73 protein-coding genes, 1 tRNA gene and 1 pseudogene are annotated in these 92549 nt (G+C 51.5%); 59 read left to right on the forward strand and 16 right to left on the reverse strand.

Going from position 1 to position 92549, the window contains the following annotated elements:
• The first annotated feature begins 134 nt into the window (after nucleotides 1-134).
• Together garR and M0P74_09115 are read left to right on the forward strand one after the other, a co-directional pair.
• Complete coding sequence (gene garR, locus M0P74_09110) at nucleotides 135-1022, forward strand: 2-hydroxy-3-oxopropionate reductase (protein ID MCK9363738.1); 888 nt, start codon at nucleotides 135-137, stop codon at nucleotides 1020-1022.
• Between the two features lie 248 nt (nucleotides 1023-1270).
• Entirely contained in the window at nucleotides 1271-1942 is a 672-nt protein-coding gene (locus tag M0P74_09115; GenBank protein ID MCK9363739.1) for a hypothetical protein, read from the forward strand.
• Here M0P74_09115 and M0P74_09120 read toward each other — a convergent pair.
• Nucleotides 1882-2067 (reverse strand): annotated as a pseudogene (locus M0P74_09120) (tyrosine-type recombinase/integrase). The gene M0P74_09115 and the pseudogene M0P74_09120 sit on opposite strands and share 61 nt — an antisense overlap.
• Before the next feature lie 710 nt (nucleotides 2068-2777).
• Here M0P74_09120 and M0P74_09125 point away from each other — a divergent pair.
• From M0P74_09125 to M0P74_09135, 3 genes are all read left to right on the forward strand, one after another.
• A complete protein-coding gene (locus tag M0P74_09125; GenBank protein ID MCK9363740.1) occupies nucleotides 2778-3314 on the forward strand; it encodes a 4-vinyl reductase in 537 nt (178 codons plus the stop codon).
• On the forward strand, nucleotides 3311-3511 hold the full coding sequence (locus tag M0P74_09130; GenBank protein ID MCK9363741.1) for a hypothetical protein: 201 nt from the start codon (nucleotides 3311-3313) through the stop codon (nucleotides 3509-3511). Before M0P74_09125 ends, M0P74_09130 begins: the two co-directional genes overlap by 4 nt.
• 108 nt (nucleotides 3512-3619) lie before the next feature.
• Nucleotides 3620-8275, forward strand: a complete 4656-nt coding sequence (locus tag M0P74_09135; GenBank protein ID MCK9363742.1) for a PAS domain S-box protein — start codon at nucleotides 3620-3622, stop codon at nucleotides 8273-8275.
• Between the two features lie 124 nt (nucleotides 8276-8399).
• Here the strand turns inward: M0P74_09135 and M0P74_09140 are convergent, their stop codons facing one another.
• Both M0P74_09140 and M0P74_09145 read right to left on the reverse strand, forming a co-directional pair.
• Entirely contained in the window at nucleotides 8400-8834 is a 435-nt protein-coding gene (locus M0P74_09140; protein MCK9363743.1) for a hypothetical protein, read from the reverse strand.
• 56 nt (nucleotides 8835-8890) lie between these two features.
• A complete protein-coding gene (locus M0P74_09145; protein MCK9363744.1) occupies nucleotides 8891-9253 on the reverse strand; it encodes a transposase in 363 nt (120 codons plus the stop codon).
• A gap of 61 nt (nucleotides 9254-9314) precedes the next feature.
• Between M0P74_09145 and M0P74_09150 the strand changes: the two genes are divergently transcribed.
• The 12 genes from M0P74_09150 (at nucleotide 9315) to M0P74_09205 (ending at nucleotide 15926) form a co-directional block, all read left to right on the forward strand.
• Nucleotides 9315-9476 carry a hypothetical protein gene (locus M0P74_09150; GenBank protein MCK9363745.1) on the forward strand — a complete coding sequence of 54 codons (162 nt, stop codon included), beginning with the start codon at nucleotides 9315-9317 and terminating at the stop codon, nucleotides 9474-9476.
• 377 nt (nucleotides 9477-9853) lie between these two features.
• A complete protein-coding gene (locus M0P74_09155; GenBank protein MCK9363746.1) occupies nucleotides 9854-10522 on the forward strand; it encodes a hypothetical protein in 669 nt (222 codons plus the stop codon).
• Nucleotides 10523-10658: 136 nt separating this feature from the next.
• The gene (locus tag M0P74_09160) at nucleotides 10659-10979 is read left to right on the forward strand and encodes an N-6 DNA methylase (GenBank protein MCK9363747.1); all 321 of its coding nucleotides are present in this window, start codon (nucleotides 10659-10661) and stop codon (nucleotides 10977-10979) included.
• Entirely contained in the window at nucleotides 10979-11503 is a 525-nt protein-coding gene (locus tag M0P74_09165) for a virulence RhuM family protein (protein ID MCK9363748.1), read from the forward strand. Before M0P74_09160 ends, M0P74_09165 begins: the two co-directional genes overlap by 1 nt.
• 2 nt (nucleotides 11504-11505) lie before the next feature.
• Entirely contained in the window at nucleotides 11506-12012 is a 507-nt protein-coding gene (locus M0P74_09170; protein MCK9363749.1) for a hypothetical protein, read from the forward strand.
• Nucleotides 12013-12047: 35 nt separating this feature from the next.
• The gene (locus tag M0P74_09175) at nucleotides 12048-12515 is read left to right on the forward strand and encodes a type II toxin-antitoxin system HicA family toxin (GenBank protein MCK9363750.1); all 468 of its coding nucleotides are present in this window, start codon (nucleotides 12048-12050) and stop codon (nucleotides 12513-12515) included.
• Nucleotides 12512-12736: a type II toxin-antitoxin system HicB family antitoxin gene (locus M0P74_09180; protein ID MCK9363751.1), complete on the forward strand. Its 225-nt coding sequence runs from the start codon at nucleotides 12512-12514 to the stop codon at nucleotides 12734-12736. The genes M0P74_09175 and M0P74_09180 overlap by 4 nt, the downstream gene beginning before the upstream one ends.
• 124 nt (nucleotides 12737-12860) lie before the next feature.
• Nucleotides 12861-13571 (forward strand): hypothetical protein, encoded by a 711-nt coding sequence (locus M0P74_09185; protein MCK9363752.1) that lies wholly within the window; start codon nucleotides 12861-12863, stop codon nucleotides 13569-13571.
• Nucleotides 13572-13762: 191 nt separating this feature from the next.
• Nucleotides 13763-14095, forward strand: coding sequence for a type II toxin-antitoxin system RelE/ParE family toxin (locus M0P74_09190; protein ID MCK9363753.1), 333 nt, complete (start codon nucleotides 13763-13765; stop codon nucleotides 14093-14095).
• Nucleotides 14082-14399: a helix-turn-helix transcriptional regulator gene (locus M0P74_09195; protein MCK9363754.1), complete on the forward strand. Its 318-nt coding sequence runs from the start codon at nucleotides 14082-14084 to the stop codon at nucleotides 14397-14399. Before M0P74_09190 ends, M0P74_09195 begins: the two co-directional genes overlap by 14 nt.
• Before the next feature lie 491 nt (nucleotides 14400-14890).
• Nucleotides 14891-15478, forward strand: a complete 588-nt coding sequence (locus M0P74_09200) for a DUF488 domain-containing protein (protein MCK9363755.1) — start codon at nucleotides 14891-14893, stop codon at nucleotides 15476-15478.
• Between the two features lie 4 nt (nucleotides 15479-15482).
• Nucleotides 15483-15926: a DUF488 domain-containing protein gene (locus M0P74_09205; protein MCK9363756.1), complete on the forward strand. Its 444-nt coding sequence runs from the start codon at nucleotides 15483-15485 to the stop codon at nucleotides 15924-15926.
• A 50-nt stretch (nucleotides 15927-15976) separates the two neighbouring features.
• Here M0P74_09205 and glgP read toward each other — a convergent pair whose 3' ends face one another.
• The 7 genes from glgP to M0P74_09240 form a co-directional block, all read right to left on the reverse strand.
• Entirely contained in the window at nucleotides 15977-20230 is a 4254-nt protein-coding gene (glgP, locus tag M0P74_09210; protein ID MCK9363757.1) for an alpha-glucan family phosphorylase, read from the reverse strand.
• 92 nt (nucleotides 20231-20322) lie between these two features.
• Nucleotides 20323-22299 (reverse strand): amylo-alpha-1,6-glucosidase, encoded by a 1977-nt coding sequence (locus M0P74_09215; GenBank protein MCK9363758.1) that lies wholly within the window; start codon nucleotides 22297-22299, stop codon nucleotides 20323-20325.
• A 169-nt stretch (nucleotides 22300-22468) separates the two neighbouring features.
• Complete coding sequence (locus M0P74_09220; GenBank protein ID MCK9363759.1) at nucleotides 22469-23077, reverse strand: outer membrane lipoprotein carrier protein LolA; 609 nt, start codon at nucleotides 23075-23077, stop codon at nucleotides 22469-22471.
• A 364-nt stretch (nucleotides 23078-23441) separates the two neighbouring features.
• Nucleotides 23442-24518, reverse strand: a complete 1077-nt coding sequence (locus tag M0P74_09225) for a branched-chain amino acid aminotransferase (GenBank protein ID MCK9363760.1) — start codon at nucleotides 24516-24518, stop codon at nucleotides 23442-23444.
• Between the two features lie 59 nt (nucleotides 24519-24577).
• Nucleotides 24578-26107 (reverse strand): YifB family Mg chelatase-like AAA ATPase, encoded by a 1530-nt coding sequence (locus tag M0P74_09230; GenBank protein MCK9363761.1) that lies wholly within the window; start codon nucleotides 26105-26107, stop codon nucleotides 24578-24580.
• Between the two features lie 39 nt (nucleotides 26108-26146).
• Nucleotides 26147-26575 carry a hypothetical protein gene (locus tag M0P74_09235; protein MCK9363762.1) on the reverse strand — a complete coding sequence of 143 codons (429 nt, stop codon included), beginning with the start codon at nucleotides 26573-26575 and terminating at the stop codon, nucleotides 26147-26149.
• 250 nt (nucleotides 26576-26825) lie between these two features.
• Nucleotides 26826-27044 carry a hypothetical protein gene (locus M0P74_09240; protein MCK9363763.1) on the reverse strand — a complete coding sequence of 73 codons (219 nt, stop codon included), beginning with the start codon at nucleotides 27042-27044 and terminating at the stop codon, nucleotides 26826-26828.
• Nucleotides 27045-27494: 450 nt separating this feature from the next.
• Here M0P74_09240 and M0P74_09245 point away from each other — a divergent pair, with 450 nt between their 5' ends.
• The 34 genes from M0P74_09245 to M0P74_09410 all read left to right on the forward strand — a co-directional run bounded on the left by M0P74_09245 (nucleotide 27495) and on the right by M0P74_09410 (nucleotide 71597).
• On the forward strand, nucleotides 27495-28340 hold the full coding sequence (locus M0P74_09245; protein MCK9363764.1) for an HAD-IIB family hydrolase: 846 nt from the start codon (nucleotides 27495-27497) through the stop codon (nucleotides 28338-28340).
• Nucleotides 28341-28465: 125 nt separating this feature from the next.
• On the forward strand, nucleotides 28466-29674 hold the full coding sequence (locus M0P74_09250) for a glycosyl transferase (GenBank protein ID MCK9363765.1): 1209 nt from the start codon (nucleotides 28466-28468) through the stop codon (nucleotides 29672-29674).
• Between the two features lie 55 nt (nucleotides 29675-29729).
• On the forward strand, nucleotides 29730-30992 hold the full coding sequence (locus M0P74_09255; protein MCK9363766.1) for a glycosyltransferase: 1263 nt from the start codon (nucleotides 29730-29732) through the stop codon (nucleotides 30990-30992).
• A 12-nt stretch (nucleotides 30993-31004) separates the two neighbouring features.
• Complete coding sequence (locus tag M0P74_09260; protein ID MCK9363767.1) at nucleotides 31005-31706, forward strand: hypothetical protein; 702 nt, start codon at nucleotides 31005-31007, stop codon at nucleotides 31704-31706.
• Between the two features lie 175 nt (nucleotides 31707-31881).
• Nucleotides 31882-32370, forward strand: a complete 489-nt coding sequence (gene moaC / locus M0P74_09265) for a cyclic pyranopterin monophosphate synthase MoaC (protein MCK9363768.1) — start codon at nucleotides 31882-31884, stop codon at nucleotides 32368-32370.
• Nucleotides 32371-32405: 35 nt separating this feature from the next.
• Nucleotides 32406-32924, forward strand: coding sequence for a PH domain-containing protein (locus M0P74_09270; GenBank protein ID MCK9363769.1), 519 nt, complete (start codon nucleotides 32406-32408; stop codon nucleotides 32922-32924).
• Between the two features lie 60 nt (nucleotides 32925-32984).
• On the forward strand, nucleotides 32985-33293 hold the full coding sequence (locus tag M0P74_09275; protein MCK9363770.1) for a hypothetical protein: 309 nt from the start codon (nucleotides 32985-32987) through the stop codon (nucleotides 33291-33293).
• A gap of 103 nt (nucleotides 33294-33396) precedes the next feature.
• Complete coding sequence (locus M0P74_09280) at nucleotides 33397-34653, forward strand: UDP-N-acetylglucosamine pyrophosphorylase (protein ID MCK9363771.1); 1257 nt, start codon at nucleotides 33397-33399, stop codon at nucleotides 34651-34653.
• A gap of 71 nt (nucleotides 34654-34724) precedes the next feature.
• Nucleotides 34725-38510 (forward strand): SIS domain-containing protein, encoded by a 3786-nt coding sequence (locus tag M0P74_09285; GenBank protein ID MCK9363772.1) that lies wholly within the window; start codon nucleotides 34725-34727, stop codon nucleotides 38508-38510.
• The gene (locus tag M0P74_09290; protein ID MCK9363773.1) at nucleotides 38500-40098 is read left to right on the forward strand and encodes a CTP synthase; all 1599 of its coding nucleotides are present in this window, start codon (nucleotides 38500-38502) and stop codon (nucleotides 40096-40098) included. The genes M0P74_09285 and M0P74_09290 overlap by 11 nt, the downstream gene beginning before the upstream one ends.
• Nucleotides 40099-40206: 108 nt before the next feature.
• Complete coding sequence (gene recD / locus M0P74_09295; GenBank protein ID MCK9363774.1) at nucleotides 40207-42129, forward strand: exodeoxyribonuclease V subunit alpha; 1923 nt, start codon at nucleotides 40207-40209, stop codon at nucleotides 42127-42129.
• Nucleotides 42130-42283: 154 nt separating this feature from the next.
• Nucleotides 42284-42694, forward strand: coding sequence for a PTS sugar transporter subunit IIA (locus M0P74_09300; protein ID MCK9363775.1), 411 nt, complete (start codon nucleotides 42284-42286; stop codon nucleotides 42692-42694).
• A 6-nt stretch (nucleotides 42695-42700) separates the two neighbouring features.
• A complete protein-coding gene (locus tag M0P74_09305) occupies nucleotides 42701-43201 on the forward strand; it encodes a PTS sugar transporter subunit IIB (protein ID MCK9363776.1) in 501 nt (166 codons plus the stop codon).
• Nucleotides 43202-43265: 64 nt separating this feature from the next.
• Complete coding sequence (locus M0P74_09310) at nucleotides 43266-43964, forward strand: PTS sugar transporter subunit IIC (protein MCK9363777.1); 699 nt, start codon at nucleotides 43266-43268, stop codon at nucleotides 43962-43964.
• Between the two features lie 3 nt (nucleotides 43965-43967).
• Nucleotides 43968-44435 (forward strand): ribosomal protein S18-alanine N-acetyltransferase, encoded by a 468-nt coding sequence (gene rimI / locus M0P74_09315; GenBank protein ID MCK9363778.1) that lies wholly within the window; start codon nucleotides 43968-43970, stop codon nucleotides 44433-44435.
• Nucleotides 44436-44545: 110 nt separating this feature from the next.
• The gene (locus tag M0P74_09320) at nucleotides 44546-45382 is read left to right on the forward strand and encodes a dihydroorotate dehydrogenase electron transfer subunit (protein ID MCK9363779.1); all 837 of its coding nucleotides are present in this window, start codon (nucleotides 44546-44548) and stop codon (nucleotides 45380-45382) included.
• Nucleotides 45383-45420: 38 nt separating this feature from the next.
• Entirely contained in the window at nucleotides 45421-46359 is a 939-nt protein-coding gene (locus M0P74_09325; GenBank protein ID MCK9363780.1) for a dihydroorotate dehydrogenase, read from the forward strand.
• A gap of 87 nt (nucleotides 46360-46446) precedes the next feature.
• Nucleotides 46447-49509 carry a PAS domain S-box protein gene (locus M0P74_09330; protein ID MCK9363781.1) on the forward strand — a complete coding sequence of 1021 codons (3063 nt, stop codon included), beginning with the start codon at nucleotides 46447-46449 and terminating at the stop codon, nucleotides 49507-49509.
• Between the two features lie 400 nt (nucleotides 49510-49909).
• Nucleotides 49910-50233 (forward strand): DUF4143 domain-containing protein, encoded by a 324-nt coding sequence (locus M0P74_09335; protein ID MCK9363782.1) that lies wholly within the window; start codon nucleotides 49910-49912, stop codon nucleotides 50231-50233.
• A gap of 19 nt (nucleotides 50234-50252) precedes the next feature.
• Nucleotides 50253-50882: a response regulator transcription factor gene (locus tag M0P74_09340; protein ID MCK9363783.1), complete on the forward strand. Its 630-nt coding sequence runs from the start codon at nucleotides 50253-50255 to the stop codon at nucleotides 50880-50882.
• A gap of 96 nt (nucleotides 50883-50978) precedes the next feature.
• Entirely contained in the window at nucleotides 50979-51920 is a 942-nt protein-coding gene (locus tag M0P74_09345; GenBank protein MCK9363784.1) for a sensor domain-containing diguanylate cyclase, read from the forward strand.
• 41 nt (nucleotides 51921-51961) lie between these two features.
• Nucleotides 51962-54802 carry an EAL domain-containing protein gene (locus tag M0P74_09350; GenBank protein MCK9363785.1) on the forward strand — a complete coding sequence of 947 codons (2841 nt, stop codon included), beginning with the start codon at nucleotides 51962-51964 and terminating at the stop codon, nucleotides 54800-54802.
• Between the two features lie 184 nt (nucleotides 54803-54986).
• Entirely contained in the window at nucleotides 54987-55214 is a 228-nt protein-coding gene (locus tag M0P74_09355; GenBank protein MCK9363786.1) for a ParD-like family protein, read from the forward strand.
• On the forward strand, nucleotides 55211-55492 hold the full coding sequence (locus M0P74_09360; GenBank protein MCK9363787.1) for a type II toxin-antitoxin system RelE/ParE family toxin: 282 nt from the start codon (nucleotides 55211-55213) through the stop codon (nucleotides 55490-55492). The genes M0P74_09355 and M0P74_09360 overlap by 4 nt, the downstream gene beginning before the upstream one ends.
• A 158-nt stretch (nucleotides 55493-55650) precedes the next feature.
• The gene (locus M0P74_09365; GenBank protein MCK9363788.1) at nucleotides 55651-58542 is read left to right on the forward strand and encodes a PAS domain S-box protein; all 2892 of its coding nucleotides are present in this window, start codon (nucleotides 55651-55653) and stop codon (nucleotides 58540-58542) included.
• Between the two features lie 209 nt (nucleotides 58543-58751).
• Nucleotides 58752-59123, forward strand: a complete 372-nt coding sequence (locus M0P74_09370) for a response regulator transcription factor (protein MCK9363789.1) — start codon at nucleotides 58752-58754, stop codon at nucleotides 59121-59123.
• Between the two features lie 17 nt (nucleotides 59124-59140).
• A complete protein-coding gene (locus tag M0P74_09375; protein ID MCK9363790.1) occupies nucleotides 59141-59638 on the forward strand; it encodes a chemotaxis protein CheW in 498 nt (165 codons plus the stop codon).
• Nucleotides 59635-61140 carry a tetratricopeptide repeat protein gene (locus M0P74_09380; protein ID MCK9363791.1) on the forward strand — a complete coding sequence of 502 codons (1506 nt, stop codon included), beginning with the start codon at nucleotides 59635-59637 and terminating at the stop codon, nucleotides 61138-61140. The genes M0P74_09375 and M0P74_09380 overlap by 4 nt, the downstream gene beginning before the upstream one ends.
• Nucleotides 61137-61772, forward strand: a complete 636-nt coding sequence (locus M0P74_09385) for a chemotaxis protein CheW (GenBank protein MCK9363792.1) — start codon at nucleotides 61137-61139, stop codon at nucleotides 61770-61772. The genes M0P74_09380 and M0P74_09385 overlap by 4 nt, the downstream gene beginning before the upstream one ends.
• Nucleotides 61773-61804: 32 nt before the next feature.
• Nucleotides 61805-63436, forward strand: a complete 1632-nt coding sequence (locus M0P74_09390) for a methyl-accepting chemotaxis protein (protein ID MCK9363793.1) — start codon at nucleotides 61805-61807, stop codon at nucleotides 63434-63436.
• 14 nt (nucleotides 63437-63450) lie between these two features.
• Nucleotides 63451-65742, forward strand: coding sequence for a hybrid sensor histidine kinase/response regulator (locus tag M0P74_09395; protein ID MCK9363794.1), 2292 nt, complete (start codon nucleotides 63451-63453; stop codon nucleotides 65740-65742).
• 22 nt (nucleotides 65743-65764) lie between these two features.
• Entirely contained in the window at nucleotides 65765-66832 is a 1068-nt protein-coding gene (cheB, locus tag M0P74_09400) for a chemotaxis-specific protein-glutamate methyltransferase CheB (GenBank protein MCK9363795.1), read from the forward strand.
• A gap of 8 nt (nucleotides 66833-66840) precedes the next feature.
• Entirely contained in the window at nucleotides 66841-68304 is a 1464-nt protein-coding gene (locus M0P74_09405; GenBank protein MCK9363796.1) for a response regulator, read from the forward strand.
• Between the two features lie 41 nt (nucleotides 68305-68345).
• Nucleotides 68346-71597, forward strand: a complete 3252-nt coding sequence (locus M0P74_09410) for a PAS domain S-box protein (GenBank protein ID MCK9363797.1) — start codon at nucleotides 68346-68348, stop codon at nucleotides 71595-71597.
• Nucleotides 71598-71676: 79 nt separating this feature from the next.
• Here M0P74_09410 and M0P74_09415 read toward each other — a convergent pair whose 3' ends face one another.
• From M0P74_09415 to hrpA, 3 genes are all read right to left on the reverse strand, one after another.
• Nucleotides 71677-71970 (reverse strand): antibiotic biosynthesis monooxygenase, encoded by a 294-nt coding sequence (locus M0P74_09415; GenBank protein ID MCK9363798.1) that lies wholly within the window; start codon nucleotides 71968-71970, stop codon nucleotides 71677-71679.
• A 97-nt stretch (nucleotides 71971-72067) separates the two neighbouring features.
• A complete protein-coding gene (locus M0P74_09420) occupies nucleotides 72068-73111 on the reverse strand; it encodes a hypothetical protein (GenBank protein MCK9363799.1) in 1044 nt (347 codons plus the stop codon).
• Between the two features lie 56 nt (nucleotides 73112-73167).
• Nucleotides 73168-76977 (reverse strand): ATP-dependent RNA helicase HrpA, encoded by a 3810-nt coding sequence (hrpA, locus tag M0P74_09425; protein ID MCK9363800.1) that lies wholly within the window; start codon nucleotides 76975-76977, stop codon nucleotides 73168-73170.
• 332 nt (nucleotides 76978-77309) lie between these two features.
• Here hrpA and M0P74_09430 point away from each other — a divergent pair, with 332 nt between their 5' ends.
• Both M0P74_09430 and M0P74_09435 read left to right on the forward strand, forming a co-directional pair.
• Nucleotides 77310-79373, forward strand: a complete 2064-nt coding sequence (locus M0P74_09430; GenBank protein MCK9363801.1) for a PilZ domain-containing protein — start codon at nucleotides 77310-77312, stop codon at nucleotides 79371-79373.
• A 12-nt stretch (nucleotides 79374-79385) separates the two neighbouring features.
• Nucleotides 79386-82241, forward strand: coding sequence for a PAS domain S-box protein (locus M0P74_09435; GenBank protein MCK9363802.1), 2856 nt, complete (start codon nucleotides 79386-79388; stop codon nucleotides 82239-82241).
• Here M0P74_09435 and M0P74_09440 read toward each other — a convergent pair.
• Complete coding sequence (locus M0P74_09440; protein MCK9363803.1) at nucleotides 82238-83056, reverse strand: methyltransferase domain-containing protein; 819 nt, start codon at nucleotides 83054-83056, stop codon at nucleotides 82238-82240. The two genes, M0P74_09435 and M0P74_09440, sit on opposite strands and share 4 nt — an antisense overlap.
• A gap of 383 nt (nucleotides 83057-83439) precedes the next feature.
• On the opposite strand from M0P74_09440, the gene M0P74_09445 reads away from it, so the two are divergent.
• Nucleotides 83440-86142, forward strand: a complete 2703-nt coding sequence (locus M0P74_09445) for a glycogen/starch synthase (GenBank protein ID MCK9363804.1) — start codon at nucleotides 83440-83442, stop codon at nucleotides 86140-86142.
• A gap of 29 nt (nucleotides 86143-86171) precedes the next feature.
• Here M0P74_09445 and M0P74_09450 read toward each other — a convergent pair whose 3' ends face one another.
• Complete coding sequence (locus M0P74_09450) at nucleotides 86172-87491, reverse strand: amidohydrolase (protein MCK9363805.1); 1320 nt, start codon at nucleotides 87489-87491, stop codon at nucleotides 86172-86174.
• A 226-nt stretch (nucleotides 87492-87717) separates the two neighbouring features.
• Here M0P74_09450 and M0P74_09455 point away from each other — a divergent pair.
• From M0P74_09455 to M0P74_09475, 5 genes are all read left to right on the forward strand, one after another.
• A tRNA-Leu gene (locus tag M0P74_09455) sits at nucleotides 87718-87805 on the forward strand.
• An 80-nt stretch (nucleotides 87806-87885) separates the two neighbouring features.
• Entirely contained in the window at nucleotides 87886-88257 is a 372-nt protein-coding gene (locus M0P74_09460; protein MCK9363806.1) for a PilZ domain-containing protein, read from the forward strand.
• 378 nt (nucleotides 88258-88635) lie between these two features.
• Complete coding sequence (locus M0P74_09465) at nucleotides 88636-89661, forward strand: alcohol dehydrogenase catalytic domain-containing protein (GenBank protein ID MCK9363807.1); 1026 nt, start codon at nucleotides 88636-88638, stop codon at nucleotides 89659-89661.
• A 50-nt stretch (nucleotides 89662-89711) separates the two neighbouring features.
• Nucleotides 89712-91034, forward strand: coding sequence for an MFS transporter (locus M0P74_09470; GenBank protein MCK9363808.1), 1323 nt, complete (start codon nucleotides 89712-89714; stop codon nucleotides 91032-91034).
• A 26-nt stretch (nucleotides 91035-91060) separates the two neighbouring features.
• Nucleotides 91061-92071: a DUF362 domain-containing protein gene (locus tag M0P74_09475; protein ID MCK9363809.1), complete on the forward strand. Its 1011-nt coding sequence runs from the start codon at nucleotides 91061-91063 to the stop codon at nucleotides 92069-92071.
• A 13-nt stretch (nucleotides 92072-92084) separates the two neighbouring features.
• On the opposite strand, the gene M0P74_09480 is transcribed toward M0P74_09475, so the two are convergent.
• On the reverse strand, nucleotides 92085-92549 hold a 465-nt coding region (locus M0P74_09480; protein ID MCK9363810.1), incomplete at its 5' end, for a UPF0280 family protein.

The raw sequence follows: 92549 nt of genomic DNA on the forward strand, positions 1-92549 counted from the left end.
CGCTTCGTCGCATCCGTGGGGATTTCTTCTTCTCGTTCCCATACCGGAGCGCGGGAACGGGAAAAAGCAATGCAAATGGTGCTTCGGCAATAATGGGAAAAACAGGAATCTAAATATACAAGGAGGAAAATAGCATGGCAAAGATAGGTTTTATAGGTTTGGGAATCATGGGAAAACCCATGAGCAGGAATCTTATGAAGGCAGGGCATTCGCTTGTCGTTTATTGCAGAGCGGCGGCGACCGAAAAGGAGTTTAAAGAAGCCGGCGCCCAGATATCCGCCTCGCCCCGGGAAGTAGCCCAAAATGCCGACATAATTATCACAATGCTCCCGAACTCGCCGGAGGTTAAGGAGGTTGTGCTGGGACAAAACGGTCTGATCGAAGGGATGCGTCCTAATTCGATGCTGATCGACATGACCTCCCTCGATCCGCTGGTAAGCCGGGAAATCGCCGCGAAGCTGGCCGAAAAAAATGTCCGGATGATGGATGCGCCGGTCAGCGGCGGCGAACCGAAGGCGATCGCGGGAACGCTTTCGATCATGGTCGGTTGTCGGCAGGAGGACTTTGACGAATTTCTGCCGATTTTGAAGGCGATGGGTTCATCCGCCGTCCGCTGCGGTGAAGCCGGCGCCGGAAATGTAACGAAACTTGCCAATCAGATCATCGTCGCGGCCAACATCGCCGCCGTTTCCGAAGCCCTCGTGCTTGCCGCCAAGGCGGGCGTCAATCCGGATCTCGTTTTTCAGGCGATTCGGGGCGGCCTGGCCGGGAGCGTTGCCCTTGATGCCAAGGCCCCGCTGATGCTGGATCGCAATTTTAACCCCGGCTTCCGGATCAACCTGCACATCAAGGATTTGAACAACGTGCTGAACACCGCCAAAGGCATTTCGACGCCGACGCCGCTTACCGAAAATGTCATGCAAATGATGCTGTCACTCCGCGATAACGGCATGGGCGACGCCGATCACAGCGCCCTGGTCAGATATTATGAAACCCTTGCCGGGATTGAGCTCTCTCGGTAGATGGGAGCTGAGGGGTTTGCCCGATATGGCTTCGCACATCCTGTCAAACCATTTATAACGATACCTGGCAGGAATATTACCGCCAACTCGATCTGTGCGTACGGGAAAGGAACCTGTCTGGATTTATCAGTTATGTCGTGCTCGGTTTCCGCGACGGGCTGCAGGGCGTTCTGGATACTGTTCAGGCTAACCTTCTGGAAATGTCATGGTAAAAATTCATCTATGATACCCTGGACGGCAAGAAGGCCATGGGCAAGACCCGCGCCATTGTAAAGCGGCAGCGTACCCTTGCCCTCCAGTTCCCCGTGGAGAAGTGGCATACCCCTGAAGAGCTTGTCGTCAGCTCCGGAATCCTTGCGAAGGAGTATGCCATCCTTTCTTCAGCAACGATTGTGGTTTCCCCGCTGATCTCCCTCATGAAGGACCAGATGGACCAGTTGCGGGAAACCGGAGTTCCGGACCGTTGTGGAATGTGCGACAACTGCCGAACGGGGGAAGAGGAAAAGGCCCTCGTCGATCTGACCATCCCGGCGCAGATGTTTCTCTCCTGTGTCAAACGGACCGGCGAAATCTTCGGCGCGGGCCATATCGTCGATGTCCTGCGGGGGGCGAATTCCCAGAAGATCCTGAAATTCCGGCACGAAAGACTCTCCACCTATGGAATCGGCACGGCCTATTCCCTAAAGCAATGGCGCCACTTATCTCGCCAATTTATTCAGAAAAGCCTGTTGCTTTATGACTATGAGCACGGAACGACAGAAACCGGCCCCAATGGCAGAACTCGCGCCTGCTCCCCCAGCCAACAGCGGCAAGCGCCGGTATCTTGTCATCGGCGAACGTTTGCCTTAATTATCAGGTTTTACAGGTTGTCCAGCGGACTGCGCACTGCAAGGCCCTGCCGGTTGAGCACATGGGTGTAAATCATGGTGGTCGCGACATCCGCGTGGCCGAGCAGTTCCTGTACCGTCCGGATATCCGCTTCCCCGGCCAGCAGGTGGGTGGCGAAGGAGTGACGCAGGGTATGGGGGGTGACCCGCTGGGAAAGGTTGGCTGCTGTTTTGAAAAACCACCGTAGGGAAGCTCGAACCGAATCCGTATTTTTCCCCTCTTTCTCCAGTGCGTGCAGATAGTCCAGCACCGATTCTATAGAGGTTCGCCGGTGTGCGGCCTTGAGGAATTTCAGACAGGCAAAGATATCCTGTTCCCGTGTGCGTAGAACGGCAGGATCGGGGCATTCCGATTGCAGGACTTCCCGCCATCTGGGAAACGAAACGGAGGTGTCTGCAGCAACGCTGACTCTGTCTTCTGACTTTTGCATTGAGTGCGAATAACAAATTAAGTTCCTGAATTCAAGCTCTATGATTTTTTTGAGGCGTGAGACCAAAACTTCGTGTTGTTCGTTATAATTTATTGAAAATGTTCAAATATGCACGGACACATTTCGCTTGACACACGAAACCGTATCATCTTATGGGAACAAAAACTTCACTGATTTTCAACTGGCCATGTCTCCCAATGTTAAGACAGGCCTATTAATACTGATAAGCGGACCGTGAGCTCCGCTTCGCTACGCACACGGTTCGCTTATCGCTGGCTGTTGCGCTACGCTCGAACACTCTTGACAGGCTCCGCTCACGCTCCGCCTATCAAGGGCGTTCGAGCCGATTGCGCTTCTCGGGAAGTGATCACAGCGTGATCCCTTCCCTCCGATGCTCGCGGCTCAACAGCCGGCGTTAGCCCCGGGAGGCTTGAACCATGTTTAAAGAAGAACGTGATAAAAATAAATTTGTATGGGATGACTTGGGTGATCTTGAAAAAGGGAGGCCAAACCTTGGTTTAACCGTTCCGGTCTTGGCTTATCGCTTGCTCCAATATACTTTTCGAGATGTGATGATAACCGAGTTGGGCGTGAATAAAACCAATGATATCATAATTAAGGCAGGCAGGCTTGCCGGGAAGCAATTCTGTGAAAATATGCTGGACAGGGAACTTGATTTTAATAAATTTGTATCTCAGTTACAAAGCGTACTCAGGGAGCAAGCCATTGGGATTCTTAGAATTGAAAAAGTTGATCTTGAGAAAATGAGGTTTATGCTGACAGTTGCCGAGGATCTTGATTGTTCTGGTCTACCGCCCACCGATGAAGTTACTTGCCAATATGACGAGGGATTTATTACCGGCATTATGGAGGCCTATACCGGAAAACCTTTTTATGCAAAAGAGATTGACTGTTGGGCGAGTGGTGAGAGACTTTGCCGTTTTGATGTAAGGCTGCAGGAAGATACAGAATGATAAAAAAATTTACTGAAAAACTTGCCATTCTCTTGATAGGCAATATTCCAGAAGAAATTGACACCGGCGAGATTACTGATAAACATGAACTATACCTTGCGAACATGCTGAATCAACTTATCAAATTCGTGCAGGAGGTTTATGATTTTATCATTCCATTATCAAAAGGAGAATTAGCAAATAGAAGGTTATATTAGTGGGAAGACTGAAGCGCAGTTTTCTCATTCTATTTGCCCAGAGTGCATGAGTAAGCATTATCCGGATTGTTAAAAGCTCGTCGTCATGTTTAGGACGGAGGTGAAAGCATGAAAGAAAAGAAACTACCGGTTGATGCGGAGCAGGATGCCCGCAAAGTGCTGGAAGAACTCCGTGCGACGCTCTACAGCATTGGGGATGGGGTTATCACCACGGATGCGGTGGGCCATATCACCCAGATGAATCCGGTAGCCGAGGGCCTCACGGGGTGGAACGAGGCCGAGGCCCTCGGGAAGCCCTTGAATGAAGTATTCCGCATCATCAACGAGAAAACCAGGACCAATGTCGAAAGCCCGGTCGAGCGTGTCCTGTGCGAGGGTCAATTAACGGGCTTGGCCAACCACACCCTGCTCATCGCCAGGGATGGGACAGAGCGTCCGATTGCTGACAGTGGTGCGCCCATCCGTGACGAGCGGGGCGAGATCGCCGGAGTGGTGTTGGTCTTTCGCGACCGAACGGCAGAGCGCGCCGCTCAGCGGGCATTGCAGGAGAGTGAAGAACGTTACCGCACTGTGGCCGATTACACCTATGACTGGGAGTATTGGATCGCCCTGGATGCAAGTATACTCTATATGTCTCCTTCCTGCGAACGTATCACCGGCTATCGACCTGAGGAGTTTGTTGCCGATCCCGACCTGTTGGAAAGGATCGTGCATCCCGATGACCGCCGATTGTTCGAGCGACACAAATCTATCGCATATCGTCACGACGAAAAATACGAGATTGACTTTCGCATCCTCCGGCGCGATGGCGAGGTAAGCTGGATCGGCCACGTCTGCCAACCCGTCACCCGTGCTGACGGAACAAGTCTTGGCCTGCGAGTCGGCAATCGCGATATTACGGATCGCAAGCGGGCGGAGGCGGCACTGCATAGATTGAATCGCGAACTTCAGGCTATCAGCAAGTGCAACCAGGCTCTATTGCGGGCAGTTGACGAGCAAACCTTACTCAACGAAATCTGCCGTATCATTTGTGACGATGCAGGTTACCACCTGGCTTGGGTGGGATATGCTGAGCACGATGAGGCCAAAACCGTGCGTCCTGTAGCCTGGGCTGGGTTCGATAGTGGGTATATAGCATCCGCCAAACTTACTTGGGCAGAAGACGCAGAACGCGGACGAGGTCCCGCAGGAAAAGCCATTCGAAGCGGTGAAATAATTTATGTTCAGGATTTCACAACTTCCCCACACATGGCCTCGTGGCGAGAAAGCGCCTTGCAGCGTGGATATCGCTCCGGTATCGCCCTGCCTCTTAAAGATGAAAACGCAATAGTATTCGGGGTTCTTCTGATTTATTCCACGGAAGCTAACGCCATCACCCCAGACGAAATCCGACTCATGGAGGAATTGGCAGGCGATTTGGCTTTTGGCATCATCGCCTTGCATACTCGAACCGAACGCCAGCGAGCAGAAGAACGATTGCATAATAGCGAAAGTCGGCTCAATGAAGCCCAACGCATTGCTCATATCGGTTCCTGGGAACTCGATTTATTAACCAACAGGCTCGAATGGTCGCATGAGATTTACCGCATTTTTGAAATCGACCCGAAACAATTTGGCGCCACCTACGAAGCCTTTCTCAATTTTGTTCATCCCGAGGACCGGGACATGGTCAATCGAGCGTACACAGATTCCGTGAACAACAGAATTCCTTATGATATCATCCATCGCCTCAAGTTTTCGGATGGACGAATCAAATTCGTGCATGAGCGTTGTGAGACTTTTTACAATGAAGAAAGCAAACCCATCCGTTCACTCGGCACCGTTCAGGATATCACCGAGCGCAAGCGGATCGACAATATCATGCAGGCGCGCCTTCGCCTGTTGGAAGTGGCCAATTTACAGCCGATGGATGAATTGTTGACTGCAATGCTGGATGAAATGGAAGCGCTAACCGGCAGTTCGATTGGTTTCTATCATTTTCTCGAAGCAGATCAAAGAACTCTCTTATTGCAGCATTGGTCAACGAATACCTTGAAGAACATGTGCACAGCCGCTGGAAAAGGCAGCCATTATCCTATTGCCCAGGCGGGTGTATGGGTGGATTGTGTATACGAGCGTCGTCCCATTATTCACAACGATTATGCCTCTTTACCTCATCGCAAAGGGATGCCGGAAGGTCATGCCCCGGTCATTAGAGAACTTGTTGTCCCGATTTTCAGAGGTGACCTGATAAAGGCGGTTGTTGGTGTCGGCAACAAACCTACCGATTATGATGAAAGCGACGTAGAGATCGTATCGCAATTGGGTGACTTTTCCTGGGATATTGTCGAGCGCAAACAAGCGGAAGAGGCCCTGAAGGAGAGCGAAGAACGCTATCGCCTGCTCTTCCGTCGTTCGCCAGTGGGCGTGTTCCACTATGACACGCAGCTTCACATTACTGACTGCAACGACCGCTTTGTAGCCATTCTCCAATCCAGCCGAGAGCGATTGGTGGGCCTGGATATGGAAACGTTACAAGACCAGAGTGTGCTTTCCGCTCTGCGTCAGGCGGCGGAAGGAGAAGAGGGCTTTTACGAAGGCTTTTATCGCGCCACAACCAGTTCTGCAGAAATCTGCATTTCCATGCGCACTGCTCCTTTGGTTGATCAACAGGGCCAAGTCAAAGGCGGCATAGGGATAGTCGAAAATATCACCGAGCGCAAGCTGACGGAGGATGCTCTGAGACGTTCGGAAGACGAGAAGACAATCCTGAATCAGATTGCCAACGTCTTTCTGACTATTTCCGGCGAAGCGATATACGGAGAAGTCCTGGCGATTGTCCTTCAGGTGATGAAAAGCAAGTTCGGTATCTTTGGGTTTATAGGGGAAAATGGGGACCTTGTCATGCCCAGTTTGACCAGAGAAATCTGGAAAGAGTGCCAGGTTCCCGGTAAGTCGATCGTCTTTCCACCGGATTCCTGGGGAAACAGTCTATGGGGCAGAGCGATCGGGGAGAAAAAGACCTTCTATTCGGACGGGCCCTTTCGCACGCCCGAGGGGCACGTTCCCATTGATCATTTCCTCGCGGTACCGATCGTCTATGGACAAGAGACCATCGGGCTGATTTCCGTGGCCAACAAGGAAGGGGGATACGCCGAGGAGGATAAAGATCTACTGGAGCGCATTGCCCGTAAAGTCTCTCCCATCCTTTATGCCAGATCGCAAAGAGACGCTCAGGAGCGGAGGCGCATAGCGGCGGAGGAGGACCTGAGGGAATCGGAAGAAAAATATCGCCTCCTGATTACGAATGCCGATGAGGCCATCTTCATTGCCCAAGATGAGGTCGTAAAATTTCCAAACCCTAAAGCCCTGGAGATGAGCGGCTATTCCATGGAAGAATTAGCTGTAATTCCTTTCATTGATCTTGTCCATCCGGGAGATAAAGATACGATTTTTAAAACATATTTAAGGGTACTGGAAAATGAGCAACCTTTCGAGGTATATCCGTTCAGGATCGTAAACAAAAAAAGTCAGGAAATGTGGGTTCAACTCACTACCGCCCCGATTATCTGGGAGAAGAAACAGGGCATTCTCTGTTTTCTCAGGGATGTCACGCAGGAGAAGAAGTTGGAAGCCCAGTTTATGCAGGCCCAGAAGATGGAAGCGGTAGGTCGCTTGGCTGGCGGCGTGGCCCATGACTTCAACAATATGTTAGGGGTGATCATGGGCTACACGGAACTGGCCCTGGAAAAGGTGGACCCGTCCCAACCGCTCTTTGTCAATCTTCAGGAAATCAGGAAATCCGCCGAGCGCTCCGCCGACCTGACTCGGCAACTGCTGGCCTTTGCCCGCAAGCAGACCGTTGCCCCCAAGGTTCTTGATTTGAACGAGACCGTAGAGGGAATGCTCAAGATTCTGCGGCGGCTTATCGGCGAGGACATCAATCTCGCCTGGCTGCCGGGGACGGGGGTATGGCCGGTCAAGGTGGACCCGTCCCAGATTGATCAGATTCTGGCCAACTTATGCGTCAACGCCCGTGACGCCATAGCGGAGGTGGGCAAGGTCACCATCGAGACGCAGCCGGTGGCCTTCGATGAGGCCTATTGCGCCGATCATCCGGGGTTTTCGACCGGCGAGTACGTGCTGCTGGCTGTGAGCGACAATGGCTGTGGCATGGACAAAGAGACTTTGGATAAACTATTCGAACCGTTTTTCACCACCAAGGAGAAGGGCAAAGGCACCGGCCTTGGACTGGCCACGGTTTACGGCATCGTCAAACAAAACAACGGCTTCATCAACGTCTACAGCGAACCGGGCAAAGGATCGACCTTCAAGATTTATATACCACGTTTTGAGGGGCAGGCTGCCGCGGAACAGATGCAACCCCGGTCTGAACCGGCAAGGGGCTCCGGAGAGACGGTGCTGCTGGTGGAGGATGAGCTTTCAGTTTTAAAATTAAGCCAGAACGTTCTTGAACGGCTGGGCTACAAGGTGCTGCCGGCGAGCACGCCGGTCAAGGCCATCCAACTGGCTGAAGAATATGCCGGAAAGATTGATCTGCTTATCACGGACGTGGTCATGCCGGAAATTAACGGCCGGGATTTGGCCGAACGATTGCTTTCTACCAATCCGAAACTTAAGCAATTGTTTATGTCAGGCTACACGGGCAATGTCATCGCCCACCACGGTTTGCTCGACGAGGGTGTGCACTTCATCCAGAAACCGTTTTCAATACAGAACCTGGCCGCCAAAGTGCGAGAGGTGCTCGATCAGAAATCGACCTAAAGCAATAGGGGGAGAGGCTTCGGCTAACCTATAAGGATTGAGTTGACCCGCGAACCAATTAAATTGACGGCACGGACATGGTTGCGGGTCGAACTCAATCCCTTGTTCAACAAGCCCGATCATATTATATAGGGTAAAGATTAGATTGCGCAGGCGGGAAAGAAGTTGTCTCGTATAAGATTTTCATTGATTTGTCTGATTTCTCCGCAACAAAACCCGTTCTTTGACAAACAATCATCCTTCTTCCGGTTTTTCGTTGTTCATTTGAGGTAATTGCAAAACTCCCCATTCTTGTCATTCCCGCAACGATTCTGAGCGGGAATCTGGTTCTAACTGCTTGAAAAACCATATTCCCGATAGAGACATTCGGGAATGACAAATGGTTTTGCAATTGCCTCATTTGTTTTGGTTTTGACCAATAATTTTCCGTATGGCAGCATTTGCTCCGACGATCACTGAAAGTGTTCATAATTCCGGCAACAGCAATCCCTGCCCGTTTATAAACGGCTTTAAAAAACAAGAAAGAATAATGGTTTTTCAGTTTACATTTGCCGTACATTTACCCCGGTTTCATCAAGGCAACGAAGGCTGCTGCTTCGAGAACGTAATGGAAAATCACAACGTTCCCCGGCAATGGGGACAGTGCGGCATCGGTTTTTTCTCTTTTTTTGCTTCTGGTTGATCGGAAGCGAAGAATGGCAGGGACAACTCTATCGCGGCCCTGACATCATCGGGGGCTATCGATGAACCCGAACCCAGAAAGCCGTAGTAGCGGATTTTCATGAATCCACAGGGTAAAACGTGCTTAAGATAGCGGCGGATAAATTCCATGACCTCAAGCGACATCGTGCGCCAACGGGCGCTTCTCTGTTTTTTGTAACGAAAGGTTACCTGGCGCTGATGGATACCGACAATCCGACTGTCAGAAATGGCGACTTTGAAGACATAAGGGGCCAGATATTTCAAGCTTCCGTGCAAGGGATGTCGGCCCGAGATTGCAACCCCGTCCCAGGGCCGGAAAAATCAGTCTGGGGTTGCGATGCGTAATCCAGTAACGGCAAAGAAGAGCGTAGGTAGAATCAGGCAGGGGCACATATCGATCCTTTGCGCCTTTGCCGCGATGAACATGGATGAGCTTCCGTTTGCCGTCGATATCGGATACCTGCAGAAAGAGTCCTTCCTGGAGACGCAGTCCGCTTGAGTTCCTCCTCGGTGATTTGGTCAGGTTCCTTGCCGCTTACGAATTCAATGAGCTTGCGGACATGCCGGGCATAAGCTTCCTGGGTTCGTTCTCCTTTGCCGTTGAGTTTTAGGGCTTCAACGGCTTTGCCGTACCATGGGGTTTGCAGTACTGCCATAATATTACTCCTTTCTTTTGGGGGTTAAAAAGATTTATAAGGAGTGCTATCACGGCAGTTGTGAAAAAAGAATCACTGAAAAAATCGGGATGAGGAAGTATAAGGGAAAAAGAAATTAGCTTGTCACGGTTATCCTGCCGCGACAGCGGCTTACTTGAACTATAAGATCAACCGGACGCTCGTACCTCGCGCCGGTGATCAGCACGTTCGACACTAAGAGATGAAAAAGAAAACACTACTGAGTTGGAGTAGCGGGAAGGATAGCGCATGGGCGCTCCATCTACTGCGGGAAGACCCTGCGACAGACCTCCTGGGGCTGTTCACTGTCATGAACCAGAAATACGACCGCGTTTGCATGCACGCAACTCTGCCGAAACTGTTGCATCGGCAGGCCGAGGCGGCCTGCCTGTCGATCCAACTCATCAACTTCCCTGATCCCTGCACAAACGATCAGTCCGATGCCATCATGCGGGAATTCGTCACCCAATGCACGGCGAAGGGGATTGAACGGATTGCGTTCGGGGACTTGTTTCTTGAGGACATCCGTAGGTATCGTGAGAACCAATTGACGGGAACTGGGATTGAACCAGTCTTTCCGTTGTGGAAAATCCCCACGGACGAACTCGCCGAACAGATGCTTGCCGGAGGCATGGAAGCGTACTTGAGCAGTGTTGACCTCAAGAAACTACCCGCTCGTTACGCAGGCCGGAAATGGACGCGGGAGTTACTGAAGGAGTTTCCAGAGGGAACAGACCCATGCGGAGAAAATGGAGAAATTCACACGGTCGTTGTCGGCGGCCCGATGTTCCAAAAGGTGATTCCGATCACGGTTGGCGAAATCGTGGAACGGGAAGGGTTTGCTTATGCCGACATCATCCCGATGAACTGAAAATACTGTCAAACCAGCAAATCTCGGTACGGCTTCGCCGCCCGAGATTTGCGGTGTTATCTGTAAAAAATAATTTTGGCCGTGCCGGAATGTTGTACTATGGAAAAAGAAATAGCCCAGAACATAGGATAATTTAATGATAAAAGAACAAGAACGCGCCGAACTGCATCGCGCTATCTGGCAGATCGCCAAAACCGCTCCGAAGCACTGGGATGATGAGCCCTTCGACGCAATAGTTTCCAATCCTCCGTATTCCATCAGGTGGGAAGGCGACAGCAATACGCTTCTTATCAATGACCCGCGTTTTTCACCCGCAGGAGTATTGGCGCAAAAAGACACCCGCGAGGCAATTGATATTGTAAAGCTCAACGCCGAGATCAAAGGCATTGTTGCCCGGCAGAACGAACTGCGCACGGGGATTGATGAAATAGTGGCGGATTTGGAGGGCAGCCGATAATGAGAGAAGAGCAAAAAGGAGAACTAATCATTTATCAAGCTGAAGACGAAACAACCAAAATAGAAGTCCGCCTCGAAAATGAAAAAGTTTGGCTTACTCAAAAGATGATGGCCGAATTATTTCAGACAACGCCTCAGAATATTACCATTCACCTGAAAAATATTTTTGATGAAGGTGAGCTGCAGGAGGATGCAACTTGTAAGGATTTCTTACAAGTTCAAAACGAAGATTCCCGGAAGGTTGAGCGAAGACAAAAGTTTTACAACCTTGGTGCCACTATTTCTGTTGGTTACCGTATAAAATCCCATATTGCCACAAAATTTCGTATCTGGGCGACTGCACGACTGAAAGAATACCTGATCAAAGGTTTCACCATGGACGATGAGCGGCTCAAAGGCGCGGGTGGCGGGAATTACTGGAAGGAACTGCTCGACCGCATTCGCGATATCCGCAGCAGTGAAAAAGTACTGTACCGCCAGGTGCTGGATCTCTACGCGACCAGCGCGATTACCGATGAGGTATAGGTGTGAAGCCCTGCCGAATAGTGGTCAATGACTTGATACAACAGAACTTCGTCTATCTGGTGACGGAGCCTATGGGCCGGAACTTCCACCCGGACTTTCGCCCTGAACTCATTCCGAAGGCGATGCTGGAACTTGGCGTGTTCGGCGGCAAATATATGACCGATTGTGCGGCGGAGTACCCTGAGGATTGGTTCGCGAACGCTAAGCTGTGCCGAGAGCGTCACGACCCTGCAATGAACTTCTTTGGCGTGAACGCCTCGCAACCGCTTTCTTTCTGGGAAACTAAGGGGTGGATATACGAGGAGGATCCGCGGGGCTGGTTTCAATGGTATTGCCGATACTTTATGGGACGGCGATGTCGAGACGATGCACGCCAGATTCAACGGTGGAATGCCATTCCGCGCCACGCTGCCCAGATTAAAAAACACTGCAAACCGTGTGACTTGAACTGCCGGCGCAAGCAGAGACAGGTGCTCCTCCATTGGGCCTATGACTCGCGCAAGATATGACGACAAGATGCCATCGGTCGAGCGCACACGGCTACGTGAGACATGACGAAACGTCTAAAGGCATCGAGACCGACGCCGATCAGCGTTGGTCATTTTTCTGCAAAGGTTTATGGCGGCGCGGCTCATGCCCGGCGTTAGCCTACAAAAAAGGAGCTCAGAGTGCACGTGAAATTCAATCAAAAGACTGTTGCCTAGTTCGAGAAAATGCGGTGAACTTTGCGTTAGGCCAACAAAGGATGAGTGATATGGCGACAAAGCACAAGATATTGCAGAAGATACTTGCAGGATCGAAAAATATCCGATTTTCTGATATGATAGAACTTGTGGAAGGCTTCGGGTTCCGGCTTTCCCGGACTGATGGCAGCCACCACATTTTCGCGCATCCCGACATTCCGGAGCTTGTCAATCTCCAAGAAGTGAAAGGGCAAGCGAAACCATACCAGATGCGCCAATTTTTAAAGTTGATCGAACGCCACAGCTTAAGACTGGAGGAGGACAAATGAGAGATTACCATATAAACATTTTCTACTCTGAAGAAGACGAAGGTTACATTGCCGATATACCCGATTTGGAGGCATGTTCTGCGTTTGGCCAGACTCCTGACAAGGCTCTTCAAGAGGTTCAAAAAGCCAAAGAGCTTTGGTTGCAGGCTGCCCGGGCTGAGAAAAAACCGATTCCTCCTCCAAAGTACCGACCGGTTATCTATCAAGCCGCATGCACCTGAGAATGGTCCGGACGCTCAATCCCTATGCCGAATCAGGCGCTTCACCTGACCCCGACAAACTGCTGAGCTTTGGCCGATATCCGGGCGGCGCAGGTGAGTTTCGCGTTGGGAGTAATAAGATTACATGGGTGAATTTCCGATCATAATTATAGCTTCCTGGCTGGCGGGTTTAGCCGCCCTAGTCGGTGGTGTTGTTGCATGTATCGAAGGCAGTGCAGATACAGAAACGAAGCGTGAGATTTCTCACGGTATAATCGCCTTCGGTGGGGGAATCCTAGTGGCCGCAGTTGCATTTGCTCTGCTGCCGCAAGGAATTATGATGCTAAGTCCCGTGAGCCTCGGCGTCTCCTTTTGCGCTGGTGGGCTCTTTTTTTGTATTATAGACATATATCTTAGCAAACAGGGGGGTACCAAAGCTCAGTTTATGGCGATGCTTTTGGACTTCTTTCCGGAAGCGCTCGCCCTTGGCGCGGTGTTTGGACACGATTATAGATTGGGCATGTTGCTTGCCGCGTTCATAGGGGCTCAGAACCTGCCTGAAGGATTTAACTCCTACCGAGAGATAACGGGAGTGGGCACCAAGCCCCGCGTTGCGCTCAAGGCTCTTCTAGGGGCCAGCCTGCTCGGTCCTCTTGCAGCATGTACTGGTTACTTCTTTCTTAAGGATCAGGCCAAGTTAACAGCAACCATCATGACTTTCGCCAGCGGCGGGATTTTGTACCTCATTTTTCAAGACATAGCTCCGCAATCGAAGATCAGAAAACACTGGATCCCAGCGCTTGGCGCAGTCTTAGGTTTTGCCGTTGGATTGCTCGGCAAAAAATTGATCGGATGAACGAAACTCGTCTCCCAACAAGGGAAATGCTGCAACTCAGGCAACATATCCAATATGCAGCGGAAAAAGGCATTCTCAACATTGTCGACCAATATCTTCGCAATCTCGCTCAAGGCGACTGGTATTTCTTCGGCAACTAAAAACATCTTTTTTCGTTTGCCTCAATATAGCAAATACGCTATAATATGCTTATGAACTGGACAATCACCTACTTCAGTGAATCTGTGCAGCATGAAATCCTAGCCATGCCCGCAGGCTTTCTTGGCTGGTATCTTCGATATTCAGACAGGATGGAGGTGTTTGGCCCGGGCCTGGGCTTGCCGCATACTCGCGCAATGGGTGAAGGCTTGTTTGAGTTGCGGTTGAAATCTGCAGAGGGAATTGCACGGGTCTTCTACTGCACCATGATTGGCAAAAAGATCGTGGTGCTTCACCAGTTCATTAAGAAAACAGATAAAACCCCGCCCAGAGAACTTGAAACAGCTCGACGGCGGATGAGGGAGGTAAAAAATGCTCACACATAAAGAACTTAAGGCTCGCGCCCTCGATCGCGCAGACGTTAAGGCCGAATATGCCCGGCTTGATGAGGAGTTTGCTCTTCTCGATGAGTTTCTGAAGGCACGCGCGGCTGCTGGCATCACTCAGGCGGAGGTTGCCGAACGTATCGGCACGACTCAGTCCGCGGTAGCGCGCCTGGAATCTGGGAGCGGAAAGCACTCACCATCGCTGGCCACATTGCAAAAGTATGCTCATGCCCTAGGTTGTCGACTTGAGTTGCGGTTAGTCAATGAAGCTATAAAGGTAGGCGTTCTAACCTATAAGGATTGAGTTGACCCGCGAGCCAATTAAATTGACGGCACGGACATAATTGCGGGTCGAACTCAATCCGTTGTTCAACAGGCCCGATCATATTATATAGGGTAAAGATTAGATTGCGCAGGCGGGAAAGAAGTTGTCTCGTATAAGATTTTCATTGATTTGTCTGATTTCTCCGCAACAGAACCCGTTCAAATGAGTAATAATCTGATAGAGAGAATGATGGACGCCCAACGAGGGCATTAAGAGCGACGGCAAAAAGCCGCCACGCCTTATGCCAGCCGATGGCCATCCGCTTTTGTTCTGGCGCTTCGCGCCAGTCCATCCCGCAACAAATTGGGTGCACAATCCTGATTATTCTGCTATCTTCGCGCTGAGTTATGGTCTTCCTCGTGATAAAGTTTTGTAGTGAAACTGCTTATCGGATTACAGTGACTCAACTTTAATTGCAACTAACCTATTTTCATCGTTCGTGTGCCCGCCCCGGGCATGGGGGTTTATAAATGTTTGAACTATTTACGATCGGCCATTCGACACATTCTCTGGAGCGGTTTTTCGATCTCTTGAAAACACATGACATTACAGCCATTTGTGATGTTCGCTCCAGCCCCTACAGCCGTTTTACGCCCCAGTTCAACCGCGAAGCGCTGAAAGGCGATCTGGCGAAACAACGCACCAGCTACATCTATTTGGGCGCTGAGCTGGGGCCGCGCAGCGATGATCCGGCCTGTTACGAAAAAGGAAAAGTTCAATACAAACGTCTGGCCGACAGGGAAATCTTTCAACAGGGACTTGCCCGTCTGCGCAAGGGGATGACGGCTCACCGCATTGCGCTGTTATGCGCCGAAAAAGACCCGCTCACATGTCATCGTATGCTGCTGATCTGCCGCTATTTACGCGCTGATGATGTTGTTATCAGTCATATTCTTGAGGACGGCGCCTTGGAGGATAATCGGGATACGGAAATGCGTCTGATGAGATTATTGAAAATTGATTCGGACGACCTTTTTTGCTCCAAAGAAGAGCTGATCGAACTTGCCTATAATCTCCAAAGTGAAAAAGTGGCCTATAGTCTGATTGAAGGAGCCTGAGATCATGAATAAAATAAAGGTATTCACCATTGGTTTCACCAAAAAGACGGCAGAGGAATTCTTTACAATTCTGAAGAAAGCGGGAGTCAAGCGGGTGATCGATATCCGGCTCAACAATGTCTCTCAACTGGCCGGGTTTGCCAAGCGGGATGATTTGCGCTATTTTCTGCGGGCGATCGGCGGAATTGATTATCTTCATCGCCCGGACCTGGCGCCGACGCAGTCAATATTGGACGCCTTTAAAAAGAACAAGGGAAGCTGGGTTGATTACGAGCGGGACTTCCAACAATTGCTTGTCGAAAGACAGGCAGAAATAAACATAACCCCGGAACTGCTGAATGAGGGCTGCCTCCTGTGCAGTGAGGATAAGCCCCTGCATTGCCATCGCCGGCTCGTCGCCGAGTATTTGCGTTCAAAATGGGGAAACGTGCGGATCATTCACCTATAACCCTTTCCCGGTCAATCCTGAATTATAAGGAATGACCGGGAAATTGTTTTTTACCCCCAGTAAACCAGATTGGTCTCCTGCTTGGCGGCCAGGTGCGGATGGTTCGGCAAGACGCGGATCCCGTAGGTGTGGGCGCCATTCTTTTTGACCCGATAGGAAATGAAGAATTTGAGAATGCCTTCGGAATCCTTGCCCTCCAGCGGCAACTGAACACATTCCGGCTGCCAGGCGGCGCCGGGATCACTCCTGCCAATTACCATCTCTACCAGAATCTCCTCCGGCGCCATCTTGCCGGGATCGATCCGGACGCTTACATCGAGGGGTTCCTCCACCCGGATGGTATCGCCCTGAATTCCCGCAACAACAACCTCAATAATGTGCAGCGAGGAGAAACGCATCGGCAATTTCTGCTTCCAATCGGCCAGTTCGCGGGCCATTTTGTAGTTGTCGAGATAGATGTCATGTTCACGCAGCGCCGTCGGCAGGTAGAGGTCGTGATAGTAATCTATCAGCATGCGGTTAGTATTAAACATAGGGATAAGAGTCTGCATGGAGCGCTTGACCATAGCGATCCATCGCTCCGGAAGACCGGATATTTCCCGTTCATAGAACATGGGAACCACCGAGTTTTCCAGCAGCGAATAGAGCGACTCGCTGTCCTCCTGATCGGGGTTTCCGGTTTCATCCCGGGACCCATTGACGACGGGGCCGATTGTCCAGCCGTTGGTCCCGTCGTAGCCCTCAACCCACCAACCATCGGAGATGCTGAGGTTAAGAACGCCATTGGCAACCACCTTCTCGCCGCTGGTACCGGAGGCCTCCATTGGGCGGCGGGGATTGTTCAGCCAGACGTCCACCCCCTGAACGAGCTGCCTGGCAACCCCAATGCCGTAACCCTCCACAAAAAATATCCTTCCCCGGAAGCGGGGATCCTTGCAGACGCCTATTACCTTTTTGATCAGTTCTTTTCCCATGTCATCCATCGGGTGAGATTTTCCGGAAAACACTATTTGCACCGGCCGGGTAGGGTGGTTCAAGATTCGGTCGAGCCGATCGAGGTCGGAAAGGATCATATCCGCCCGCTTGTAAGGTGCGAAGCGGCGGGCAAACCCTATTGTCAGCGTCGTCGGATTCAGTCTGGAGAAAAGCTCTTCCTGCCATGTTTTTGTATAGCCGTATTTGCTCCAGTTACGGGCAATTTCATCCCTGAGGAAATAGACCAGTTTCTGCCTTAGTTCGTATCTGGCCCGCCACAGGATGTTGTCGGGAATTTCCTGCACCCGCGCCCAGTATTCCGGATCGGACAGGTGCTTTTCCCAGTCCATGCCGAGGAAGGTGTTGAACACCGTTTTCATCCGCGGGGCGATATAGGAAAGGGTATGGGCGCCGTTGGTAACATGGGTGATCGGGATGTCCGATTCATCGAAACCCTTCCACACATCGCGCCACATCCTCCGGGAGACCTCTTCGTGCAGTTTGCTTACGGCGTTGCTTTTGTGTGCCATATTCAGCGCCAGGATCGTCATGAAGAAGGGCTTGCCTTCCCCCGCTTCCCTACGTCCCAACTGCCAGAACTGCGACCAGGAAATCCCGGTGCGTTTCACGAAATTGGCAAAATAGTGTTCGAGCAATTCCTGGTTGAACCGTTCATTCCCGGCCTCCACCGGGGTGTGCGTGGTAAATACGATCGCGCCGCGGACGATCTCGAGCGCCTCGTAGAAGGACAGTTTTTCTTCAGTCATCAAAGATGCAATCCTCTCAAAGACGAGAAATGCCGAGTGTCCTTCGTTGATATGGTAAACGCGGGGACGAATCCCAAGCTTTTTGAGCAGCTTTACCCCACCCATCCCGAGGAGTATTTCCTGCTCTATCCGGACCCGGGTGTCAGAGCAGTACAGTCTTTCGGTGATATTCCGATCCTGGGGGGTGTTTCTGGGGATATCGGTGTCCAGCAGATAAAGCTGTGTACGACCGACATGAACCTGCCAGATGTTGGCAAAAAGAGTTCGCCCCGGGAATTCCATAGATATCTGAACCGCATTGCCACGGTCGTCCTGGACAATTTCGAGGGGCATGCTGGAAAAATCGTTTTGGGGATATTCCTCTTTCTGGGCGCCGTTTTTATCGATGATCTGTTTAAAAAAACCGCTCTTGTAGAGAAGACCGACGCCGACCAAGGGCATGTTGAGGTCGCTCGCCGTCTTCAGGTGATCGCCGGAAAGTGTTCCCAAGCCGCCGGAATATATCGGCAGCGATTCATGCAAGCCGTATTCGGCGCTGAAGTAGGCAACGGGCGACAGCCGTTTGAGCCCTTCGTGCTGCTCGAGCAGAGGATGCAGACTTTTATCGTCCATGTAGTCGTCAAATTGTTTCAAAATATGGGTGTAGAGGTTCAGATAGCTTGTGTTTTCAGAAGCTTCGAGGAGACGTCCGGAAGAGACGGTCTCCAGTATGCGCACGGGATTGTTGCCCATCCCTTCCCATAGTTTGGGGTCCAGCGCCGAAAAGAGTTCGAGGGCGCGCGGGTTCCAGGACCACCAGAGATTATAGGAAAGCTCCCGGAGCCTCGCTATCTTCAGCGGAAGATTGGCCACTGCTGTAAAGGTGCGGAAGTGTGGAGAAACCGAAGCGGTCCCGGCAAACGTATGCTTCATCCCTGCCAGCAGTTCGTCGTCTTTGAGCGCCTCTGTGCGAACCTGAGATACGGAGAGGGCAAGCTGAAACGCCTGGGAATAATAGCTGAAAAAATCATTCCAGTTTGCCTTGGCCGCCACGAATCGCGCCCCAACGCGCATCTCGTGCAGTTCCTCGTTTGTCAGTCCGACAAATTTCCTCAGTATTTCGTGGAGATCGTCTTCTATTACGGCATCCGGCTGCCCCATTCTGTTGAGGATAATGATTCCCTTGTTGCCGTTCAGGAATTGTCGCGCCCAAAGTCCGAAGCCGGCCTGATCCGTAGTGATTGTAGGAACCGCGTAGGCCGCGCTTTCGAGCGGCGTGTATCCCCAGGGCTCATAGTTGGAGGTGAAAACCCCCAGATCGCAGCCGGACAGCGCTTCGTAATAGGACATGTTTATCAGGCCATCGTGACCGTTCAAATAGGCCGGAACATAGATTGTCTGAACCCTGTTCTGGGGAAAGTTTCGCAGGCCGAGGCGCTCGCATGTCTGCAGAATGGGATCGGAGGCTTCGTTCTGCATGCGATGGGTGGAGATGGGGGGATTGTTCGGATCAGGTTTGACATCGTCGTTTTTCAGGGAAGGGATCAGATCCGTGTAGCCGCCGAGGACGAAAATAAAGACAAGGATGGTGTTATCCTCGGTGAGTTCCTTGTTCAGGCGGCCGAGCGCCGCAAGCAGGATATCAATCCCCTTATTATGGAATTCCCCGCGCCCTGACGTCAGGATAATTCTCGTATTTTCCGGTAAATCCCTGTTCATAAAGCGGCTCGCGGCGGCAAGAAGCTTTTTGCGGGAGAAAAGCGCGGCGGCATTGTCTGCGACAAGGTCAGGGATACTGGCGATATCGAGACCGTTCGGGGTAATCAGATCGGGGGCGCGACCGAGAAAGTTTTTGGCTTCCAAAGCAGTTATTTCGCTTACCGTGGTGAAACAGTCGGCTTCCCGGGCCGAGGCGGTTTCCATTGAACACTTGGCGGTAATATTGTGGGCGCTTGCCTCCTGCTGCGGAGATATATGGTCCATCGAAGAATAGATGTCAACGCCTGACGAGGCGAGCGTTCGTCCCAGCATCGTGGCATGGGTTGTAAAGACGGTTCCGATTTCCGGCGCCTGTTTCTTCAGGCCGAGCAGACCCGCCCCGGTCATCCATTCGTGGAACTGGGCGACGCTTTTCATCTGCTGGGGGCGAACAAGCAGATTATGGATAGTCTCGATCACCTCGCTTGCCGCATAACTGAACATGACCGGCTCCACATAGTCCCACCCGCCGGCTATGGAATCTACCCCATAATCCTCCCAGAGCTTAAAGAGGAGCTGATGCTTGTCGTATTTTTCACCGAACCCCACCAGAATAGCCTTTGGTCTGCCCGGTACATTCCAGCGGCCGAAGCGGCAGGGTATCTCCTTGATGGCCACCCCTTCCCGAATGTCGTTCCAGATATCCTCGTCCGTTTCCTCGAATTCCGCGTTTGTCTTTAAATCAGGGCCAAGGACAAAATATCGCTCGCCGAATACTCGCGAGACCTCGGGAAGTTTGCTTGTTATAACCGTATAGATGCCGCCGACCTTGTTGCAAACCTCCCAGCTTACTTCAAATAGAAAGTGTTCCCGTTCCTGCGTCATGACAACTCTCCTTCATTATTAATTTCGTATTGACAATCTTGTCGCGGCGGCGCTCCCTGCACAAGATTTTGAATTAATTGATCGTAAACAGATCAATCCCTTATAAGCAGTGAGTACAGCCTTGTCAATTCGGCAACGCTCCAGGCCTGGGCGATGCAGCCGCCGGGATTGTGAGGTTCGCTTCCGTCAAATACCTCGGAAATGCTGCCTATTCCCGCCTCCGACAGATGTTTTTTGAGAAATGCGCGCAAATATTTCTTAAGGTTTTTCCTTTCCTGTTCCTTGTCAGCGGCGGCCGTAAGCGCCGCCTGCCCGAAGGCGCCGAGCAGCCATGGCCAGACGGTCCCCTGATGATAGGCGCTATCCCGTTCGGCGGGATTTCCGATATAGAGCCCGCGATATTCAGGGTCAGAGGGGGAGAGGGTACGTAAACCGAAGGGCGTCAGAAGATGCTCTCTTGCGGCCTGTACAACGGCTTTCTGTTCCTCATCGTCGAGCGGGGAAAAGGGCAGCGAAACGGCAAAAAGCTGATTGGGACGGATGGAACGATCCAGAATCCCGTCATTCCACACATCGCCGAGACAGTTATCCTCACGGTTCCAAAATGTTTCCTGAAAAGCTGTCCGCAGATGCGGGATAAAGCCGGGGTCAACAAGCTCGGACTCGCCGAATTGGGCGGCCAGCTCCCGGGAAAAACAGAGGGCATTGTACCAGAGGGCGTTTATCTCGACAGGACACCCGTGGCGGGAGGTGACGGGTTTGTTATTGACCATGGCATCCATCCAGGTAAGCGCGGTCCCCGGATTGCCGGCATGAAGCAGTCCGGAATTATCAATCCCGGTTTCGAATCTGGTCCCGGCGAGAAAGGAACGGATGATCCGTTTCATTACCGGCCAGAAGTGGTTGCGGATCAGCTCCGTGTCGCTCGTCGCCTGAAGCAGCTCCTGAACGGTCCAGAAATACCACAGGGAGCTGTCCACGGTGTTGTAAGCATCAGGAGTCCCGGCTGCGGTGAAAAAATTGGGGAAGAGGCCATCCTTTTCGTGCAGGCTGATCTCCTTGAGCACTTCGATTCCTTCCGGCAATCGCCCGGCGTGAAAGCAAAGTCCCGGGAGTGATATAAGCGTGTCTCTGCCCCAACTGTCAAACCATGGATATCCGGCAATGATTGCGGACTTCCCGGACGGGGTTTTGATTAGAAACTGTCGTCCGGCCTGGAGCAAGGACAGATAGAGTTTCCCGTCCTCCTCATCCAGACCGGCGGCGTACTTTTTATCGATTGTTCTTTCACGCCCGCGTCGCACCGTTTCGGTCTGCCATATCGCCGGAGAATTCTTCAGTGATTTATCGAGAGAAACGGAAAGGATGACGGTGCATTTTCTTTCCACGGGGATATCAATGATGCCGGGCATAAAGAGGTCCTCTTCTCCGGCGAAACCGCGGTTTATCTCCTCTGTGTATTGAAAGCGTTTATACCATGCCCCCACGGGGATGAACCCTGACCCACGTGATGTCTGAAAGACAATCGCCGGCATTCCCTCGTAGGGTGATAAACTAAAACCGTTTGTCAACATTTCCAACCTGTTTTGGAGATATCCATTTTCATTAGACAATTCGTGATAGCCGCGGAAGGCAAGGAGCGGTTTCAGTCGTAAAATACCCCCCCGGGGACATTTGTCAACATCGTAACGGACAAGCAGGACGGATTTTCCCGCCGGCAATAATAGCGATTTCTTAATGGTTAGGGCGCCGATCCGGTAGGTGAAACTGGGAAAATGATCGAAGGTAAAATCGGCAAGCGGCGTGTGTTCAGGCGGAAAAATAAGTCCCGGATAGAGGTGGGAAGTGAAAAAATGCTCTTTCTGGCCGTTGATTAATGAATCCTCTAACTTAGACAGCAGAACGTAACGCCCTGCCGGCTTTTGGAGAGTGGCGACAAAGAACCCGTGATATTTACGCGTGTGCCGATTTTCGAGCGTACTGGCCGCATATCCCCCCCGGCCATCTGTTTCCAGCCATTCCCGGGAAATGGACAAATCATGAAATCCTGCGAGATCGATTTTTATCATGATAAAGCCTCCTTAGTTTAATCAATCTCCTAAACAACAGATAGTCTTATGATGCCTCGAAGCAGCGCAACTCGCAATGATTAAAAACGCACGCGCTATGCGCTATGTATGTACGCTTCTTTATTATTATATGCAAACAAAGCAATGAGGATTCGGTAACGTAAATCAGCTATGGCATATTGACTATTTCAACGTCCGCAGGCGGCGTAAAGGTGAAAAAAGAACTGGAAACGCCTGTATTAGTTTGAATATTTGTGAAGTTGAGGCGGGTGGTATTGCCATATTCATCATCGAAACGGCATTGAATGATCTGAAAGGTTTTTTTGTCGATCGTCAAATCAATGCGGTCAATGCCGTTTCCCTTTTCTTTCGCCGTTAACTTTAGAAGATAATTGCCGTTTATGTCGGCATGTCCGTCCTTGGGAAAACGAACGGAAAAGTCTTCAGAGAGCTTCCCGATTCCCGACAGGAATTTTACAGCGAGTCGTGATCGGTAAACGTCATCGGCGCTCTGGAGGTACACCATCCGATCCTCGGCGACATAAAGCCATGCTTTTCTGGAGTTTATGATCAGCTTCTTTACTTTTGGCTTAGTATAATCCCAATACATCATTTTCGGGTTCTTAATCCAGACTGTTCCCTCTTCACGATCCGTCTTTTTCATGGATTTGATGGTTACTTCCTGAATAAAATGAGCCTTCAAATCGCCTGTCTTTTCGTAAACATCCTGAGTCCGGGCGGTCAGTTCTTCGACAGTGCGAAATTCCGCGTGACCCAAAGAGGGCTGCCCCAACCATAAAACAGTTAGTAAAATACCTATAAATAAAAGGGTACTGTGCTTGAAAGGGCGAGTCCCGGGGACGAACGACCATGTCGGCCAGTATCCACGGAACAACCCTTTGGGCACTCGCAGTCTGCCGGGTCTGAAAGGAGGCTCATAACTATCAGGGATAGTGCTGTAATTTTCCAACATATTGTTATTACTTAGCATATTTATTGCCTAAACCTTATGCAAACCGGTAAAAAATTGTAACATTTGAATGGTTGCGATAGTTATCAACACTTTTATCAACAACCCTTTCCACACTGCTGTTGATTCATGCGGAAGCTCCCCGTAAGGGGTTTGTTTTGAGCTTTCTTAGTTAAGCCAATATCTTAATGCGCCAACCAAAGGGATCGTCTTTTTTCCCATACTGGATATTGAGAATATCGTTATACAACCGGGTGGTCAGTTTACCAATTTTTCCACCGGCAATGGCGTACTCCCTGTTTCGGTAGTAAATCCAACCGACAGGGGAAACAACAGCCGCTGTTCCCGAGGCAAAGGCCTCCTGCAACTTGCCGTTATTGATTGCGTTTATTATTTCATCCATCGAGAGCCGTCTCTCGGAAACCTTTATTCCCCAGCTTTTGGCAAGCTGGAGCACTGAGTTTCTGGTAACGCCGGGGAGGATGCTTCCCGAAAGGGGAGGGGTTATCAATTCGTTCTCGATTATGAAGAAAATATTGCTTGTCCCAACTTCCTCAACATACTTTCGTTCGATTGCATCGAGCCAGAGCACCTGCGTATATCCCATTTTTTTTGCGATTTCCCCTGCGTAGAGGCTGGCTGCGTAATTCCCCGCCGCTTTGCAGTTGCCGATCCCGCCGGGGGCCGAACGAATGTAATCCTCGGTGACGAAGATCTTCGTCGGGCTGAAGCCCTCGGCATAATAGGCCCCGACGGGACTCATGATAATGAAGAACAGATACTCGTTTGCCGGATGCACCCCCAGGGCTTGTTCGGTGGCAATCATGGTTGGCCGTATATACAACGAGGACCCTTCCGTACGAGGTATCCAGTCTTTATCCGCCGCCAGCAGCTTTTCCAGCGCTTCCATAAAAAGAGGCTCCTCAATCCTCGGCATGCAGAGTCTCTCCGCCGAGTTGTTCATCCGTTTTATGTTTTCCGATGGCCGAAAAAGGAAAACGCCGCCATTTTCTCCCCGATAGGCCTTCATTCCCTCGAAAATCTCCTGGCCATAATGCAGGCACATGGCTGTCGGGTCAAGTTGAAGCGGACGATACGGCTCGACTGCGCCATCGTGCCAGCCGCGGCCGCTGCTCCAGGTCATTGTAAAAAAATGATCGGTAAATATCTTGCCAAATCCCAACTTCGATTCGTCTTGCGGTTTGGCCTTTCTTTTTTCGGGCGCAGACTCAATAACCTTGATTTCCATTAACAGTCTCCTTTAGATTCAGTTTTTGTTTATTATAAGCTTTTTCTAAACCCTTACCACTAAATCAGATGGCGATCAAGACTTCTATACTGGATAGCCTCGGCAATATGGGAGGAGGTTAGACAATCGCTGTTGTCAAGATCAGCAATAGTTCTGGCTACCTTCAGTATCCTGGTGTAGGCGCGGGCGCTCAATCCCAGCTTGTCGATCGCCATCTCGATAAGTTTATGAGATTCATCGTCAATCAGGCAAAAAGCGCGAATCTGGGCTTCGCTCATCCGGGCGTTGCAGATGGTTTCATCCCCGCTGAAACGCTTTTGTTGAATCGCACGGGCATTTTCTATGCGGTTTTTGATTGCCGACGAGGCTTCTCCCGCTCCCCGCGCCGTCAAATCGCGATAGCGGACGGAGGGCACCTCAATATGGATGTCGATCCGATCGAGAAGGGGGCCCGAGATTCGTCCCTGATACTGGCGAATCTGCTGCGGAGTGCAATGACAGCGGTTGCTGCTGTCGCCGTAATAACCGCAGGGACAGGGATTCATCGACGCAACCAGCGCGAAGCGGGCAGGGTAGGTTGCCGTTTGCGCTGAACGCGTTATGGTTATTTTGCCGTCCTCCAGGGGTTGGCGCAGCGTCTCCAGAACGTTTTTTCGGAACTCCGGCAGTTCGTCGAGAAAAAGGACTCCATGATGCGCCAGACTTATTTCCCCCGGTCGCGGGATATGGCCTCCGCCGACCAATCCTGCGTCGGAGATGGTATGATGCACTGCGCGAAAGGGCCTCGTTGCGATCAGCGCCTCTTTGCGGTCCAATATTCCCGCCACGGAATAGATTTGCGTTGTTTCTATGGCCTCACTCAAGGAAAAGTCCGGAATTATCGTAACGATTCTCTGAGCGAGCATACTTTTTCCCGAACCGGGCGGACCGATCATCAGGATGTTATGCCCGCCCGCAGTGGCAACCTCGATTGCCCGTTTGGCCTGTTCCTGTCCTTTAATATCACTGAAATCAAATGGATAGTCGCGGTTTTGCCGGAAGAGCGCCTCGATATCGACGTGGAATGGATTGATTTCCCGGCGCTCTCCAAAAAATTCGACAACGTCGGAGAGGTGATCCACCGGAATGACATCGATTCCTTCGACCAACGCCGCTTCGCTGGCGTTTTCTTTCGGGAGGACTATGCCCCGTATGCCGAGAGAGCGGGCCGTAAAGGCAGAGGAAAGTGCCCCATGCACACCTTTGACGCTGCCGTCGAGGGAAAGCTCGCCGATAAGAAGATACTGCGTTAGCGGCCCCAGGGAAACCATCCCCTGCGCGGCCAGTATCGCCATCGCGATCGGCAGGTCGAAAGAGGTGCCCTCTTTTTTTATGTCAGCAGGGGCGAGATTGATGGTGACATGATGAGTCGGGAATTTATAGCCGGAATTGTTGATCGCGGCCTTGATGCGATCCTTGCTTTCCCGTACCGAGGCATCGGGCAGGCCGACAGTGGAAAACTGGGGGAGGCCGGCAGTTATATCTACCTCAACTTCAACGGGGAAGGAATCAATTCCGATGATTGCGGAACTCAATGTTTTGACGATCATGCAAATTTCCTGTTGGCGGGTCAGATGGAAAGTGCAGAATTATACGCGTTTTTGCATCAGGCGATCTTCCAGTTCCCCTATGTATGCGGCCAGGGTATTTCCCGCCTGCTCTACTGCGGTGCGCAGATCATGATCAAGTTGAGTCAAACGTTTTTGCAATGCCTCTTCCGAAGCAACGGTTTTCCCCTCCATTTTTGATAATTCAGTCTGCAGAAATTCTTGCAGCCCGGTGAGCCTTGATGCTTCCGCCTTTTCGGCCAGTTCGCGCAGGGAGTTCAAGTCTTTATTGAAACGCCTTGATTCTGACAGTTGGGCAGATTGGAGGTAGGCGATATAGATTAAAAACAACAGGGAGATCAGCGCAATGAAGCCAAGCATGATCAATCCCAGCGGCGCATTGATCGATGTAACCAGAAGCCACAGGCTGGTTGGGGCCATAAACGAATTCCAGTTGACGATGGCAAACACGGCCAAAACCGCAAAAACAAGCATTAAGGCAAATGTTTTTATAGCCATAGCTTTTATCCTTTCTTAATGATGAAAAATATATCTCGGGGGAGATAAAGCGTGCCGCAGAAAGGCATCAAATACAGGACGTCGGATTCTTCTGTGCGTGCGCATGATAAAGTCAAGAAAACTGGGCAGGGCAATTATACCGGCAGGCTTATTGTTCCAGATACAGAAACTTTGAAACAATAAGCCTGCTGAATTCAAACAGCTATTTCCCGGTTACGTCAACTTCCTTACCCCACCAATTTCCGGCCTTTGATTCCTGAGCATCCTTTTTATCCGCACTGGGATAACCGGAAATGCTGAATTTCAAATGTTCCCAGTCTTTGTACATAGTGCTGTGTTCGTAGAAGCCCGATTCTCTTGCGGCGGCACCGCACCCGGCGAGAAAAAGCGCTGCCATGACGACCAAAAATAATTTCTTCATGCAATCCTCCTTTGTTAGATGACATTAATAACGTTTTAAATTTCGAGGTAATTGCAAAACTCCCCATTCTTGTCTGTCATTCCCGCAACGATTCTGAGCGGGAATCTGGTTCTAACTGCTTGAAAAACCATATTATGAACATTAAGCTTCGCTTTCCCGATAGAGACATTATGAACATTAAGCTTCGCTTTCGGGAATGACAAATGGTTTTGCATTTGCCTCTTCCTCTTACATAAAAATACAGTGAATGTCAAAAGATTATTGATTTCAGGGGCGGCGCCGGCTGGGAAGGAAATTTTATCAGCTTTGCCGGTTGAATCTGCTGATGATTTCTGATAGATATGATTGAAGTCTTAAGAAACCGACAAACCCGTCTTGCAGCAGCACTGAGGTTTACTAACAGCAATTCGCCACCAACAGGGCATTCATGCCCGCAGGGAGACATTTCTGGTGCGTATTCTAATTTTTACAGATCTTGACGGAAGCCTCCTTAATCATGACGATTATTCGTATGAGGCAGCGCTGCCGGCTTTGGAAAAAATCAAAGCGGCGAATATTCCGTTGATTATTGTGACCAGTAAAACCAGAGGCGAAGTGGAACCCCTGCAAAGAGAGCTGGATATTTCCGCCCCCTTTATCGTTGAGAATGGCGGCGGAATTTTTTTCCCGGAATCGCCGGAGCTGAAAAATCCGGTGGATGGTGAAAAGGTTGAGAAATATACTGTTCTCGGTTTAGGCGCAACTTATCGCGATATCCGAAAGTTTTTCGCCAAAGTGGCTTCCCGTTTTTCGATCAGGGGCTTCGGCGACATGACAGCCGCCGAGATTGCCAATTTGACCGGCCTGCCGGAGATCGACGTCGAGCTGGCCAGACGCAGGGAATTTACTGAGCCTTTTTTAGCGGAAAATGAATTAGATATCGGTAAGATAGAAAAGTTAGCACTTTTGGAGGGGTTAAAAATAACTAAGGGCGGTCGTTTTTTTCATTTAATCGGCCTTGGGCAGGACAAAGGCATCGCTGTGAAAAAAGTGATCGACATCTATCGTAACAATGGAAATCAAGAGACGCTTGTGACGATCGGGATTGGCGACAGTGAAAACGATCTGCCGATGCTCCAGCAGGTTGATATCCCGGTCTTGATTCCCCGTCCGCAGCGGGGTTTTCTCCATCTTGAATTGCCGAGGCTTGTTCGTGCAAGAGAAGAAGGTTGCCTCGGTTGGAACAGCGCGGTCGGATGTATTCTGGATAATCTCGCTGGCGGCTATTTACCGGATAAAGTAATTCCCTGCCCGTGAAGGGAAAAGTCATCCGCTTTTCCAGTTTACTTAAACACCGAAGAGCACTGTACGCATCGGGTAGAAAAGCTTTTCGTAACTGCTTACATTTATTTGTGTAAATATTAATTAGAGGAGGCACGACAATGAGCGATTTTTCTCAGAACGGTGTTATTACGACACTGCAGAAACTTGGGACGAAATCGGTAGCCAAGATCGATTTCGAACTGAAGAAAGTGTCAGTTGAACGAAAAATGGTTCTTTTGCTGCCGGCCCTTTTTTCGGAATTTGAAGGGCCGGCGATGCCCAGAATAATCGAGGAACTCAAGGGAATAGACTATCTCTACCGGATCGTTTTATCGCTTGACAGGGCTGACGACGCGCAGTTTTTGCGTGCAAAAGAAATGATGAAGTCCCTGCCTGCCGCTGTGCGGGTTGTCTGGCATGATGGTCCCAGGATGCAGCAACTGCTTAAGGAACTGGAGAAGGCAGATTTCTACATGGAAACTCCCGGCAAGGGCCGTTCGGTATGGATGTCGATCGGCTATATCCTTGCTCAAAGCAATGTTTACGCGATTGCCCTGCATGATTGCGATATAGTAAACTATCAGCGGGAAATAGTTTCGCGGCTGCTCTATCCGGTCGTGCATCCCGGTCTGGATTTCGAGTTCAGCAAGGGGTATTATGCCCGGGTGACCGAGCGGCTTTACGGAAGGGTTACGAGACTATTTTACACGCCGTTGATTCAGACGCTTAAAAGGATTCTTGGATACAACGCCTTTATCGAATATCTGGGCAATTTCCGCTACGCCCTTTCCGGTGAGTTTGCCTTTGACACCCATCTGGCAAAAGGTCTCCGCATATCCCCGACCTGGGGGCTGGAGGTTTCGATGCTAAGCGAGGTTTATCAGAAGACCTCCGTTAATCGGATCTGCCAGGTGGAAGTCATTGAATCCTACGAACACAAACACCAATTACTTGATAAGAAACACACTAAACAGGGACTTATCAGAATGGCGACCGAGATTGGCCATGCCCTGTTTCGGGTTTTAAGCGAGGATGGTCTGGTTATGAGCGAGGCTTTTTTCCGGACCCTTATTACCGCCTATATTCAGGAATCCCGGAAAGCGATCGAAAAGTACAATGCGCTGGCTTTGCTAAACGGTCTTGACTATGACCGGCATCAGGAAGTTGAAGCGGTAGATGCCTTCGTTATTTCACTGAAAATAGCGGTTGATGAATTCATCAAGGACCCCGTCGGCTGTCCCATGCTTGCGGCCTGGAAACGCATCTGGGCGGCATTTCCGGATTTTTCCGAAAGGCTCTATGATGCGGTCGAGGAGGACAACCGGTAGTTGACGCACAGGTAAAATCCTTTGAACATATTTTATATACAGTAATGGATGCCCCATGAAGAAAACGATTCTTAATGATGATGTGCTGAACAAGATTCATGACCTGAAAAAAACGGACATTCTTGTCGGCATCCCCAGTTTCAACAATGCAGCGACTATCGGGCACGTTGTGCGCGCTGTTCAGGCTGGACTATCTAAATACTTTCCCGACCGCAAGGCCGTGATTGTCAATTCCGATGGCGGTTCAACAGACCAAACGGTGCAGACCGTCCAAGACGCTGCAATTGACGATTTTGAGTCAATACTTGTAACGCATCAAAAAGAACCGGCGCTGAAAATTACCACCCCGTATCACGGCATTCCCGGAAAAGGCAGCGCCTTCAGAACCATCTTCAGCGTGGCGGACCTGCTCCAGGCCAAGGCCTGCATTGTGGTCGATTCCGATCTCCGAAGCATTACCCCCGAATGGGTTGAACTGCTCGTCAAGCCCGTCTTGAGGGGCGATTTCGATTTTGTCGCCCCTTTATACCTCAGACATAAATATGACGGCACCATAACCAACAGCATTGTTTATCCCTTGACCAGGGCGCTCTACGGAAAGCAGGTGCGGCAGCCCATCGGAGGGGATTTTGGTTTCTCCGGGGAGCTTGCCTCATTCTATCTCGCTAAAGATGTCTGGGATACGGATGTGGCGAGATATGGGATCGACATATGGATGACGACAACCGCTATCGCTAACGATTACAGGATATGTCAATCATTCCTCGGCGCAAAGATTCACGACGCCAAGGATCCCGGCGCCGATTTGAGTGCGATGCTGTATCAGGTTGTAGGCGCCGCCTTTGACCTTATGGAAGATTATCCAAAAGAATGGGAAACTGTAACAGCCTCAAAACCGATTCCAACGTTTGGCTTCAGGTATGCCGTCGGTTTGGAGCCTGTTGCCGTGAATATTCAGAGAATGATTGAAAGATTCAGACTCGGAGTCAGGGAACTTATCGATATATGGGGGAAATTTCTTCCCCGCAAGGTAATTGTATATCTTTTGTGGGTAGCGGAACTTCCTGAAACAGAATTCTCTTTTTCTGACGAAGCCTGGGCCGGGATCATCTACAGCTTTGCCCTGGCGGCTCATACCCGGGTGATAAACCGTGAACATCTGCTCAAGGCGCTTACCCCTCTGTATATCGGCAGAACTGCTTCCTTTGTAAAAGAAACGATAGAAAGCGACGCGGCGCAGGTTGAAGAGAAGATCGAGGAATTGTGCCGGCTGTTTGAGAGCAAGAAACATATTCTCTGCGAAAACTGGCAGATATGAAAGGAGAAGCCGATGAACTTAATGGATAGGATAATTCTTGAACCAGCCGCAAAAAGCGTGGAGAGTATTCTGGTCTTTCTGCCCAATATTCTGACTTCGTTATTTATATTTTTAACAGGCCTTGTTATTTCGCTGGCTTTAAAATTTTGCTTGGAATGGCTTTTTAAAGCCGTCGGTCTCAACAGCTTTTCGAGACGTCTGGGATTCCAAGAATTGTTGAAGAAAGGCGGCGTTAAGGATGCCCTTTCTTTGCTGCTGGCAAAATTTTTCGGAGGCGTGATCTTTCTAATCTTTACCCTGCTTGCCATGAGAGCGCTGGAAGTCGATATCCTGGTTAGATTGGTGGAAAAATTCCTTTTCTATCTCCCTAATATTGTTATTGCCCTCCTGATACTACTGTCCGGCTGGCTGCTCGGCAATTTTCTGGGACGAACGGTTCTGATAGCGGCGGTGAACGCCGGGATAACATTTTCCCGTTTTGTGGCGGCTTTCGTAAAGTATATAATTGTAGCGCTGTCCGTTACAATGGCTCTGGAACATGTCGGCATCGGAAAGGAAACGGTAGAAATTACCTTTGCCGTCTTGTTTAGCGGTATGGTTTTAGCGCTCTCGTTAGCCTTTGGACTGGGAGGCAAAGACATAGCGAAGGAGTTCCTTGAAAAGAAACTCAAGGAAAACAAGGAACAGCAGGATGACGGCATCAATCATCTTTAGCTATGCCATGCTCGGAATGGCGGCGATCGGCAGTTAGTTCGTAAACCCGTGGCCCATTATTCCCCGGCATCATGGGCAATGACGTCCCGTGGCAAAAATTGTCCTCCTTGACGGCGCGAGCCTGCTGTGTTAAGCCCGTCCAAACTCTGAGGTCCGCAGCATAGAAGGGGTAATAATGAAAGAGCTGTCCCATCTCGACGAAAAAGGCCAGGCACGGATGGTTGACGTGACGGCCAAACCCGTTACGCATCGTCAGGCAACCGCCAGCGGAAGGGTGCTGATGCGTCCCGAAACGGCGGCGCTGATTCAGGAGGGAGGGATGCCGAAGGGGGATGTTTTCTCCACGGCGCGCATCGCCGGCATTATGGCGGCCAAAAAGACGCCGGAGCTGATACCGATGTGTCATCCCTTGGAAATGACGGCGATTGAGCTTTCTTTTTTGACTGATGTTTCCGCAGGGGAGATCGTGATCGAGGCGAAAGCCGGGATGATTGGCCGGACGGGTATCGAGATGGAGGTCATGACCGCTGTTGCGGTCGCGGCACTGACGATTTATGATATGTGCAAGGCAGTTGATCGGGAAATTATTTTGACCGACATCAAGCTGATCAGAAAGGAAGGCGGCAAGAGCGGGGTTTTTGTCAGACCTGAGGCAAAGGCATGAAAAAACTTGCTTTATTCCGCAGATTAGCATGAATCATGCATAATTATAAAATAAAAATGGGGTTGCGCTTCCCACTCGGGGTCGATGCCTTGTTACTGCTGTGTTTGGTGATGATATCGATCATTGTAGTGGGTTCTGCGGTTGAAAAGGTATTATTCACAGTTTTTTTTGTCGGGACGGCATATCTGTTTTGGGAATCACTGAGGCGGAGAGTGACCATTGACGAAAACGGCCTCTTCCTCCGCAGGCTTCTGAGCCAGAAAAAACTGCCCTGGGAAGCGATAACCCATGTGGGAGGCTTGACGATAAAAAACAAGTCTTATATCCTGCTCACAACTGTTGTCGGTTTCTACATAATTTCAAATTATTATGAAAGATTTACCCTTTTGGCGGAAGATCTCCTCGCTCATGTCGAAGCCGACAGGGTTGAAGACGCAGCGCGTTTTCTGATTGAAGAAAAACCGTTGGGGCTGGCCGGATCTGCGTTAGTCTGGGTGGCCGCTGTTTTACTGACGGGTATCATCGTGTTGAAGATGTACCCTTTTATTTTATGATTTAAGAACGCTTCCAGGCGGCGGGATGTCCTGCTATCCGGCAAGAGAGGGTGGTTGAGTATGGTTAGGGCAGCGAAAAGAAATGGAAACGGGTTGACGCCGCGTTCAACGCAAACAACTCCGAAAGATGTGGCGGAAAAGATTTTGGAAAAAAATCTTGATGATATAACCGCTATCTTGTGCCAGCCGGGGATAAATAAAAGCCGTATCTACGATGAGGTAATGGAGATGGTGGACCGGTCGCTGCTGCGCATTTCCCTGCGGCGGACAAATCAGGTCAAGAGCGCGGCGGCGTCCTATCTCGGGATAAATCGCAACACGCTTCAGAAGAAGCTAATTAAGCTGCAACTTGGCGACGAAGGGGAATGAATTTACCGATTTCCGGGATACTATTGCGGCTATGCAGGCAAGGAGTTGCGGCGGAAATGAAATCGCGGCACACGGCACGGACTTCCAGTAGCGGGTTTCTCTTATGGACATGAAAATACCGGAAACCGTTATGAGACTGCGGAAAAAGGGGGTCAGCATGCCGAATCCCTGCTCGGTGGAAATCGGCGCAGAGGTGGACCCGGAACGTATTGCCGCAAATGGCGTTGTGCTCTTCGGCGGAACAAGAATAACCGGCAAAAAGACGTTGATCATGGCGGGCGTGAAACTGGGCGAAGAGGCGCCGGTCGTTCTTGATAATTGCCGCTTGGGAGAAAATGTCGAACTAAAGGGGGGATTTTTTGCCGATTCTGTCTTTCTGGAGCGGGTAAGTATGGCTTCTGGCGCGCATGTTCGCGCCGGCTGCCTGCTTGAAGAAGAGGCTAAAACGGGACACACGGTGGGGCTCAAACAGACAATCCTCTTTCCCTTTGTCACCCTTGGGAGTCTGATAAATTTCTGCGATGTCTTGATGGCCGGGGGAACCAGCCGCAAAAATCATAGCGAAGTGGGAAGTTCATATATTCATTTTAATTATACGCCCAACCAGGACAAGGCTACCGCCTCGCTTTTGGGAGACGTGCCCCGGGGGGTTATGCTGAAGGAGGCGCCGCTTTTTCTGGGCGGGCAGGGGGGGCTGATCGGGCCGGCCAGGATCGGCTTCGGAACGATAATTGCCGCAGGCGAGGTATGGAGCGGGGATTGTCCCGAGGGCGGGAAATTGCTCCGCAGCGGGAGAAAACCGGCTATTGAAAAGGGATTTCATACTGGACTTTACGGCGATATCAAAAGGCGGGTAATCAACAATATCATCTACTATGCGAATCTGCTGGCGTTGAGGCAGTGGTACATCCATGTTCGCGCCCTGTTTTTCAGGGATGCGGAATATGGAGACGCCCTGCTCGAGGGGGCTTTGGAGGTTATAGACGCGGCGGCATCCGAAAGGCTCTTGCGTTTCCGGACCCTGGCCGAAAATATGGACAGTTCGATTGCGCTGGGACAAAAACTTTTGCCGGAGCATGTTCGTGAAAAAATTCTCTGCCGACAGGGCGAATTTCGCGATCGCTGGGGAGAACTGGAGAAAAGCATTGCCGGGCACAGGGAGGAGAGTACTGGGAAAAGCATTCGTGAGCAATTTCTCGCCTCATTTTTCGATGCCAAAAATGGTGCAGCCAAAGACTATTTGGGAGTCATAGCGGCTCTTGACAAGGAAGTTTCCTCAAGGGGCGCCAAGTGGATGCAGTGTGCAGTAGATGACGTTGTCGAAAGGGCGCTTTCGATAATACCCTCTTTTCGCGAATGACGGCGCTGAAGCTCTCTGATTGCCGAGCGCCAGCCGTTGTTTTTTCATATTGTCGAAGGGACAATTACGTGATGACATTAAAGAAGTTTTTAAAAAACAGCTTCTCTTTCCTGAGGGAATGTCGGATTGTGGTAGGTCATAATCCGCTGCGTATCGGGACGCCAACCTTGATCATCTTTCCTTTTCTTCCCAACACCTTGTGCTGCGGTTTCGCGGGGATACTGACCCTGCACCGCGCGCCTGCCGTTTCAAACGGAAATAGCGTCAACGGCGATGCGCGCCAAGGCAGCAAACTCGTCGAGATGTTTACCTGCCTGTCGGAAAATGATCTGAATGCCGTTTTTTTCGGCGGAATCGCTCCGGCTTCCTATCTGGGCGGCAAGGACGCTCAAACTCAAATGGAGCGGGAGCTGCTCTATTTGAAAGGAGAAAATGGCCGGCAAGCGCTTTTTTATGATCCTGCCGCGGTGGAGCGTATGCGCAGGCTTTGCGGGACAATGCAGGAATTTCTTGCCAGAGAGGAGAGAAAACTTGAAGAACAAGCCGGACGGATTTCTACCTCCGATCTGGAGGAAATAAATCGGGGTTTGATCATGCTTCGGGATTTACTTTGGGCGTTGGAGAAGGATGTTATTGATAACGTTAACAAGATTTGCGCTGTTGCCGGTATTGAGGATCCCATTTTGCTGCCGCCGGCTGCCCTTTACAAATACCGGAAACTCAACTTTCTGTTGAACAGTCTCGATCGACTGGAAGTCCGCGGACGAGATTCGGCGGGGGTGCAGATATCGTTTGTCCCTGAAAATAACGCTGATCTGAACGGGATTATGGACGTTATCCGTACCAAGGGATTATCAGCGGAATGGGAAAAACGCACCGCTGCCGGGGATGCAGTCGATGGATCGATTTGCCTTACCCCCCCGGCTGGTGCGGGTAAGGCAACCGCCGTTTCTTTTACCTATAAAACTGCGGAGATCATCGGCGAGCTGGGCAGGAATGTCCGGGAACTGAGAAAGAGGATTGCCGGGGATGCCCTTTTTCATCTTTTTGCCGGCATCCCGGCGGCTTTTGAAACGGCGTTTACCCATACCCGCTGGGCTTCCGTTGGTTCTATCACCGAAGAAAACTGCCATCCAATCGGAAACTTCACCTTGCCGGTAAATGGCGCGGCCACGGTGAAAGAACAGGATTTCCCCTTTTACGGCAAAGGATTATGGACGATCAATGTCGTCCTCAACGGCGACATCGATAACTATCAGCAGCTCCGGGAATCCTTCTCGGCACAGGGGGGAGCGATCGCCCCGGAATTGACCACGGATACCAAGATCATTCCGCTGCGAATTGAGCACTACCTGCGCGGCGGATACGATCTGGCAGAGGCTTTCCGGCTCGCAGTCAGGGATTTTGAGGGCTCGCATGCCATTGCCCTGGTAAGCAGTCTGGAACCGGGCAAGGTTTTTCTGGCGCTTAAGGGGAGCGGCCAATCAATTTATGTCGGAATCGCCCCCGATCGATATCTGTTTTCCTCGGAACTCTACGGTCTGGTCGAGGAGACCCCTTTTTTCATAAAAATGGACGGGGAAAAAGTACCTCCCGGCGGCAATGAAAAGGGAAGGGGGCAGATCTTTATTCTCGATCAGGATACCCCTGGAGGGGCGGAAGGTGTAACAGCCTTTTTCTATGATAAAACACCTATCAGGCTCAAAGAAGAGGATATCCGGCGGGCGGAGATCACAACCCGTGATATCGATCGTGGCCGCCACCCCCATTATTTTTTGAAGGAAATTGGTGAATCCGCCCACTCCGTCCGTAAAACACTCCTTGGCAAATACCTGATCGAAAAGGGAAAACGGGGAGAAACGGCAGTTTTCAGTCTGGGAGATGATGTCATTCCCGAAGAAATACGGGAGGGGTTGCTGTCCGGGAAGATCAACATTATATACGTGATTGGCCACGGAACGGCTGCAGTTGCCGGAAGCGCCATAGCCGATGCGCTGGCACGCCATCTGCAGGGAAGCGGAATCACCGTGCAGGCCATGCTTGCCTCCGAGCTCAGCGGTTTCAGCCTCAAACAGGACCTCCATGATACGCTGGTTATTCCGATCACCCAGTCAGGAACGACAACCGATACCAACCGCGCCGTGGCGATGGCCAGGGAACGCGGCGCTAAAATAGTCGCGATCGTCAATCGCCGGCAATCCGATATCACCATGAAGGCGGACGGGGTTTTTTATACCTCCGACGGCCGGGACATCGAGATGGCCGTCGCCTCCACGAAGGCGTTTTATTCGCAGATCATTGCCGGCAACATCCTTGCGCTCGCCATTGCCGCTTTGGTTTCTTCTATTTCCGGCGAGCAGGCGGCAACGGAACTCCGCACGCTGGAGACGGCGCCGGGGTTAATGGGAAATGTGCTGGGCCAGCGGGAGAATATTCGCAAGGCCGTCGAAAAGACGATAAATCATAAAAGATATTGGGCGATTGTCGGAAGCGGACCGAACAAGGCCGCCGCCGATGAAATAAGGATCAAGCTGAGCGAGCTGTGCTACCTGACAATCTCCTCCGATGTCGTTGAAAACAAGAAACACATCGACCTTTCCGCCGAACCGCTGATCATCGTCTGCGCCGCCGGGAGTCCCGAGAGTGTCATCGGCGACATTGCCAAGGACGTGGCGATTTTCAAGGCCCACAAGTCATCAGTCGTAGTCTTCGCCGAAGAGGGGGAAAAACGCTTCGACGCCATTGCCGATGCGGTGATCCCGCTTCCCCGCGCACCCCTGCCGCTCCCAGTAATTCTGAACACCCTCGCCGGCCACCTTTTCGGCTATTATGCCGCGTGCAGCATTGACGAAGACGCCCTGTTTCTCCGGGCGTTTAAAAGCCGGCTTAATACGGTCATGGTTGACCAGGTAAAAAGAAAACTTTCCGCGTATGAAGGTTTTACCGACGAAGGGCTGCGAGGTCTTGTCAATAATTTTACCGCTGAATTTCTGAAAAAGAAACAACTGGGGCGTTTTTCCCAGACTGGGGTGGGGACAATCTCCGATTTGGCGCTGCTGCTGAAATACGCGGGGGGAAAGCTGCCGCTCGATGATTTTCGCCACGATTTTCCCGAGAGCGAATTGTTGTCCCCGGTCGATCTGCTGGATGTGACGCTGGGTAATGCCGTTGATGAACTTTCCCGCCCGATTGACGCGATCCGCCATCAGGCAAAGACAGTTACCGTAGGAACAAGCAGAAAAGAGACCCTGCCGGAAGGACCCGTCTCCGCTCTGCTCAGTCAGCTTTCATTCGGCGTTCAATCACTGCTCAGCACGAATATTTTGCTGCTGGAGAGAATACAGGGGGCGGTTTCTTCAGTTACAGGTTATACGCTTTACGCCATTGACAAATTAGACAAAGCAGGAAAACCCGGTGATGAGACGACCATCATGATTGTGAAGCGGGGAGGGGTGTCACTGCAGATGGAATCGCGGGTTGAGAAAACCAGCGCCCTGGTCGGAACCAAAAAGGGAATTGTGGCCCTGCAAAGGATCTATGCGGGGCTGGGCAGGACGGATGGAGCCCCGCTTGTTATTGTCCCACTGCTTGGCAATAATGAACGGGCCGAAAATCTGTTGTTGCTGCATGTAATCTTCAACGAGAACCTCTCCGTAAAAGAAAGGCTTAAAATCATCGGCAAAAGGGTAAATAAACTCAGGGATTTGATTCAGGAGTGCAATCTTTCCTGGAATGACAATCTCCTTGCTGACATCCCCGTCGGGTTTCTGCTTGGCGAATCAGCGGAGACAATAGTCGGGTGGATCACGAAAAATTCAAACGTTTGCAGGAAGGGAAAGGAAATTCATGAGAACTAAATTTATTTTCGTTACCGGAGGCGTTCTCTCCTCCCTCGGCAAGGGCTTGGCGGCGGCCTCCATTGCGGCTATTCTCGAGTGCAGGGGACTGCGGGTCACCAATCAGAAACTCGACCCGTACATAAATGTCGATCCGGGCACCATGAGTCCGTTTCAGCATGGAGAGGTGTTCGTGACCGACGATGGCGCCGAAACCGACTTGGATCTCGGTCATTACGAACGATTTACCGGCACCACGATGGGAAAGGCGAATAACCTGACGACGGGTCAGGTCTATTTTTCCGTCATCACCAAGGAGCGGCGGGGAGACTATCTTGGCAAAACCGTTCAGGTAATTCCCCATATCACCAATGAAATAAAAGACTTCATCAAGAAAACCGCCGAAGGGCATGATGTGGCGATTGTTGAGATCGGCGGGACGGTTGGCGATATCGAAAGTCTTCCCTTTCTCGAGGCGATTCGCCAGTTTCGCAATGAAGTCGGCAGGGAAAATGCGATCTTTATCCACCTGACCTGGGTGCCGTTCATCAAAACCGCCGGCGAGGTAAAGACCAAGCCGACGCAGCATAGCGTCAAGGCCCTGCGGGAGATCGGCATCCAGCCGGACATCCTGCTGTGCCGGACGGAGAATTTCCTCTCCGACGACATCAAAACCAAGATCGCCCTCTTCTGCAATGTCGAGGTGGCGGCAGTCTTCACGGCCAAGGATGTGGAGTGCATCTACGAGTGTCCCTTGATTTTTCACCGGGAGGGACTGGATCGGAAGATTACCGATCTGCTGAATATCTGGGCCGGCCAACCTCGTCTTGAAAAATGGGAGAACGTAGTGGCCCGGTTTCTCCATCCCCAGTGGGAAGTGACGATCGGCATTGTCGGCAAATATGTCAACCTGACGGACTCCTACAAGAGTCTCAACGAGGCTCTGGCCCACGGAGGGATCGCCAACGACTGCCGGGTGAAGCTCCGTTTCGTCGATTCAGAAAAGCTGGAAAATGAGGGCGTTGGGAATGTCTTCGATGGTTTGGACGGGATCCTCGTCCCCGGCGGTTTTGGCAACCGGGGGATCGAAGGGATGATCCTGGCAATCGAGCATGCCAGAAAAAACGGCATCCCTTTTTTCGGCATCTGCCTCGGCATGCAGATGGCGGTTGTGGAATACGCCAGAAACGTCTGCGGTATGGCCAAAGCTAACAGCTCGGAATTTGACGCCGAAACCGCGTACCCGGTGATCGATCTTTTACCGGAGCAAAAACAGATAACGGAAAAAGGAGCGTCAATGCGCCTCGGGGCGTATCCCTGCGTAGTTTATGAGGAATCAGCAGCAGGCGCGGCTTATGGAGCAAAAGAGATTAGCGAACGCCATCGCCACCGGTATGAATTCAACGCCTCCTTCAAGGAGAAGCTTCTGGCAAAGGGACTTGCCATTACCGGCGTTTCCCCCGACGGCAGGCTCGCCGAGATCGTCGAGATTCCTGGACATCCGTGGTTTTTAGGCTGTCAGTTTCATCCCGAGTTCAAATCCCGACCGACGAATCCTCACCCGCTTTTCCGGGAGTTTATCAAGGCGGCGCTGAAGAAAAAGAAATAGTAACTACTCAGATACCTCAATATTTTAGATTTTGTTTCAGGCAGTGCGGCCGGTTATTACAGCGAAAAGAAGCGGTTCGCCAACCTCCATACCGGTTTTAAAGGGGCTATGCCTTTCCATTCCGATTTTGCAGGTTCACAGGTAGATAAGGAACGGGGACTTTCCCCCGCCATTGACGTCAGTTTCGGCCGTTTTCTCGAAAAAATTGACGGGGGCGATAATCCTTTGCTCTTTGCTGCGGCCGCCCTTGTCAGTCGCAGCGTCAGGGAGGGCAATGTCTGCCTTGATCTAACCGCTGTCTCTCAATCTTCTCTTCAGCAGGATTTAGGCGCGCTAACAATCAGTTTGCAGAGCTGGCCGGATGAGCTGCGAAAATGTTCTGTAGTCGGGCGTCCCGGTGAGGTAAAACCTCTCATTATTGACGAAGCGGCACGCCTTTACCTTTACCGTTATTGGGATTACGAACAGCGGATAGCTTCCTTCCTGATAAAAAAAGGACTGGAAAAATCACCCCTTCAAACATCTATCAGCCAAAACGAACAGGAAAGAAAAATACTCCGGCAAAGGCTTGACGTCCTTTTCCCTGACGTCAATTCTCCTCGCTGTCCTTCGGCTGGCAACGGACAAAAAATTACAGTTAATTGGCAGAAGGTTGCGGCGCTTTGTGTGCTGCTCAACAATCTGACCGTGATAACCGGCGGTCCGGGCACCGGCAAGACGGCGACAATCGCCCGGGCGATTATTCTTCTTCTCGAATTTGCACAGGGGAAATTGCCACGGATTGCCGTTGCCGCTCCCACCGGAAAGGCCGCCCTGCGCCTGCAGGAGGCGATCCTGGCGGTTGCGGCTGACGTTTTGGGCGACGAGGGGCAAATAAGGGAGGGCTTGCCCGGGCGGGCGATGACAATCCATCGACTTATTGGCAGCACCCCCCATTCATCCAATTTTCACTGGAACAGCAGCAATCCTTTGCCTTATGACATTGTAATCATTGATGAAGCATCGCTGATTGACCTTCCGCTCATGGCAAAACTGATCAGCGCCTTGCCGGTTCATGCCCGGCTGATACTGCTTGGAGACCGGGAACAGCTTGCCTCTGTTGAGGCCGGGGCGGTTCTCGGCGACATTTGCGGATATCGGGCGCTCAATGATTTTTCCGATGATTTTATCTCGATTCTCTCTTCGCTGACGGAAACTGCCAGCGCGGAATCGCCTTCTTTAGCACCGCCACCGTCGCCGCTCCGGAATTCCCTGGTTGAACTCCAGCGTAATTACCGGTTTTCCGATGACAGTGGAATTTCCGCCCTGAGTCGCGCCATAAAGAATGGGGACGGCGCCGCGGCACTTTGCATCCTGCAAGATATTGGCGATGCTTCCTGTTGCTGGTCGCGCATTCCCCCTCCCTCGGAAATGCCGCGATTGCTCCAAGACATAATAATTAACTTTAATGAATATTTTGAACATATTGATAATAAAAGCAAATATGATGTGATATTAAATGTTTTTGATCGTTTCCGAATACTCTGCGCGCTGCGCCGCGGCCCTTATGGCGCCCTTGAGGTCAATCGCCTCTGTGAGCAGATGATTTTACGGAAGAGGGGTGTTTCCGGCCAGGAAATCTTTTATTCGGGACGTCCGGTAATGGTTACGAAAAACGATTACGGGATGAAGCTCTTCAATGGCGACATAGGTTTTATCCTTCCGGACCTGGAGGCAGATAGCGGCTTGAAGGCGTTTTTCCAGAGCAATGACGAAGGAAAGCTGCGAAGTTTTTCCCCGCTTCGTCTGCCGCCGCACGAAACGGCTTATGCGATGACGGTTCACAAAAGCCAGGGATCGGAATTCGATAATTTGCTGCTGATTCTGCCTGATCAAGACGCGTCAGTACTGACCCGCGAATTGCTCTACACCGCTGTAACAAGATCAAGAAAAACCATTGCAATAAGTGGGAATGAGGATATTTTCCTCAAGGCTGTCACGCGTCGCATAAGACGCTCCTCCGGCTTGCGCGACCAACTTCTCCTTGGTTAATCTTTCTTTAGTCTCGCGTGATTCTCCCAATTCTCCGGTCAGAGGGCAGGATTTCTGCAGATCGTCCATTATCAACCAAACCATTATCAATTAAACTTGACAATTAGAGGTTAATCCATTAGCTTCCTCACATTACCGAGACGGGAGGATTAAGATGATAGGTGTGCTGATCGCCACCCACGGAAACTTGGGGAGTGAACTTATCAAAGCGGCGGAAATGATTCACGGCAGCATGAAATTAGTCGCCCATGTCGCCGTTGATCAGGACAAGGGTGTCGAAGAGATAAAAAAGGAAATCAGCGCCGGGATCAAAAAGCTTGATCAGGGGAAGGGGGTTCTTATCCTCACCGATCTGTTCGGCGGCACGCCTTCCAATCTCTCTCTGTCGTTTCTGAAGGCGGGAAAGGTTGAGGTGGTAACCGGCGTTAATCTCCCGATGCTCCTTAAACTCAACGAAGTTCAGGAAGGTACGACGCTTGAAGAATTTGCCCATTCCCTCAAGGAGTACGGAATAAAGAATATTTCCCTGGCGAGTGAAATCCTCGGCAAAAAGTTTTCCGGATAGCGAAACTTGCATTATTCTCTGGACATAGCCCTGGTCAGGGTGGATAATCGTCTGGTTCATGGTCAGATCCTGGAAGCCTGGATTCCCTATATCAAGGCGGACTGCATTGTTGTAGTTGATGACTTGACCGCCTCCGATATGTTCCGGGAAACGGTTATCCGGATGGCAGTTCCCAGGGAAGTAGCCGTAATAATATGCAATGTGGAAGATTTTGTGAAGACAACTCCCTTCCAAACGGGCAGCGGCCATAAAACCATTGTCCTGTTTGGCGCAGTCGCCCCGGCCCGCAAGGCCTTCGAACTGGGGTTCCGGTTCAATAAACTTAATATAGGGAATATTTATAACGACTCCTACACCATCTGCTGCACCCCCTCGGTGCTTCTCAGCGAGAATGACATTCACGACATAACGTTTCTTCGTGATGCCGGTGTCCGAATAGAGCTGCGGCGCGTTCCCCGGGAAAAGCCGCTTGATTTTTTTGACGTCGTCCGCAGTATCAAAACCTGAAAAACAACAACGGCGTTGCACAAGCGCAGACTATCCGATTTTTTTAACTGATGAAGCGGTTTAAATGATTGCGAATGTTTTTATTACAGCGATAGTGGGCGGTTTTCTCTGTCTGGATCGAGTTTTCCTGCTGCTTATGATCTCGCGCCCGATAATCGCTGCGCCGGTAATCGGCTTTATTCTGGGAGATCCATATACGGGGCTCGTCGCCGGCGCCTTTACCGAGCTTTTCTGGATAGACCGGCTGCCGATAGGGATGTATATCCCCCCCAACGACACGATAACAGCGATCCTGATTGCCGCATCGTCAATTGAAGCGGCCCGGATTCTGGGCTCTATGCCCCACGGACTGCTTGCCCTTACCGTTCTTGCTTATGTGCCATTTGGCCATGTTGCGCAAAAAATGGATCTCTGGATAGTTAAAGGAAATGAAAAACTGGCGGGCGACGTCCGGAAAGACGTCCTTAACGGGGATGTCAAGTCCCTTTCCCGCAAGCATCTCTTTGCACTGCTCAAGACATGGGCTTTTTCCGCCGGGTTCATATTGCTTGCCCTCTTGGTCGGAATACCGCTGCTTGCATTTTTATATCCATCCTTGCCGGGCTGGACGATCCGGGGGCTTGGTCTTCTCTATCCGCTGCTGCCGCTAATCGGTACCGCCGTCGCAATTAACTCCGTCCATGTTCGCGGTGTTTTCCCCATTTTTTGCGGTGTTTTTCTTTTTGCCGGCATTGTATTTTACTATCTTAAGGGAATTATCTGAGGTATGGCAGTAGAGTCCATTGAAATAGACGGCTGTCTGGCAAAAGATATTGACGAAATAATGGCCATCGAAAGGGATTCTTTCTCCAGTCCGTGGTCAGAGTTACTTTTTCGCGAGGAATTGGTGAACCCTGTTTCCCGAATTCTTGTTGCCAGGCTTGGATGCGAAGGCGCAAGAAACATTGTCGGTTATATTGTTTACTGGCTGGTGGCTGATGAATTGCATCTGCAGAAGATAGCGATCCGCCGGGATATGCGGCGGCAGGGATTTGCTTCCCGTTTGTTCCGGGAGGCGATAAAGTCTTCATCAGCGGCAAATACGCAGCGGGCAACCCTTGAGGTGCGCGCTTCAAACCTTCCGGCCCTTAAACTATACGACAAGTTTGGCTTTTCGGTAAAAGGGGTCAGACCCCGATATTACGATGATACTAAAGAAGACGCGTTGATAATGTGGGCTGATCTGCAAGATTAGATGCAGGGAGCGTAAGCGAAGCGTAACGCACGATAATAAAAGGGTTTTTTAGATATTTTCGGCAATACAGACGGTATTTTGCAGTTGAATTAAGGCTATAAGTAATAATAATGAACGAAAATGCAAAAAATATCACAATCAGCGCGGGACAGATAATCGGTAATTGCGACGTTGCCCCCGGCCATTTCCTGCTTTCAATTAAACTGCCGGGCTCTTTCCCGGCGCCGGTTCCCGGGCAGTTCGTCATGCTGCGCAACCTTGAAAATGGCGAAACCCTGCTGTCCCGCCCGTTCAGCGTTTATGGATTCCGAACTGAGGACGGGCAGACGATTCTTGAGCTTTTATGCCGCGTTGCCGGCCGAGGCACACAGTTGCTGTCGCGCCTTGGCGCCGGAGGGAGGGTCGAAGTTATGGGCCCCCTCGGACATGGCTTTACAGTTGACCCTGCCGTCAAAAGAATAATCCTTCTTGCCGGCGGGGTTGGCGCCGCGCCTCTCTCCTTTTTCCTGCAGGAACATGTTCTGACAAAGTCTCCCCTGCCGGTGACTGCCTTTTTGGGCGCGAAAACATCAGAGATTGTAACCGCCCTGCAAGCACGTTTTACCGGTTTAAGCGTTCTACGCTTGGCTACCGACGACGGAAGCGCTGGATATCATGGAGCTGTGACGGACATTCTCGGCGAAGAGCTGCAAGCGTGGGATAATGAAAGCACGCAAATCCTTGCCTGTGGGCCGACGGCGATGACAAGGGCGCTTGCCCGTCTTCTTGGGGATAACTCGATACGCTGCCAGGTTTCCCTTGAAGAGAGGATGGCCTGCGGTGTAGGCGCCTGCATAGGATGTGTCGTCGCAACGAAAGACGCTCACGGGGAGATGATCTACAAAAGGGTCTGCAAGGACGGGCCTGTTTTCGATATCCGGAAACTCGTATGGAAACACCCCTTTTAATGGTTAACACTATGAAATTAATCGCGGGAACTTGACTGATGACGGACAACAAAATTGACAGTAGGCGGGTAAAACTGGGAGTGAATATCGGCAGGCTCTTCTTGAAGAATCCGGTTATGACCGCTTCGGGAACATTTGGATACGGTGAGGAATATTCACCTTTTTTTGATCTGAGCCGACTGGGAGCGGTTGTGGTAAAGGGGCTTTCCCTGCGGCCAAGAGCAGGAAACCCGCCTCCCCGGATAATCGAAACCCCGTCCGGGATGCTCAACGCGATCGGCTTGCAGAATGTCGGTGTCGAGGCGTTTATCGCGGAAAAACTTCCCTTCCTGCGGCAATTTGATGTTGCGGTGATCGCCAATATTTTTGGGGAAACAGTTGAAGAATTCCCGCTCCTTACGGGAATTCTTTCCTCTGTTGAAGGCGTGCATGCAATTGAGGTTAACATATCCTGCCCGAACGTTAAAAAAGGCGGAGCGATTTTTGGCACTGATCCTGCTGTCGCCGCGATGGTGACTAAAATGGTCCGAAGGGAAACAGATCTTCCGGTTATAGTCAAACTGACCCCGAATGTGACCGACATCACGGAAATTGCAAGAGCGGTCGAGGATGCGGGCGCGGACGCCGTTTCCCTGATCAACACCTTGACGGGGATGTCTGTGGATATTGAAGCCAGACGTCCCCATCTGGCGAATATCACCGGTGGCCTCTCCGGACCGGCTCTGAAGCCGGTGGCTTTGCGGATGGTTTGGCAGGTTGTTCGCGCTGTCAAGATTCCGGTTATCGGCATCGGAGGAATAATGACCGCCTCTGATGCCCTGGAATTTCTGATCGCGGGGGCTCAGGCAGTTCAAATCGGCACGGCCAATTTTATCAACCCCGTGGCGACGATGGATGTATTAAACGGCATCGAGGACTATCTTATTAGACATAATATTGAAGATATTAGCGAAGTTATTGGTTCTCTGCGTGCTTGACAGAGAACAGCGTACTCATAGACATTAAGGAGGCCGCAAATTCTCTATGTAACTGAAAAACTATTACAGGAAATGACAGCCCTCATCTTGCTGTGTATTTCGTTCATCGTGTTTCTGACAGCCCCTCTGCTGCACGCCGCCGAAGCAGCGGAGCCGTCTGACAACGGAAGTACGCTGCAGGAGGTACTCATCCTGAACTCATACCATCCCGGTTATGCGTGGTCCGACGATGAACAGGCCGGCATCATCGACGTTTTGCAAGGGAAAGATAAAAATTGGCTCCCGGTCATTGAATACCTAGATCTCAAACACCTGCCCGACGGAAGGCATCTTGCAGAGTTGAAGCAACTTTTCCACCTCAAGCATCAATACAAGAAGTTCTCGGTGGTCATCGCGATGGACAACCCCGCTCTGGAATTCGCTATTGACAACCAGGTGGAACTTTTCAGGAACGCGCCCATCGTCTTCTGCGGAATAAACAATTACAACCCCTCCCTGTTAAAAGGGCGATCCGAGGTTACGGGAATCGAGGAGGCCATTGACCTTGCCGGAACGATCGAGGTCATGCTCCGCCTGCACCCTGCCACTCAAGAGATTTTCAGTCCCCAAGACTACACCGTGACTGGTTTGGCGGTGCGTAAAGAACTTGAGGCATTGGTTCCCCGATTCGGCGCCAAGGTTCGCTTCCGCTTTAATGATCCTCTGACCATGGAGGAACTGTTGAAGGAGCTGGAGCGATTACCCAAGAACAGTCTTGTCCTGGATATAGCTTTTCTCACCGATAAATCCTACCGCACTTTCGGAGTGTCAGAAACCACCAAACTCTTTTATGAACACAGCCCTGTCCCGATCTATTCCACCTACAAGCAGCGACTCGATTTCGGCATCGTCGGCGGCAAGCTGTTGAACGCTCGAATACATGGAACCAACGCCGCCCGCATCGCCCTGAGGGTGCTGGCCGGTGAAAAGGCGTCCGCCATCCCGGTTGTTTTAGAGAGCGATTCGCAGTTCATGTTCGATTATAAGGTCATGAGCCGTTTTGGAATCCCTTTGTCGGCCTTGCCCGAAGACAGCACGGTGATCAATAAACCGGTATCCTTTTATACGGCCCACCGGGTGGTTATTCAAACGGCTTTGGGTATCATCGCTTTCATGGCAGCAGTGATCTTCCTGCTCATGATCAACATCATCCAGAGGAGGCGATCCGCCATCGCACTGCGCGCCTCGGAGGCAAAATATTACGACCTCTATGAGAACGCGCCGGATATGTATTTTTCTATCGATACGAAAACGGCTACAATTACAGAATGCAACAGCACATTTGTTCATACGATTGGCTATGCCAAGGAGGATATCATTGGGCGTTCGATATTCGAAATCTACCACCCGGACTGCAAAGAGGATGTAAAAAGACACTTTCAACAATTTGCAGCAACAGGCGAACTCCCAGATGTCGAACGTAAAATAATTTGTAAAGACGGCAGTATAATTGATGTCAGCATAAAAATATCACTCATGAGGGATAAAAACGGAAATATTACCCACAGCCGATCCGTCTGGCGTGATATCACCGAGCGCAAGAAGGCGGAAATCCGTCTGGCCCGGCTTAACGATTGCTTCCTCCAGTTCGGCGTCTCCCCTGACGACAACATCAATCGCCTGGTCGCCGTCTGCGGGGAACTGATGAACGCCACCTGTGCCCTGTATAACCGCCTGGGGAAAAACCTGCTCTGTTCGGTCGGGCAGTGGAAGCCGCCTGCCGGCTTCAAGTCGGAGGACAAACCGGATGGGCATATCTGTTATGATGTGATCCAACAGGGAGGGGAACGTCCCTTGCTCGTGCGGAACCTCCAGGAGAGCCACTACGCGAGGACCGATCCCAACATCCTCCCCTACAGCCTGCAAACCTATCTCGGCATGGTTGTCAAATGGAAGCAGGCTGCCATCGGTTCACTGTGCGTGGTCTATCAGACCGACATAACCCCTTCAAACGACGATCTGCAGTTCATGACAATCATCGCCTCCGCCATAGCCATCGAAGAGAACCGGCTGCGGGCGGAGGAGGCGCTGTACCGAAGTGAAGAGAATTTCCGCCGTTCCCTGGATATATCCCCGCTGGGCGTGCGCATCGTGACCATAGAAGGCGAGACCATTTATGCTAACCGGGCTATGCTGGATTTCTATGGATACGACAGCATTGAGGAACTGAGAACAACGCCTTTAAAAGAGCGCTATACTCCGGAGAGCTATGCAGAGTTTAAGATGAGAATGGAAAAAAGAAAACGAGGTGATTATTACCCGTCCGAATACGACATAAGCATCGTAAGGAAAGACGGTGAAGTCCGCCATCTCCAAGCCTTCCGCAAGGAAGTATTATGGAATGGTGAAGAACAGTTTCAGATAATTTACCAGGACATCACCGAACGCAAACAGGCAGAGGAGGGGTTAAGGGCTTCCCGGGAAGAGATGCGCGCCCTTGCCGGGCGCCTGCAGGCGGTGCGTGAAGAGGAGCGGACACAGATTGCCCGTGAAATCCACGACGAACTGGGAGGGGCCTTGACCGGCCTGAAGATCGATGTTTCCCTGCTGACAAGGTCCGCCTTGAAAATAGAGAATGAAACCGTCAGAACGTCTTTATTCGCGGGTATGGACTCGATGATTAAGTCCATCGACACAACCATCCATACCGTGCGCAGGATCGCGATGAAACTTAGACCCGGGATTCTGGATGATCTCGGTCTCGTTGCGGCTCTGGAATGGCAGCTCAAAGATTTCGAGAAGCGCACCGGCATCCGCTGCGAATTTTTTCCACCTGGGGAAGATATCAGCCTTGACGCCGACCTTTCTACGGCATTGTTTCGCATTTTTCAGGAGGCACTGACCAATGTGGCCCGCCACTCCGGGGCAACGGAGGTACATGTCCGCTTGCGCGTGGACGCAGACTCCCCCGCTCTGGAGGTGGAGGATAACGGCCAAGGCATCGAAAAAGAGAATATCCAGAGTAAAGAGTCACTCGGACTCCTGGGGATGAGGGAACGCGCCCAGATATTCGGGGGACGAGTTACCATAACGAAAACTCCCGGAAGAGGCACAATAGTGACGGTCGAGATTCCGCCGTCATCCACTACCCCGCTGCTTGCGGCTGGATAGTTTATTTCGCTTGCCGATTTGGTGTAAATTGTATATGATACCGTCATATTGCAACGAATAATGACGGCATGGTGAACCTATGATGCTGAACAGAATATTCAAAGCCCCGGAACAAAGCTTCTTTCTTTTGGGGCCGCGGGGGACCGGCAAGAGTACATGGCTCCGAGCCGCTTTTCCGAATGCCTATGTCATTGACCTGTTATCTGAGGAGACCTATCAGAGGCTTCTGGCGAATCCCGGTTACTTCGCAAGCGAATTATGCACAGCTCTACCTAAAAGCGGAGATCCAGGCAGAGGCGCTTGTCCGAAACTTACCCGGTTTTGCCCGTTTTCTGCCTCTGGCGGCCCTTTCCCACGGCCGAATCGTCAATGTGAGTAAAACATTGCGCGCGACGCAGGAGTGGCCAGGACGACGGCAGCAGGGTATCTCGACATCCTGGAAGAGACGCTTCTCTGTTTCCGGCTGCCCGCTTATGAGGCCAGATTGCGCGTGCGGGAACGGAAACTGCCCAAATGGTACTGGTGCGATCCCGGCCTCGCGCGCGTGATGAAGCGAAAGACCGCCCCGCTCGCGCCCGAGAAAAGGGGCGCCTTGTTCGAAGGGCTGCAACGCCGCATTGTCGTTTGCCCTGACGGACCGGTAATGAAAACGCAGGACGGTATTGACGCCATGCCTTTCCGTCGCTTTGCCGAAGAACTGGCCTCCGATGCTTTATGGAAGTAGCAGGAAGAGAGGAAGACAGATGATCCAAGTGATTATTGTCGATGACCATCCGGTGGTCCGGCGCGGCCTAAAGCAGATCATCGCCGCAGAACAGGACATGCAGGTCGTCGGCGAGGCGGAAAACGCCCGGGAGGCGCTCCGTGTCATCCGTCATATCCCCTGCGATGCGGTTGTGCTGGATATCACCCTGCCGGATACCAGCGGTCTCGACGTCCTGAATCAATTGAAGCACGAACGCCCGACCCTGCCCGTTCTGATCATGAGCATCCATGATGAAGAGCAGTACGCCGTGCGGGTGCTCAAAGCCGGCGCTTCAGGCTACCTGATGAAGAACAGCATCCCGGAGGAACTGATCCAGGCGATCCGGAAGATCACCGCCGGCGGGAAATACGTCAGCCCCTCTCTCGCGGAAAGGCTGGCGTCGGAGTTTGTTTCCCCGGAAAAAGCGCCCCACGAGAAGCTCTCCGACCGCGAATTTCAGATCCTGTGCCTGATCGCGTCCGGAAAGTCGCTCAAGGAAATCGGCGAGGCGTTATGCATCAGCGGCAAGACGGTGAGCAGTTACCGGGCCCGCATTCTGGAGAAAATGAGCATGAAGACCAACGCCGACCTGGTCGGCTATGCCCTGAAAAACAGATTGATCGAGTAGAATCAGCAAATCCCTACAAAAAAATCAGCATTCCCTTACAGACAAGCGGTTTCCAGATGCGATAGCATTAAATCGTCATGTGGTGAGTGGAGAACTATGCGCTGGACGCTGAGTGTAAAACTGGTATTGGGCATCGCGGTTATCATGACCGCTGCCATGGGCGCGGCCATTCACTTGCCGGATGAGCGGACAGGCGAGTTGGTCCTGGCCGCTTCCCACGGCATTCCCCCCCCGATACTGGAGGGACTGATTCCTTTGAAGCCAGGCCAGAGTGTTGTCGGATGGTTCGCCGAGACCGGGAAACCGTTCCTCGAAGTGGAGAACACGGCAACGGATCCTCGCGCTGAGACCGGATTAGAGGTATGGAAATCGCTGGTCGTCGTGCCGCTGCGATCCGCCGGCAAAATGGTTGGCGCCTTGGGTACGGGAGACGTCACGCAGCGCCGTTTCACGCCCGGGGAGGTGGCGCTGCTCCAAGCCATCGGCAACCAGTTGGGGGCGGCTATCGAAAACGCCCGGCTCCACGCGGAAATGCAGCGCCTCTCGCAAACAGATCCGCTGACGGGTCTTTTTAATCGGCGCGGGTTGGATGAGCGGATGCAGGTCGAGATACTACGGGCAAAGCGCTACCGGCATCCCCTGTCGGTGGTTATGATCGACATTGATCACTTCAAAAACTATAATGACGCGCACGGCCATCTTGAAGGCGATGTAATCCTGAAGCAAGTCGCCGAACTTTTGCGAATCCACGTGCGTGAAACCGATGTTGTCGCTCGCTTCGGCGGTGAGGAGTTTTTGATACTTCTGACGGAGACCGCGAAGGCCGAGGCCCTGGAAGTCGCAGAAAAAATCCGTGCCGCAGTTTCGGTGCGGCCCTTCCCACATGCCGGGACCCAGCCCGAAGGCAAACTGACAATCAGCCTGGGGGTAGCGACTTCTTCGGCGGATTTGTCTGAGGCGCAAGAATTGATAGACAAGGCCGACCATGCCCTCTATGGCGCCAAAAACGCCGGGCGCAATCGAGTGCGGGAAGCGTGACGTTGGATGTTGATCTAAAAAAAGGGGGAGGCAGAAAAGCGATGCTTTCTATTAAAAACAGACAATATATATTCCGTATCAGCATCTGGGTGATCATCCTTGGCGGCCTGATGCTTACGGCCATAGGTTTCGCGGTGGTTCGTACCTGGGAACTTCAAAAGCTGAAGGCGGACTTTGAACGTGCTGCAGAAGAGCGCCATGCCGCTTTGAAGAGAGAAATTGATTTTGACTTAGACGTACTTTCAAGCATCAAGGCTTTTTACCTCCATGCAAAAGTGGTTACCAGATCAGAATTCCGCGACTTTACAGCCTCTCTTTTCTTGCAACACCCCGGCATTCAAGCGCTCGAATGGATTCCGCGGGTACCATATTCTCAGCGCGAAGAATACGAAAAAGCAGCCAGAAGAGATGGTTTTAAAGATTTCCAGATTACGGAACAGTCTGTTTCGGGTAAGATGATACGGGCCGGCCGGAGGGATGAATATTTCCCCGTTTATTTTATGGAGCCTTATAAGGGGAATGAACTTGCATTAGGGTATGACCTGACTTCCAACCCTAAGCGCAAGGAAGCGTTGGATCGATCTCGCAACACGGGCGAGATAGCAGCAACCTCCCGGATAAGACTGGTGCAGGCGAATGAAAGCAAATTCGGTTTTTTGGTTTTCTCACCGGTATATAAAAAGAATATGCCTGCCGATCCGAGGCAAACTCGTCACGACAATTTACGCGGTTTTACACTGGGCGTTTTTCGGATTCATGATATTATACAAAGATCCTTAACGTACCTGAACCCGGAAGGCATCGATGTTTATCTCTATGATAACTCCGCACATGGGAAAGAGCGTTTTCTTCATTTTCACCCGGCGCGCGCAGGGCAAACAACAGACTCATTGCGCAATGAGAGACCAGTGCCGGATGGCAGCCTCAAAATCGTCAGAACGCTCAAAGTGGCAGATCGCGAATGGCAGATTCTATTCGTGGCAACGCCCGATTACGTTGCACGCGGAAAGACGTGGCAGCCCTGGGGGGTATTATTGGCCGGACTGCTTTTAACCGGTTTACTGGCCGGCTTTTTGATTGTGGTGGCCAGGCGCGCTGAAGAACTAACCAACAACAATGAACTGCTCTTGCAGGAAATCGCCGGTCGCAGAAAAACAGAGGAAGAGTTGAGGTTGAGCGAAGAGCGGTTCAGGCGCATCTTTGATGAAGGACCTTTCGGGATGATGTTGGCAAATCCGGACTATACAATTGTTATGGCGAATAAAGCGTTCTGCGGGTTGCTGGGGTATACCGAACAGGAACTTGCCGGTCAAAGCATTGCGGATATCACCTGCGAAGAGGACAGGGAGAAGGGCAGAGAATTTTCAGGACAATTATTCGCAGGCAGCATCTCCGTGCTTCACTTGGAAAAGCGGTATGTCAGAAAAGATGGCGGAATCGTGTGGGCTAATATTACCGCCTCGGCCATCCATGGGAAAGAAGGTAACGTGCTTTACAGTCTATCTCTCATTGAGGACCTCACGGACAGCAAGAAGGCGGAAGAAAAGATTCACCTGCTGCATTATTATGACAGCCTGACCGGGTTGCCGAACCGCACCTTTCATAAAGAGCTGATAAAAAGATCAATTGAACATGCCCAGCGCCATAAAGAGATATTTGCCATTATTTACATCGGATTGGATAATTTTCAGCGGATTAACGATACGCTCGGACATAACATCGCAGATCTTCTGCTGAAGGCCGTTGCCGACAGACTTGCCAACTCTTTGCGAAAAAGCGACGACGTTGCCAGATCAGATGAAGGTGAAGCAGTGAGTGCTGTATCTCGATGCGGTGGAGACGAGTTTATCGTATTGGTGCATGATCTCAACCAGACTCAGGGCGCCGCAATAGCCGCCCGTCATTTACTTGAGGAAATATCCGCACCCTATGATCTGAACGGTCGCGAGGTATTTATGACTGCCAGCATCGGTATTGCCTTGTATCCTGATGACGGAACGGATGTTGACGACCTCCTAAAAAACGCCGAAAAGGCCATGAGACACACAAAGAGCGAAGGGAAAAACAACTATCAATTTTATTCGGGATCAATGAATTCCTTTGTTCTGGAGCTCCTGACGCTGGAAAGCGACCTGCACAAGGCCCTGGAGCGGGGCGAACTGGTGCTCTACTACCAGCCGAAGGTGGATGCGGCAACGCGAATGGTTAAAGGAATGGAGGCGCTGATCCGCTGGAAGCATCCCGATCGGGGATTGATTCCGCCCCTGCAGTTTATTCCCCTGGCCGAAGCAAGCGGCCTCATCATCCCCATCGGAGAGTTTGTAATACGCACCGTCTGCGGGCAAATCAAAACATGGCAGGAAGCCGGTTACAAACAGGTGAACATTGCCTTGAACATATCGGGTCGCCAGTTTGATCAACCGAACCTGATAGAAATCGTCAAGGAGGCTTTGCAGGACACCCTGATTTCTCCGCAGTGCCTGGAGTTGGAAATAACGGAGAGCGTCATTATGCGGAACCCGGAGAAGGCTATTCAGATATTGACTGAACTAAACGCGCTGGGCATAGGGATTTCGATTGATGATTTCGGCACGGGATATTCATCGTTGAGCTATTTGAAACGGCTGCCGCTGGATTATTTGAAGATAGATCAGTCCTTTGTAAAGGGTCTGGCGTCCGACTCCAGAGATCAGGCAATCGTCAGGGCGATTATTGCTATGGCTCACAGCCTGAATCTGAAGACCATTGCCGAAGGTGTGGAGACAAAGGAGCAGTTGTCCTTTCTGCAGGAACATGGATGCGACGAAATCCAGGGCTACTTGTTCAGCCGGCCTTTGCCGGCCGAGGAAATCCCGGGGATCTTAAGGAAGCCCCGGCTCTAACATTTAGGAAAGGCCATGATGAAAGAAGAACGGGAAAGACAGGGTGTGTTCTGAGTCATAGCGGAAAGAACAGTTATGAGGAGGAGTAATGGTTACTTTCCTTCCCTTGATGGTGGGATTTGGTTGTAAAATATTTCATAATAAAATACAATGAATGCAAAGAAAATAGATTGGAGGATACGTTATGCCGAAAGCCGTTAAAATATCCGATGAACTGGCAAGCAACGCGGCGATATTTGCCGGCGTCGAAGGCCGGTCGCTTGCCGGCCAGGTGGAGTACTGGGCAAAGTTGGGAAGGGTGGCGGATGAAAACGCCGATCTTCCGGTCTCCCTGATCAAGGAGATCCTCATCGCCCGAGCCCAGGCGCAAAGCGGATTGAAGACGCCCTATGTCTTTGGTGAAGGCGAATGAGCCGGCAGGTCTCCCAGTCCCCCCTTTTTGAGAGGAAGAAGAAGCATCTGACAAGGGATGAGATATCCGTTCTGGATGAAGAGATTCGGCGCATCTGCGAAACGCCCGAGATCGGCGAGGTGAAAAAGGGGGATCTGACAGGCGTTTCCGTTCACAAATTCAAGGTCCGGGACAGATTGTTTCTTCTGGCCTATGAATTCGATGAAAAGGAAATTCTTCTGCTTGCCTTGGGCGCGTATGAGAATTTCTATCGCGATCTGAAGCGCTATTTGGCTTAAGGGAGGTTTTGATCGCAAGCTGGGGCTCTACTGGCAACAGGCAACTGCGTTGAAAGAGCAGGAGGATCGCCGCGAAAATGAACTCGTTTACGGAATACATCAGGGAGATCAGGAAGAGCCTTGAAAAGGCTGAATAACAGTTCAATCCATGAGGGATTATGATTATGAAAATGCGCAATCGATCTTCTTATCCTGATTCTCCTCATCCCGGTCACGGGCGTCCAAGCGACTGGATTGCCAAGCCTTATTCCATAATTTTCACCGGTGTCGTCTTCTTCACTTTAATCTTTGGGATCGCCGTTTTTCAGGGCTGGCGGCAATTTGAAACCACAAGGCGCAATGCCCTGACTGCTGATAAGACAACCGCAAATCTCCTCGCAGACCTCATCCTGGAGCACAACAAAGCAAACATAGGAATCCTCCAGTCCTATGCTCATCGGCCTCTATTCATCGCTGCCGTGAAGAATAAGGACCTTGCAAGGGTTTACAGGCACCTGTCCGCCCTCAAAAAGAATGCCGAGATCGACCTGACCTTCGTCACGGACAAACGCGGCCTTCTCTGGGCGAATTTCCCTTTGTTTCCGGAAGCTATCGGGAAGAACCTCTCGAACCGTGACTGGTATAAAGGAATCAGTTCCCATTGGAAACCTTACATTTCCACCGTCTCTAAACTGATTGTCGGGGATAAACCACTGGCGGTATCCGTCTGCGTCCCCATATTCGATGAAAAAGAAAGGGGCATCGGGATACTCGGAAGCTCCCAACGACTTGGTTTTCTTGTTGACACCATCGAGCGGGTGCCTTTCAGCCCCTATACGACCGTGAACGTGATCGACCGGACGGGGAAGCTCCTTTACAGCAACAAATTTCCTTATCAGGAAAGCATTGCGGATTATCGATTTTTCCCGATCCTTGAAACGGCGGTAAAGGAAAAAAAACAGCAGATCGAAATGAACGATCCGCAGAAAGATCATCAGAAAAGTTATCTCACCGTTGTTCCCATGGGGGACATCGGGTGGTCGGTCATCATTGAGAGATCCCTGAGAGACATTTATCGTTCGGAATTCGGACGTTTTATCGAGATAGGGGCTATTTCCTTCCTTTTGTTCCTCCTGATCATTTTCTTTCTGATTTATCTGAGAAAAGTTTCCCTGTTCAGAAAAACTGAGGGACTCCTGCAAGCCGAGACAAAGCTTCGGCAGAGTGAGGAAAATTTCCATCATTCTCTGGATGACTCACCGATGGGGGTGCGCATCGTAACAGAAGAAGGTAAGACCATTTATGCCAACCGTGCTATTCTGGATATCTATGGCTACGACAGCAGGGAGGATTTGGAAACAACTCCCGTGGAAAAGCGCTATACCCCGGAAAGCCATGCCGACTTCCTGATCAGAAGAGAGAAGAGACAGCAAGGGGTTGATGTCCCGTCGGAATATACCATAAACATCATCCGGAAAGATGGCGAAGTCCGTCACCTCCTGGTATTACGCAGGGAAGTATTATGGGATGGTGAAAGACAGTTTCAAGTCTTGTACAACGACATCACCGATCGCAAGCGGGCCGAGATGGTGCTGCGGGAGAGCGAGGAGCGTTTGCGAACGATTATTGAGGCGAGTCTGGATGCCATCATCGCTGTGAACGTCGAGGGCCGGCTCATTCTTTTCAACGGCGCAGCCCAGGAGTTATTCCAGTATTCCGAGGAAGAAGCCTTGAATCAACCGGCCGACATCCTGCTGCGGGAGGAAATAGGTAAAATCCATCAAGAAAGGTTGGAAAAGTTCTTGAAAAGGGGTGTCGGACAATGCGGTCACATCGGAAGACGAATGGAAAAGCTTTTTCGCCGTAAGGACGGCTCCCTGTTTGAGGCCGAAGTCTCCATGTCGGGGGGCCGCTTTAATGGGCTGCGCCTGGTGGTCCTTGCGATTCACGACATTACCTCCCGCAAGAAGACAGAGGAGACGCTGAGGGAGAGCGAGATACGTTATCGTGAGCTTTTCGACAATATCAGCAGCGGTGTTGCCATCTACGAAGTAATGAACAACGGCAACGATTTTATCTTCAAGGATTTCAATCGAGCCGGTGAGCGGCTGGATGGCGACCGGAAAGAGGATATCATCGGAAAGAGCATCTATCAAGTCCGGCAGGGGATCAGGGAGTATGGACTATTAGAAGTGTTCAAGCGGGTTTGGGCGACCGGAATTCCCGAGCATTACGCAGCCAAGTTTTACCAGGATGAACAATTGCAGGGTTGGTACGAAAACTTTGTCTATCGACTTCCCTCCGGCGAGATCGTTGCTGTATATGATGACATCACCGAACGCAAGCGGGCGGAGGAGGAATTGAGGACTTCTCGTGCGCAGTTACGGGCACTTGCCGCGCGACTGCAACAGATACGTGAAGAAGAGAGACTCATGGTTGCGCGAGAAATTCATGACGAAATGGGGGGGGGACTTACCGGGCTGAAGATGGATCTCTCATGGCTGTTTGGCAAAATGGGCGGCGCAGACACGTCTGAAGAGCGCGTTGCCTTGATGGACAGGATTCAGACAGCGAATGCGTTGATAGATCAAATGATCCATATAGTACGCCGTATATCCACGGATTTGCGGCCATTCGTTTTAGACGATTTAGGGCTGATAGCAGCTCTGGAGTGGCAGTTGTCGGAATTTACGAGTCGCACTGAAATTTCGCATGAGTTCGCCACAACCTTCAAAGATGTTAACATGGAAGAGGACACAGCCATTGCCGTGTTTCGCATCTTTCAGGAAGCGCTCACGAACGTGGTGCGACACGCCCGGGCAACAAAGGTTGCCGTCGTTTTACGAGAGGGTGAGCGAAGTCTTTTCGGGGAAGAAAGTTTTGTTCTTGAGATCAGGGACAACGGCCGGGGAATCACAGAGGAGGAAATTCTGCATCCCAAATCTCTCGGTCTGCTTGGCATGAAAGAACGTGTTCTAACTTTTAGAGGAAAACTCTCAATTTCTGGTGAGCCCGGTGGAGGGACAGCCCTGGTCCTGCAAATACCCCGAAAGCAGGGAGACGCATCATGATCAAGGTGATTGTCGTCGATAACAACCGACTGAAGAGCAGATTGATCGAGTAGAATCAGCAAATCCCTACAAAAAAATCAGCATTCCCTTACAGACAAGCGGTTTCCAGATGCGATAGCATTAAATCGTGGGAGGTGTGCATCATGGAATCCCGCCGATCACAGATCGTTTTAAAACGGTCATCACCTGTTTTAAGGAAAGAGGTTGGCATGAAGGTATTTCTTGTTGATGATTCAGCTATTGTGCTCGAAAAACTGGCGGCCATGCTCTCCGGCATCGACGGCGTCGAAATCGCCGGGCAGGCCCTGAATGCGCGCGATGCGATCCAATCCATTGTGAAACTGAACCCCGATGTGGTGATCCTGGACATCCGCCTGAATGACGGCGGCAACGGAATGGATGTTTTAAAACGGATCAAAAAGGAAATTCCGTCGCCCATCGTCATCATGCTTACGAACTATCCCTATCCGCAGTATCGGGAAAAGTGTCAGGCCCTGGGCGCCGATTACTTCTTCGACAAGGTGACGGAAATCGAGAAGATTTACGACACCTTCAAACAATTGCTGAGGGATAAACCTTAAAGGGGACCTTATAGGACATGCAAGAGGTATCTGTCATGAAAGGCGATGTCGATCTGGTCATTTTTATCCTTGATGAGAGCCGTTTTGCCTTGAAGCTCTCTGCTGTGGAGAGGGTGGTGCGTATCGTCGAGATCACGTTGCTCCCCAAGGCGCCGGATATCGTACTTGGGATCATCGATGTTCAAGGCGGGATCATTCCGGTTATCGACGTGCGAAAGCGTTTCCGTTTTCCAAAGCGCGAGACGCAATTGAACGATCAGCTCGTCATTGCCCGAACGGTAAAAAGAACCGTCGCCCTGCTGGCGGATGATGTGACCGGCGTCATGGCCTGTCCGGTAGAGCGGATCGTGGAGGGTGAAAAGGTGGTCTCCGGGATGGCGTTTGTGCAGGGCATTGTAAAGATCGATGATGGTATGATTCTCATACACGACCTCGATACTTTTCTCTCCCTGGATGAGGAGCAGCGGCTGGATGACGCGCTCCGGGAATCCGCCGGTTTGGGGAAAAAGGGATGAAAGCCATGCCTGCCGAGATCTCCCGCGAAACGCTGGCCCGGCTCAGTGAACATCTGAAGAGACAGATGGGTCTCTATTTTCCGGAAAACCGCTGGGACGAACTCCGGGAAAAAATGGCCCAGGCCATGAAGGATTTTGATTGCCAGGATCTGAGCGGTTTTATCGAGAGGCTCATGTCGACCCCGCTGAGCAGGCAAGAAATCGAGATGCTGGCGAGTCATCTCACGATCAGTGAAACCTACTTCTGGCGCGAGCCGCGGGTCTTTGAGGCCCTTGAGAAACAGATTCTGCCGGAACTGATTCGTGTGCGGGAAAAGGGCGAGAGGCGTCTGAGAATCTGGAGCGCGGGCTGTGCGAGCGGTGAGGAGCCGTACTCCATTGCGATTGCGCTGCGTAGAGCGCTCCCTGTCCCGGAAGATTGGCGGATCACCATCCTGGCGACGGACATCAACCCCGGAATTCTGCGCCGGGCGACGGCCGGCGTGTACGGCCAATGGTCGTTCCGCGGCTTGCCCAAGCGGCTCAAGGAAGAATGCTTTCACCGCAAAGAGGATGGCCGGTTTGAGATTCTCCCGGAGATCCGGAAGATGGTTACGTTCACCTACCTGAATCTGGTGGAAGACCTCTATCCCTTGCCGCTGAACAACACCAACGCGATGGATCTCATCTTCTGCCGGAATGTGCTGATGTATTTTACACCGGAGCGCGCCGTCCAGGTCGGACAGAGACTTTACAACTCTCTTGTGGACGACGGTTGGCTGATGGTCGGCGCCAGCGAACTTTCCCAGTTCACCTTTCCTCAATTCGCGTCGGTACATTTCCCTGGGGCGATTGTCTATCGGAAGGAAACCGGGAAATCTCGACCGTCTGAGGTTTTTCGCCCTGACGGGATTTCCTCTCCAAAAGAGAAGGTTCAACCGGCAGGAGAATCCGCGACCGGGATTGGAAAGGCGGCGGGGCTGCCCCTATTGCGCGAAAAAACACGGATACAGGTGGTCGAGAGCGCATCACCCAAGCAGGCCGCATACGCGGAGGTCTTGGATCGATCCGTGCAGGGCCGTGACATGGCTGCGCCGGTCAAGCAGCAGGGCGAGGAGGCAACGTTTGATATTACGTTCAGGATCCGGGCGCTTGCCGACCAGGGAAAACTGGCAGAGGCATTGTCGGCATGTGACGAAGCCATCGCTGCCGACAAGCTCGATCCCGAGATGCATTATCTGCGCGCCGCCATTCTTCAAGAGCTAAATGAGCACGGAGAAGCAATTGCTGCGCTCAAGCGCGCGCTCTATCTCGATCCGAAGTTTGTGCCGGCGCATTTCGCCATCGGCAATCTGATGCTGCGCCAGGGTAATGCGCGAGCGGCGAAGAAGAGTTTTGAGAACGTGCTTGCGCTCCTGAGTGCGTGTCGGGCGGAGGATATCCTGCCCGAATTGGAGGGGCTGACGGCGGGCAGGTGCAGGGAAATCATCCACGCCACCATCCGGATAGGGGCATCGGCATGAAGAAGGATATAGTTACAACTCCCCAGGAGGAAGGTACGAACATAAACTGGAGCGAAATCCTGCAGCAGGTGGAGAAGGCGCGGGAGTCGCTGGAGCGGGGGGCGGCGCCGACCCCGAAGGAAAAGGGCGCCATACTCAAAGCGCGGGCGCGAGTCCTGGCGCGGGGAACGGAGGAAGCCGGTGCTGCCCGGGAATTCCTCGACATCATCGAATTCAGCTTGGCGGCCGAAACGTACGGTATCGAGTCCGCGTTTGTCCGCGAAGTCTATCCGCTGAAAGATTTCATGCCGCTGCCCGGCACGCCGCCCTTTGTACTCGGCATCGTCAACGTGCGCGGACAGATTCTTTCGGTGATTGATCTCAAGAAATTCTTTAATCTCCCGGAAAAGGGTCTGGGACAGCTCAACAAGGTGATCATCATCCGTAACGATCGGATGGAATTCGGGATCCTGGCGGACGACGTTCTCAATGCGCGCCCCATCCCGCTGGAAACGGTTCAGACGGTCCCCCCGACCGTCACCGGGATCGGCGCAGGGTATCTGAAGGGAGTGGTTGGCGGGCGGATGATCATCCTCGATGTGAAAAAAATTCTGGGCGACGAGAAGATCGTCGTGCACCAGGAGGCGGATTAAAATATCTCATCTTTTCGAAGGAGGAATCTACCATGAAATGGTTCATTAATCTATCAACCCGCGCGAAACTCATTCTTGGTTTTGGCGCGATGTGGCTCCTGCTGGCGATCGTGATCCTCACGGCCTACCTGAGCATCACGGGAATCTCACAATCTGAGAAAGAGCTGCACGAAGTCAATTATTCCAAGGCGCTCGACCTCCGTCAACTAAGGGCCCACATAAACTTACAGCATGGACAGATATTGGAGATGATGGTGACCACCGACCAGTCAAGGTGGAAAACAAATGAACAGCTAATCCATGAGCGCGCCCAGCAAATCGACGAGATTGTCGAAAGACTGCTAAAAACCGATCCGGATCCCGAGTGCCAGAAACGGCTCAAGGAAATTAAGAATACTTTGGCGGCGTATCGTCAAACGCGGGAGGAACAGATCGCCTTCATCCGCCAGGGAAAGATGGGAAAGGCGATAGAATTGGGATTTGGCGTTCAGGGCGAAAACATCGCCAAGATCCGATCTCTCGCCCAGGAACTGGGAGACAAGGAGGACAAGGAGGTAGACGAACGAATGGCGGCTGACATGCAGACAGCGAAGCAGTCAGTCATTCTCTTTGCGTTTGTTGGATTGGTTGCTTTTCTCCTGGGCAGCGGGATGATCGTGTTCCTAAGTCACACCATCGCCAGGCCGCTAATCGGCATCTCAAAAGTTGCACAGCAAATCGCAGCCGGCGATTTATCTGTCAGCGTTCCTGCAGACCAGCGAACAGACGAGATAGGTGCGTTGGCCCAAGCCTTTCGGCAGATGGTGGAGAATCTGCGCCGCTCAACCGCAGATATTTCCGAAGCCGTCAACCTGCTCGGTTCATCGGCGAGCGAGATTCTGGCAGCCACCACTCAGGTTGCTTCCGGCACCGCCGAAACGGCTACCGCCATCAGCGAGACCACGACTACGGTGGAAGAGGTCCGACAAGCCGCGCAACTCTCCTCGCAAAAGGCAAAAAATGTCTCCGACAATGCGCAGCGCGTCGCCGAGGTAACTCAAACCGGCCAGAAAGCCGTCGAAGAAACAGCCGCCGTCATGCGCCATATCCGCGACCAGATGGAGTCCATCGCCCAGACCATTGTCCGCTTGAGCGAGCAAGGCCAATCCATCGGCGGCATCATCGCCTCCGTAACCGACATTGCCGACCAGTCCAACCTGCTCGCGGTCAACGCCGCCATTGAAGCCGCCAAGGCCGGAGAACAGGGTAAGGGATTTGCGGTGGTGGCGCAGGAGATCAAGAGCCTGGCGGAGCAGTCCAAGCAGGCCACTGCTCAGGTGCGCAGCATCCTGAGCGAGGTGCAGAAGGCAACCAGCGCCGCGGTGATGGCGACGGAGCAGGGGAGCAAGGCCGTGGATGCGGGGGTAAAGCAGTCGGCGCAGTCAGGAGAAGCGATCCGGGCGTTGGCGGAGAGCACCGGGGAGGCGGTGCAGGCGGCAACCCAGATCGTGGCGTCCAGTCAGCAGCAGGTGGTGGGGATGGATCAGATCGGGACAGCCATGGAAAACATCAATCAAGCCGGGGCGGAGACTGCGGCCAGCATGAGGCAAGCGGAAGTGTCGGCGCAGAACCTGCATGAGTTGGGACAGAAACTGAAGCGGCTGGTGGAACAGTATAAAATCTGAAGCGGGTGAGTGGGATGGACACAAAAGACGGCGAATTTCTCAAGCGACTCCGGGCAACGTTTCGGGTTGAGGCCGAGGAACATATCCGCGCGATCTCTTCCGGTCTTATCGAACTGGAGAAAACGCCGACGACAAAGAGAGGTATGGAAGTTATCGAAACCGTGTTCCGTGAGGCGCACAGTCTCAAGGGCGCGGCCCGTTCCGTGAACCTGAGGGAGATTGAATCCATCTGCCAACCGCTGGAGGGCGCATTTGTCGCGCTGAAACGCCGGGAGATTGTCTTGTCGCCGGCGCTGTGTGATCTGTTTCACCAGGCGGTTGATAACGTCGCGCAGCTCGTCTCAGCCGCAGATGGGGAACGAACGTTGTCAGACCGGGCGCGAGCCAGGGAACTGATCCAGCAATTAATGAAGGTTTCACAGGGCGCCTCTCCGCCTGAAAAGTCGGAGGAATCCGGGTCTGTTGCGGAAGCTCAACCAAGCGAGGTTGTGCCGGATCCTCCTCCCCGCAAGGAGGAAACAACCCCGCAAATCCCATCGGCAAAGGAAACGCCGGTTTCGATCGAAACCGTGAGAATACCCACGTCCAAGTTGGACTCGCTCCTCCTCCAGGCGGAGGAACTGATTCTTGCCAATATGGCTGCCGGTCAGCGGAGCATCGAATGGCAGGAGATCAGCCAGGAGCTTGTCTCGTGGAAGACGGAATCAACGAAGTGGAAAGATCGGCAGCCCACGATGGCCGCGCCGGCATTCAGCGAATTTCTGGGGTTTCATGAGGCGCGCCTGAACGCCCTTCAAAGTCGGGTTGCTGACGTAGCGGAGACGGCGAAACAGGATCATCGCGCAATCACGCGGTTGGTGGACGTACACCTGGAGGCTATGAAGCAAACCCTGATGCTTCCGATCACGTCCTTCGTGGAGGTTTTCCCCAAGCTGGTCCGCGATCTGGCGCACGACCAGGGCAAGGAAGTGGACTTGGTCATTCGCGGCGCGGAGATCGAGATTGACAAGCGGATCCTCGAAGAACTGAAAGACCCGCTGATCCACCTCCTGCGGAATTGCGTGGACCACGGCATCCAAAAGCCCGAGGAACGCGCGCGCCGGAACAAACCTCCGCGCGGAACGATCAGGCTCTCCTTCGGCGCAAGAAACGGTCGCCAGGTCGAGATTCTGGTCTCCGACGACGGCACGGGCATTGACGCGGATCAGGTTCGGGCGGCGGCGATCAAGGCCGGCATTGTTTCGCCGGAGGTGGCCGGCAAACTCGATTCGCAGACGATATTGTCGTTCATATACCAATCGGGAATTACCACCAGCCCCATCATTACAGACATATCGGGGCGCGGTCTGGGCCTGGCGATTGTGCGCGAAAAGACGGAGAAACTCGGCGGGGCCGTGTCCGTGGACAGCCTCATCAATGTCGGGACGACGGTCCGCCTCATCCTGCCGCTGACGCTTGCCACGTTCAGGGGGGTATTGGTGCGGGCGGGTGAGCAGGTGTTCGTTCTGCCGACAATCAATGTTGAGCGCGTGCTGCGGGTGGGTCCGGGGGAGATCAAAACCGTAGAAAACCGGGAGACGCTTCAGGTGGACGGACATATCCTCTCGGCGGTCAGGCTGGGAGACGCCTTGGATGTGCCTGTACGAAACAACGGGTCTTCATCGGCCGTAATTTCTGCTGCGACCGCAAGCCATATCCCCGTTGTGATCCTCACTTCCGCGGATAAGCGCATTGCCTTTCTGGTAGATGAGGTTCTCGACGAGCATCAGGTCCTGGTGAAGGGTTTGGGCAAGCAACTGAGGCGTGTGCGCAACATAGCCGGCGCCACCGTCCTGGGAACCGGCCAGGTTGTGCCCGTACTCAACGTCCCTGACCTGATGAAATCGGCTGTCCGAACGGCGGGAACGGTCAGAGCGGCGGCGATCGAAAATGGGCCGGCGAGAACGGGAAGCATTCTTGTGGCGGAAGATTCGATCACCTCGCGGACGCTGATCAAGAACATCCTGGAAACGGCCGGCTACCAGGTGGCAACGGCAGTGGACGGCGTTGATGCCTTCACGCAAGTCCGCAGCGGCGAATTCGACATAGTGGTGTCGGATGTGGATATGCCGCGGATGAGCGGTTTTGAGCTCACGGCCAAGATTCGCGCCGACAAGCAACTCAGCGAGTTGCCGGTGGTGCTGGTGACCGCCCTCGAATCGCGCGAGGACCGGGAGCGCGGCATCGAAGTCGGCGCGAATGCCTACATCGTCAAGAGCAGTTTCGATCAAAGCAATCTGCTGGAAGTGATCCGCAGATTTCTTTAACCCTTTCACCATGGAGACAGGCATGATCAAGGTTCTCATTGTTGAAGATTCGAAAGTCATCCAGGAATTTCTGGCGCATATTCTCACTTCCGATCCGTCCATGCAGGTGGTGGGCGTCGCCGACAACGGCGAAGAAGCCCTTGAAGCGGTAAAACAAAAGCGGCCCGATGTCATTACGATGGACATCCACATGCCCAAGGTCGGTGGTTTTGAGGCGACCCGAACGATCATGGAAGTAGCGCCGACGCCGATCGTCATCGTGACCGGAAGCCTCAGAGCCAAAGAACTCGCCTCCACATTCCGCGCCGTGGAAGCCGGCGCTTTGGCAGTGGTTCTCCGCCCGCCGGGGATCGGCCACCCGGAGCATGAAACAGCCGCCGGAGAACTGATCCGGACGGTAAAACTGATGTCCGAGATCAAGGTTGTGAAACGCCACCCTGCGGTAAAAAGAAGAGTGCCGCCACCGACGGAGAGAATGGAAGTCCGGAAAACAGACGTTCAAATTCAAGCAATTGCGATCGGCGCTTCCACCGGGGGACCGCCGGTGCTGCAACAGATTCTTTCCGGTTTACCCCGGAACCTGCCTGTCCCCGTGCTCATGGTTCAGCACATTGCGGCAGGGTTTGCCAATGGTTTCGTAGAATGGCTTTCCGGCACCACCCACTTTCCGGTGCACATCGCTTTACATGGCGAGTATCCTCTGCCGGGACACGGGTATATCGCCCCGGATGGTTTTCACTTAGGGATCGGAAACGGCCCGCGCATTGTTCTCAGCGATCACGCGCCGGAGAATGGTTTGCGACCTTCGGTTGCGTATCTCTTTCGCTCCGTCGCGCAAACCCTGGGTCCGCGAGCGGTGGGTGTACTGCTGACCGGTATGGGCCGTGATGGGGCGGCGGAATTGAAGGAAATGAAAGACAGGGGCGCCGTCACCATTGTTCAGGATGAGGAGAGTTCCATCATCTTCGGCATGCCTGGGGAAGCGGTTGCCCTGAATGCGCATACCTATATACTTTCCCCGGATAAAATCATCACGCTGTTGGGAACGCTTGCGGAGACCCAGTCAAATTCCAAAACGAAGCTTGAGTGAGGATAGCCATGATTGTGGGCAAAAAAGAGAACACCATAAATATCCTGATCGTCGAGGACAGTCCGACACAGGCGGAAAAGCTGAAACATATCCTGGAGGAACAGGGGCATCAGGTCATTCACGCCATGAACGGCAGAGATGCGCTTGCGATCCTGAACGATCAAATGCCGAATCTGGTCATTAGCGACATCATCATGCCCGAGATGGACGGTTTTGAACTTTGCCGTAATATCAAGGCAGACGAAAGACTCTGGAGCACCCCGGTCATCCTGCTTACCTCCCTTTCGGATCCGCAGGATGTCATCAAGGCAGTGCAATGCGGCGCAGATCAATTCGTCACCAAGCCTTACGACGAAAAGCACCTCCTCACCACCGTTGAGCACCTTCTTCTTGACAAGAATAAGCACGGTCGAGAGGAAAACCAAAAAGGCATTCATATTTTCTATATGGATGAAAAATTTTTAATCACATCGCACCGGCGGCAGATCCTCAACCTCCTTCTTTCAATATACGAAGCGGCGATCTCAAAGAACCGCGATTTGATCAGAACACAGGATGAACTGAAGAGTCTCAACGATGATCTCGAGGAAATCGTCAACAAGAGGACTGCCACCCTGCACAGCGAAATTGCCGAGCGCAAGTCGGCCGAGGCGGCACTTCAGGCTAAGAACGAGGAGCTCAATACCGTCCTGCAGCAGTTATGGCAGGCGGCGAAGCTGGCGACGGTGGGAGAGCTGGCCTCCAGCATTGCCCACGAGTTGAACAATCCCCTGGCTACCATCAGTCTCCGGATCGAATCCCTGACGGCTAAGACACCCGAAGACGATCCGCGCCGGCGGGAGCTGGAAATCGTTGGGCAGGAAGTTGAACGGATGGGGAATCTCGTAACCAACCTTCTCCAGTTCAGCCGCCGGAGTCAGCAGCAGATTTCTACGATGGATGTCCGTGAAGAAATAGAAAAGACCTTCGAGCTCATTGAGTACCACTTCCGCAAGAACAATATAAAAGTTATCCGGGAGTTTGCACCCGACGTGCCCTTCATTCACGCAGACCGCCAGCAATTGCGACAGTTGTTTCTGAACCTCTTTACCAATGCCGGCGACGCCATGCCTCAGGGGGGAACGCTTACGGTCCGTGTATATGTTCAGGGGTCGGGGATCAGGGGTCAGGAGTCAGGGGTAGAGCCGGCCCCCGAGCCCCGGCCCCCGAGCCCCGCTGTAGTGATCGAGATTGCCGACACGGGTGTGGGGATACCGCCGGAGATTTTACCCAAGGTAATGGAAGCATTTTTTACCACGAAACCGGAAGGAAAAGGCACGGGGCTGGGATTGGCCATTTGCCGGCGCGTCGCGCAGGAACACCAAGGCACGTTTGATATCGTGAGCGAGGGGATCCCCGGGAAGGGAACAAGGGTATGCATTGCCCTACCTTTCTCCAATGGAAGCAATGCAAAGGGTGTCAAGGGTGAATGATAATTGACGAGGCCGTCATACATGAACGGGAGAGACAGATCATGAAAAAAAACGCGCAAATAGACTCCAATTACACCATAGGCCGCATCATTGTCGTGGACGATGAAGCCGAACTGATGAGCGCCCTTTGCGAGATGCTGACCGATCAGGGATATGAAACGGCGGGATTTCTGACGGGCGCCGAAGCCCTGGCTGTTCTAAAAGAGCAGGAATTCGATCTGCTGTTGACCGATCTGATGATGCCCGTAATGGACGGGATTGAGCTTATCCGGGCCGGTCTCGATATCGACCCCAATCTCATCGGCATTATCATGACGGGACACGGCACGGTGCAGACCGCCGTGGAGGCTATGAAGACCGGCGCCTTCGATTATATCCTGAAACCGTTCAAACTCAACACCCTTCTGCCGCTGCTCTCCCGCGCCATGCAGGTGCGCAATCTGCGGCTGGAAAACATGCAACTTAAGGAGACCGTAGCCATTCACGAACTGGGAAAGGCCATCTCCTTCTCCTCCGATCTGAATTCGATCCTCAATAAGATCGCCGACACCGCGCTTCAGCAGTGCAGTGCCGATGAGGTATCCATCATGCTGCCGACGAAGGGCGGCGAAGAGCTTTACGTGGCGGTTGTCCGCGGTGGGCGTACGGAAAATCTGGGGGAGCATGCGCCGATCGAACACGGCATAGCCGGCTGGGTAGCCCGCAACCGCGAGTCTGTCGTATTTAAGGGAGAAGTCAGTGATCCGCGTATGGCGCCGATCAGGCCGCGCAACGACATTCACACGGCCGTTTCCATGCCGATGCTGTCACAAAGCAAACTGGTGGGCGTGCTGAATGTCAATATCACAAAGAGCCATCGCAAATTCACGTTAGGACAGTTAAAGGCGCTGAGCATTCTGGTGAGCATCGTTTCTCCCATACTGGAAAACACGGCGCTGTATATCCAGATCCGCAAGGCCGAAGAGGAGTACCGTTCCATCTTCGAAAAAGCTCGCGAGGGGATTTTCCGGAGTTTACCCGGGGAGCGCTTCATTGCCGCCAATCCCGCTCTCGCCCAGATGTTCGGCTACGACTCGCCGGAAGATATTTTGACGAGTGTAACGGACATTGCCCGTCAGATTTACGTGAACCCCGAGGATGCCGCGGAATTTGCCCGGATCATGGCAACACAAGGAGAGGCAATAAATTTTGAGTGCCAGGCTCATCGTAAAAACGGCAGTCGGATCTGGATATCGGTCAGTGCACACGCCGTCCGCGACGAGAAAGAAGTTCCGTTTTACCATGAGGGTATCCTTGAAGACGTCACCGAACGCAAAAATTCGGAGTTGCGTCTGAAACTGGCCAAAGAGATTCTCGAAATGCTGAACCGCCCGAATAACGTCATAAAACTCATCAAGGACATCTTTCACCTGTTGAAGGAAAGCACGGGTGTCGAGGCCATCGGGATACGGCTGCGGGAAGGAGAAGACTACCCCTACTATGTGACCAACGGTTTCCCCGACCATTTCCTGGAAGCCGAGAATTATCTTTGCGCGCGTGATGCCACAGGTGAAATCATCCGTGATTCAAAAGGGAATCCATCTCTCGCCGGCAGGTGCGGTCACATCCTGCGCGGCCAAACGGATACTGCCCGGCCCTATTTCACGGAAGGCGGGAGCTTCTGGACGAACAGCACGACGAAACATCTGGCCGAGAAATCCGAGAAGGAGTATCAGGGCAGCATAAGAAACCGCTGTAACGAAGAGGGGTACGAGTCCCTGGCGCTGATTCCGCTGCGGTCGGGCGAGGAGATCATCGGGCTTCTGCAGTTGAGCGATACGCGAAAGGATTTATTTACCTCCGACATGATCCGTTTTCTCGAAGGTATCGGCGCCAGTATCGGCATCGCGATTGCCCGAAGACGTTCCGTGGAGGCGCTCCGGGAAAGCGAAGAAAAGTATCGCACGCATTTCGAGAACGTGACGGACATGATTTTTTCGATTGACCGGGAGCTGAGGATTCTCGATATCACCCCTTCCGTCGAGAGGATTATGGGGTACAGGCCGGAGGAACTGATCGGCAAACCGTTTGGCGAGCTTAACATTCTGGCGACGGATCATCTAAAAGAACCCTATTCCGACATTCGTTACGTGTTGGCGGGCAACAGAATCTCGGCAGAGGTTTATGAGTTCATAGCCAAAGACGGAACGCGGAAATTCTGTGAGGTAGGCGCTGCCCCCCTGCTTCGCGACGGCAAGGCCGCGGCGGTCATCTGTGTGGCCCGGGACATCACCGAACGGAGACAGGCCGAGGAATGGCTGCTCCGGGAGCGCAGCATGGTGGACCGCATTATGAGAACCAGCCCGGCAGGAATCACCGTGGCCGATCGCGACGGCCGGATAATCTTCGCCAACAAGCGGGCCGAGGAAATATATGGTCTATCCGTGGATGAAATGACCAAACTCACTTATAACTCGCCCGAATGGCTGATCACGGACTTCGATGGAAATCCTTTCCCCATTGAGAAACTGCCTTTTGCAATGGTTATTTCCTCCGGCAATCCCGTCTATGGGATACGGCATGCCATTAACTCCCCCGAAGGGCGACGCGTGTATCTTTCCATCAACAGCGCTCCGATCGATGATGAAAAGGGCAATATCAACGAGGTGGTGTTCACCATTGACGACGTCACCGAACAGCACCGCGCTGAAGAAGAAATCAGCAAGACCGTTGGAAAGTTGAAGCGTGGCATCGACGATACCATCCGGGCGATGGCGATGATTGTTGAAGAAAGAGATCCTTATACCGCCGGTCACCAGGAGAGGGTCGCCAACTTGTCCGTGGCGATCGCTCAGGTTCTGAACCTTTCCGAAGAGCAGATCAGCGGCATCCGGATGGCAGGAATGATCCACGATGTCGGAAAAATGAAAGTCCCGGCGGAAATTCTCAGCAAGCCGACCCAACTGAGCCATATCGAACTCGAACTGATAAAAACTCACGCCGAAGTCGGTTACAGAATTCTGGAACCAATAGCGTTTCCTTATCCTGTCGCAATGATTGCCTACCAGCACCACGAACGGATCAACGGCTCCGGATATCCGCAGGGGCTCAAAGGGGATGAAATTCTTATAGAGGCGCGGATTCTCGCCGTGGCCGACGTCGTGGAAGCCATGGCAACGCACCGTCCCTACCGTCCTGCTCTCGGCATCGATGCCGCCCTGAAGGAGATCGAGAACAATCGGGGGCTTCTTTACGATAGCGATGCGGTGGATGCATGCCTGAAATTGTTCAGGGAAAACGGTTATCAATTTTAATGAAAACAGTTTTTGAGCTAACCTTTAAGATAGAGGCACTCAACACCTGAGGAATAGATAATTTGAAGAGGCGCGCTTCCTATATAGATGCAATCTCTTCGAGCAGTGATATCGCGGGCTTTCCGTCCAGAAGCGGGGCGATCGTTCGGGAAAACTCCTTGAAATAAGACGAAGATGAGTGTGCCTGGATTGCTTCCATGTCCTGATATCGCTCAGAAATGGTGAGGGTATCCGGTTCTGCGCCATTGCGGCAGACGGCGTAGCTTACGGTTCCCTTTTCTTCTCGAACCTTTTTTACGAGCTCCTTGAATAATTCAGCGGCCTCATCCATTTTTCCCTCTTTTATTTTCATCTTTGCGATCAACGTAATCATTTTTTTCTCCTTTTTATCTGAATTGTAATGATGATAACTTCAAATTATGTCTGAAATCAAGCATATTATGATTTTGCCGGAAGCCGGAATACGTGCCTTACTCCTGCTTTCCGAGATACTTCTCCCGGAGCAGACCGGAGAGCTTCTTTAAAGAACTGTAAGATTTATCAACGGTTCTTGCCCCATCGGGATTAATCAGGGAGCAGGTTGCCGGCATCAGAATGCTCTGGGAAAGTATCTGTTCCAAGTCGAACCCCGATTTCTGAAGCTCAGCCCATAGTTTTTCAATCCGATGGAAGAGACCTTCCTCCGTTTCGATATCGAACTCTTCATGGTTGGCCGGCACAATTCCCCATCCCAACATTTTCCCGGAATCGAGAAATCTCTTTATCCCATCACGGTATTTTACAAATATCTCACCTAAATTGTAGGAGTTGAAGGAAAGGATATCGATATCGAGGTTAAGGAGGAAATCCCAATCGGGGTTCCCGCAGAGGTGCACCCCGCGGGGGTGTTCGATCTGCGCAAAAAACCCATTCATGTCTCCTTTGGCCTGATCATTCGAGTAGCCGGACATCGCGCTGAAGATGTACTGAAGCCCCGGTTCATCAATGAAAAGAAACGCCTTGGGGTTCTTTTCCTTCAGTTCGTGAAGCTGACAATTCGCCTTGCGCGCCATGAAATCGAAGAGGAGCGAGCGCACCTCGTCATTGTAAATAATGGATTGTCTGTTTTCATCGAGAATCGCCAGGCCAACGCTGACCGGGCCTTCGAGCTGCCCGCGAATCGCCTTGTAAGGTGACAAATCTGCTGCGAGAAAGCGGTGATAAGTTGCCGAATATTGCGGAGTAATACGGAAGAAACTCTCGTTTTCAAAATTGTTCAGCACATCCTCAAGCTCAAGATAAAACTTTTCCGTATTGAAATGAATCTTTGCGGCTTCCGGCTCCACGATAATGCCTGGGAATTTTTCCGTGGCCTGAACATACATATCCTCGTAATAATTAATCTTCGGCAGTTGCGGCCAGAAGGGGATATCAAGGCTCATCACAAGTTCCATGGCGTCGTCAAGATATTTATGCGGGAGGATTCCCATTCCCGTTGTCATAAGATTACCGGAAAACGGCATGGCACTCTTCATAAGCAACTTCTCCTATTTTTTCATATTGATGCTTCTAACCGCAAAGTTGGCGCTTGTCAAACCATTCTCCGTATTTCTTCGATCCTGGCATCCAGACGTTTTCGGGAGACGGGGAATGGCGTTTTTAATTCCTGTGCAAAAACCGATACTTTGTATTCCTCGATCATCCAGTGGAGTTCTTCGAGGGCGGTGAGCTTTTCTTCTGCAGAGGGTTGCGGCATAGCCGAGAGATCCCTTAAAATATCCTCCAACGCCCGTATTTCACCCCCCCGGGTGAGGGCCTTTTCCAGATGAACAGCGCCCTTTTCCGCACGAATAATCAGCGCACGGAGATAACGGACGATCTGCGCAAGCCGCTTTTCATCGTATTTAATCAGAAAGTCGGCGGGAACAAGGCGATCCAGTTCATTGCGCAAACCAGTAAGAAAATTGAGAAAAGGGCGATTGGAGCCATTGGCGGCTTCCAGCTTGCGAAATTTTTCAGTAACCTCGTAGAGCGCCTTTATGACGGGTGCAGCAATCTTGATTATCTCCTCCCCCTTTGGCAGAATAAGGGGTTGGACTTTTTGCGCATGCGAATAGAAAGCTCGCTCTGTGCGGATGTCAACTGCAAAAAGATCATTCAGCACCTTTTCATAGAGGGCGTTTTCCAGACTTTTCGTCCCTCCAAAGGCGGCAGCGGGCATTTTGAGCTCTCCGCTGGGTGAGAGGGACTTGTGCAGAGCGCGCAGCTCCTTCGGGAAATGCAAGGTAAAAAGGGCTTTAACCCCCGCGAGGTGAATGGCATTTGCCTCCTGAGAACTCTTGAAGAGGCGCAGTGAAGCCGCATCGCCGGCAGCCTCCAGGGCAGGGTAGAGGACAAACGGTTTGCTGCCATGTTCCTCGATCACAATATTTTCCGGAATATCCCCGAAATCCCATGTAATCAGTCCCGTTTTTTCCCAGGCCGCGCGCGCTCTGGCTAAAGCCCTATCCCCTTCAGCATCGTCAAACTTCCTTTCAAATAGCGAGAGGTCTCTGCCTGCCGCGACTTCCCGACCCTTGGCATCGACGACGGAAAACCGAAGATTGAGCCTTTCTTCGACATTGGCAAGCTGCCAGCATGAGGCGGGGATATCCACCCCGAACCGGTCATGGAGAAAACGGCTAAGGGTTGAAAGCAGGCGACCCTCGCGGGGCATCTCCTTTAAAACTATGTCTGCCGTATTAGTCAACGGCATAAGTTTTTTGCGGTATTCCTTTGGAAGCGAGCGCAGCAGGGCGGCGATTTTTTCCTGCAGAAGGCCGGGCACCCCCCAGTCAAGAGAGGCTGCCGGCACAGAAGAAACGGATTGCACTGGAATTTTCAGAGTTATGCCGTCCTCGGGTTTCCCGGGGGCAAAACGATAGTTGCATTCCAGTTTCCAGCCCGCTGCGGAAACTGAATCGGGATAGAGCTCGATTTCGTGGGAATCCGGTTCCTTGACCAGCAGGTCTTCCTCCTTCATCAGCAGGAAGGAGTCGTCCCCACTGTCGCGCACCAGCCGCTGGAGCGTTCTGATATCGAAAATCCCCGGCAGGCGATCTTCATAAAAGCGGGCAATTTCCTCCTCGCCGACGAGCAGGTCGTGCCGGCGGATTTTTTCTTCCATGTCGGATATTTTCTTGATCAACGCCTGGTTGCGGACCAGGAAGGGGAGGGGAGAATTTACCTCTCCCTCAACAAGAGCGCCGCGGATGAATATCCGGGATGCCTCTGCGGGATCGATTTTTCCGTAAGAAACCGGTCGGCCGGCAACGATTGTCAGGCCGAAAAGGGTAACCTGCTCTGTAGCTACAACCTCGCCGCGCTTCTTCTCCCAATGCGGGGCAAAATATGTATGGTGGCAGAGGTCTCCGGCCAACTCCTCAATCCATGCACTGTCTATATTGGCAACGATTCTGGCAAAAAGTCTTGATGTTTCGATTAGTTCCGCTGCAACTATCCAGTTGCCGCCATGGTTGAAGAGACCGGAGCCGGGAAATACCATCGCCTGCCTTCCCTGAGTTGCCGTGTAGAGGTTTTTTTCCTTTTTAAAGGCGATATGTCCAAGAAAACCGCTAAGTATCGAGCGGTGGATAGCCATGTAAACAGCGGCGCCGCTTCGATTTTCAGATGCGAGGCGGTTTTTGGGGGAGCCGTTTTTATTGTCGGGGGATATTTTATCTGCCCCTTCGCCCGTTTCCAAAGGAGTGAGAAATTTGTTTTCCGTAAGGATGGTCGTGAGCTGGCTGTAAATATCTCGCCATTCCCGAATGCGGCGCCAGGAGAGGAAGTTGTCGCGGCATAATTTGCGGAGCCGGTTTTGTGACTTTTCGCCGTCGGCGGCGCCGTAAACATGATCATATATCTTCAAGAGTGAAATGAAATCCGAGGCAGGGTCCTTGTACGGGGTATGGGCCCGATCGGCATCCTTTTCCTTTTCCAGCGGTCTTTCCCGCGGGTCCTGAATGGTCAGGGCGGCGGCGATTACAATGACCTCCCGGAGGCAATTCTCTTTTTTCGCCTCGATAATGATCCTGGCGATACGGGGATCGATCGGCAAACTGGCCATAATTTTCCCCATTTTTGTTAAATGCCAGGGCTCCCCATTGCCCTGCGGCCCCATCAAATGCTCCACCGCCTTGAGTTCCTGGAGCGTCTCCAATCCGTCCTTGATGCTCTTCGGGGCGGGCTTGTCGATAAAGGGAAAGGCGCTGATGTCTCCGAGCCCCAGGGCGAGCATCCGGAGAATAACCCCGGCAAGATTCGCGCGGAGTATTTCCGGGGGGGTATAAAGGGGTTTGGCCAGGTACTCCTCTTCCGAGTAAAGACGGATGCAGACGCCACTTGCGACCCGTCCGCAGCGGCCTTGGCGCTGATCGGCGCTGCTTTTGGAAATCGGCCGGACGGGAAGCCCCGCGGTGCGGGAGCGAGGGTTATAGATGGAGATCCTGGCGAGCCCGGTATCGATGACAAACCGGATGCCGGGAATGGTGAGGGATGTTTCCGCAACGTTCGTCGCAACGACGATTCGCCTTTGGATTGTCTGCTGAAAGACCCGTTGCTGTTCCATACGGCTAAGGCGGGAAAATAGCGGCAGGATAACGGCATCTTCGCCCAGATGTCCCTGCAGCAGTTCACAGGTTTCCCGGATATCCTGTTCTGTCGGCATGAAAATAAGGATATCGCCCCGTTCCTTTTTCCGCACCAGCTCATCAACCGCCTGAACCGCAGCTTCGATGTAGTTTCCCTCGCCCTGCTCTTCGGAATCGCGGTCTGGGGGCGAGTAGCGTACCTGTACCGGGTACACCCTTCCGGAAACTTCGATGATCGGCGCCTTGTCAAATGCCTCGGAAAACTTTTCGGTGTCGATCGTCGCCGAGGTGATGATGACGCGCAGGTCATCCCGTTTCATCAGGATATTTTTTAAAATACCGAGAACAAAGTCGATGTTGAGGCTTCTTTCATGCGCCTCATCGACGATGATCGTGTCATATCTCCTGAGCAGCGGATCTCTATGTGTCTCCATCAGGAGGACGCCGTCGGTCATTATCTTAATTGCGGCGCCGGGCGGGGTGTGATCGTCAAAGCGTATCTTGTAGCCGACCGAACGGCCAACCTCTTCTCCCATCTCCTCGGCGATTCTCCGGGCAACGGCGATCGCGGCAATTCGCCGCGGCTGCGTGCAGGCGATCATGCCGGTTCGCCCCCGGCCCGCTTCGATGCAGAATTTGGGTATCTGGGTTGTTTTCCCGGAGCCGGTTTCCCCAGTTACCACAATAACCGGATTTTTTTTGAGAGCGGCGATAATCTCATCCTTCCGCTCCAGGATCGGCAGCTCCAGCGGGTATAAGAGCCGCGGCATAATAACGCGGCGGGCCGCAAACGGTCTTCGGTGTTCTTTTGACCTCGGTGATTCCTTGTCTGTTTGCAAAATTTCCATCTTCCTTTTACCCGTTGATTCTATTCGCGGCGGTTTAATACCTGTTTTTGTCGAGAAACTCAAAGCCGATTTATGTTTAAGACAACCTTTCGCTCAGCGCGGTTTCATTCCCCTTGCAGATGGCAAGGTTGTCCGCTGATGGATAAAGTAAATTTTCACTTGCAATGGATCGGAACACTCTTTATAAACCCGAAACGATCTAACGTGTTTCTCGATGCGGAAAATCAACAAGCATTAACAATATTGAGAAGATAATGACTGACATTAAAAAAGATAACGTGGATGGCAATATTGGCGAAAAAGAAGTGTTGCAACCATGGTTATTCAAACACAATGAGCTGCTAAAAGCTATATCAACAGCGGTAAAAATCGATCAGAAAAAGCTCACTAATATTCTCAACTACAAACATTTCAAGGGTGAACATCTTAACCTGATGATTAGCCATCCATCTTTCCAGGATGAAATCCTTGTCAAACTGTTTTCGGAAGCTTGTTTAGGGGAGATGTTGGTATGCCGGTGGGGTCAGAATACTTTGACAGTATCTAACTTCGACCAGTATAAATTTAACTATCTTGTTGTTTCTTATGACCAGTCAGTTATTCTTGTCCCAGTTGAAAGAATTGAGGCTCTGGAGCAGGGGCTATCAATACCATTGCCCGAGGCCAGTTTTCTTATAAGCGACAGGCTGTATCCACGTTTCATAAGTAAGGGCGTGAAGGCAGATTTGTGGCAAAACGGTTTCCAAGCTTCCGGTTCATTGATAGATTTTACCCCCAATGCATTTCGCGTCCGTGTCTGTGCTGCGCCTCCCTCTTCGTTTCGTTGGTTCAACAACGCGGTTCCGTCGCAGGTCCGTCTGTACGAGGGGAAAGATGTTTTTTATTCAGGCAATTGTAAGTCACTGTACGAAAAACATGATGGTGCAAATAGGGAGATAGTTTTCTCACCCATTGATAACATGATCCAGAGATTCAGCCCGAAAGCTCTGCGAAACCCCCGAAGGCAAGGTTCCCCGCCCCTTCATGCGATTTTTGAGCATCCCTTTACAAAGAAAACAATGCAACATCTAATTTTCGATGTATCCACATCCGGCTTTTCCCTATTCGACCAATCTTCGGAGATTGTACTGTTTACAGGCATGATCATTCCCCAAATGTCAATTTCTTATGCCGGTATTCTGGATATACACTGCAAGGTTCAGGTTATCTATCGCCGCACTGAAAACGATGGCGTTCGTTTCGGAATAGCCATTCTTGATATGGATCTGACAAACTATAGAAAACTTTTTCAGATTTTGAATAACGCCAATAGCGCTGACGAAGGCATGTTGAATAAGGTAAGCTTGGATGAACTATGGGAATTCTTTTTTGATACCGATTTTATTTACCCTCAAAAATATACATTAATTCAAACCTTCAAGGATGAGTTTAAGGATATCTACAAAAGGCTTTATGAAGAGGCTCCGGATATCGCCAGTTATTTTACCTACCAGAAAAACGGACATATTTACGGACATATATCCATGCTGAGGGCATACGAAAGGACCTGGATGATTCACCACTTGGCCGCTCGGCCGATGGGAGGAAGGCCGATAGGTCTGGCGGTGTTGAAACAGATGATATATTATTTAAATGATGTTAACCATTTGCCGTCGGCAAATATGGACTTTGCCATCACGTATTTTCGTCCAGGCAACAAATTTCCCGAGAAAATATTCGGCGGGTTTGCCGATTATCACGGCAATTTCCGGCATTGCTCTGTTAACCTGTTTGCTTACATGACATACCCGGTAGGGAAAACTCTTTGGGAACTTCCCTCTGACTGGTTTCTGAAAGAATGCAATGATTGTGACTCTTTTGATTTTCAGCAGTTTAACCGGAATAATTCAGGCGGTCTGTTTCCCTCCATCGTTAAACGTCAAAAACCCACAGAATCTCCCTCTCTTGAGGAAACTTTTTCGGTATCCGGGTTTACGCGCGGATGGAAAATGTATATTTTGTACCATATAAACGCCCCCAAAGCTTTTATCATTGACGAAAAATCGGATATGGGATTGAACTTGTCGAATCTCTTGAATGGACTCAAAATTTTTGTTGCGGACGAAAACGTTAACCCCGAAATAATTTTTGCCGCTGTATCACAAATCAGAAATATTAAACCTGATGAAGCCCTATCGTTGATGATTTATCCGGCAGAATACGCTTATAAAAACAATTTAGGCTTGCATACTAAAGAGTACGTCTTGTGGATACTTGATATGCAATATGGGAACGAATTTATTGAATATCTTGGTCGTAAATTCAGAATAAGGCTGTAATGAAGGGACAGTATGGGTGAACCACGGCTTTATAACAGTAGGATTATTTACACTTATCTCGAATATCTAATTAAATTCCGACCAGAGGTTGATATCCAGAAGCTGATCTCCGATTCCGGAATTGAGTCCTATGAACTCGAGGATGAAGGCCACTGGCTGACACAGAGGCAGGTGGATGCCTTTCATGACGCCTTAATGCTGCAGACCAACGACCCCTCGCTATTCAGGGAGGCGGGGAGGTACATGTCGACCTCCCAGTCTTTTGGCATAATCCGGCAGTTTCTGCTCGGGTTCATTACCCCGACGCAAGCCTATCTGAGAGTCCCCAAGGTTGCCGCTTACATGAACAGGGGTACTTCTTACGCAGTGGAAAAAACAGGTCGCAACAAGGTGGAGATAGCAGTAAAAATTTTGAACGGCGTGGAAGACAAACCCTACCAATGCGACAACAGGATCGGCAGTTTTGAGGCAATCGCGAAACTGTTTACAGGTAAATTGCCGGTGGTGGAACATCCTGTCTGCATCCACAAGGGGGGAGGAAGCAGTTGTGTTTATACAATAAGCTGGGAGGAGCCCTTTTATCTTAAACTGAGGCGTGCCAGGAATTATCTGGCCATTCCTTCGATAGCGCTGGCTATCGTCTGCGGTTTTCTCCTCTCCCCGCTGCAATTTGCCGAATGCGCCGTTATCCTTGCCGGAATTCTGGTTGGTTTATCTTATTACAGTCAGATCACTGAAAAAAGGGAGCTCTACGAAAAAATAGAGCGCCAGGGAGACACCGCCAGCCGATTTCTCGACCAGATAACGGAGAGTTATGAAAATTCCTTGCTCGTTCAGGAGATTGGTCAAGCTGTATCAAATACCCTCGATATCGACAGGCTTCTCGAAGTGATCGGAGAGACCCTGGGAAAAAGACTGAACTTCGACCGGGGCATGATAATGCTTGCAAATGCCGGCAGGACAAATCTCGTCTATGCGACCGGATACGGATACGCGCCTGAACTGGAAAAGGTTCTGCACGACACAGCCTTTCATCTCAACAACCCCGATTCCCGGGGGCCTTTTGTTGCCTCCTTCGTTAAACAAACCCCTATCCTTGTCAGTGACATAAATGACATCAAACATAACTTCTCCCCGCGGGGAATTGAATTTGCCGAAAAACTGGGCACAAGTTCATTTATCTGTGTTCCCATCGTCTATGAGGGCATTTCGGAGGGGGTTCTCGCGGTCGACAATTACAAGTCAAGCCGGCCGCTCGGACAAAGCGGGGTCAACATGCTGATGGGGATCGCAACGCAAATAGCGATCAGTCTTAATAACGCCAGGAGCCACTGCAAACTCAAGGAAAGCGAGGAACGTTTCCGCGCCCTGAGTGAAAACTCCCCGGATATAATCTACACGGTTGACAACAGGGCTGTGATTACCTACGTCAACCCGGCGGTGAAGGAAAATTTGTTCTATTCTCCGGAAGAGATTGTCGGGAAACCTTTCTCCGAAATTATCCGCAAAGAGGATATCGGCATCTTCACCGAACTTTTTAAAAACATCATACATGGCCATGAAACCATAAAACATTTTAACGGGAAGCTCTTGACAAGGGACGGTGAGGAGCGGCTGTTTACGATCAGTGCTGCGCCGAATATCAATGGCACAGGAGAAATGACGGGAATAACTGGCACTCTTAAGGATATCACCGAGCAGCGCCGCCTTGAGGAGCAGCTCCGCCACACCTCGAAAATGAATGCTATCGGCAAGCTCACCGGGGGAATTGCCCATGATTTTAGCAACATATTGCAGGCTATCGGCTCTTACGCCGAAATTTTGAAGTGCCGGAAGCATGAAACTGACGCGGATTGGAGGTATCTACGCAGCATTCATGAATTAACAGGCCGGGGCGCCGATCTTGTCAGGCAGATGATGATGTTCGGCAGAAAGATGGAAAGCAGTCTGCGTCCTCTCGATTTGAACAGGGAGATCAAAAATAGCGCAGAACTTCTGTTTGGCACTTTTCCGAAGAATATCAAGATAGACTACGAGCTTGCCGACAACCTGCGGACTGTCAATGGCGATGCGGGGCAGATCGGACAGGTAATCCTCAATCTTGCGGTAAACGCGAAAGATGCTATGCCCGAGGGCGGAACGCTGAAAATTGAAACGGCAAATGTCGATCTGGAAAAACCTCTTGAATCTTCTTCAGTAAGGGTAATCCCCGGAAGTTATGTCGTTTTACGTGTTTCTGACACCGGTTCCGGGATCGAACCAAATGTGCTCGAACACATTTTTGAACCCTTTTATACCACCAAGGCGGTAGGCAAAGGAACGGGGATTGGGCTGGCTGTTGTTTATGGGGTAATCAAGAACCACGACGGCTATATCTTCTGTCACAGTGAAACAGGCAAGGGGACGACTTTTGAATTCTATCTGCCGGCCATTGACGCTGCCGTTGCGCCTGATGAAAAAGAAGACAATCATCTCTCTATCGAGAAGATGGGAGGAGGAGAGAGAATTCTCCTCGTTGATGATGAGACTTCCCTGCTTGAAACAGGACAGGAACTCCTTTCCCTTTCCGGGTACGACATTCTTACCGCCTCCTCCGGGGAAGAAGCGCTGGATGTGCTGCTGGAGAAACGAGGGGAAATAGAGCTGATTATTATGGATGTGATGATGCCCGGAATGGGGGGAAGCAAGTGCCTCCAGGAGGTGCTGAAAACATATCCGGATATGAAGGTGATTATGGCAAGCGGGTTTATTGAGGACAAAAAAAAGAAAGGAATTATGGATTCAGGAGCAACAGCGTTTATTCGCAAGCCCTACAGAATCGATGAACTAAATCAAAAAATCAGAGAATTACTTGATGCTCAAGTTTAATTTCTATAAGGTTTCATCCCTTTGCACATGATAAGCGGAGTATAGGTAAAACGTCGGGGATCGGCAAAAAATCTTCTGAAATCATCTTTAAATTGTTCAATTCCGCCCGGATAATCCATGAAAAGAGGTTGCAGACGATCCGCGGTGACTTCGATTTTCTTTGTCCAGTTGAATACATCCGTTTCCCTGGCCTTACCGTAAATGAGGTGATGTGCCATCAATTCCACCTGTAAATTTTCATATTGTCCGTCAAAAAGATAAGAATAGAGCTTTCGCCCGGCAAAGGTGTCAAAATTGTATTTTTCATCAAGAAGCGCCATCAGTTTGGGCAAAATGTCTTGCATCGACTCGGGAAGTTCGTAATGATTCAGACAGTTGTAATCGAGATCAAGCAGGCAGAGCCATCCACCGGGGTTAAGCAGATTTTTTAAATTTTCCACGATCTCTTTGCTTTCTTTGCGAAAATATTCAAGTACGAAGCGTACCCAAATTATATCAAATGTACCGATATCCCGTATAGGTTTTCTGAGGTCGCGGAGGACAAAATCGATTCCTGGCTTGCCTCCATAACTGCAGGTGGCGTCGGCAATGCGCTCCTCGGAAAAATCCATGCCTACGACGCTCCCCCCCGGCTGAACCATTTCGCGGAAAACATCCGTTGTCACTCCCGGCCCACAGCCGAAATCGAGCACCCGCAGACCGGCCTTGATGCCGCACCAGGCGGCCTGCTTGCGCACCGCGTCCGGATCAGTTTTCTGACTGAGGCGCAGGGCCTCTTCACTGTTTTCCATCAGATAATCGCTTTTTGTCTGCATAATTTCTCCTTGATTTTCGCCTGAACATTTCAGATGAAATTGGCACGGCCCCCATAGCACAACAAGCTTGCAGGAGACAACAGTAAACATGCCGCGGGGTCTGCGACAAAAATGTGGGTATCATATACTTGCAGAAACTTATTCCCCCTTTGGAAAAGGGGGGCAGGGGGGATTCATAATAAAAGCAAGGGGATATTTATTCTCCATCAAATCTCCCCCAACCCCTCTTTGCTAAAGAGGGGTGAAAAACTGCTCTACCCATAAATTTGTCGCACACCCCCTGCCGCGATTCATGTTTCTTATCTGTTGATTTTAGCCGGAGATTCTTCTATAAGTCTAAACAGTAATGAATTCAATCGTTATAATTCTCGGGGAGGCTTGACATGCCGCTTGTCGCTTTTTACTTCCAGCTTCACCAGCCTTTTCGCCTCCATCCCGACGGCGATAAATTCCTCTGGGAAGAGAAGAACCGGGAGGTATTCATCAAGGTAGCCGACAAGTGCTATCTTCCCGCCGTACGGATGTTCGTGCAGCTTGTTAAAGAAAATCCCTCGTTCAAGATCGCCCTGGGGTTGTCGGGAACCTTCCTTGAGCAGGCCGAGCAGTACCGTCCGGATGTGGTCGGCGCGCTGCAGGAATTGATGGATGCCGGCGCCAGCGGAAGCCAGGTGGAAATACTCGATGAGACCTATTACCACTCGCTTACCAGCCTGTTCGAAGACCCCAAGAAAAAGGAGTTCCTGGCGCAGATCCTGCTGCACCGGGAGATGATAAAAAGGGTCTTCGGCATTTTTCCGACCTCCTTTCGCAATACCGAACTCATGTACAACAACGACATCGCCGGGGTCGTGGCCGAGATGGGCTACAAGGCTATGCTGTGCGAGAAGCGCGACGACATGTACAGACGGGATGGCGAAGTGATTTCCCCTAACACTGTTTTCCGAGCTCAAAACACCGAGATGATAGTTATCCCGCGCAATCGGGAATTGAGCGATGATATTGCCTTCAGGTTTCCTCACAATCCAATCAGTCCCGATCAATACGCGCGTTATCTTTCTCTGATTGATGGAGAGGTGGTACTGCTCGGATATGATTTTGAACATATTGGCGAGCATATCTGGGAAGAGTCTGGCATTTTTGATTTCTGGAAGGGGCTGCCCGGCGCCTTAAAAAATTATCCCAACATCGTGCCGGCGACACCAACCGAAATAGGCCTTCAATTTCGTGATGTTGACTGTCCGGTTGTCGACATCCACGGACTTTCCACCTCCTCTTGGGCGGATGCCGGCCGCGACACCTTCGGCTGGCTCGGAAACCCGACTCAGTATGAACTGTTTAAGGATATTGAAAGGCTGGAGAATCATGCCAAAAGAGCGGGGGGAGATCTTCTCAAGCGTTGGCGGTATCTGACAACCTCGGATCACGTCTATTTCCTGCATGAAAGGATTGGCGAAGACCACGCCGTCCATGCCTATTTCAACCCTTATGGCGGTTCGATCGCCCAACCTACCCATATTCTCACCAGGAAGATCGATAAACTTGAGGTTGCCGTAAAGCGCTTTGATGTGATCAAAAAACGGGAAAAAACTGCCATCCTGATCATCTCTCCGGAAACAGGCAGGCTGCCGGAGGATATGGGGAACCTCGCCCGGTTCATCTCCGGAAAGAGCGGCGGCCAGGGTGAGGTTGTCTCCGCTTTGTGCGAGGGTCTTACCGAGCGGGGTTTGGAGGTGCATCTTGCCATATTGAATCTCAAAAAGCGTTTCCAGCGCGAGTTGCAGATGAGCGAGGTGCAATGGCGGGAGGCGCGCTACCGGATTGATCCGGAAAATATCCACCTGATCAGTTCCTCGCTCTTCGCCGATAACCTGAGCGCCTATTCCGGCGATCCGATTGCCACGGCGGCGGAATTCCAGAAGGAGACCATAAAAAATATCATCAAAACCGTACGCGCCCAGAGTGGCAACCGTCTGATCCTGCACACGCACGACTGGATGGCGGGAGGCGCAATAGTTGCCTATGCCAAAGCAACCGGACTGCCCATTCTGCACACGGTGCATAACATCTTTACCTCGCTGATTCCGTTTGATCTTTTTGAGGGAATCGATATGGACAGGATAGGCGAGCTGATGTATCGCTCGGAAAAAGACGGCAAGCCCTGTATTGACGCCCAGGCGACGGCAATAAAAAACGCGACGATGATCAATTTCGTGGGCGAGCGGTTTTTACAGGAGGTCGTGGAGGATTATTTTTTAGACAGGGAGCTGGTGCCGCAAAGCGTCCGCAACGAGGTTAAGGAGAAGTTCCGGCATGGCGTTGTGCGTTCTATCATCAATGCCCCCTCCTCGCTTATGTATCCGGAACATTGCGAAGCGCTGGTCCGAAAATATGGCCCTGACGACGATGTAATAGAGGCAAAACAGAAAAATATGCTCGAATTCCAGCGGAGAATGGGATTGAGAGATGACCCGGAGGCGATCCTTCTTTACTGGCCTTCCCGCCTGGATGCCTTTCAAAAAGGGGTGGAGCTTATCGAACAGATTGTCCAGAAATTTGCCGAAACGCACCAAGATGTGCAATTTGCCTTTGTTGGCGACGGAATCGGCGCCGATCGGACGCATGTGGATATTTTAGGGAGAATTGCCTACGCTTCCGGAGGACGGATCGCTTATCAACCCTTTGATGAGGCCTTGTCGCTTCTGGGTTATGCCGCCGCACATGATGTATTCGGGGCGTCGCTGTATGAGCCGTGTGGACAGATTGACCAGGTTGGAAACATCTTCGGAGCGACAGCCACTAACCGCGACACCGGGGGCTACCATGACAAAATACATGAATTGCGGCTTCAGGAAGACGGAGCTTCGCTTGATTTCGGCAACGGCTTTCTTTTCCATGATTATGACGCCGGCGGATTGTGGTACGGTCTGGAAAAAAGCGTCGCTTTTCACCGGCATCCAGCGGAAGTAAGAAGGCGGCATATCATAACAATTATGCGATATGCGCGGGAGCGCTACAGCCTCGGACACATGATCGCCGAATATATCGCCATTTACGAAAAGCTCAACGGCGGACGTCCGCTCGTTTAGTAAAACATAAAAAACATGCCTTCTGCGGGTTACAGGCTTTTTCGAACCCGCACGGCAATATCTCTTACCCGCTCCATCGCCTCCTGTTCGTCGATTGTCAGCAGTTTTCTGTTCCGCATGACCATCTTGCCGTTAATGAATACGGTATCCACATCGGCGCCGGCTGCCGCATAGACGATCTGTGAATATTCATTGTAGAGCGGGGTCAGGTGCGGCTCGTTTAACCCGATGATAATGATGTCAGCCTTTTTACCGACCTCCAGCGAACCGGTTTCATGTTCCAGCCCCAAGGCGCGGGCGCCTTCGCAGGTTGCCATTCTTATCACGTCGAGCGCCGGCAGAGCGGTTGGATCAAGAGAGGCGACCTTGGCCAGCTTTGCCGCCGTATCCATTTCGTGAAATATGTCCAGATCGTTGTTGCTTGCGCAGCCGTCGGTTCCCAGTCCAACGGGGATGCCCTGTTTACGCATTGCCACTACCGGAGCAATGCCAGAGGCAAGTTTCATGTTGCTTTCCGGATTATGCACTACCCGGCAGCCATGATCGGCAAAGACCCGGATATCTTCTTCATTCATTGCCACACAGTGAAAGGCGGTGAAGCGCTCGCTCAGAAAGCCGATCTCTTCGAGAAATTTCATTGCCGGTTTGCCGAATTTTTCCTGGAGCTGTTTTGCTTCCGTCCTGTTTTCAAGCAGATGCGTTGCATAGGGCGCCCTGAATTCATCGGCAAGCGCTTTGGCATCTTTGAGCAGGGAAGGGGAGCAGGTGTAAAGAGAGTGCGGTTCGACGACGATCCGCACCAGCGAATCGCCGGCCCATTTCTCCAGTAGTTTCCTTGTGTACAATAACCCTTCTTCCGGCGTCTGAAAATTCGGCGAAGGAAAATCAAAAAGAACCTCTCCGACCAGACAGCGCACGCCCGCTTCCTTGGCCGCACGGGCTGTCTCTTCCTCGAAGATGTACATATCGCAAAATGTCGTCGTCCCGGAGCGGATCATCTCCGCGCAGGCCAGAAGGCTTCCCCGATAGGCAAGCTCCGGATCAACATTTCGCGCCTCGGCCGGAAAGATGTAGCGGTTCAGCCATTCCATCAATTCCATGTCGTCGGCGATTCCGCGGAAACAGGTCATTGCCGCATGGGTGTGAGAGTTTATCAGCCCCGGCATCACCAGCGAATCTTGAGCTTCAATCTCCTGATGTCCCGTGAAACGGCTTTTTATTTCCGCAACCGGGGCAACGGCGACGATATTTTCGCCCTCTATCGCAACCGCTCCTTCGGGCAGAACGGTGTTTATATCATCCATCAGGAGAACCCGTCCTCCCAGAATAATTGTATCAACGATTTGCATAACACCACCCTCCAGAGGAAAGATTAACTCATGTAAAGGTTTTACTCGATCATTTCTGTCACGCCTGCTTGCCCGGAGCCTTCATGGCAATGTTTTTATTGGGACGATCCATCCATAGCCGCTGGCTTTTGCACAGGCAAACGGAAAAATCAATCAAAATGCGTTGAGAATGAAATTCTTGACACCATTTTCAAGAAAGAATATAGACATCATCCTTCAAGGTATTGCCTGGGTGGCGGAACTGGTAGACGCAAGGGACTTAAAATCCCTCGATCCTTGAGGTTGTGCGGGTTCGATTCCCGCCCCAGGCACCACATAAAATTATGTATTTTTGCTATCCCTCCTTAAAAGGCAGAAGGCGTCAGATGAGTAAAAGGTCTGAGGATAAATAGCCGTGGAGCCAAACAATAGAAAACGTACACGCGTTTCCGTCCACTTTGAAATCGGGGTTTTACTCGCTAATGAGACAAATCCCATCACAACGCAGATCGTCAATATCAGTATGACCGGCATTCTCTGCAAATCCCGGCCATCTTTTCAGAGGGATGCCCCCTGCCGGGTGATTTTGTCATTGAATGACGAATCGCGGATAGTTATCGATTCGAAGATTTTAAGGGTCGGGTCACGAGAAACAGCCATAAGTTTTGCATCAATGGATGAGGAAAGCTTCTCTTTGCTCAGAAATATTGTGCGGTATAATACGGTGAAGCCTGATCTTATCGAGCAGGAGTTTCAGACAGATGCCTTTGGCGGTCTGCCGGATTGAAATAGCAATGGTTGTTTTTTCAAACCAGAAATTTGTTTACATGTTTTGTACAGTCCCTATTATCCGCGAGACCTGAATAATGCCATGATCGTGTCATTTCGACCGAAGGGAGAAATCTTAACACCCCTGAATGATGCCGATTTCTCGTCGTTAACGCTCCTCGAAATGACAATTTTCAAAGTTCTCTCCGCCGCTATCTATAACAAAGGAGGTGATTGCAAAACTCCGTGTCATGCCCGAATGCTTTTGTCGGGCATCCATGATTTCAAATAGTTAAAAACTGGATTATGAACATTAAACTTCGTTTTCCCGCCCAGAAGCGTCGCGGGAATGACAGCGTTGGGAGTTTTGCAATTGGCTCAAAGGAAGGTATATGCCATGAAAGCAGTTATTTACAGGCAGGACAGAGGATTGACTGTTGAGGAAGTTCCAATTCCGGAAGAGGGTGATGATTTTGTCGTTGTCAAGGTCGTCAATACCGGCTTCTGTGGTTCGGATCACTCCCTGATTGAAAGTGGATTCCTGGCCGATGGTACTATACTCGGGCATGAAACAAGCGGAGTTGTCGCAGGAGTCGGCAAGAAAACTAAAGGTATTTCTGAAGGGATGAAGATCATCGTCAGGCCTACCTTTTGCGGAAACTGCCGGGAATGCCTGAGGGGAATGCCCCACCTGTGCAGCGCGGGAAGAAGGACGATCGGCATCGGGGATCTCCCCGGTGGATTTGCCGAATACCTGAAGATTTACCCGCAAATGGCCATTCCAATTCCCGAGGGCGTAAATTCCCGCAATGCCGCATTGGCGGAACCGTTTGCCGTCGCGTTGCACGGCATCAAAACCGCGGGTTCCGCAGGCGGTTCCGTTCTGGTGATGGGCGGCGGGGCAATAGGTTTGGCCGCCGTGAAAATACTCAAAATTCTCGGCTATTTCCCGATAGTGCTTTCCGAACCGGTCAAAGAGAAGAGGGCGTTGGGGGGACAATCGGGAGCGGATTTTCTCATCGATCCCCTGTCCGAAAATATTTCGGCAAAATGCACCGAATTTACAAAAGGAGTCGGATTTGAAACGATCCTGGAGTGTTCCGGCATAGCCGAAAATATTTCACTGGCGATGGAGCTTGCCGCCAAGGGCGGCAGGATATGCATGATCAGCATAATTTTCAAAGGCATCGCCATAGCTCAGCCAATGTATATGAATTTCAAGGAAATTAGTTTTACAGGGGCTTATTCCAATACGCACGAGGAAAACAGGACCTGCTTGCAGTGGATGGCCGAAAAAAAACTCGACGCGCTGCCTCTGATAACAGATCTGATTTCCCTCGATGAATTGCCGCATATCTACCAAAAAAGAATAAAAACCGGAGAAGCGCTGAAGGTGATGCTGAGAATAGGGGATGAATTTTAGAAAACTTTACCGCTTTTGTTCAAATAATAGCTGCGGAAGGAGATACTCAGATGAGTAAAGCGACTGTTCCTGAAGGTTATCTGTTTTCCAAGTCTTACACAAATTACCTGTTTATTCTCCTATGGCTGCTCTATTTTTTTGATTATATAGACAGAATGGCGGTTGTTTCCACATTTCCCTTTTTAAAAAGTGAATGGGGTCTGAGCGATGCCCAATGCGGGGCGATGGTTTCCGCCGTTTACTGGGCAATTGTCCTGTTTTCCTTTCCCGTCTCCATCCTCGTTGACCGGTGGAGCCGCAAAAAAAGCATCGGGATAATGGCCGTTTTGTGGAGTCTGGCGACGGCAGCCTGTGCGATAACCAAAAATTTCAATCAGTTATTTATTGCCCGCACCGCCATCGGGCTGGGCGAGGCCGGCTACGCGCCAGGCGGAACGGCCATGATTTCTGCCATTTACCCGCCCCACAGAAGAGCCTCGATGGTGGGAATATGGAACTCGTCCATTCCCTTGGGGATGGCGGGGGGCATTGTTCTCGGCGGATTAATCGCTGCCCATTGGGGATGGCGGCATGTATTTGGGATTGTTGCTTTGCCCGGATTGATCCTCGCCGTTCTGTTTTTCTTCGTCAAAGACTACAAAACGGTTGGACTGGAAACAAGGGTTAATGATAAAGAAACGGGTGAAATTGCAATTCAAGAAAAGAAAATGACAAAAATGGAGATAATGAGAACCTTTTTCCATACCCCTTCCTTGCTTTTGACATATTTTGGTTTTGCCGGGATGATGTTTACCTCCATCTCGATGTCCACATTCCTGCCCACTTATTTTCAGCGGGTACAGGGTTTTCCGTTGCAAAAGGCGACCCTGCTGGCGAGCGGCATCATGTTGACAAGCATAATCGGTTCGCCGCTCGGGGGATGGCTCTCCGACCTCTGGATGAAAAAAAGAACGGACGCCCGCCTGCTACTGCCGGCGATTTCCGCACTTTTGACAACGATACTCTTTATTACGGCCTTTAATTTTATGAGAAACGGGGTCTTTCAGTACGTGGTCTTCCTCATGGCGGGAATCGCCTCCATTGCCTGGGCATCATCGGCGATCTCCGTGACCCAGGATGTCGTTCATCCCGGGCTGCGGGCGGTCTCATACTCGCTTTGCGTCGTTGTCCAGAATCTGCTGGGAAGTGCCCTCGGTCCTATCGTTACCGGCGCCCTTTCCGATCACTACGGGATCAAGTCGGCGCTGATTTCGGCCAGTGCCATTTCCCTGCTCTCATTTGTACTTTTCTATTGGGGTTCAAGATATTACAAGCGAGACTTAAACAAGGTTGTGAAGGTTTCGTTGGTAGCGGAAGATCAGGCTGGGGGCTGAATTATTAATGAAAGGCACGAACATTTATGGAAAATATTTTTAAATCTGCTGGACAATCAACGGAAGCGCTGCGCAATTTATTGTCTATGTTCCCGAAACCGTTCAGCCCCGGCGACAAGGTCGGCATCAAATTGCACTGGGGAGAGCGGGGCAATGAAAATTTTATTCGCCCGCTGTATGCGCGGGAGATAGTCGCCTGGCTGAAAGAAGTCGGCGTAAAACCTTTTGTTTTCGATACTACCGTGCTTTACTCCGGCGGAAGAAGAGACGGCGCCGAAAGCCTCAAAACTGCTGCCGAACATGGTTTTACCGAGGAATATCTGGGATGCCCGGTTTTGATCGGCGACGGTTTGGATGGCAGGGATGTCATGGACATTCCCAGTGCGGGCAGGCACTTTGATACTGTGCAAGTTGCAGGAATAATAAAGGAAACAGACGGATTTGTCATTTTTTCTCATTTCAAGGGACACATGGAAGCATCTTTTGGGGGCTCGATCAAAAATATCTCGATGGGAATGGCATCGCGCGCCCAGAAACAGCGCATGCACTCGGACGTTCACCCTGTTCTCATCCAGAAACGTTGCATACGCTGCGGCATTTGCCAGGAGGTCTGCCCGGTCGGCGCCGCTGTATTGCCTTCAGATGATGAATATCCCCTTTACGATCTTGATAAATGCATCGGCTGCGCGCAGTGCATCGCCCTTTGTCCGCAAGCAGCGCTGAAGATCTTCTGGGAAACGGACATCTCCGTTTTTCAGGAAAAACTCGTGGAAACGGCTGCCTCTACATGGAAATTGATCGGCCCAAAATCCATTGTTATCAACGCGCTAATCCAGATAGTGACAGAGTGCGACTGCCTGGAGGGAAAACATCCCCCAATTGCCGGGGATTATGGTTTCATCGGGGGCTACAATCCGGTTGGGGTTGATGAGGAGGCCATTAAAATGGTCGGTCCGGACAAGTTTGATGCCGCCCACCCCGGCATCCCGTGGCAGCGCCAGTTCAGTTATGCGCGGGAGATAGGTTTCGCGAAATAGATTCAGAAGCCGATCAGCGCATCTTGACCAGCAGGGGGAGTTTTCCGGCGAGGCCGACATGGCCGTTTTTGACAATCATCACACCGTTGATGCCGTCGATCGAAACCATTTGATTCAGGGCGTGCTCCACATCGCAGACCTTCTTGACGAGATTGGCGGCCAGGGTCGCCGCGGCATCCGCCAGGGAGGCATCTTTCGCAACGATGGTGGCCAGATCGCATTGGCCCAGGCTCAGCGAGTGACCCATTTTCCCCGAAGATGAACAGATGGAGAGGGGGGTATCGGAAGCCTGCAATGAAAACGCCAACTGCCCGATTTTCCCCGATTCGCCCGGATAGAGACCGATGAGCACAGGTTCGACGGTTTGCAGATAGATGTCGCCCCCGTTGTCCACAATCGCCTCTTCGGCGCCGGCCCGAAAAGCGGCTTCGACCGCAAGCTGGGCCATTGCTCCGGCGACGGCCGCCATCGGCCCAAC

It is taken from the genome of Syntrophales bacterium, assembly GCA_023229765.1.
Taxonomy (GTDB): Bacteria; Desulfobacterota; Syntrophia; order Syntrophales; family UBA5619; genus DYTH01.

Coding starts and splice junctions, on each gene's coding strand:
- garR (MCK9363738.1), top strand. CDS start 135: ATGGCAAAGATAGGTTTTATAGGTTTGGGAATCATGGGAAAACCCATG.
- M0P74_09115 (MCK9363739.1), top strand. CDS start 1,271: ATGGGCAAGACCCGCGCCATTGTAAAGCGGCAGCGTACCCTTGCCCTC.
- M0P74_09125 (MCK9363740.1), top strand. CDS start 2,778: ATGTTTAAAGAAGAACGTGATAAAAATAAATTTGTATGGGATGACTTG.
- M0P74_09130 (MCK9363741.1), top strand. CDS start 3,311: ATGATAAAAAAATTTACTGAAAAACTTGCCATTCTCTTGATAGGCAAT.
- M0P74_09135 (MCK9363742.1), top strand. CDS start 3,620: ATGAAAGAAAAGAAACTACCGGTTGATGCGGAGCAGGATGCCCGCAAA.
- M0P74_09140 (MCK9363743.1), bottom strand. CDS start 8,834: ATGTACGGCAAATGTAAACTGAAAAACCATTATTCTTTCTTGTTTTTT.
- M0P74_09150 (MCK9363745.1), top strand. CDS start 9,315: ATGCGTAATCCAGTAACGGCAAAGAAGAGCGTAGGTAGAATCAGGCAG.
- M0P74_09155 (MCK9363746.1), top strand. CDS start 9,854: ATGAAAAAGAAAACACTACTGAGTTGGAGTAGCGGGAAGGATAGCGCA.
- M0P74_09160 (MCK9363747.1), top strand. CDS start 10,659: ATGATAAAAGAACAAGAACGCGCCGAACTGCATCGCGCTATCTGGCAG.
- M0P74_09165 (MCK9363748.1), top strand. CDS start 10,979: ATGAGAGAAGAGCAAAAAGGAGAACTAATCATTTATCAAGCTGAAGAC.
- M0P74_09180 (MCK9363751.1), top strand. CDS start 12,512: ATGAGAGATTACCATATAAACATTTTCTACTCTGAAGAAGACGAAGGT.
- M0P74_09185 (MCK9363752.1), top strand. CDS start 12,861: ATGGGTGAATTTCCGATCATAATTATAGCTTCCTGGCTGGCGGGTTTA.
- M0P74_09190 (MCK9363753.1), top strand. CDS start 13,763: ATGAACTGGACAATCACCTACTTCAGTGAATCTGTGCAGCATGAAATC.
- M0P74_09195 (MCK9363754.1), top strand. CDS start 14,082: ATGCTCACACATAAAGAACTTAAGGCTCGCGCCCTCGATCGCGCAGAC.
- M0P74_09200 (MCK9363755.1), top strand. CDS start 14,891: ATGTTTGAACTATTTACGATCGGCCATTCGACACATTCTCTGGAGCGG.
- M0P74_09205 (MCK9363756.1), top strand. CDS start 15,483: ATGAATAAAATAAAGGTATTCACCATTGGTTTCACCAAAAAGACGGCA.
- glgP (MCK9363757.1), bottom strand. CDS start 20,230: ATGACGCAGGAACGGGAACACTTTCTATTTGAAGTAAGCTGGGAGGTT.
- M0P74_09215 (MCK9363758.1), bottom strand. CDS start 22,299: ATGATAAAAATCGATCTCGCAGGATTTCATGATTTGTCCATTTCCCGG.
- M0P74_09225 (MCK9363760.1), bottom strand. CDS start 24,518: ATGGAAATCAAGGTTATTGAGTCTGCGCCCGAAAAAAGAAAGGCCAAA.
- M0P74_09230 (MCK9363761.1), bottom strand. CDS start 26,107: ATGATCGTCAAAACATTGAGTTCCGCAATCATCGGAATTGATTCCTTC.
- M0P74_09240 (MCK9363763.1), bottom strand. CDS start 27,044: ATGAAGAAATTATTTTTGGTCGTCATGGCAGCGCTTTTTCTCGCCGGG.
- M0P74_09250 (MCK9363765.1), top strand. CDS start 28,466: ATGAGCGATTTTTCTCAGAACGGTGTTATTACGACACTGCAGAAACTT.
- M0P74_09255 (MCK9363766.1), top strand. CDS start 29,730: ATGAAGAAAACGATTCTTAATGATGATGTGCTGAACAAGATTCATGAC.
- M0P74_09260 (MCK9363767.1), top strand. CDS start 31,005: ATGAACTTAATGGATAGGATAATTCTTGAACCAGCCGCAAAAAGCGTG.
- moaC (MCK9363768.1), top strand. CDS start 31,882: ATGAAAGAGCTGTCCCATCTCGACGAAAAAGGCCAGGCACGGATGGTT.
- M0P74_09270 (MCK9363769.1), top strand. CDS start 32,406: ATGCATAATTATAAAATAAAAATGGGGTTGCGCTTCCCACTCGGGGTC.
- M0P74_09275 (MCK9363770.1), top strand. CDS start 32,985: ATGGTTAGGGCAGCGAAAAGAAATGGAAACGGGTTGACGCCGCGTTCA.
- M0P74_09280 (MCK9363771.1), top strand. CDS start 33,397: ATGGACATGAAAATACCGGAAACCGTTATGAGACTGCGGAAAAAGGGG.
- M0P74_09285 (MCK9363772.1), top strand. CDS start 34,725: ATGACATTAAAGAAGTTTTTAAAAAACAGCTTCTCTTTCCTGAGGGAA.
- M0P74_09290 (MCK9363773.1), top strand. CDS start 38,500: ATGAGAACTAAATTTATTTTCGTTACCGGAGGCGTTCTCTCCTCCCTC.
- recD (MCK9363774.1), top strand. CDS start 40,207: ATGCCTTTCCATTCCGATTTTGCAGGTTCACAGGTAGATAAGGAACGG.
- M0P74_09300 (MCK9363775.1), top strand. CDS start 42,284: ATGATAGGTGTGCTGATCGCCACCCACGGAAACTTGGGGAGTGAACTT.
- M0P74_09310 (MCK9363777.1), top strand. CDS start 43,266: ATGATTGCGAATGTTTTTATTACAGCGATAGTGGGCGGTTTTCTCTGT.
- rimI (MCK9363778.1), top strand. CDS start 43,968: ATGGCAGTAGAGTCCATTGAAATAGACGGCTGTCTGGCAAAAGATATT.
- M0P74_09320 (MCK9363779.1), top strand. CDS start 44,546: ATGAACGAAAATGCAAAAAATATCACAATCAGCGCGGGACAGATAATC.
- M0P74_09325 (MCK9363780.1), top strand. CDS start 45,421: ATGACGGACAACAAAATTGACAGTAGGCGGGTAAAACTGGGAGTGAAT.
- M0P74_09340 (MCK9363783.1), top strand. CDS start 50,253: ATGATCCAAGTGATTATTGTCGATGACCATCCGGTGGTCCGGCGCGGC.
- M0P74_09345 (MCK9363784.1), top strand. CDS start 50,979: ATGCGCTGGACGCTGAGTGTAAAACTGGTATTGGGCATCGCGGTTATC.
- M0P74_09350 (MCK9363785.1), top strand. CDS start 51,962: ATGCTTTCTATTAAAAACAGACAATATATATTCCGTATCAGCATCTGG.
- M0P74_09355 (MCK9363786.1), top strand. CDS start 54,987: ATGCCGAAAGCCGTTAAAATATCCGATGAACTGGCAAGCAACGCGGCG.
- M0P74_09360 (MCK9363787.1), top strand. CDS start 55,211: ATGAGCCGGCAGGTCTCCCAGTCCCCCCTTTTTGAGAGGAAGAAGAAG.
- M0P74_09365 (MCK9363788.1), top strand. CDS start 55,651: ATGATTATGAAAATGCGCAATCGATCTTCTTATCCTGATTCTCCTCAT.
- M0P74_09370 (MCK9363789.1), top strand. CDS start 58,752: ATGAAGGTATTTCTTGTTGATGATTCAGCTATTGTGCTCGAAAAACTG.
- M0P74_09375 (MCK9363790.1), top strand. CDS start 59,141: ATGCAAGAGGTATCTGTCATGAAAGGCGATGTCGATCTGGTCATTTTT.
- M0P74_09380 (MCK9363791.1), top strand. CDS start 59,635: ATGAAAGCCATGCCTGCCGAGATCTCCCGCGAAACGCTGGCCCGGCTC.
- M0P74_09385 (MCK9363792.1), top strand. CDS start 61,137: ATGAAGAAGGATATAGTTACAACTCCCCAGGAGGAAGGTACGAACATA.
- M0P74_09390 (MCK9363793.1), top strand. CDS start 61,805: ATGAAATGGTTCATTAATCTATCAACCCGCGCGAAACTCATTCTTGGT.
- M0P74_09395 (MCK9363794.1), top strand. CDS start 63,451: ATGGACACAAAAGACGGCGAATTTCTCAAGCGACTCCGGGCAACGTTT.
- cheB (MCK9363795.1), top strand. CDS start 65,765: ATGATCAAGGTTCTCATTGTTGAAGATTCGAAAGTCATCCAGGAATTT.
- M0P74_09405 (MCK9363796.1), top strand. CDS start 66,841: ATGATTGTGGGCAAAAAAGAGAACACCATAAATATCCTGATCGTCGAG.
- M0P74_09410 (MCK9363797.1), top strand. CDS start 68,346: ATGAAAAAAAACGCGCAAATAGACTCCAATTACACCATAGGCCGCATC.
- M0P74_09415 (MCK9363798.1), bottom strand. CDS start 71,970: ATGATTACGTTGATCGCAAAGATGAAAATAAAAGAGGGAAAAATGGAT.
- M0P74_09420 (MCK9363799.1), bottom strand. CDS start 73,111: ATGAAGAGTGCCATGCCGTTTTCCGGTAATCTTATGACAACGGGAATG.
- hrpA (MCK9363800.1), bottom strand. CDS start 76,977: ATGCCGCGGCTCTTATACCCGCTGGAGCTGCCGATCCTGGAGCGGAAG.
- M0P74_09430 (MCK9363801.1), top strand. CDS start 77,310: ATGACTGACATTAAAAAAGATAACGTGGATGGCAATATTGGCGAAAAA.
- M0P74_09435 (MCK9363802.1), top strand. CDS start 79,386: ATGGGTGAACCACGGCTTTATAACAGTAGGATTATTTACACTTATCTC.
- M0P74_09440 (MCK9363803.1), bottom strand. CDS start 83,056: ATGCAGACAAAAAGCGATTATCTGATGGAAAACAGTGAAGAGGCCCTG.
- M0P74_09445 (MCK9363804.1), top strand. CDS start 83,440: ATGCCGCTTGTCGCTTTTTACTTCCAGCTTCACCAGCCTTTTCGCCTC.
- M0P74_09450 (MCK9363805.1), bottom strand. CDS start 87,491: ATGCAAATCGTTGATACAATTATTCTGGGAGGACGGGTTCTCCTGATG.
- M0P74_09465 (MCK9363807.1), top strand. CDS start 88,636: ATGAAAGCAGTTATTTACAGGCAGGACAGAGGATTGACTGTTGAGGAA.
- M0P74_09470 (MCK9363808.1), top strand. CDS start 89,712: ATGAGTAAAGCGACTGTTCCTGAAGGTTATCTGTTTTCCAAGTCTTAC.
- M0P74_09475 (MCK9363809.1), top strand. CDS start 91,061: ATGGAAAATATTTTTAAATCTGCTGGACAATCAACGGAAGCGCTGCGC.